Raw genomic sequence first — 114,146 nt, forward strand, 5'->3', positions numbered from 1 at the left:
ACGCTTGCCTTTACCGCGACGTTGATCGAAAAAGCGGATTTTTCGCAGCCCGCCCGTGCCTTCAATGAGATCGCCCGCTTCGGGGTTTTTTAGCAGCTCCAACTGAAAGCTGCGAAACAGATCGTCATCCAGATAGTCATCGCGGTGTTTCTGAAACGCAGGTAATTCGATAAAAAGAGCATCCATATTCTGTACGTCACCTGCGTATAGTGTTGTCTTGATAATCGTATAGGTCAAGGCATCGAAGCCATCCTTTTCGTCCCCCGTTTTCAAGGTAGACCCCGATCGTAAAAACGCCTGTAGGACGAAGCGACCAGTCTGGTGAGAATTTTCGAGTAATACTGGGGGAGGGGGACTTCGCAATTGACTCATCGGTTCATCCACAGCACTATCTGTCGATGAATGATCTACGCCGAATGAACATGATGTGTTCCTCTATGACCGCTTCCGGCGGGCCATAAGGTCATACGTGCTTGGCATTTGACGTGTTACCCAAAGCCCCGCCAGAGATGGACGGGGCTTTTTGATTCTCCGTCTGCACATGGCTGATGGAGAGTGAAATGTTCGAAATTAGAAAAGCTACCCAAAGCGACGCACAGACTGCATTCGACATACGGCTGCTAGCCATCCGACATCAATGCATCGGTGCCTATACCGAGAAGCAAATGCTGACTTGGACATCGGGGTCAGCTGAGGACGGTTACTGCGCGCTCATGGAAAAGTATTTCTATCTGGGGTGCGTTCAGAGTGAGCCAGTGGCGACAGGCATGCTGGATCTGGAGAACCGCGAAATCGGTGCAATCTTTATACATCCTGACTTTATGCAACGAGGTTTGGGCAAGCGCGTCGTGGGCTTTCTCGAAGATCTGGCGCGGGATTTTGGCTTGGCGGAAGTCCGCCTGGATGCGACTTTGAATGCCGCCGACTTTTATCGACGCTGTGGTTACATTGGGGAGGAACCTGCGGTTTACCATTCCCCTTCCGGTCTTCAACTGGCCTGCGTTCCTATGGTGAAGAAACTGTGAAGGTTTCGGAAGCGGCCTGAGAAACACCGCATAATTCGGCGTCTGAAAGCTCCGATCTCAATACGCAAAACGGCACCCGAAACGTGCCGTTCTCATTTGTGCCTGTTCCATTGCTATCGCGAGCAGGCTCGCTCCCACAGTTGATTTCTGTCTATCGCATAGTGTGTGTCCGCAGCTGATTCGATGTGGGAGATTCTACGTTGCAGGGCAACCCTGCAACTTCAGGCTGGTTGGTATTCACTCTGATTTTTCATCAGGGCAATGCCACACGGAAGTGTTCCGGGCAAGGGTCACCAATGTCTGAGCTTTCGAGACGCCTCATTCTTGAGTGTCTTCAAAAGCATTGAGCAAGTCGTCCGGTAGTGAGGCGTCATAGTCTTCGGGAAGCACCAGTTTGCCTTTCATCGCACCGATACGCTGGCCGCAGGGTTTTCCCGCCGGAACCCAGACGCGCAAGAGCCCGACCATGTTTGGCAATCGTGATGATCTGCCCGGCGGCTGCGTCGTCGACGAGTTTGGACAGATTTTTTTTGCTTCGGCCAACGGAACGACGATGTCACGGTTCATTGTTCTTTCTCGCGTTGATTTATCGATCCAGCCAGTCATTCAAGATAGAGCCAAGTGCGCAGTGCTGGATGTAGGACGGAACGGACATTCCCGCGCGAGCTTTCGGGGATTGCAGAAGGCGGGGAGTGCAGCAGTAACAAATCCCACAAACGCAAAAACGGCACCCGAAGGTGCCGTTTTTGTTTATTACCGAGTGTCGCTTAAGCGATCAACCCGCCAACCCAGACTGTTGAACCAGGTTCAGCAGCGGCTGTGGATACAGGCCGAGGAAGAACGCCAGTACGGCAATCGCCAGCAGCATCACGCCGCCTGCACGTTGTTCCCAGTGCAGCTGGGCATCGTGGCGACGCAGGTTCGGTTCCATCAGGTACAGGGTGACCATGACGCGCAGGTAGTAGAAGACACCGATGGCGCTGCCCAGTACCAGGGAGCCGACCAGCCACCATTGGTGCGACTCGACGCCGGTGGCGATGATGTAGAACTTGCCGATGAAGCCCGCGGTCAGCGGGATACCGGCCAGGGACAGCATCATCACGGTCAGGACGGCGGTCAGGTACGGACGGCGCCAGAACAGGCCGCGGTATTCGTACAGGGCGTCGGCGTCACGGCCGTTGTACGGCGAGGACATCAGGGTGATCACACCGAAGGCGCCGAGGCTGGTGATCACGTAGGTGACCAGGTACACGCCGATGGCTTCCACGGCCAGGCCCTTGCTCGCCACCAGGGCGATCAGCAGGTAGCCGAAGTGAGCGATGGACGAGTAACCCAGCAGACGCTTGAGGTTGCTCTGGGTCAATGCCAGCAGGTTACCGAACAGGATCGACGCGATGGCGATGATGGTCAGCACGTCGCTCAGTACGCCACTGCTCGCCGCTGGCGAGATCTGGAACAGACGCACCATCACCGCGAATACAGCGACTTTCGACGCGGTGGCCAGGAACGCTGCCACCGGTGCCGGAGCACCTTCGTAAACGTCCGGGGTCCAGAGGTGGAACGGTACCAGCGACAGCTTGAACGCCAGGCCGATCAGCATCATGCCCAGGCCCAGTTGAGCCAGAGAACTTGGCAGACCGGTGGCCGCCAGGGCCTGACCGATGCCGTTGAAGCTCAGGCTGCCAGCATCGGCGTAGAGCAGGGCCATGCCGAACAACAGGAACGCGGAACCGGCGGCCGACAGCACCATGTACTTGATGCCGGCTTCCAGCGAGCGCTTGTTGAAGAAGGCGTAAGCCACCAGACCGTAGACCGGTACCGAGAGCAGTTCCAGACCGACGAACAACCCGGCCAGGTGCTGCGCGCTGACCAGTACCAAGCCACCGGCGGCGGACATCAGGATCAGCAGGTAAAGTTCTTCACGGTTGCCCGGGTAGCCCGAACCGCCATCGCCCAAGTAGGCGTGGGCGAGGGTCACACAGGCGAGGGTGGCGACCAGGATCAGCGCCATGTACAGGCAGGCGAAGGTGTCGATCTGCAGCAGTGGAGTCACGGCCAGGGGCGCGACTTTCAGGGCTGGCAGGATCGACAGCAAGGCCAGGTTCAGACCTGCCACCGACAGCAGGAAGGTCTGTGAGTGGTTGCGGCGCCATGCGATAGCCAGCATCACCACGATGATCGTGGCGCTGGTGATCAACAACGGCGCAAGCGCGATAAAGTGTTGAGTCGTGAATTCCATAGCGCTCTTACCGGGCCGAAGCGAGTTGAGTGAAGGCGGTGCCGAGCCACTGCTGCACGCCATGCATCGTCGCGGCAGAGGTGTCGAGGAACGGTTGCGGGTACACGCCGATGTAGATCAGCAGCGCCGCCAGTCCAACCACCATGATCAGTTCGCGACCGTCCATGCCATGCAGCACCGCGTCCGATTTCGACGGGCCGAAGAAGGCACGGTGGACCATGATCAGCGAGTAGACCGAACCGAACACCAGGCCGGACGTGGCGATCACGGTGACCCATGGCGCGCTGGCGAAGGTGCCGATCAGGATCAGGAATTCACCGACAAAGTTACCGGTCGCCGGCAAGCCCAGCGACGCCGCCGCGAAGAACAGGCTGAGGGCCGGCAGGTAGGCAATCTTCGACCACAGGCCACCCATCTCACGCATATCGCGGGTGTGGGTGCGCTCGTACAGCTGACCGGAGAGGATAAAGAGTGCCGCGGCCGACAGACCGTGAGCCAGCATCTGCATGACCGCGCCCTGCAGCGCCAGTTGGCTGCCGGAGTAAATGCCGATCAGCACGAAGCCCATGTGGGAAACGGACGAGAAGGCAATCAGACGCTTGATGTCGGTTTGCGCGAAGGCCAGGAACGCACCGTAGAAGATCCCGATCAGACCCAGGGTCATGGCGAACGGCGCGAACTCGGCCGAGGCATTCGGGAACAGCGGCAGGGCGAAACGCAGCAGACCGTAAGCAGCCGTCTTCAACAAGATACCGGCCAGGTCCACGGAACCCGCGGTCGGTGCCTGGGCGTGAGCGTCAGGCAACCAGGAGTGGAACGGCACCACGGGCAGCTTGACCGCGAAGGCGATGAAGAAGCCGAGCATCAGGATGTACTCGGTGGTCATCGACATCTTGGTTTTCAACAGATCGGCGTAGTTGAAGGTAATCACGCCGGTGTCGTTGAAGTTGACCAGGACCAGCCCCAGGATCGCCACCAACATGATCAGGCCGGAAGCCTGAGTGAAGATGAAGAACTTGGTTGCCGCGTAGATCCGGGTTTTCTTGCCGTCCGAAGAACTGTGACCCCAGAGCGCGATGAGGAAGTACATCGGCACCAGCATCATTTCCCAGAAGAAGAAGAACATGAACAGGTCGAGGGCGAGGAACACGCCGACGACACCGCCCAGGATCCACATCAGGTTCAGGTGGAAGAAGCCCACGTGACGCTGAATCTCTTTCCAGGAGCAGAGTACCGAGAGGACACCCAGCAGGCCGGTCAGCAGGATCATCAGCAGCGACAGGCCGTCGAGGGCCAGGTGCACGTTGATGCCGAAGCGCTGGATCCAGACGTGCTTGAACTCAAGCGCCCAGGTCGGGTCGGCGCCAGGCGCCGGGGCAAATGAATAATCACCGTTGGCCCACAGCCAGAGGCCGAGGGAGAGCAACAGGGACATGGTGATCAGCGCAATCCAGCGGGGGAGGGTGGCGCCGAAGCGCTCACCCATCCAGCACAGCAGGCCGCCGATGAAGGGGATCAGGATTAGCCAGGGCAAAATCATGACGGGCTCGTTTCCTTTCGCAAGTTCGCAAGGTTCATATCAGACCGCTACCAGCACGACGGCGCCGATTACCAGCACGGCACCAGCAGCCATCGAGGCGGCATACCAACGCAGTTGACCGGTCTCGGTGCGGCTCAGGGCGGTGTGACCGCCTTTGGCCATACGCGGGATCAGACCGATGGTCTGGTCGAGCGGGTCTTTGCGCAGAATGTGGCTGATCGCAAGGTATGGCTTGACGAACAGTTTGTCGTAGATCCAGTCGAAGCCCCAGGCAGCGAACCACCAGGCCGAAAGGAAGCGGCCGACGCCGCTGTTGGCGATGGCCGTGACGAAGCGACGCTTGCCGAGGAACAGCAGCGCGGCCAGCAGGATACCGGACAGGGCGATGGCGCCCGACGCGATTTCCAGACTGTGCTTGGCTTCGCCGCCGGCATGGCCGACGCTTTGCGGCAGCACACCGTGCAGTGGCGGAACGATCATTGCGCCGACGAACGTCGACAGTACGATCAGCACCGACAGTGGCAACCAGTGAGCGATACCGTGACCGGCGTGTGCTTCGGTCTTCGCTTCACCGTGGAACGTGATGAAGATCAGGCGGAAGGTGTACAGCGAGGTCATGAACGCGCCGACCAGACCTGCATACAGCAGACCCTGGTTGCCGCTGGCGAACGCTTCCCAGAGGATTTCATCCTTGGAGTAGAAGCCTGCGGTCACCAGAGGCAAGGCCGCCAGGGCCGCGCCGCCGACGATGAAGCTGGCATACGCCAGTGGCAGTTTCTTCCACAGACCGCCCATCTTGAAGATGTTCTGTTCGTGGTGGCAGGCAACGATCACCGCGCCGGACGCAAGGAACAGCAGTGCCTTGAAGAAGGCGTGGGTCATCAGGTGGAAGATCGCGCCATCCCAGGCACCTACGCCCAGCGCCAGGAACATGTAGCCGATCTGGCTCATGGTCGAATAGGCGAGGATACGTTTGATGTCGGTCTGCACCAGTGCGGCAAAACCTGCCAGCACCAGCGTCACGCCGCCCACAACACCCACCAGGTGCAGGATATCCGGCGCCAGTGCGAACAGGCCGTGGGTACGGGCGATCAGGTAGACACCGGCGGTCACCATGGTCGCGGCGTGGATCAGTGCCGAAACCGGAGTCGGGCCGGCCATCGCATCCGCCAGCCAGGTTTGCAGCGGCAGTTGCGCGGATTTACCGACAGCGCCGCCCAGCAGCATCAGGGTCGCCAGAACGATCCAGAAGTCGCCGGCCTTGAAGTGCTCAGGCGCCTTGATCAGCAGTTCCTGAATGTTCAGCGTGCCCAACTGTTGGAACAGGATGAACAGGCCGATGGCCATGAACACGTCGCCGACGCGGGTCACGATGAAGGCTTTGAGTGCCGCGTTACCGTTGTTGCGGTTGCTGTAGTAGAAACCGATCAACAAGTATGAACACAGGCCCACGCCTTCCCAGCCGAAGTACACGAACAGCAGGTTATCGGCCAGGACCAGGAACAGCATGCTGGCGATAAACAGGTTGGTGTAGGCGAAGAAGCGCGAGTAACCGGCTTCACCGCGCATGTACCAGGACGCGAACAGGTGGATCAGGAAGCCCACGCCCACCACCACGCCGAGCATGGTCACGGACAGGCCGTCCAGGTAGAGGGTGAAGGTCGGCGTAAAGCCTTCCACCGCCATCCATTGCCACAGCATCTGGGTGTAGTGACCACCCTCGGGTGGCGCAACGTTGAACTGCCAGATCACATAGGCCGCGACGATCGCCGACAGGCCAATGGAACCGACGCCGATCAGCGCCGAGAGGTTTTCCGAGAGGCGTCCCCGGGAGAACGCCAGCAGCACAAAACCGATCAGGGGGAACAGGAAAGTCAGATAGAGAAGGTTCATCCGCGCATCTCGCTGGCAGCGTCGATATCGAGAGTGTGGAAGCGGCGATACAGCTGCAACAGAATCGCCAGGCCGATACTGGCCTCGGCGGCTGCCAGGCTGATCACCAGAATGAACATGATCTGTCCATCCGGCTGCGCCCAGCGGCTACCGGCAACGATGAACGCCAGTGCGGAGGCATTCATCATGACCTCCAGGCTCATCAGCACGAAGAGAATGTTGCGCCGGACCATCAGGCCGACCAGACCGAGGCAGAACAGGATGCCGGCGACCGCCAGACCATGCTCCAAAGGGATAGCAGGCATCGTCATTGCTCCTTGGCTTCGTTGCGGCCCAAGTGGAACGCCGTGACGGCTGCGGCGAGCAGCAGCATCGAGGCGAGTTCGACCACCAGCAGGTAAGGACCGAACAGGCTGATGCCCACGGCCTTGGCGTCTACGGTGGTGTGGCCGAGGGCCTGACCGCTGGAGTGGTTGAACAGCACATACAGCAGTTCAGCCAGCAGCAGGGCGCCGAGTGCGACCGGGCCCAGCCAGATACCGGGCTTGAGCCAGACGCGCTCTTGCTGAACCGAGGCCGGGCCCAGGTTCAGCATCATCACCACGAACACGAACAGCACCATGATGGCGCCAGCGTAGGCGATCACTTCCAGTACACCGGCAAACGGTGCGCCAAGGGCGAAGAACGTCATGGCCACGGCGATCAGCGAAATGATCAGGTAGAGCAGGGCGTGCACGGGGTTGGTGTTGGTGATCACGCGAAGCGTGGACACAACAGCGATACCCGATGCGAAATAGAAAGCGAATTCCATCTTTCTTCCTTAAGGCAGCAAGCTCTTCACGTTGATCGGTTCGGCTTCATTCTGCGCGGAGCCTTTCGGCTTCCCGGCAATCGCCATACCTGCAACACGATAGAAGTTGTAATCAGGGTTTTTGCCGGGGCCGGAGATCAGCAGATCTTCTTTCTCGTACACCAGGTCCTGACGTTTGAACTCGGCCATTTCGAAATCCGGTGTCAGCTGGATCGCGGTGGTCGGGCAGGCTTCCTCGCAGAGGCCGCAGAAAATGCAGCGCGAGAAGTTGATGCGGAAGAACTCCGGGTACCAGCGACCGTCGTCGGTTTCGGCTTTCTGCAGCGAGATGCAACCCACCGGGCACGCCACGGCGCACAGGTTGCAGGCTACACAACGCTCTTCGCCGTCGGGGTCGCGGGTCAGGACGATACGGCCACGGAAGCGCGGCGGCAGGTACACGGCTTCTTCCGGGTACTGCAGCGTGTCGCGCTTGCGGAAGGCGTGGCCGAAAATCATCACCAGGCTGCGAAGCTGGGTGAAGAAGCCATGCACGATGTCAAAAATGTACTTCATGATTCTCTATCCTCACTGAGCCGCGACGGCGGGCGTGTTGAGCAACACGATCGCAGCGGTCACCAGCATGTTGACGAGGGTCAGCGGCAGGCAGAACTTCCAGCTGAAGTCCATCACTTGGTCATACCGTGGGCGCGGAATCGAGGCGCGCAGCAGGATGAAGAACATGATGAAGAACGCGGTTTTCAGTGCGAACCAGATGAACGGGATCTGCGGCAGAATGCCGAACGGACCGTGCCAGCCACCGAAGAACAAGGTCACCAGCAGCGCCGAAATCAACACGATGCCGATGTACTCGCCGACGAAGAACATGCCCCATTTCATACCGGCGTATTCAATGTGGTAACCGTCGGCCAGTTCCTGTTCCGCTTCCGGCTGGTCGAACGGGTGACGGTGAGTCACGGCGACGCCAGCGATGAAGAAGGTCAGGAAGCCGAAGATCTGCGGAATGACGAACCACAGGTTCTGCGCCTGGTACTCAACGATGTCGCGCATGTTGAACGAGCCGACCTGGATCACGATGCCCATCAGCGACAGGCCCATGAACACTTCGTACGACACGGTTTGTGCCGAGGCCCGCAAGCTGCCCAACAGGGCGAACTTGTTGTTACTCGACCAGCCGGCGAACAGCACCGCGTAGACCGACAGACCGGCCATGGCGAAGAAGAACAGGATGCCGATGTTGATATCCGCCACACCCCAGGTCGGGGTGATCGGGATGATTGCGAAGGCAATCAGCAAGGCGCTCATGGCCACGACCGGCGCCAACGTGAAGATCACTTTGTCGGCGAACGGCGGGGTCCAGTCTTCCTTGAAGAACATCTTGATCATGTCGGCCGCAATCTGGAACGCGCCGAACGGGCCGACGCGGTTCGGACCGTAACGGTCCTGCCAGAGGGCGAGCAGACGACGCTCGACCCAGCTCAGCAGCGCGCCGCAGACCACTACGGCGAGCAGAATCACGATGGCCTTGAGGACCGCGATGATCACGTCAATCACTTCAGGCGTGAACCAGGTCATTGAGCTGCCTCCTGCAGACCGTCAACGGACTTGCCAAAGATCGCCGGCGGAATGCCGGCGATACCGGCCGGCAATGCGACCAGACCGGCACCCAGCTCTTCGTTGATGCGCAGCGGCAGACGCAGGGTCTGGCCGGCCACGTTCAGGCTCAGCAGGGCACCGTCATTGACGCCCAGGCGATCGGCTTCGGACTTGGCCAGCGACACGTAGGCGGCTGGAATGCGTTCCTGCACCGGTGCGGCTTTGGAAGAGTTCTCTTCGCTGCCGAACAGGTGGAAGAACGGCACGACCTGCCAGGTGCCCGGAGCCGGGTTGAACGCGCGCGGAACACTGGCGAACCAGTTCAGCGAATCACCGGTGCTTTCGATCAGGCGAGTGCCCGGGTCGCCAGCGCGGATGTGACCACCGACTTCGTCCTGGAACTTGTTCCAGGCTTGCGGCGAGTTCCAGCCCGGAGACCAGGCGAATGGCACTTGCTGACGCGGTTCGACCGAGCCCGAGTAACCTTCCATGGAGAACGAGAACGCGGTGTCGTTGTCTTGGGAAGTACGCGGTTCATGCACGCTGATGTCGGCGCGCATGGCGGTACGACCGGAGTAACGCAGCGGTTCACGCGCCAGTTTCAGGCCTTTGATGCGGAACGCGGCGGACGGTGCGGCATCGACGATGCGCGCCAGTTGCGGTTTGCTCGCAGCAACGGCAGCGGTGACGTGGTCCAGTTGGGTCCAGTCGATCGGCTGGTTCAGCAAGGTCGAACGCAGGGCATGCAGCCAACGCCAGCCTTCGTGAACCAGGATGCTTGCGTCGAGGTAAGTCGGGTCGAAGACCTGGAAGAAGCGCTGGGCGCGGCCTTCCTGGCTGACCAGCGTACCGTCGCCTTCAGCGAAGCTGGCGGCTGGCAGAACCAGGTGCGCGCGATCGCTGGTGGCGGTTTTCTGATGGTCCGCCACGATCACCACTTTGGCGGCGTTCAGGGCAGCATCGACACGAGCTTTGTCGGTGCGGGTGTACAGATCGTTTTCCAGCACGACGATGGCGTCAGCTTTACCGTCGATCACCGCTTGCAGCGCAGCGTCTACCGATTCGCCACCGAGCATGGCCAGGCCGAGGCTGTTGGCCTCTGGCACGATCAGGCTGATGGAGCCGTTCTTCTCGCGCAGCTTCAGGGCTTTTGCAATGTTTGCAGCAGCCTCAATCAACGCCTTGGAACCCAGCGAGGTGCCGGCAATGATCAACGGACGCTTGGCAGCGAGCAGGGCGTCGGCAATGCGCTTGGCCAGCTCGAGGGCTTCGGCATCCAGGCCTTCAACCGCAGGAGCGCTGGCGTCGAGGGCGTGAGCCACGGCGAAACCGATGCGGGCCAGGTCGTCTGGCGCTGCGTGAACGCATTCTTCAGCGATGTCGTCGAGCTTGGTTTCAGCCAGGCTGGCGATGAACAGCGGGTTCAGTTCGTGCTGGCCGATGTTCTTTACCGCAGCATCGAGCCACGGCTGAACGCGCATGGCGTCGGCCATGTCTTCGGCCTTGCCCTTGACCGATTGGCGCAGGGCCAGGGCCATGCGCGCAGCGGTCTGGGTCAGGTCTTCGCCGAGGACGAAAATCGCATCGTGGTCTTCGATGTCGCGCATGTTCGGGATCGGCAGCGGGCTGTCTTTGAGCACCTGCACCACCAGACGAATGCGCTCAAGTTCAGCGGCTTCGATGCCGGAGTAGAAGTGCTCGGCGCCGACCAGTTCCAGCAACGCGTAGTTGCTTTCGAGGCTGGCGCGCGGCGAACCGATACCGACGATGTTGCGACCGCGCAGCAGGTCAGCGGCTTTATCCAGTGCTTCGTCGAGGCCCAGCTTGGCGCCGCCTGCCAGCTGTGGCTGACGCGGGCGGTCTTCGCGGTTGACATAGCCATAGCCGAAACGGCCACGGTCGCACAGGAAGTACTGGTTCACCGAACCGTTGAAACGGTTTTCGATGCGACGCAGTTCGCCGTAACGCTCGCCCGGGGAAATGTTGCAACCGCTGGAGCAGCCATGGCAGATGCTCGGCGAGAACTGCATGTCCCACTTGCGGTTGTATCGCTCGGAGTGAGTCTTGTCGGTGAACACACCGGTCGGGCAGACCTCGGTGAGGTTGCCGGAGAACTCGCTTTCGAGGGTGCCGTCTTCAACGCGACCGAAGTACACGTTGTCGTGAGCACCGAATACGCCGAGGTCGGTGCCGCCGGCGTAGTCTTTATAGAAGCGCACGCAGCGATAGCAAGCGATGCAGCGGTTCATTTCGTGGGAAATGAACGGGCCCAGTTGCTGGTTCTGGTGAGTACGCTTGGTGAAGCGATAACGGCGCTCGTTGTGGCCGGTCATCACGGTCATGTCTTGCAGGTGGCAGTGACCGCCTTCCTCACAGACCGGGCAGTCGTGCGGGTGGTTGGTCATCAGCCATTCAACAACACTGGCGCGGAAGGCCTTGGATTCTTCATCTTCGATGGAGATCCAGGTGCCATCGGTTGCAGGGGTCATGCAGGACATGACGATGCGACCACGGGTGTCGTTTTCGTCGGTGTACTGCTTGACCGCGCACTGGCGGCAAGCGCCAACGCTGCCAAGGGCTGGGTGCCAGCAGAAATAAGGGATATCGAGGCCTAGCGACAGACATGCCTGTAACAGGTTGTCTGCCCCATCGACTTCGAGCTCTTTGCCGTCTACGTGGATAGTGGCCATGGTTCAAAGTTCTTCGTTGGCCCGGTGTCAGCGGGCGTGGCTAATGGAATCTTGTTATCCGTCCAAATCCAAACAGCCTCGAAAGGCGTCATCGGACGAAAAGGCGAAGGGCGCGGACCCTTCGCCTTTTTTAAGCGTTTACGCGCCGACTACGATCGGCTTTGCCAGAGGCGGGACGACGGCGCTGGTGGGCGCGATGCCGGCTTCGAACTCTGGACGGAAGTATTTGATGGCGCTGCCCAACGGCTCCACGGCACCCGGTGCGTGTGCACAGAAGGTCTTGCCCGGGCCGAGGAAACCGACCAGACCCAGCAGGGTCTCGATATCGCCTGGCTGGCCTTCGCCGTTCTCGATGGCCATCAAGAGCTTGACGCTCCATGGCAAGCCATCGCGGCACGGGGTGCAGAAGCCGCAGGATTCGCGAGCGAAGAACTGCTCCATGTTGCGCAGCAGGGACACCATGTTGACGCTGTCGTCCACCGCCATGGCCAGGCCGGTACCCATGCGGGTGCCCACTTTGGCGATGCCGCCGGCATACATTTGTGCGTCCAGGTGTTCCGGCAGCAGGAAACCGGTACCGGCGCCGCCTGGCTGCCAGCACTTGAGCTTGTAACCGTCGCGCATGCCGCCAGCGTAGTCTTCGAACAACTCGCGACCGGTAACGCCGAACGGCAGTTCCCACAGGCCCGGGTTCTTGACCTTGCCGGAGAAGCCCATGAGCTTGGTGCCCATGTCTTCACTGCCTTCACGGGCCAACGATTTGTACCAGTCCACGCCGTCGGCAATGATTGCCGGCACGTTGCACAGGGTTTCAACGTTGTTCACGCAGGTCGGCTTGCCCCACACGCCCACGGCGGCAGGGAAGGGCGGCTTGGAGCGCGGGTTGGCGCGGCGACCTTCGAGGGAGTTGATCAGTGCGGTTTCTTCACCGCAGATGTAACGCCCGGCGCCGGTGTGGACAAACAGCTCGAAATCAAAACCCGAACCCAGGATGTTCTTGCCCAGCAGGCCAGCAGCCTTGGCTTCTTCCACGGCACGGTTGAGGTGCTTGGCGGCGGTGGTGTACTCGCCACGCAGGAAGATGTAGCCACGGTAGGTTTTCAGCGCGCGAGCACTGATCAGCATGCCTTCGATCAGCAGATGGGGCAGTTGCTCCATCAGCATGCGGTCTTTCCAGGTGTTCGGTTCCATCTCGTCCGCATTGCACAGCAGGTAGCGGATGTTGATGGATTCGTCCTTGGGCATCAGGCCCCACTTAACGCCCGTGGGGAAGCCTGCACCGCCGCGACCTTTCAAGCCGGAATCTTTCACGGTCTGGACGATATCGTCCTGAGCCATGTCGGCGAAGGCTTTGCGCGCAGCGGCGTAACCGTTCTTGGCCTGGTACTCGTCGAGCCACACGGCTTCGCCGTCGTCACGCAGACGCCAGGTCAGCGGGTGAGTCTCGGCCGAACGCTTGATGCGGTTGGCAGGACCGAAGGAAGTCAGGGTCATACGTAGCCCTCGAGCAATTTGGCAACGCCGGCAGGCTGCACATCACCGAATGTGTCGTCGTCGATCATCAACGCCGGCGCCTTGTCGCAGTTGCCGAGGCAGCAGACCGGCAGCAGGGTGAAACGACCGTCGGCGGTGGTCTGACCCAGGCCGATGCCCAGCTTGCTCTGGATTTCGCTGACCACGGATTCGTGACCACCGATGTAGCAGACCATGCTGTCGCAAACGCGAATGATGTGACGGCCCACTGGCTGACGGAAGATCTGGCTATAGAACGTCGCCACCCCTTCAACGTCGCTGGCCGGGATGCCGAGGATCTCGCCGATGGCGTAGAGCGCGCCGTCAGGCACCCAGCCACGTTCCTTCTGGACGATCTTCAGGGCTTCGATCGACGCCGCGCGCGGGTCTTCGTAGTGATGCAGCTCGTGCTCGATGGCCGAGCGCTCGGTTTCGCTCAAGGCGAAACGGTCTGTCTGGATAAGCGTGCTGTTCATGCTTAGCGGTCCACGTCGGCCATAACGAAATCGATACTACCCAGGTACGCGATCAAGTCCGCGACCATGCTGCCTTTGATCACCGAAGGGATCTGCTGCAGGTGCGGGAAGCTTGGGGTACGAATCCGGGTGCGGTAGCTCATGGTGCCGCCATCGCTCGTCAGGTAATAACTGTTGATGCCCTTGGTCGCTTCGATCATCTGGAAGGATTCGTTGGCCGGCATGACCGGGCCCCACGAAACTTGCAGGAAGTGCGTGATCAGGGTCTCGATGTGTTGCAGGGTGCGCTCTTTCGGCGGCGGCGTGGTCAGCGGGTGATCCGCCTTGTACGGGCCTTCCGGCATGTTGCGCATGCACTGCTCGATGATCTTGATGCTCTGGCGCATTTCTTCGACGCGCACGATGCAACGGTCGTAGGCATCGCCATTGGCCGCCAGCGGGATTTCGAATTCGAAGTTCTCGTAGCCGGAGTAAGGGCGAGCCTTGCGCAGGTCGAAATCGCAACCGGTCGAACGCAGGCCGGCACCGGTGACGCCCCATTCCAGGGCTTCCTTGGTGTTGTAGGCGGCGACGCCGATGGTGCGACCACGCAGGATGCTGTTGTCCAGTGCGGCTTTCTGGTATTCGTCCAGACGCTTTGGCATCCACTCGACGAAATCCTTGACCAGTTTTTCCCAGCCGCGTGGCAGGTCGTGGGCGACGCCACCGATGCGGTACCAGGCCGGGTGCAGACGGAAACCGGTGATGGCTTCGATCACCGTGTACGCCTTCTGACGGTCGGTGAAGGTGAAGAACACCGGGGTCATGGCGCCGACGTCCTGGATGTAAGTCCCCAGGAACAGCAGGTGGCTGGTGATCCGGAAGAACTCGGCCATCATGATGCGGATGACGTCGACCTTTTCGGGCACCTTGATGCCGGCCAGCTTCTCGACCGAGAGCACGTACGGCAGGTTGTTCATCACACCGCCGAGGTAGTCGATCCGGTCGGTGTACGGAATGAAGCTGTGCCAGGACTGACGCTCGGCCATCTTCTCGGCACCACGGTGGTGGTAACCGACGTCCGGCACGCAGTCGACGATTTCTTCGCCGTCCAGCTGCAGAATGATACGGAACGCACCGTGGGCCGAAGGGTGGTTCGGACCCAGGTTGAGGAACATGTAGTCCTCGTTCGGCCCGGAACGTTTCATGCCCCAGTCTTCAGGCTTGAAGCGCGCGGCTTCCTCCTCAAGCTGTTGCTTGGCCAGGGTCAGGCTGAACGGGTCGAACTCGGTGGCGCGGGCCGGGAAGTCCTTGCGCAGCGGGTGACCTTCCCAGGTCGGCGGCATCATGATGCGGGTCAGGTGCGGGTGGCCGGCAAAGTGGATGCCGTACATGTCCCACACTTCACGCTCGTACCAGTTGGCGTTCGGCCAGATGCTGGTGACGCTCGGCAGGTTGAGGTCGCTCTCGGACAAGGCGACCTTGATCATTACGTCACTATTACGTTCGATCGACATCAAGTGATAGAACACAGTGAAATCGACGCCGCTTGGCAGCCCTTGACGCTTGGTGCGCAGACGCTCGTCCACGCCGTGCAGGTCATAGAGCATGACGTACGGCTTGGGCAGGTTGCGCAGGAAGGTCAGGACTTCGACGAGTTTGGCGCGGGCAACCCAAAGCACCGGCATGCCGGTGCGGGTAGGCTGGGCGGTGAACGCCTCGGGGCCAAAACGGTTGTTCAGTTCGACGACCACATCCTGGTCGTCTGCCTTATAAGGCGGGATGTACAGAGCACTGCCTGTAGTCATGGTTATTTATCGCTTTCGGTCAACGTAAAGAATGAAGCCAGTTTCTCGTTTCTTTGTAAGAACAGATCTGGATCAGACTTCGTCGGGGCTGCGCAGGTTGGTGACTGCGATTCGCTGTTCGCGGCGCTGTTCCTTTTGCGAAGGCATCTCGGCGCGGTACACGCCTTGATCGCCAACGACCCAGGAAAGTGGGCGACGCTCCTGGCCAATCGACTCTTGCAAGAGCATCAAGCCCTGCAGAAAAGCTTCAGGGCGGGGCGGGCAGCCAGGCACGTAGACGTCCACGGGCAGGAACTTGTCCACCCCTTGAACGACGGAGTAGATGTCGTACATGCCACCGGAGTTGGCGCACGAACCCATGGAGATGACCCATTTAGGTTCGAGCATTTGCTCGTAGAGACGCTGAATGATCGGCGCCATCTTGATGAAGCAGGTACCGGCGATAACCATGAAATCCGCCTGACGCGGCGATGCCCGGATCACCTCGGCGCCAAAGCGCGCGATGTCGTGGGGCGCCGTGAAGGCGGTGGTCATTTCCACGTAGCAGCACGAAAGACCGAAGTTATACGGCCACAGGGAGTTCTTGCGCCCCCAGTTGATCGTGCCGTTGAGCACGTCTTCGAGCTTGCCCATGAAAATGTTTTTGTGGACTTGATCTTCTAACGGATCGGAAACGGTTTCCCGTTGGCCAATCGGATACTGCTCGTTAGGAGCATCGGGGTCGATCCTGGTGAGATTGTATTGCATTGCCAAAGCCTCATTGTTTCAGCTTCGCTTGCCGCTTACGACGAGCTTCCGGAGCCCAGTCAAGGGCGCCCACTCGGAATAGGTAGACAAGACCTGCCAACAGAATTGCTATGAAAACGAGAGCTTCGACGAATCCGGTCCAGCCGCTTTCGCGGACGGACACAGACCAGGCAAAGAGAAAGAGGGCTTCGATATCGAAGATCACGAAGAGCATCGCGACCAGATAGAATTTGGCTGAGAGCCGCAAGCGGGCGCCACCGGTAGGTAGCATGCCGGACTCGAACGGTTCGTTTTTGCTGCGGCCCCAGGCTTTTGACCCGAGGAGGCTGGAGACGCCGAGCATGAAGGCGCAAAGGCCGCCGACACCCAGAAGGAAAATGGCAAAGCCCCAGTTGTGGGCCATGAGTCCGGTCGCTTCGGGCATGCTGGTAATCCTTAACAGAGAGCAAAGGTCTCTGAGCTTGATAAAGAAATAAGGCAGTGACGATATGTCGCAGCAATCAATCCCGCTGATTTTATGGCTAAACACCCTGCAAGTAAAATTCCTATAGCGAAATTATTTATTGGAATAAGGACATGGCGCGCCTCCAAAGCCCTGTAGCCCATGCGGTTCGGGCATTAGCGGGGGTTTTGTCAAATATGTTCTGTAGGGAATGTAACGAACATAGTTGCCGCTAAATGATAATCAATATTATTTGACGCAGTTTTCAAACTGTTTAACGGGTGAGTGGCTGGGAAGTTGTCTTATATGCGTGTTACTGCAAGTAGCGAGCTCGGTCGTTTTACCTTATTTTCCGGGCCGTGAAACTGCTCTGGATCAATGTGTTTCGCAAAATTCTGTGGGTTAACACGTTCCCTGTGGGAGCCGGGCTTGCCCGCGATGGCAGTGTGTCAGACACGGCAGATGTTGACTGACAGGTCGCCATCGCGGGCAAGCCCGGCTCCCACAGGGTTTTGCAGTGATCGAAAAATCGCAGGCAAAAAAACGCCCCGAACCAGTTGGGGCGTCAGATGGGCGGCTTTGCGGTTAGCTTTTTATTCGGTCCGCAAGGGCCGTTTGCTCATGTACAGCCAATCAGTGGAACTGTTCTTCTTCGGTCGAACCGGTCAGCGCGGTCACCGAGGACGAGCCACCTTGAATCACGGTGGTCATGTCGTCGAAGTAGCCGGTGCCCACTTCCTGCTGGTGAGCCACGAAGGTGTAACCCTTGGCAGCGTCAGCGAACTCTTGCTCTTGCAGCTTCACGTAGGCCGTCATGTCGTTGCGGGCATAGTCGTGCGCCAGGTTGAACATGCTGTGCCACATGTTGTGAATGCCGGCCAGGGTGATGAACTGATGCTTGTAGCCCATGGCGGACAGTTCGCGCTGGAACTTGGCGATGGTCGCGTCGTCCAGGTTTTTCTTCCAGTTGAAGGAAGGCGAGCAGTTGTACGACAGCAGTTGGTCCGGGTATTCCTTTTTGATCGCTTCCGCGAAGCGACGTGCTTCATCCAGATCCGGCTTGGCGGTTTCGCACCAGATCAGGTCGGCGTACGGCGCGTAAGCCAGGCCGCGAGCGATGGCTTGGTCGAGGCCGGCGCGCACTTTGTAGAAGCCTTCCTGGGTACGTTCGCCAGTCACGAACGGCTGGTCGTACGGGTCGCAATCGGAAGTCAGCAAATCAGCCGCGTTAGCGTCGGTACGAGCCAGGATGATGGTCGGCGTACCGGCGACGTCAGCTGCCAGACGGGCAGCGGTCAGCTTCTGTACGGCTTCCTGGGTCGGAACCAGTACTTTGCCGCCCATGTGGCCGCATTTTTTCACGGAGGCCAGTTGGTCTTCGAAGTGAACGCCGGCGGCGCCTGCTTCGATCATGCTCTTCATCAGCTCGTAAGCGTTCAGTACGCCACCGAAACCGGCTTCAGCGTCAGCCACGATCGGTGCGAAGTAGTCGATGTAACCTTCGTCGCCCGGGTTCTTGCCGGCTTTCCACTGGATCTGGTCGGCACGACGGAACGAGTTGTTGATGCGCTTGACCACGGTTGGAACCGAATCCACCGGGTACAGCGACTGGTCCGGGTACATCGACTCGGCGGAGTTGTTGTCCGCAGCCACTTGCCAGCCCGACAGGTAGATCGCCTGGATGCCGGCCTTGACTTGTTGCACAGCCTGGCCGCCGGTCAGGGCGCCCATGCAGTTGACGAAATCTTTCTCAGGGCGGAAGGACGGTTTGGCACCCTGGGTGACCAGGTTCCAAAGCTTCTCGGCGCCCATTTTTGCAAAGGTGTGCTCAGGTTGAACCGAGCCACGCAGACGGACGACGTCAGCAGCGGAGTAATTGCGTGTCACGCCTTTCCAGCGCGGGTTTTCAGCCCAATCTTTTTCGAGGGCTGCAATTTGCTGTTCGCGTGTCAGTGCCATGGAGATAAACCTCGTCGCGTCTTTAATCGAAAGTGGTTCTGGGTGGACAACTCCTGCGTGCCAAGTACGCAACTCAAAGGGCGTACAAGGCTGCTCGCTGACCAGAAGCTTAGGTGGTCAAGTCGGGTTCGGCGGGGAAGACGACGGGATGAACGATGGGCTCGAGGGGAAAGTGAGCAGGTAAGGGCGAACTGGCGAGCGCATTCGGGCGTCGTGGGCCTTGGTGCGAACTTCAGTGTGGTGCCGGGTTACCTAATTACGCTTCCGTCCCTCGGGACAACTTCGTTCCAGTCGGCAACCTCGTCAAACGCACCTTGTGGGCGGTACAGACACGAATCGGCTCGCGGGGTAGGGTGCGAACGGCGATTCGAAAGCCCTTGCCAGGGCCTCTGATTAGCGGGAGCGAGGCCATCATGCCTTTGCTTTTTTGGCTCGTCAAACGTTTTGTAGTGCTTTTTTTAAAGCACTACATCTTTGGTCTAATACGACTAATCAGTCAGTTTTTGGTGCTTTAGTCCAACGTATCGACTTTCACCCGCAGAGTCATGTCATCCCGGCCCTGAGTCGAGTAGCTGCGGGTCAGGCCCTGTTTGTCGGCCTGAGTCTGGCGATTCATGCCGGCCAGGGTGATCCATTCGCCCAGTCGGCCGCTGACTGTTGTGTCGGTACTTTGCACGTTCACTACATCGGGACGTTCCTGGCTCATCCGGTCACGGTTAGTACTGATCGCCAGATGAACGATGTTTCCGGTGACGCTGGCGGTGACGTAGAAGCCCTGGGTGACATTGCGGTATTCGGTCTGGCTGCGCAGGTCGCCATAACTGTCGGTCTGGGTGCTGGTGAGCGGCACGCTTTGGCCGACCTGGATCAGCGCCGGTGCGCCTTCGCTGGCTTGAACCTGCTGGATGCCGCCGTCGCGGCTGTCGGTGCTGCGGTTGATGATGCGAGTCTGACTCGGTGCGGCGCCGTTCACCGAGTAGCCCTGATCGCCCTGAAAGTTGTTTTCGTTGGTATCTACGGTGATTAACAGGCGTTTGGGCGCGGTGTCCAGTTGTGCGAGGAAGGCCTTGAGTTCGTCGATCTTGCCGGGTTCGGCATTGACGATCAGTTGGTTGCCATAGGCGCTGACTTTGCCGTCCTTGCCGATGAAGTTTTGCGCCACCGGCAGCAGGTCGGCGCTGGTGCGGTAGTTCAGGGGCACGATCTCGGTGGCGGCCATGACCGTAAAACTGCAGGTCAGCAGCAGCGTGGTGAGCAGGGTGCGTAGGGACATATCCGTTATCTCCGCAATCAAAGGTTTGATATTGCCAGTTTGTCGGCCCGGCGTGGTGCGAGTTGAATCACAGACAGCAAAACGCCCCGGCATCCGAGAATGCCGGGGCGTTTTGTGGTGTTCCTGATGTGCATTTGTGGCGAGGGAGCTTGCTCCCGTTGGGCTGCGCAGCGGCCCTGAAAATTTGGGGCCGCTTCGCGACCCAGCGGGAGCAAGCTCCCTCGCCACAGGTCTCAGGCGGAGTGACGCACCATGTCCACATGCGGAATCCCGGCTTCCAGGAATTCCTCACTGACCATGCTAAAGCCCAATCGCTCATAGAACGCCGTGGCCTGCACTTGCGCACTCAGCATCTGCTGCTTCAGCCCGCGCTTCTCGGCTTCACCGATCACCGCTTGCATCAGCGCATCGCCAACCTTCAAACCGCGCCAGTCTTTCAGCACCGACACCCGGCCGATGTGACCATCGGGCAGCAGGCGGGCGGTGCCGATCGGAAAGTCGCCTTCGAGTGCGAGGAAATGCACCGCGCCCTCGTCATCGGCATCCCATTCCAGTTCAGGCGGAACGGATTGCTCGGCGACGAATACCGCTTCACGAATGCGCCGGATCTCGGCGTTATCCTTTTGCCAGTCTGCGACACGAACGTGAATTTTATTCATCGGCAAACCCCAGGCTTCCCTGTTTGATCAGTTCACACAGCAGGCCGCGACCGTCTTCATCGCTCAGCCAGTCGCCGAGATTGTCGACGTGCAGCGCATCGGCGGCGCAGATCATTTTCAGCAGCTCGCGCAACTTGCCCGGCAGATAACGGCTCTGGCCGCTGGCGAACAGCAGCAGGTCGTCATCGACTTCCGACCAGGCCAGACGCGCGCTCGGGTTGCGGATCAGCACCGCGCCTTGCTCGAGGCTGGCGAGCAGGTCGTCTTCTTCGATCTCTTCCGGGCCAACCACCAGTTCCGGGTAGCGCGGCTCGGTCATGAACTGGCCGAACCAGGTCAGCAGCAGGCGCTCGTCGCTCATGTGCTCGGCCAGCAGGCTTTTCAGGCGATCGAGGGCGTCGTGCTGGATCTGATGAGGATCAACCGCCGGCAGGGCGTCGGCGTCGGTGTAACGCTCTTCGTCCGACAGGAACTGGCTGAGGAAGTCGGTGAAGTGGGTCAGCACTTCAGCGGCGCTCGGGGCGCGGAAGCCGACCGAGTAGGTCATGCAATCATCGACAGCCACACCGCAGTGAGCCAGGCGCGGCGGCAGGTAGAGCATGTCGCCCGGTTCCAGCACCCACTCATCGGTGGCTTCGAAATCGGCGAGGATGCGCAGATCGGCGTGTTGCAGCAGCGGGCTCTCGGAATCGCACATCTGGCCGATTTTCCAGTTGCGCTTGCCGTGGCCTTGCAGCAGGAACACGTCGTAGTTATCGAAGTGCGGACCGACGCTGCCACCCGGGGCGGCAAAGCTGATCATCACGTCGTCGACGCGCCAGCTCGGCAGGAAACGGAAGTTTTCCAGCAGTTCGGCAACTTCCGGCACGAATTGGTCGACGGCTTGCACCAGCAAGGTCCATTCGCGTTCTGGCAGTTTGCTGAATTCGTCTTCGGCGAACGGGCCACGGCGCAATTCCCAAGGGCGCTCGCCGTGTTCGATCACCAGGCGCGATTCGACTTCTTCTTCCAGCGCCAGGCCGGCCAGCTCGTCGGCGTCGATCGGGCTTTCGAAATCAGGAATCGCCTGACGGATCAGCAGTGGTTTTTTCTGCCAGTAGTCGCGCAGGAATTCCCGTGCCGTGATGCCGCCCAGAAGTTGAAGAGGAGTATCAGGATTCATGTGTAACCTATTGAAAATAAGCACTTTTCAGACGGGAATAAAAACGCCCGGCGCTGCCGGGCGTCTCAAACGGGTAAAGCGGTCGATCAGATGCGTTTGGCTTGCGCCACAGCGTTGCCGATGTAGTTGGCCGGGGTGAGCAGTTTCAGCTCGGCCTTGGCGGCAGCTGGCATGTCCAGGCCGTCGATGAAGGTTTGCAACGCTTCAGGGCTGATGCCCTTGCCGCGAGTCAACTCTTTGAGCTTCTCGTACGGGTTTTCGATGTTGTAGCGACGCATCACGGTCTGGATCGGCTCGGCCAATACTTCCCAGCACGCGTCCAGGTCAGCGGCAATCTTTTGCTCGTTGAGCTCCAGTTTGCTGATGCCCTTGAGGCTGGCTTCGTACGCGATCACGCTGTGGGCGAAGCCGACACCGAGGTTGCGCAGTACGGTGGAGTCGGTCAGGTCGCGCTGCCAGCGGGAGATCGGCAGCTTGCTCGCCAGGTGCTGGAACAGCGCGTTGGCTATCCCTAAGTTGCCTTCGGAGTTTTCGAAGTCGATCGGGTTGACCTTGTGCGGCATGGTCGACGAACCGATTTCGCCAGCGATCGTGCGCTGTTTGAAATAACCCAGGGAGATGTAGCCCCAGATATCGCGGTCGAAGTCGATCAGGATGGTGTTGAAGCGCGCGATCGCGTCGAACAGCTCGGCGATGTAGTCGTGCGGTTCGATCTGCGTGGTGTACGGGTTGAAGCCCAGGCCCAGCTCGTCTTCGATGAAGGCGCGGGCGTTGGCTTCCCAGTCGATCTCAGGGTAGGCCGACAGGTGAGCGTTGTAGTTGCCGACAGCGCCGTTGATTTTGCCCAGCAGCGGAACGGCAGCGACTTGAGCGATCTGACGCTCCAGACGGTAAACCACGTTCGCCAGCTCTTTGCCCAGGGTGGTGGGCGACGCCGGTTGACCGTGGGTGCGCGACAGCATCGGCACGTCAGCGAAGCGGATGGCCAGTTCGCGGATGGCGTTGGCGGTCTGGCGCATCAGCGGCAGCATCACGTCATCACGGCCTTCGCGCAGCATCAGGGCGTGGGACAGGTTGTTGATGTCCTCGCTGGTGCAGGCAAAGTGGATGAACTCGCTGACCTTGGCCAGTTCCGGCAGCTTGGCCGCCTGCTCTTTGAGCAGGTACTCAATGGCTTTGACGTCGTGGTTGGTGGTGCGCTCGATCTCTTTGACGCGCTCGGCGTGCTCCAGAGAGAAGTTTTCCGCCAGGGTGTTCAACACCGCGTTGGCTTCGGCGGAGAACGCCGGCACTTCGCTGATGGCGGGGTGAGCGGCCAGGCGCTGAAGCCAGCGCACTTCAACCAGAACGCGAGCACGGATCAGACCGTATTCGCTGAAAATTGGGCGCAGGGCCTGGGTTTTGCCGGCGTAGCGGCCGTCAACAGGGGAAACCGCAGTGAGCGAAGAGAGCTGCATGGGGTGTTCTCGGACAGTCGGGCAACGAAATGGGGCGCGTATCATACATGAAAAAATCCGCCGGTCCGTTGCCAACTGACCGGCGTATTACGCGTTACTGACTACAAAGCGGTATTGCGGGCGCGGTTCAGCTGCTGCGCATCAGCGGGTAAAGCTCTTTAAGCAGTTTGCGACGGCTGATCACCAACTGCCAGCGATGACCGCCCAACTGCCGCCACAGGCGTGCCGAACGAATCCCGGCCAGCAACAGCGCGCGGATTTTCGAGGCATTGCTCGGTTGCTGCAGGTTGCGCATGTCACCATGCACCTGAATCCGTTGGCGCAAGGTGCTCAGGGTGTCCTGGTACAACGCACCGCAGGCGGCGATCACGTTTTCGTGAGCCGGGCCGAAGTGCTCGACCTGGGACTGAATCTGCGGCAGGCGCTTGCCGATCACGTCCAGCATGTCATTGCGCTTGGCCAGTTGACGCTCCAGCCCCAGCATCGCGAGGGCATAGCGCAGCGGTTCGCGCTGAAGGGTGCTGGGGTCGCGCTCCAGGGCGCCGATCAGGGCGCGGTAACCGTCACGCAGGTTGATGTCGTCACCGCCATAGACTTCCAGCGTGTCCTTGGGGTCGCGAATCAACAGGCTGCCGAGCATGCAGGTCAGGCCGGCTTCGTTGGTCTGGCCGGTTTTGGCGATCTTGTCGACCAGCACGGCGGCGAGAAACACACCGCCCAGGGCTGTCAGTTGCTCCTGAGTCGGGCTCATGAGCGCTGACCCTTGCTGGTCCAGGGTTCGGCCACTTCGATCACGCCGCCGCCGAGGCAGATTTCGCCGTCGTAGAACACCACGGATTGGCCTGGGGTGACTGCGCGTTGCGGGTCATCGAAGGTCGCGCGGTAGCCGGAGGCAGTCTTTTCCAGCGTGCAAGGCTGGTCGCTCTGGCGATAACGCACTTTGGCGGTCAGCTTGCGCGGCTCGGTCAAATCGATCGGGTTGACCCAATAGATGTCCGAGGCGAGCAGGGCGCGGGAGAACAAATAAGGGTGATCATTGCCTTGGCCAACGATCAGTTCGTTGTGTTCCAGGTCTTTGATCAGCACGTACCACGGCTCGTCGCTGGCGTCTTTCAAGCCGCCGATTCCCAGGCCCTGACGCTGGCCAATGGTGTGATACATCAAGCCATGGTGACGGCCGATGACTTCGCCTTCGGTGGTCTTGATCTCGCCGGGCTGGGCCGGCAGGTATTGCTTGAGGAAGTCGCTGAAGCGGCGCTCGCCGATAAAGCAGATTCCTGTGGAATCCTTTTTCTTTGCGGTGGCCAGGTCGTGTTTCTCGGCAATCGCGCGCACTTCGGGTTTTTCCAGCTCGCCGACCGGGAACAGCGTCTTGGCGATCTGTTCGCCGCCGACGGCGTGCAGGAAGTAGCTCTGGTCCTTGTTCGGATCCAGGCCCTTGAGCAATTCGGTGCGACCATCGATGTCGCGGCGGCGCACGTAGTGGCCGGTAGCAATCAGGTCGGCGCCGAGCATCATGGCGTAATCGAGGAACGCCTTGAACTTGATTTCGCGGTTGCACAGGATGTCCGGGTTCGGCGTGCGACCGGCCTTGTATTCGGCCAGGAAATGCTCGAACACGTTATCCCAGTACTCGGCGGCGAAGTTGGCGGTGTGCAGCTTGATGCCAATCTTGTCGCACACGGCCTGAGCGTCCGCCAGGTCATCCATGGCGGTGCAGTACTCCGTTCCATCGTCTTCTTCCCAGTTCTTCATGAACAGGCCTTCCACCTCATAGCCCTGCTCGATCAGCAGGAGAGCGGAAACGGAAGAGTCCACGCCGCCGGACATACCGACAATGACGCGCTTCTTTTGTGTGTCAGAAGGGGCTGGATCACGCATAGGGATTCAATGAGTGTCTTGAAAAAGGACGCGATTCTAGCAGGCCGAAGCCCGCAAGGCTAAAGAGAAGGGCGGATCAGTTCGAGACCGAAGTGTTTGCCGTCCAGATAATCATCGATACAGCGGATGATCAGCTCACTGCGCCAGTTTGCGCGCTGTTGCAGCAGTTCGTCACGCGTCAGCCATTTTGCGCCGACGATGCCGTCGTCCAGCTGATAGTTCGGGCGGTGTTTGAGCGGCTTTGCGGTGAAGCAGACCCGCTGGTAGGTCACGCCGTTGCTCGGGGCGGTGTAGAGATAAATGCCCACCACGCCTGTCGGCTCGACGTCCCAGCCGGTTTCCTCGAGGGTTTCGCGCACGGCGGCTTCGATTAGGGTTTCGTCCGGGTCCAGATGGCCGGCCGGTTGGTTGAGCACCGTTTGTCCGTGCTTGAGTTCTTCGACCATCAGGAAGCGACCATTGTCTTCGACGATGGTGGCGACGGTGATGTGGGGTAGCCAATCCATGAAGCTTCCTCGAATCTTGAATATTGAAATACGGTTACTGTGGGAGCTGGCTTGCCTGCGATTGCGGTGGGTCAGTCGAAATCAATGGTGAATGATAAACCGCTATCGCAGCGGTGCGGCGATCCGACAAGCCAGCTCCCACAGGCTCGGGTTCTGACCGATAAATATGTGTGACCGCCAGAAACAGAAACCCCGGCACTGGGCCGGGGCTTCCTTGCATCCTTACAACCTTAAACCAGCGCAGCGATCGCAGCGTTGAAGGTGTTGCTCGGGCGCATGGCCTTGCTGATCAGCTCGGCATTGGCGTGGTAGTAACCGCCGATGTCCACTGGCTTGCCCTGAACGGCGTTGAGTTCGGCAACGATAGTTGCTTCGTTCTCGGTCAGGGTCTTGGCCAGTTCGCCGAACTGCGCTTGCAGCGCAGTGTCTTCGGTCTGGGCGGCCAGGGCCTGAGCCCAGTACAGCGCCAGGTAGAAGTGGCTGCCGCGGTTGTCGATGTTGCCGACTTTGCGCGATGGCGACTTGTTGTTGTCCAGGAACTGGCCAGTGGCCTGATCCAGGGTCTTGGCCAACACCAGCGCTTTAGGGTTGTTGTAGGTAACACCCAAGTGCTCAAGGGAAGCGGCCAGGGCCAGGAACTCGCCCAGGGAATCCCAGCGCAGGAAGTTTTCTTCCAGCAGCTGCTGAACGTGCTTCGGCGCCGAACCGCCAGCGCCGGTTTCGAACAGACCACCGCCGTTCATCAGTGGCACGATCGACAGCATCTTGGCGCTGGTGCCCAGCTCCATGATCGGGAACAGGTCAGTCAGGTAGTCGCGCAGTACGTTGCCGGTCACCGAAATGGTGTCCTTGCCTTCGCGGGTGCGCTCCAGGGTGAACTTCATCGCGTCGACAGGCGACATGATGCGGATGTCCAGGCCGGAAGTGTCGTGATCCTTCAGGTAAGCCTGAACTTTCTCGATCACTACGCCGTCGTGGGCGCGCATTGGGTCCAGCCAGAAAATCGCTGGAGTTGCGCTTGCGCGAGCACGGTTGACGGCCAGTTTGACCCAGTCCTGGATCGGCGCGTCTTTGGTCTGGCACATGCGGAAGATGTCGCCGGCTTCAACCGACTGTTCCAGCAGAGTGCGGCCAGCGCCGTCGGAAACCCGAACCACGCCATTCGCCTTGATCTGGAAGGTCTTGTCGTGGGAGCCGTACTCTTCGGCTTTTTTCGCCATCAGGCCAACGTTAGGCACGCTGCCCATGGTGGTCGGATCGAAAGCGCCGTTAGCCTTGCAGTCTTCAATCACTGCCTGGTAGATGGTGGCGTAGCAGCGATCCGGGATCACTGCCTTGGTGTCGTGCAGCTGGCCGTCAGTGCCCCACATTTTGCCGGAGTCACGGATCATCGCTGGCATCGAGGCGTCGACGATGACGTCGCTCGGTACGTGCAGGTTGGTGATGCCTTTGTCGGAGTTGACCATGGCCAACGACGGACGAACGGCGTAGACCGCCTGGATGTCCGCTTCGATCTGCGCTTGTTGCTCGGCAGGCAAAGCCTTGATGCGAGCGTACAGGTCGCCGATACCGTTGTTCAGGTTGAAGCCGATCTGGGCCAGCACGTCAGCGTGCTTGGCCAAGGCGTCTTTATAGAACTCGGCAACGATCTGGCCGAACATGATCGGGTCGGAGACCTTCATCATGGTGGCTTTCAGGTGAACCGACAGCAGCACGCCTTTGGCTTTGGCGTCTTCGATCTCGGCGGCGATGAAGCTGCGCAGCGCGTTTTTGCTCAGAACGGCGCAATCGAGGATCTCACCGGCTTGTACGGTGGTTTTTTCCTTCAGGACGGTGGTGGTGCCGTCTTGAGCGATCAGTTCGATTTTGACAGCGTCAGCGGCGTCGATCAGGGCGGCTTTTTCGCTGCCGTAGAAATCGCCGGTGCTCATGTGGGCCACGTGGGACTTGGAGTCTTTGGCCCAGGCGCCCATTTTGTGCGGGTGCTTGCGCGCATAGTTCTTGACCGACAGCGGTGCGCGACGATCGGAGTTGCCTTCGCGCAGAACCGGGTTCACGGCGCTGCCCTTGATCTTGTCGTAGCGTGCCTTGGCTTCTTTGTCGGCGTCGCTGGTCACGGTTTCCGGGTAGTCCGGCAGCGCGTAGCCCTGGGCTTGCAGCTCTTTGATCGCGGCCTGCAGTTGCGGAACCGAAGCGCTGATGTTCGGCAGCTTGATGATGTTGGCTTCAGGCGTAACGGCCAGGTCGCCCAGTTCGGCGAGGTGGTCGGCTACGGCTTTGTCACCCAATTGCTCGGGGAAGCTGGCCAGAATGCGCCCTGCAAGAGAGATATCGCGGGTTTCCACGGCGATATCAGCGGAGGCGGTGAAGGCCTCTACGATAGGCAACAGTGAATAGGTGGCGAGGGCTGGGGCTTCGTCGGTGAAGGTATAGATGATCTTCGAGCGGGTGGGCATATTCGGATTAACTCTCTCTTCTTTGCTAAAGCGTGCACAGAAACTCGAGGGGCGCCGGGTAAGCGCGTTCGTTCAAAGTCATCCATGAGCCGAATGTCGAGGTTTCTTTGCGGTGATGTTGGGTGCATCGGTCGAGCGTCAAGCGGGTGGGCTGCGATAACAGTCCGGCTTTCTCGGGCCCAAAGTCCTCGTAATAGAGAGGTCGGCCGTCGTGACCCTGCGGTCAGCGGCGGCATTATACATAGGTAGCTGGCAATCTGCCGATGGTTCATATGCAACGATTTTCGTCCATTGGTCTAAAGGTCGCAGGCCGGTGTGGGGCGTAGAGTCGTCCATCGTGCTTGAGTTTGGCGCTTTTCCCTTTGCTTTCAGGCTTGTACGTCGCGAACTGTGCAGCTTTGCGGCAGATGGGCGGAACATAGGGTTTGCGTGCCGATTTAACTGGGGTACGCTCGGACGAAGCCAGATGTTCAATCCAAACAATGGAGTTCAGCATGGGATACAAGAAGATTCAGGTTCCAGCCGTCGGCGACAAAATCACCGTCAACGCGGACCATTCTCTCAATGTTCCTAACAACCCGATCATTCCCTTCATCGAAGGCGATGGTATTGGCGTTGATATCAGCCCGGTCATGATCAAGGTTGTCGATGCTGCTGTTAAGAAGGCTTACGGTGGCGAGCGCAAAATTTCCTGGATGGAAGTCTACGCCGGGGAGAAAGCGACTCAGGTTTACGATCAGGACACCTGGCTGCCTCAGGAAACTCTGGACGCGGTCAAGGATTACGTGGTTTCCATCAAGGGTCCTCTGACCACCCCGGTTGGCGGTGGCATCCGTTCCCTGAACGTGGCCCTGCGTCAGCAGCTCGACCTGTATGTCTGCCTGCGCCCGGTGCGCTGGTTCGAAGGCGTACCGAGCCCGGTCAAAAAGCCAGGCGACGTCGACATGACCATCTTCCGCGAAAACTCGGAAGACATTTATGCCGGTATCGAATGGAAAGCTGGTTCGCCGGAAGCGACCAAGGTCATCAAGTTCCTAAAAGAAGAAATGGGCGTCACCAAGATCCGTTTCGACGAAAACTGCGGTATCGGCGTCAAGCCGGTCTCCCTGGAAGGCACCAAGCGTCTGGCGCGCAAGGCCCTGCAGTATGTGGTCGACAACGATCGCGACTCGCTGACCATCGTGCACAAAGGCAACATCATGAAGTTCACCGAAGGTGCCTTCAAGGAATGGGCCTACGAAGTGGCCGCTGAAGAATTCGGCGCGACCCTGCTCGACGGCGGTCCATGGATGCAGTTCAAGAACCCGAAAACCGGCAAGAATGTCATCGTCAAGGATGCCATTGCCGACGCCATGCTCCAGCAGATCCTGCTGCGCCCGGCAGAATACGATGTGATCGCGACCCTGAACCTCAACGGCGACTACCTCTCCGACGCCCTGGCGGCCGAAGTGGGCGGTATCGGTATTGCGCCGGGTGCGAACCTGTCCGACACCGTGGCCATGTTCGAAGCGACCCACGGCACCGCGCCGAAGTACGCCGGCAAGGACCAGGTCAACCCGGGTTCGTTGATCCTGTCCGCTGAAATGATGTTGCGTCACATGGGCTGGACCGAAGCGGCCGATCTGATTATCAAGGGCACCAATGGTGCAATTTCGGCCAAAACCGTGACCTATGACTTCGAACGTCTGATGGAGGGCGCGAAACTGCTGTCGTCTTCTGCGTTTGGTGATGCGCTCATCTCGCATATGTAAGTCGCACATGTAAGCAGATTCATGCAACAAAAAACCGCCCGACTCAAGTGATTGAATCGGGCGGTTTTTTTTGACTGGATGGCAGGTGCGAACTTATGCCGTAACGGTCTGTTGTCCGGCGGGGGCGACGACGCTGTGAATGTCCTGAGCTGCGCCGATATTGACCGCGTGAAGGCCCTTGGGGCCCTGAGTGATGTCAAAGACGACGGGTTGGCCGGCTTTCAGGGTTTTATAACCGTCCATCTGGATGGCCGAATAATGGGCGAACAGATCGTCGTTCTTGCCATCCTCAATGATGAAGCCGTAACCCTTGGCATTATTGAACCATTTGACCTTGCCTTTGTACGTGCCCTTGACCGTCTCGTTGTCCTTGACGCCTGACATACCCATATCCCTCTGCAACAGACTCCATCACTGGAGTATCATCCAGTTCATCCGCAGTCTAATCTTGCAAACAGGATTGACTCCGCGGACCTTTTTTACCCACTGTGGGCTCTATTGTTTGTAACACCGTTTTCCCGATAGTCAAGGTGACCGGGTAGTCGGAGTTGAAATCGTCGATGGGCGCCCCCACCACTGTATTCGCACAACTGACGAACCTTTCTTTCCATGCATGCAATTAGCCAGATTCGACTAACATTCAATCAGGATCGCCCTGATTTACACGACGACGATTCCGCAGGCATTGCTGTTCAGGAGGCTAAGCCTGCTTTACAGGCGCCACCGATGTACAAGGTGGTTTTGTTCAACGATGACTACACACCGATGGATTTCGTCGTCGAAGTGCTCGAGGTGTTTTTTAACCTGAATCGCGAGCTGGCGACCAAGGTCATGCTGGCCGTCCACACAGAAGGACGGGCAGTATGTGGAGTGTTTACCCGCGACATCGCGGAGACCAAGGCCATGCAGGTCAACCAGTACGCCAGGGAAAGCCAGCATCCGCTACTCTGTGAAATCGAGAAGGACGGTTAATCGCCGACCACTTGGGTATGAGGTGAAGCTATGTTAAACCGCGAGCTCGAAGTCACCCTCAATCTAGCCTTCAAGGAGGCTCGTTCGAAGCGTCATGAATTCATGACCGTCGAACACCTGCTGCTGGCCCTATTGGACAATGAGGCTGCCGCCACCGTTTTGCGTGCCTGCGGCGCAAACCTCGACAAACTCAAGCATGATCTGCAGGAGTTCATCGACTCCACCACGCCATTGATCCCTCTTCATGACGAGGATCGTGAAACCCAGCCAACCCTGGGCTTTCAGCGTGTACTGCAACGTGCTGTCTTCCATGTACAGAGCTCGGGCAAACGCGAAGTGACTGGCGCCAACGTGCTGGTCGCGATCTTCAGTGAGCAAGAGAGTCAGGCAGTGTTTCTGCTGAAACAGCAGAGCGTTGCGCGCATCGATGTCGTCAACTACATCGCCCATGGCATTTCCAAAGTGCCGGGGCATGGCGATCACTCTGAAGGTGAACAAGATATGCAGGACGACGAGGGCGGTGAGTCTTCTTCCTCAGGCAATCCTCTGGATGCTTATGCCAGCAACCTCAACGAACTCGCGCGCCAGGGTCGTATCGATCCGTTGGTAGGCCGTGAGCTGGAAGTCGAGCGCGTCGCGCAGATCCTGGCGCGTCGTCGCAAAAACAATCCGCTGCTGGTGGGCGAGGCGGGCGTGGGTAAAACCGCGATTGCCGAAGGCCTGGCCAAACGCATTGTCGACAACCAGGTGCCGGACCTGCTGGCCAACAGCGTGGTGTATTCCCTCGATCTGGGGGCCTTGCTGGCCGGGACCAAATACCGCGGCGATTTCGAGAAGCGCTTCAAGGCGCTGCTCAATGAGCTGAAAAAGCGTCCGCAGGCGATCCTGTTCATCGACGAGATCCACACCATCATCGGTGCGGGCGCTGCGTCGGGTGGCGTCATGGATGCCTCGAACCTGCTCAAGCCATTGCTGTCGTCCGGCGATATTCGCTGCATCGGTTCGACCACGTTCCAGGAGTTCCGCGGAATCTTCGAGAAGGACCGTGCTCTGGCCCGGCGCTTCCAGAAGGTCGATGTGTCGGAACCTTCGGTGGAAGACACCATTGGCATCCTGCGCGGCCTGAAAGGGCGTTTCGAAGCGCACCACAACATCGAATACAGCGATGAAGCCCTGCGCGCCGCTGCTGAACTGGCCTCGCGTTACATCAATGACCGGCACATGCCGGACAAGGCCATCGACGTCATCGACGAGGCGGGCGCCTATCAGCGTCTGCAACCGATCGAGAAGCGCGTGAAACGCATCGAAGTGCCTCAGGTCGAGGACATCGTCGCGAAGATCGCGCGAATTCCGCCAAAACACGTCACCAGTTCCGACAAAGAACTGCTGCGTAACCTTGAGCGTGACCTGAAACTCACGGTATTTGGCCAGGATGCCGCGATCGACTCGCTGTCGACCGCGATCAAACTGTCCCGTGCCGGCCTCAAGTCACCTGACAAGCCCGTCGGTTCGTTCCTGTTCGCAGGGCCGACCGGTGTCGGTAAAACCGAGGCTGCGCGGCAACTGGCCAAGGCGTTGGGAGTCGAACTGGTTCGCTTCGACATGTCCGAGTACATGGAGCGCCACACCGTATCGCGTCTGATCGGTGCGCCTCCAGGCTATGTCGGGTTCGATCAGGGCGGTCTGCTGACCGAGGCCATCACCAAGCAGCCTCACTGCGTGCTGTTGCTCGATGAAATCGAGAAGGCGCACCCGGAAGTCTTCAACCTGCTGTTGCAGGTCATGGACCACGGTACGCTAACCGATAACAACGGGCGCAAGGCGGACTTCCGTAACGTGATCGTCATCATGACGACCAACGCCGGTGCCGAGACGGCAGCGCGTGCTTCGATCGGTTTCACCTATCAGGATCACTCGTCCGATGCGATGGAAGTGATCAAGAAGAGCTTCACGCCGGAGTTCCGTAACCGTCTGGACACCATTATCCAGTTTGGTCGCCTCAGTCATGAGGTCATCAAAAGCGTGGTGGACAAGTTCCTTACCGAACTGCAGGCGCAACTGGAAGACAAGCGTGTGCAGCTGGAAGTGACCGATGCGGCGCGTAGTTGGCTGGCTGCGGGTGGCTACGATACGGCGATGGGTGCTCGACCAATGGCGCGTTTGATCCAGGACAAAATCAAGCGTCCGCTGGCGGAAGAGATCCTCTTTGGCGAACTGGCCGACCATGGCGGTGTAGTACACATCGACATCAAGGACGGCGAGCTGACCTTCGAGTTCGAGACCACGGCTGAAATGGCCTGACGTTAACCGCAACAAAGCAAAAGGCGCCGAGAGGCGCCTTTTGCTGTCTGGTCGATTTCAAGCGATAAACACCAAACCTTGTGGGAGCGGGCTTGCCCGCGAAGGCGGCGGCACATTCAGTATCCAGGCAAGCAGATCCACCGCTATCGCGGGCAAGCCCGCTCCCACAGGATCGGTGCAGCGGCTCGAAATGTGGCAGCTAATTCACGCGCAAACAAAAACGCCCGGCATAGCCGGGCGTTTTGTATTGACTTGATTAGCGAGCGCGGTAGGTGATGCGCCCTTTGCTCAAGTCATAGGGCGTCAGCTCGACGCGCACTTTGTCGCCGGTAAGAATACGAATGTAGTTCTTGCGCATCTTGCCGGAGATATGCGCGGTTACGACGTGCCCATTTTCCAACTCCACACGAAACATGGTGTTGGGCAGGGTGTCGACGACAGTGCCTTCCATTTCGAAGCTGTCTTCTTTCGACATGCAGTAAAGCCCTCGGTGTCCAATGAATGGCCCGGTGCAACTGCGCCAGGCAAAAGCGGCGTGCATTGTGCCCGAAAAATGGGGTTTAAGCCAAGGGGTTCTAGCTCAGGATGACCCAACGTTGATTAATCAGCAGTTCGATTGGGCGATATTGGGTCTTGTAGCTCATTTTTTTGCAGTTTTTGATCCAGTAGCCGAGGTAGACCGCTTCCAGCCCCAGGCGCCGGGCTTCGGCGATCTGCCAGAGGATCGCGTAACGCCCCAGGCTGCGGCGTTCTTCGCAGGGTTCGTAGAAGGTGTAGACCGCCGACAGGCCATTGGGCAGCAAATCGGTGACAGCCACTGCCAGCAGTCGGCCTTCGAGACGAAATTCGTAGAAGCGGGAGAACGGCAGGTCACGCACCAGGAAGGTTGAAAACTGGTCGCGGCTCGGCGGATACATGTCGCCATCGGCATGACGTTGTTCGATGTAGCGCTGATAGAGGTCGAAGTACTCTTCGCTGAATTTTGGCCTGGCCGGACGCACCTGCAAGTCGGCATTGCGTTTGAGAATGCGTTTTTGCTGACGGTTGGGGATGAATTGCGCCACAGGGATGCGCGCCGGTACGCACGCATTGCAGTGCTGGCAATGGGGTCGATAGAGATGATCGCCACTGCGACGAAAACCCATTTCCGACAGATCTGCATAGACATGCACATCCATGGGCTGACTAGGGTCGAGGAACAGCGTCGTGGCCTGCTCCTCGGGCAGATAACTGCAAGAGTGAGGCTGAGTGGCATAGAACTTCAAGCGCGCCAACTCGGTCATGATCAACCCTCGGGATAAGCTTTTGGTTAGGGGGCGTTCTCAATTCGTTTCCCCCGCATTAAGTGTAAGCCACGCGCGCAAAAGTCGCTCAGCAAACCCAGGTGGCGTGACCGGGTTGATCCAGGTGCCGCGCAAGGTAGCCGGCAAACTCGCTGCGGGGAATCGCTCGGGCGCCCAGGCTGTGCAGATGGTCGGTGGGCATCTGGCAATCGATCAGCACAAAGCCTGAGTCTTTCAGATGTCGCACCAGTGTGGCAAAGCCATATTTGGAGGCGTTGTCGGCGCGACTGAACATCGACTCACCGAAAAACAGTTGCCCCATGGCCAGGCCGTAGAGCCCGCCGACCAGCACGCCATCGTCCCAGACCTCCACTGAATGGGCGTAACCGCGCTTGTGCAGTTCCACGTAGGCGTTCTGCATCGCTTGGGTGATCCAGGTGCCGTCGGCGTACTCGCGCGGCTCGGCGCAGGCGCGGATGACCGAGGCAAAATCCCGATCGAAGGTCACTTGATAGCGTTGTTGGCGCAGCAATTTATTCAGGCTGCGAGAGACATGCAGTTCGTCGGGAAACAGTACCGTGCGCGGATCCGGCGACCACCAGAGAATCGGCTGACCCTCCGAAAACCACGGAAAGCAGCCGTGGCGATAGGCCTGAATCAGGCGGTCGGCGGACAGATCGCCGCCCGCGGCCAGCAACCCGTTGGGGTCGCGCATGGCTTTTTCCAGCGGCGGGAAGGTCAGGGTGTTGCGTTGTAACCAAGTCAGCATGGCATCCGGGCTTGCAGAAGGGGAGGGCGGTGGCGGGCCGGTGAGCCCGCCTTGAAGGAGGTTAACCGTCAGACGGTGGGTATGTCATCGAGATACTTCTCGGCGTCCAGCGCGGCCATGCAGCCGGCTCCGGCGGACGTCACGGCCTGGCGGTAAACGTGGTCGGCCACGTCGCCGGCGGCGAACACGCCTTCGATGTCGGTGGCAGTGGCGTCGCCTTCACTGCCGCCCTTGACCAGCAGGTAGCCGTTGCGCATCTGCAGCTGGCCCTGGAACAGGTCGGTGTTGGGCTTGTGGCCGATGGCAATGAACACGCCGGCCAGCGACAGTTCACTGGTTTCGTCAGTATGGCTGTGACGCAGGCGGGCGCCGGTCACGCCGCTGGCATCTCCCAGCACTTCATCCAGATTCTGGTTCCAGTGCAGGCGGATATTGCCGTTGACGGATTTTTCGAAGAGCTTGTCCTGGAGGATCTTCTCCGAGCGCAGTTTGTCACGACGGTGAATCAGATGAACCTCCTTGGCGATGTTCGACAGGTACAGCGCTTCTTCCACCGCGGTGTTGCCGCCGCCGACCACCGCGACCACCTGGTTGCGGTAGAAGAAGCCATCGCAGGTGGCGCAGGCCGAAACCCCTTTGCCGGCAAAGGCTTCTTCCGATGGCAGCCCCAGGTATTGCGCCGAAGCGCCGGTGGCAATTATCAGTGCATCACAGGTGTAGGTGCCGCTGTCGCCGATGAGTTCGAACGGGCGCTGTTGCAACTTGGCCGTATGGATGTGGTCGTAAACGATCTCTGTGTCGAAGCGTTCGGCGTGTTTCTGCATGCGCTCCATCAGTACCGGGCCGGTCAGGCCTTCGACGTCGCCGGGCCAGTTATCGACTTCGACGGTGGTGGTCAGCTGGCCACCTGCCTGTATGCCGGTAATGACAACGGGTTTGAGATTGGCGCGAGCGGCATAAACGGCTGCGCTGTAACCGGCAGGGCCGGAACCTAGAATGATCAGGCGGGAATGCTGCGCTTCACTCATAAAAACACCTCATAAGCCTTTGTCACAAAAGAGAATGCATGCTCAAATTGGACTGCGCGTACTGTGCTCTTGGCTATGCCGGAGCCAAGGGGGTCAAGCATGGCATTGGGCGAACAAACCCGTACAATGCCTGCTTGTAACAGTGTTTGTATCAAAAAAGCGGTGCGTGCCGTATTTCGAAAAACCGGGGCACAGTGTTAAAAGTAGTCCCGGTTGGGGCTGTTAACTTTTTTACCTGCCTGGATTGGGCAGTTTTTATAGTCATTCAACAGATGGACGCGCCATGGGCGCAGGAAAAGAAGCGTTTTGAAGAAATCCACCGCAGCACCTAAAACAGTCGTTCCGCTCTGGCGCCAGCAATTGCACTACCGGCTCAAGGAAGGTGCATTGATCGCCATCGGTGCCTTGTGCCTGTTCCTGATGATGGCCTTGTTGACCTATGGCAAGGACGATCCGGGCTGGAGTCATAACAGCAAGATCGACGATGTGCAGAACTTCGGCGGGCCTGCGGGCTCTTACAGCGCCGACATCCTGTTCATGGTCCTGGGTTACTTCGCCTACATTTTCCCGCTGTTGCTGGCGATCAAGGCTTATCAGATTTTCCGCCAGCGCCACGAGCCGTGGCAGTGGAGCGGCTGGCTGTTCTCCTGGCGCCTGATCGGCCTGGTATTTCTGGTGCTGTCGGGCGCGGCGCTGGCCCACATCCACTTCCATGCGGCGACCGGTCTGCCGGCCGGCGCGGGCGGCGCCTTGGGTGAAAGCCTCGGCGATCTGGCGAAAAATGCGCTGAACATCCAGGGCAGCACGTTGTTGTTTATTGCACTGTTCCTGTTCGGCCTGACGGTGTTCACTGACCTGTCGTGGTTCAAGGTGATGGACGTCACCGGCAAGATCACCCTCGATCTGTTCGAACTGTTTCAGGGCGCGGCCAATCGCTGGTGGGCAGCCCGTACCGAACGCAAGCAACTGGTCGCCCAATTGCGTGAAGTCGACGATCGCGTGCATGACGTGGTGGCGCCGACAGTTACCGATAAGCGTGAGCAAGCCAAGGTCAAGGAACGCCTGATCGAACGCGAGCAGGCCCTGAGCAAGCACATGTCCGAGCGCGAAAAGCAGGTGCCGCCGGTGATTGCTCCCGCGCCGCCCAAACCGGCTGCTCCGAGCAAACGCGTGGAAAAAGAGAAACAGGCGCCGTTGTTCGTCGACAGCGCCGTGGAAGGCACCTTGCCGCCGATCTCGATTCTCGACCCGGCGGAAAAGAAACAACTCAATTATTCGCCCGAATCCCTGGCGGCCGTCGGCCACTTGCTGGAAATCAAGCTCAAGGAATTCGGCGTCGAAGTCTCGGTGGATTCGATTCACCCGGGCCCGGTCATTACCCGTTACGAAATCCAGCCAGCAGCCGGCGTCAAAGTCAGCCGCATCTCCAACCTGGCGAAAGACCTGGCCCGTTCCCTTGCCGTGACCAGTGTGCGCGTCGTGGAAGTGATTCCGGGCAAAACCACGGTGGGTATCGAGATCCCTAACGAAGACCGGCAGATCGTGCGCTTCTCCGAGGTCTTGTCGACTCCCGAGTACGATAACTTCAAGTCCCCGGTCACCCTGGCCCTGGGTCATGATATCGGCGGCAAACCGGTCATCACCGACCTGGCGAAAATGCCCCACTTGCTGGTGGCCGGTACGACCGGTTCCGGTAAGTCGGTGGGTGTGAACGCGATGATCCTGTCGATTCTGTTCAAGTCTGGCCCGGAAGACGCCAAGCTGATCATGATCGACCCGAAAATGCTTGAGCTGTCGATCTACGAAGGCATTCCGCACCTGCTGTGCCCGGTGGTCACCGACATGAAGGACGCCGCCAACGCCTTGCGCTGGAGCGTCGCCGAAATGGAGCGGCGCTACAAGCTGATGGCGAAGATGGGCGTGCGTAACCTGTCGGGCTTCAACGCCAAGGTCAAGGAAGCCCAGGACGCCGGTGAGCCATTGAGCGATCCGCTGTACAAGCGCGAAAGCATCCACGACGAAGCACCGCTGCTGCAAAAGCTGCCGACCATCGTCGTGGTCGTCGACGAATTCGCCGACATGATGATGATCGTCGGCAAGAAGGTTGAAGAGCTGATCGCCCGTATCGCCCAGAAGGCCCGTGCGGCCGGTATCCACTTGATTCTCGCGACCCAGCGGCCGTCGGTGGACGTGATCACAGGTCTGATCAAGGCGAACATTCCGACCCGCATGGCGTTCCAGGTGTCGAGCAAGATCGATTCGCGGACCATCATCGACCAGGGCGGTGCCGAACAGTTGCTGGGCCACGGTGACATGCTCTACATGCCGCCCGGCACCAGCCTGCCGATTCGTGTTCACGGCGCGTTCGTGTCCGATGACGAGGTACACCGGGTGGTTGAAGCCTGGAAACTGCGCGGCGCGCCGGAATACAACGATGACATCCTCGCCGGTGTCGAAGAGGCCGGTAGCGGCTTTGAAAACGGCGGCGGTGGCGGTGAAGATGATGCTGAAACCGACGCGCTCTACGATGAAGCGGTGCAGTTCGTCCTGGAAAGCCGGCGCGCGTCCATCTCCGCGGTTCAGCGTAAGCTGAAAATTGGCTACAACCGCGCGGCGCGCATGATCGAAGCCATGGAAATGGCCGGGGTCGTGACGTCCATGAACACCAACGGCTCGCGTGAAGTCCTGGCCCCTGGCCCGGTGCGCGACTGATCCGGTTTTGAAAGGGGTGGCGTCTGAGGCGCCGCCCGCACTCCCACGAATGTTTATGAGGACTCCCATGCGTCTTATCCGCATGCTGTTGCTGCCGGTACTGGCTTTGACCACGCTCTCGGCCCACGCCGATGACAAGGACGTGGCGCGTCTGACCCAACTGCTGGAAAAATCCCAGACCCTGACCGCGCGCTTCTCCCAGCTGACCCTCGATGGCAGCGGCACCCAGTTGCAGGAAACCGCCGGTCAGATGTCCTTGCAGCGCCCGGGCCTGTTCTACTGGCACACCGATGCGCCGCAGGAGCAACTGATGGTGTCCGACGGCAAGAAAGTTTCCCTGTGGGACCCGGACCTGGAGCAGGTCACTATCAAGACCCTCGACCAGCGCCTGACCCAGACGCCGGCACTGTTGCTGTCCGGTGACGTGTCCAAGATCAGCCAGAGCTTCGACATCAGCGCCAAGGAAGCCGGTGGCGTGATCGACTTCACCCTGAAGCCGAAAACCAAAGACACCCTGTTCGACAGCCTGCGCCTGTCGTTCCGCAACGGTCTGGTCAATGACATGCAGATGATCGACAGTGTCGGCCAGCGCACCAATATCCTGTTTACCGGTGTAAAGGCCAACGAGCCGATTCCGGCATCCAAGTTCAAGTTCGACATCCCGAAGGGTGCGGACGTGATCCAGGAATAAAACGCAGGACCTGTGTGAGCGGGCTTGCCCGCGATGGCGGCATTGCATTCAATATCAATGTTGACTGACCTGACGCTATCGCGGGCAAGCCCGCTCCCACAGGAACTGCGGTGTTCAATGCCTTAACTGATCGGCATCAGATCCAGTAAAGAGGTTTCAAACGTACGTGATGGACCTGTTTCGCAGTGCCCCGATTGCTCAGCCCTTGGCCGCCCGCCTGCGCGCGGCCAATCTGGACGAGTACGTCGGTCAGGAACACGTGCTCGCTCGCGGCAAGCCTTTGCGCGAAGCCCTGGAGCAGGGGGCCCTGCATTCGATGATTTTCTGGGGCCCGCCGGGAGTGGGTAAAACCACCCTGGCGCGGCTGCTGGCGGAAGTCTCGGATGCGCACTTCGAAACGGTTTCGGCGGTACTGGCCGGGGTCAAAGAGATTCGTCAGGCGGTGGAAGTCGCCAAGCAGCAGGCCGGGCAGTACGGTAAACGCACCATCCTGTTCGTCGACGAAGTGCACCGCTTCAACAAGTCGCAGCAGGATGCGTTCCTGCCGTACGTTGAAGACGGCACGCTGATTTTCATCGGCGCGACCACGGAAAACCCCTCGTTCGAACTCAATAACGCGCTCCTGTCCCGGGCCCGCGTCTATGTACTCAAAAGCCTCGACGAAGCGGCCCTGCGCAAGCTGGTGCATCGTGCGTTGACCGAAGAGCGCGGGTTGGGCAAGCGGCAACTGACCCTCAACGACGAAGGCTTCCAGATGCTGCTGTCCGCCGCCGATGGCGATGGCCGGCGTTTGCTCAACCTGTTGGAAAACGCCTCGGACCTGGCCGAAGACAACAGCGAAATCGGCGTCGACCTGCTGCAAAGCCTGCTGGGCGATACCCGTCGGCGCTTCGACAAGGGCGGCGAAGCTTTCTACGACCAGATTTCCGCGCTGCATAAATCGGTGCGCGGTTCCAACCCCGATGGCGCGTTGTATTGGTTCGCGCGGATGATCGACGGCGGTTGCGATCCGCTGTACCTGGCCCGGCGCGTGGTGCGCATGGCCAGCGAAGACATCGGCAACGCCGACCCCCGCGCCCTCAGCCTGTGCCTGGCGGCGTGGGAAGTGCAGGAGCGCCTCGGCAGCCCCGAAGGTGAATTGGCGGTGGCCCAGGCCATTACGTATCTGGCTTGTGCGCCGAAAAGCAATGCGGTGTACATGGGCTTCAAGGCCGCGATGCGCAGCGCCACCGAACACGGTTCGCTGGAAGTGCCGCTGCACCTGCGCAACGCACCGACCAAGTTGATGAAGCAATTGGGTTATGGCGACGAATACCGCTATGCCCACGATGAACCGGACGCCTATGCCGCCGGCGAAGACTACTTCCCGGAAGAGCTTGAGCCGCAACCGTTCTATCAGCCCGTGCCACGTGGCCTGGAGCTGAAGATCGGCGAAAAGCTCAACCACCTCGCGCAACTTGACCGTTTAAGCCCCCGACAGCGGAGAAAATAGTGATTCCCTTGATTGTTGCGGTCTCTGTCGGCGGTGTCGCCGGTACGCTGTTGCGCTTCGCCACCGGTAACTGGATCAACGCGAATTGGCCGCGGCACTTCTATACCGCGACGCTGGCCGTTAATATCGTGGGCTGTTTGCTGATCGGCGTTCTATACGGCCTGTTTTTGATTCGCCCGGAGGTATCGTTTGCGGTGCGCGCCGGGTTGATCGTCGGCTTCCTCGGGGGGCTGACGACTTTTTCATCCTTTTCACTGGATACGGTGCGCCTGCTGGAAACCGGGCAGGTGCCGCTGGCCCTGGGCTATGCGGCCATCAGCGTATTCGGCGGGCTGCTCGCCACCTGGGCTGGCCTGTCCTTGACCAAACTTTGATAACGAGAAACCGACATGCTCGATTCCAAACTGTTACGTAGCAACCTTCAGGACGTAGCGGACCGCCTGGCATCCCGTGGCTTTGCTCTGGATGTCGTGCGCATCGAAGCGCTGGAAGATCAGCGCAAGACCGTCCAAACCCGCACCGAAGCTCTGCAGGCTGAACGTAATGCGCGCTCCAAATCCATCGGTCAGGCCAAGCAGCGCGGCGAAGACATCGCGCCGCTGATGGCGGACGTCGAGCGCATGGCGGGCGAGTTGAGCGCCGGTAAAGTCGAGCTGGACACGATCCAGACCGAGCTGGATTCGATCCTGCTGGGCATTCCGAACCTGCCGCATGAATCGGTGCCGGTCGGCGATGACGAAGAAGGCAACGTTGAAGTGCGCCGTTGGGGCACGCCGAAGGCTTTCGACTTCCCGGTTCAGGACCACGTGGCCCTGGGCGAGAAGTTCGGCTGGCTGGACTTCGAAACCGCCGCCAAGCTGTCCGGCGCCCGTTTCGCCCTGCTGCGCGGCCCGATTGCGCGTCTGCACCGTGCGCTGGCACAGTTCATGATCAACCTGCACATCAACGAACACGGTTACGAAGAGGCTTACACCCCGTACCTGGTGCAGGCCCCTGCGTTGCAGGGCACCGGTCAGTTGCCTAAGTTCGAAGAAGACCTGTTCAAGATCAGCCGCGAAGGCGAAGCCGATCTGTACCTGATCCCGACCGCTGAAGTGTCGCTGACCAACATCGTGGCTGGCGAGATCGTCGATTCGAAACTGCTGCCGATCAAATTCGTGGCACACACGCCGTGCTTCCGCAGCGAGGCCGGTGCATCGGGTCGCGACACTCGCGGCATGATCCGTCAGCACCAGTTCGACAAGGTCGAGATGGTCCAGATCGTTGAGCCGTCGACCTCGATGCAAGCGCTGGAAGGCCTGACCGCCAACGCCGAGAAAGTCCTGCAACTGCTGGAGCTGCCATACCGTACCCTGGCGCTGTGCACTGGCGACATGGGCTTCAGCGCGCTCAAGACCTACGACCTGGAAGTGTGGATTCCGAGCCAGGACAAATACCGCGAGATTTCGTCGTGCTCCAACTGCGGTGATTTCCAGGCCCGTCGCATGCAAGCGCGTTTCCGTAACCCGGAAACCGGCAAGCCTGAATTGGTTCACACCCTCAACGGTTCCGGCCTGGCGGTCGGTCGTACCCTGGTGGCGGTGCTGGAAAACTACCAGCAGGCCGACGGTTCGATCCGTGTGCCAGAGGTACTGAAACCGTACATGGGTGGCCTTGAGGTCATCGGCTAAATGGACTATCTGCCGCTGTTTCATAACCTTCGCGGCAGTCGTGTGTTGGTCGTCGGTGGAGGGGAGATTGCCTTGCGCAAATCCCGCCTGCTGGCCGAGGCCGGTGCGCTGCTGCGAGTGGTCGCGCCTGAAATCGAACCGCAACTGCGCGAGCTAGTGGTTGGCAGCGGCGGCGAGTGCCTGGTGCGTGGCTACGCCGAAACGGATCTGGACGGTTGCGGGCTGATCATCGCCGCCACCGACGACGAGCCGCTGAACGCGCAAGTCTCCGTCGATGCTCATCGGCGTTGCGTGCCGGTCAACGTGGTAGACGCGCCGGCCCTGTGCAGCGTGATCTTCCCGGCGATCGTCGACCGTTCGCCGCTGATCATCGCCGTGTCCAGTGGCGGCGATGCACCGGTGCTGGCGCGGTTGATTCGCGCCAAGCTGGAAACCTGGATTCCTTCCACCTACGGTCAGCTGGCCGGTCTGGCGGCGCGTTTCCGCAACCAGGTCAAAGGCCTGTTCCCGGATGTGCAGCAGCGCCGGGCGTTCTGGGAGGATGTATTCCAGGGCCCGATTGCCGACCGGCAACTGGCCGGGCAGGGCGCCGAGGCCGAGCGCTTGATGCTGGCGAAAATCAATGGCGAAGCCCCTGTAGCCACCGGCGAAGTTTATCTGGTGGGCGCCGGGCCGGGTGATCCCGACCTGTTGACCTTCCGTGCCTTGCGCCTGATGCAGCAAGCTGACGTGGTGTTGTATGACCGTCTGGTGGCGCCGGCGATTCTGGATTTGTGCCGTCGCGATGCCGAGCGGGTTTACGTCGGCAAGCGCCGCGCCGATCACGCCGTGCCTCAGGAACAGATCAACCAGCATCTGGTGGATCTGGCCAAGGCCGGCAAGCGTGTGGTGCGGTTGAAGGGTGGCGATCCGTTCATTTTCGGGCGTGGCGGTGAAGAGATCGAAGAACTGGCGGCCCATGGCATCCCGTTCCAGGTCGTACCGGGCATCACCGCCGCCAGCGGTTGCGCGGCGTATGCCGGGATTCCGCTGACTCACCGCGATTACGCGCAGTCGGTGCGGTTCGTCACCGGGCACCTCAAGGACGGTTCCACCGATTTGCCGTGGGCCGACCTGGTCGCGCCGGCGCAAACCCTGGTGTTTTACATGGGGCTGGTGGGCTTGCCGATCATCTGCGAGCAGTTGATCAAGCACGGTCGCGCGGCCGATACCCCGGCGGCGTTGATCCAGCAGGGCACCACGGTCAATCAGCGGGTGTTTACCGGCACCCTGGCCGACCTTCCACGGCTGGTGGCGGAACATGAAGTGCATGCGCCGACGCTGGTGATTGTTGGGGAAGTGGTGCAACTGCGCGAGAAACTGGCGTGGTTTGAAGGGGCTCAGGCGCAGGTCTGAATACCGAGTCGCCCCCATCGCGGGCAAGCCCGCTCCCACAGGATTTGCGTCAAATGCAAAACCTGTGGGAGCGGGCTTGCCCGCGATGAGGCCCTCAAAATCACCCTTGCTTCAGATCAGAGCTCGGCCTTACGCCAAACCCCTTTCCCCTTCAACCGCGCCCGATCATGAGCCGCACTGAAATCCTGCGCCGGCCCTTTAGGCACGATCCCGGTCGGGTTGATGGTCTTGTGGCTGCCGTAGTAGTGATTCTTGATGTGCTCAAAACTCACCGTTTCGGCTATCCCCGGCCACTGATAAATCTCCCGTAGCCAGTTCGACAGATTCGGATAATCGGCAATTCGCCGCAGGTTGCACTTGAAGTGCCCGAAGTACACCGCATCAAAGCGAATCATCGTAGTGAACAACCGAATATCCGCTTCCGTCAGGTATTCACCCGTGAGGTAACGATTGGCGCCCAGCAGCTGCTCCAGCCGATCCAGCTCACCAAACAACTCATCGAACGCCTCTTCATAAGCCTGCTGCGACGTAGCAAACCCGGCGCGATAGACGCCGTTGTTCACCGCTGGATAAATCCGCTCGTTCAGCGCATCGATCTCGGCCCGCAATGGCGCCGGGTAGAAATCCAGGTCGTTGCCGGTCAATTCATCAAAAGCGCTGTTGAACATGCGGATGATCTCCGCCGACTCATTGTTAACGATGCGTTCAAGATGTTTGTCCCAGAGCACCGGCACAGTGACGCGGCCGGTGTAGTCGGCGGTATCGGCGGTATAGCGCTGGTGCATGAAATTGAAGTGATCGAGTTTGTCGCCGGTTGATCCGAGGTTTTTATCGAAGGTCCAGCCGTTTTCCAGCATCAACCAACTGACCACCGACACGTCGATCAGACTTTCGAGGCCTTTGAGTTTGCGCAGGATCAGCGTGCGATGAGCCCACGGGCAGGCGAGGGATACGTAGAGATGGTAGCGACCGGCTTCGGCGGCAAAACCACCGACGCCGGTCGGGCCTGGCTTGCCGTCGGCGGTTAGCCAGTGGCGACGCTGTGCCTGTTCACGCTGGAACGTGCCGTCCTTGCTTTCATACCACTGATCTTGCCAGCGGCCTTCGACTAACAAACCCATGTTCAAAACTCCTCAACCGATAAGCGTTGGAGAGGAGTCTATGCGCATAGGTTCGAACAAAAAGCGCAAAGGTTGGGCGGTTATGATCGGTTAAATCGATCTGTCCCGGGCATCCCAGTACTGCTGGGCGGTTTCGAAGGCTTGCTCGCGGGGCTGGCCGAGGCCGCGCAAGGACAGGGCCATGGTCGAGATCAACGCCATTTGCGGGTAGCTGTCGACCACGTCGCCACGCCACACCGCTTTCAAATGCTCGGGATCCAGGCTCGCCGGTTTGACGTGGCGCTGGGTCGACAGCTGCGGCCATTCTTCATCCCAACTTTCGCCGCCGGTGGTGCCATACAGGTGACTGTCGGCATCCGGGTTGATCTCGATTTCACCACCATCGCCCTTGATGACGATGGCGGTGTCGCCCAGCAAGCCGCTGGCATCGCGATGCACGGCCTGATAGCCGGGGTGGAAAATGCTTTGCAGGCCGCAACGGGCGCCCAGCGGGTTGAGAATCCGCGCCAGGGAATGGATCGGCGAGCGCAGGCCCAGGGTGTTGCGCAGGTCGATCATCCGCTGAAGTTGCGGGGCCCAATCCACCAATGGCATGAACGCCAGACCGCCCTGATCGAGCGCCACACCGGTCTGCTGCCAGTTGCGGCACAGCGGAATATTCAGCGTCTCGAGCAGTTGTTCGCTGTACAGCCGGCCCGCCGTGTGCGCGCCGCCGCCGTGCATGAAGATGCGCACGCCGTTTTGCGCCAGGCACTTGGCCGCCAGCAGATACCATGGCAGGTGACGCTTTTTGCCGGCGTAAGTCGGCCAGTCCAGATCGACCGCCAGCGCCGGTGGATTCAGGCGTTCACGCAAGGCTTCGGTGAACCCCGCCATTTCCTCGGCGCTTTCTTCCTTGTGCCGCAACAGCATCAGGAACGCGCCGAGCTGGGTGTCCTCGACCTTGTCGTCGAGCAACAGGCCCATGGCCTCGCGGGCTTCTTCACGGGTCAGGTTGCGGGCGCCGCGTTTGCCTTTGCCAAGGATCCGCACGAACTGGGCGAACGGGTGCTCGGCGGGCGTTTCGAGGGTCAGTGCTGGAGAGTCGGTCATAAGCAATTCGTCGGTTTGGGCAGGCCCGCCAGTTTCGCGGCGAGTTTGGCAGGGGTGCCTTTGAACAGTCGGTTCAGGTGCAGGCTGTTGCCCTTGTCGGGGCCGAGTTTCAATGCGGTGTACTTGATCAGCGGGCGAGTCGCGGGGGACAGCTGGAATTCGTCGTAGAAACTGCGCAGCAGTTCAAGGATCTCCCAGTGTTCCGGGCTCAACTCGATGTCTTCGGCAGCGGCCAGGGCGGCGGCCACCTCGGCAGACCAGTCGCTCAGTTCGACCAGGAAACCGTCCTTGTCCAGTTCAATGGCGCGGGTGCCCACCGTCAGGGATTTCATAGCCAACTGTTGACCTTGTCGTAGTGAATCGACAACTCGACGAAGGCCGGGTAATCGATGGCCTTGGCCCAGTCCGGGACTTGCAGAGCCCGCGCCTGAGCATCTTCGGCCAGTATGAACAGTTTCAGGTTGCGGGCGTGCAGCACGCTGAACGGTGCGGTGCCTGGCTGCAAGGCATAGGCCGCGTCGCCACTCAGCAACAGCGCATCATCGGCGCCAATCACGCGCAGGCAACTGCTCAGGCGGTCGTCGCCGAAAGGGGAATGAGACAACACATGCAAAGTCGACATCAGAGGGTGATCACCTGGTCGTAACGGTCTATAAGGGCGGTGATTTCCCGGGCGGCCAGCACCTGGGCTTCTTCAAGCGACAGACCTTTAGGGTCCAGACCACGGGCAGCAGCGCTTTCACCGCACACGAACAGGTCTTCGACACCAAACATCGGCAAGGCTTGCAGGTTGGCGCTCAGGTCTTTCTGTTGCAACGCCTTGGCGTCCTGTTTCGCGGCGAGCTGGAACACGCCGTCATCGAGGAACAGCAGGCCGATCGGCAGATCGAAGGCGCCACCGGCCAACACGATATCCAGCGCTTCCCGCGAGCTCGGCCCGGACCACGGCGCCTGACGACTGATAATCAGCAAGGATTTAGCCATCTCACGCGCCTCCGAAACAGATCAGGCGGTCCGCGTCCTGCACCGCGTCATGCAACTGGCCGAGGCCGGACAATTCCCACGGTGCACCCACCGCGACCGCTTCACGCTGATAACGCTGGGCTTCTTCCTCGTTCAACACCCCACGGCGCAAGGCGGCGGCGATGCAGATCACGCCATCGAGTTGATGCTCGGTGACAAAGGTGCGCCATTGCTTGGGCAAGTCCTGCTCATCCTGAGGCGTGACCACGCTGCCAGACGCGTTGTAGACGCCATCCTGATAGAAAAACAGCCGGACAATCTCATGCCCGCCGGCCAGCGCGGCCTGGGCGAACAGCAAGGCACGGCGCGAGGAGGGTGCATGGGCGGCGGAAAACAGCGCAATGGCGAACTTCATGACGGACTCGATCAGCAAAACTGCGGCCATGATAAAGCTTTATCGTCGGGGCGGCGAAGGGCGTTTACTCGTAGACCGAGTCGCTGCTATCGCGAGCAGGCTCGCTCCCACAAGGGATTTGTGTCGTACATAACATTGAAATCCACCACAGACCCCTGTGGGAGCGAGCCTGCTCGCGATAGCGGAGTGTCAGGCAACACAATGCTGAATGTGATAACCCGCTCAGCGCGGCATATACCCCAACTGCCAACGCCGCGGAATCTTCAGCGACAGCACCCCCAGCGCCCCGGCCAGCAGCCCGCTGACAAACAGCGCCTTGAGCCCCAGATGATGTTCCGGCTCCCTTGAGCAGCGACGGTTACTTGGTCAACCCATATAACTCGCAATACTCCAGCCAGTCCATGCCGGCCATTTCCGCGACCTCCTTGTGCACCTCCATGCGTTGGGCCTGGTAGTCCTCAGGTGTGGCGGCGGTCAGTTGCAGCGTCAGCTCCCAGGCAAACAAACCCAGGCGCTCCGCCTCGGCTTCGAACGCTTCATGCAAGCGCTCGTCGCGGTACTGCGTTACTGTCTGGCCCTTGGCCTGGGCCAACAGTGGATTCAGGTTGTCCAGTTCGACGCGCAGCTCAGGCCGCTCATCGAGAAATTTTCTCAGTGCCTGCTCGTGTTGCTGTTCGGTTGCCGCCATGGTCACTCCTTGAGGGGGATTACGAAGACTGCTTTTTGCTTGCCTTGGCAGCCGCGGCCAGACACTCGAGAGCAAATTGCTCGGGGTAGGTCATCTGGATCGGTGTGGTTTCGCCTTTGACGGTTCTTTCACCGTCGAGAATGTAACGAATCCGCTTGTCGGTGACGCCAATTCGCTTGGCGATCCAGGCCGGCGTCTGACCGATCTGGCTGATCAGTTTGTCGGCGTAGTCGGTGGAGGGTTTGTAGAATTCGGCGTTGGGTGTCATGGCCTTTCCAGAAAAATGGGCCCGGAAAAACGGGCGATGCGGCGAGAGAAACGCGACAGGGTGCGCGAATCGATGCGCGGTGTCGCGTTATAAATGAAGTAAAGCAGAACGATACGCCGCACCACGGTGATACAGTCCGCTTTTTCCTGATGAGCGAACGCAATGCGAATTCTGATGGTGGCGCTGGCCGCAACCTTGCTGGCGGGCTGCGCCGGATCGGCGATGAACGACGCCCGCACCAAAACCCCGTACAGAACCCTGACCTCGGACAAACCGGAAAAAGTCGTCGCCCAGTGCGTGCAGTTTGCCTGGCAGGACGAGGCGGTGTTCGGCGTCGATGCGGGCGCGTATTTGCAGCCGGGCAAGAAGGGCGGTTCGACGGTCTACACCCGTTCGGCCGAGTCTTTCGTGGACGTGACCAGCGATGCCTCGGGCACCGCGTTGAGCTACTACGCGCAGCATGATGATTTTGTCGCCAAGCGCCGATTGGCGGCGTTGGCTACCTGTTTGTAAACAAGATCTTTTGGTGGCACCCCCGAAAATCGAAGGTTACAAATCCACCAAACGCTTCTGAAAAAAGAAGCGTTTGTGGCCCGGCGGGTAATCGGCAATGTGCCCTAGCTCGCTGTAGCCGTGTTTTTTGTAGAACTCCGGCGCCTGGAAGTCGAAGGTGTCCAGCCAGATCCCGATGCACTCCTTCTCCCGCGCCAGGTCTTCGGCCATCAGCATCAGCTTCGAGCCCAGGCCTTGTCCCCGTGCCTGGTCCGGCACTGACAACAACTCAATGAAAAACCATTGGTAAAACACCCGGCCATAAAGCCCGCCGAGAATCTCGTCGTTGTCATCGCGTACCAACAAGGCAATCTGCTCTGAAACCGTGGGCCCAGCCTTTGAGGCGTTGTAGGCGCGCAAAGGGGTAAGGATCGCTTCGCGCTCTTCCTGAGTGGCGTTTGTCGACAGTTCAATTCGCAGGGTCATGGGCTACATCCTTATGGCGGTGAATGCGGAGCCTATCCCGGTCGCCACGATTGTTCTATCCCTCCAAACCATAGAAATCTGTTTTCGCCTAACATGTACGCCTTCCGACGAAAATAGGGATGGATTGTCATGTCGAACACAGCCGAGCGGGTCAACATCGTCGAGTCCCAGGTGTTGTCCCACGACTGGTACCTGCTGAAGAAAATCACGTTCGATTACCTGCGCAACAACGGCGACTGGCAGCGTCAGACCCGTGAGGTGTATGACCGTGGCAACGGCGCGGCGATTCTGCTGTTCAACCGCGAGAAGAAAACCGTCGTGCTGACCCGCCAGTTTCGCTTGCCGGTGTTCGTCAATGGCCATGATGGTTTGCTGATTGAAGTAGCGGCGGGCCTGCTGGAAGGCGCTGCGCCTGAAGAGCGCATTCGCGCTGAAGCCGAAGAAGAAACCGGCTATCGCGTCCACCATGTGCAGAAGGTGTTCGAGGCGTACATGAGCCCCGGGTCGGTCACGGAGAAACTGCATTTCTTTATTGCCGAGTACGACGCGTCTTCGAAAGTCAGCGAGGGCGGTGGGCTGGAAGCAGAAACCGAAGAACTGGAAGTGCTGGAGTGGACGTTCGACGACGCCCTTGCGGCGTTCTATCGCGGGGAGATTTGCGATGCCAAGACCATCATGCTGCTGCAGTATGCGGCGATGAAGGATATTTTCGGACCGGTTTGAGCCGGCGGGGATTGCCTGGATCGAGAGAGCGTTCAGGCACAATGGTCGAGCATTTCGGCACAGTAATCAGCCTTTGCTCTCTCTAGACTCGTGCTTCATGCCAAGACACCGATGAGGTCACGATGAACATCCGAATTATCCTATCCGCATTGTCCATGGGGGTTGTCCTCACTGGGCACGCTGCCGACTTCTCGCTGAGCAGCCAGGATATTGCTGAAAATCGCCCGCTCACCAGTCGAGAGGTGTTCCAGGGCTTCGGTTGCGAAGGGGGTAATACGTCTCCAGAATTGTCCTGGTCCAACGCCCCGGCCGGCACTAAAAGTTACGCGATCACGGTCTACGATCCTGATGCGCCGACCGGCAGCGGCTGGTGGCATTGGACCGTGGTCAACTTACCGGCTTCCACCCGCAGTTTGCCAAGCGGAGTCGGTTCGAACCTGCCTGCCGGCGCAGTACAAGGGCGAACCGATTATGGCCAACCGGGATTTGGCGGCGCTTGCCCTCCTGTAGGGGATAAGCCCCATCGCTATCAATTCACCGTATGGGCGTTGAAAGTCGATAAGCTACCACTCGATAACCAGGCCAGCGGCGCCTTGGTGGGCTACATGCTCAATGCCAACGCCTTGGCCAAAGCGACCATCACTTCAACTTACGGACGTTAAGAGCAATGCGCCCTTGTGACGGCATCCAGCACCGGGAAAACATTATCGATGCGTGTGTCATACGGGCGCGGCAGCCTCACACCTTGCAACGGGTGCCGATATTCGCAACCACCCTGTGTCGAGTGCGACAGGGGGAAAAGCTGCTGCAATGGGATGACCGGGAGATGCGCGCAGGGCCGCAACATCTGATTCTGATGCCGGCCGGGCGCGAGCTTGGCCTCTCGAACTTCCCCGGCCTTCATGGTCACTATATCGCTGATGTCGTGACCTTTCCCGGTTCGACACTGCGCAACTTCAGCAGCCGATATGGCCGCCAGATCATGAGTGGTCACCGTGCCCCGACCACAGATCTGTGTGTGCCTCTGGACAGGCACACGACGCAGGCATGGGATCAGTTATTGGCCGCCATCAATGCGAACGCTCCGGATGCATTACGCACCCACTATGGGGAAGCGGTTCTGCTCAGCCTGGGCCTCAACGGCCAGGCCGGACCGCTGCTGATGGGGCGCAATGATCCACTGTGCGAACGTGTGGAGCAATTGCTGATGGGCAGCCCTGAGAGCGACTGGACCGTTGCGAGCGTCGCACAACACCTGAACCTGGGTGAATCGACGTTGCGTCGCCAACTGGCCAATGAGGGGAGCAGTTTCAGGACTATTCTGGAAAGTGTTCGACTGGCGACGGCGCTGCAATGGTTGCAAACCACTTCTCGGCCCATCGGTGAAATTGCCGGTGCCAGCGGCTACGCCTCGGCCTCACGTTTTGCCGTGCGCTTTCGCTCACACTATGGCCTGTCGCCACGGGAATTGCGGGCGGCGATTTAGGCATTCCTGTACTTAATTTGATCCGAGTGAAAACGGCCAGTGGGCCGTTTTTTGTGCCTAGCGAAAACCTTAATCGCCGGCCCCTGTGGCGAGGGAGCTTGCTCCCGCTCGGCTGCGAAGCAGTCGCAAATACGGCGGATGCGGTGTGCCAGGAAAGCTCCCTATACCGGTTTTGGGGCCGCTGCGCAGCCCAGCGGGAGCAAGCTCCCTCGCCACAAGGTCATGGCATTTCCGGCAACTCCTGCGGCCGCAAATCAAACACCAGCACCTCGGCGTCCACGCCATTGCTCAAGGTCAGCACCTGTTCTTCGCGAACCCGTACGCCATCGCCTTCCTGCAACTGCATGCCGTTCAGCTCGACACTGCCCCGCGCCACATGCACATAAGCGTAGCGATCGGCAGCCAGTTCCAGCGTGGCGCTTTCCTTGCCGTCGATCAGCCCGGCATACACTCGCGCATCCTGCCGGACGTTCAGCGAACCGTTGGCCCCGTCAGGGGAAATGATCAGCTGCAAGCGGCCGCGTTTTTTCTGGGTGCTGAAATGCTCTTGCTGATAACGCGGTTTGGCGCCGCTGACGTCAGGCACGATCCAGATTTGCAGGAAGTGCACCGGGCGTGTCGATGAGTGATTGTATTCGCTGTGCGCCACGCCACTGCCGGCGCTCATCAGTTGTACGTCACCGGGGCGGATCACCGAACCGGTGCCTAAAGTGTCCTTGTGTTCCAGCGCGCCTTCGAGCACGTAGGAGAAAATCTCCATGTCGCGGTGAGGGTGCTGGCCAAAGCCTTTGCCGGCGGCCACACGGTCGTCGTTGATCACCAACAGGTCGGAAAAACCCTGTTCCCGTGGGTTGCGGTAGTTGGCAAAGGAAAAGGTATGGAACGACTTCAACCAACCGTGATTGGCCGCGCCGCGATCCGAGGCTTTACGAAGGGTCAGCATGATGAAATCTCCTGTCAGGACGTGAATTCGTCCGAGTGAGGAGAAGGTTAATGTTTACCTTGATGTGCAATAAGTAGATGAAAATTGAAATACTGTCTCGTGCAGGTTGACAGTTGTGTGAGCAGGTTCACGTATCCTTGTTGTTACACTCGGCCATAATGTCGGGAGGGATACCTGTGGGAGCGAGCCTGCTCGCGATGGCGGTTTTTCATTCAACATCGATGTCGACCGGCCCGCCGCTATCGCGAGCAGGCTCGCTCCCACAAGGGTTTGGTGTTTGGCGCAGTGATATTAATCCGTACTCTTTTAGTGACCTTGAACCCATGAAAACCGTGGCAATGGTGTTGTTCCCAGACTTTCTCCTGCTCGACATGGCCGGCCCCATGGAGGTGTTTTCCATCGCCAATCGTTATCTGCAACCGGCAGACCGATACGAGCTGTTGACCATCGGCACCGAGCAGGGCGCATTGCGGGCCTCCAACGGCGTCAGTGTCCAGGCCGATCTGCACATCGATCAGGCGAGCGCGCACTACGATGTGTTGCTGGTGCCGGGCGGGCCGGGGGCCTACAACGAAAAGCATCCGCCGCTGCTCAACTGGCTTCAGGCTGCGGTCAGCCGTGCGAACCGATACGGGTCGATCTGCACCGGCGCGTTCGTGCTCGGGCATGCCGGGTTGCTGGACGGCTTTCGCGCGACCACTCACTGGCATTACACCGAACGGCTGATCAAAGGCTTTCCCAAGGCCATCGTCGAGACTGATCAGATTTTCGTGCAGGACCGCAACCTCATCACTTCCGGTGGTGTCACTGCCGGTATCGACTTGGCGCTGGCGGTGGTTGCCCAGGACCACGGCAAGAAAGTCGCCCAGGATGTCGCCAAAGTGTTGTTGGTGGTGATGAAACGCCAGGGCGGGCAGGCGCAGTTCAGTCCGTTGATGGCGGCGGTGGCGCCACAGGAAACGCCGATTACCCGGGTGCAGAACCATGTGCTCGAACACCTCGACGAAGCGTTCGGCATCGAACGTATGGCCAGTCTGGTGAACATGAGTGCGCGGCACTTCGCCAGGGTTTTCGCCCGGGAAGTGAACATGACACCGATGGAGTTCCTGCAAAGCGCGCGCATCGATCACGCCCGTAATCTGCTGGAAACCAGCGACCTGCCGCTCAAGACCGTGGCCTATAAAAGTGGCTTCGGCAGCGTGCGCCATATGCGCTTTCTGTTTAGTGAAAAGCTCGGCCTGACCCCCACCCAGTACCGCGAGCAGTTCAGTTAGCGCGTTGTTGTCCGTCGTGCGCACCGCGTTGGCGGTGATGCTCCTCCCGTGGCCGTTGTACGGTCATCCATGCCTGCCAAGATACCCGTGAACTCTTTTTCAAGGAGGTGCGGGAGCCTGGATAGGCGGGGGCGAGGGACCTTGCAGTTCCTTGAACCGGGCCAGGTTTTCAGCGCATGAACGTGCATGAACAGCCTCAGAAATATAAACAACGACACGGTACTGCGGTTCGGGCCCTACGCGTTCCACCTGCATCAGCGGCTGATCCTGGACGGTGATCGGCCGTTGCGTATGGGGGGGCGAGCCCTGGAAATTTTGCAGGTGCTGGTCGAGCACGCCGGTGCGGTGGTCAGCAAAGAGGCGCTGATTGCTCACGTCTGGCCGACCTCGGTGGTCGAGGAAATCAACCTGCGCGTACACATTGCCGCCCTGCGTCGAGCGCTCGGCGATGGGCCGAACGGGCAGCCCTACATCGTTAATATTCCCCAACGCGGTTATAGCTTCATCGCCCCGGTGCAGCACGACCGGACGGGCACTCCTGTGCTGGTCGAAACCTTGCACAAGCCTCAACACAACTTGCCTGCGCGGCTGACAGCGGTCACCGGTCGCGACTCTATCGTCGGCAGCGTGGTCAGGCAGTTACCGGTTCGACGCTTCATGACCCTGGTCGGCCCTGCTGGCATTGGCAAGACCACCGTGGCATTGCGCGTGGCCGAGTTGCTGTTGCAGCACTATCGGGATGGTGTCTGGATGGTTGATCTGGCAGCCATCGATGCCCCGTCGCAGCTTGTCGATCATCTGTCACGCACTCTGGAACTGGACGTCGGCGCAAAGGCGTTGGCGCAACGGCATGCCTTGGTGGTGCTCGACAATTGTGAACATCTGCTCGAACGTTGTCGGACAGTGGTGGACGATCTGCTGGCTTCGGCGCCTCGGTTGTCGATCCTCGCCACCAGTCGCGAACCGCTGCGAGCGGCAGGGGAAACGCTGCTGCGGTTACCACCCCTGACGGTGCCTCCAGCCTCGGCGATTTATAGCGTGGCCGAGGCCATGGGGTATTCAGCGGTGCAGCTGTTGGTCAGCCGCGCCCGAGCCCGTCAGCAAGGGTTTGCCCTGCGCCAACAGGATCTCAAGGCCGTGTGCAATATTTGTCGGCGGCTGGATGGCTTGCCCCTGGCCATTGAGCTGGCGGCGGCGCAGATCGATGCACTGGCGCTGGTGGGGTTACAAGCGCAACTGGGCAACTGTTTTCAGCTGTTGAGCCAAGGTCGACGCACCGCCGTGCCACGGCATCAGAATCTCAAAGCCGCACTGGACTGGAGCTATGAACGGCTGAGCCCGTTGGAGCAGATGGTGTTGCAGCGGCTGGCGGTGTTCAAGATGGCGTTCACCCTGGACGCGGCGATTGGCGTGATCAGTGGCGCGATGTTGCTGCCCGCGAGTCTGGTCAACGTGGTGGAGAGTCTGGTGAATAAATCGCTGCTCTCGGTGGAGCAGGGTAACGGTGTGACCCGCTACCGTTTCCTCAATACCACGCGCACCTACGCCCTGGAGAAGCTCGAACACAGCGGATATTTACACGCCTTCGAACTGCGTTATGAACGCTACACCAGTCCGGCTCACCGGACTTCAGGCAGGCAGGTCGCGCTGCAGCTCGTCGAGTAGCCGCCGGACTTTGATCAGGTCCGGTGTGGCGAAGCCTTCGGTGAAACGCTGGTAAATCGGCGCCAGCAGCTCATGGGCTTGTCGCAAGTGGCCCTGACGTTGCCACAGCTGAGCCAGTGATGTGGCGCTGCGCAGTTCCCAGGCCAGCGCTCCCTGGGTTTTCGCCACGGCTAAAGCCTTGAGCAGCACCGCCTCGGCCGCGTCGACGCTGTTCGGGCAATTCTCTGCCAGTAACGCGTCGGCCCTGGCCCGCAGAATCTCCGCCGTGCTCCAGCCCGCCGCGCCGTTTTCGGCCCGTTCCAGCAACGCATCATCGATGAAACGGCTGTCCAGCGTGACCATGATTTCCTTGACCAACCCGGTGTCTGGTCGCGGGGACGAGGGCGTATCGGCAACGTCGATCACCTGCGCGTAATGTTTGGCCCAGGTGTAGAACAGCAACACCGAGTGTTTCTTCGCCTGCTCAAGCAGCAAGGCCAGGAGTTCGCGGGCGACCGGCGCGTTGCCGTTGTAATGGGCCATCAGGCAACCGGACAGCGCCAGGGTGTAGCAGATGGACGTGCCATGATTGATCTGCATCGCGATGTCGAGCGCCTGTCGTGCGGTGTGCCAGGCTTTCTCCGGGAGCCCTTGCAACCAGAGAATGCGCGCCAGAATCGTCAGGGCCGCCACGCTCTGGTCGTACTGCACGCCAAAGCCATGGGTGAAGCGGTTGAGGTGGCCGCTCTGGGCCAGGCGTTGAATGACCTGCTCGGCACTCTCCCGCGCCAGTGCCTGATCCCCGGCAAAATGCAGGGCCAAGACCCGCAAGCGGTGAGTGCTCAGGGATAACACTGCGTCGCCGTGCAGTCCCAAACAGTCAAATTGTCGGCTCTGCTCCAGGGCCATTTGGTACTGGCCACAACTGAGGTTGACCGCCATGTGCCCCGAGATTGCCCTGAGCTGACCGGCCATATCGTTACAGTGTTCGGCCAGTCGTTTGGCACTGACGAACGCTTCGATGGTTTCAGCGGTACCGCCCTGGGTGTGGTAGCAGGAGCTGCCGAGGGCGAGCTTCAAGGTCATTTTCAAACGCGGGCAGGGATGGTCTGTCGCCTTGAGCAACGCCAAGGCCTTGCGCACATACACACCGTGCTCCTTGAGCAGCGACAGTTCCTGCCAGAGCGGTGTTGAGGTCGCGGCAAGGCGGATGGCCAACGCTTGCGACCCTTGAGTATTCAAGGCCCAATCGAGCGCCGCACGAATGTCTTCCAGGTTGCGGGCGTAACGCTCGGTCCAGCGCTCGCTCGGGGTGTGTTCCCAATCGCTCTGCGCCTGCTGCATCAAGGCCAGGCAGCATTCGGCATGGCGCTCCCGGATGTCCGCCAGCTCTTGGGCCTGGTCGAGTTTTTCCAGCGCATAGCCACGTGTGGTGTCGAGCAGACGGTAGAACACTTCTTCCTCGCCGACTTCCACGTTCAGCAATGACTTGGCCACCAATTGGGTAATCGAGCCAAATACCACGTCGGGCTCGATGTACTGGCCGACAATCACGGCGGCCGCCGATTCCAGGGTAAAACCGCCCCGGAATATCCCCAATCGGCGCAGGCAGGTTTGCTCGCAGGCATTGAGCAGTTCGAAGCTCCAGTCCAGTGTGGCGCGCAGGGTTTGATGGCGGCCCATGGTCGTCGGGCAGCCTTGGGCGAGCAGACGAAAACTGCCTTGCAGTTGTGACAGCAAGCCACTCAAACCCAGGTTGCCGACTTGCGCCGCCGCCAGTTCGATCGCCAGCGGTATACCGTCCAGGCGACGGCAGATTTCAATTGCCAGCGGCAGCTCGGCTTCGCTCAGTTCGAAGCTGTCGTGGCTGGCCATCGCCCGCTCGACAAACAATTGCAGCGCCGAAAACGTCAGGGCCTGAGCGCGGTCGAGGACCGCGATGGGCGGTGGGCAGTCCAGCGATTCCAGGCGCTGCACGCATTCGCCTTCGGCCCGCAGGCTTTCGCGACTGGTGGCCAGAATATGCACTTGGGGCGCTGTGCGCAGGATACTTTCGCTGAGCAACGCAATGGCATCGATCAAGTGTTCGCAGTTATCGATGACCAGCAGCATCTGCCGGTCGCGCAAGCACGTGGCGAGCCCGTTCATGGGTTCGGCGTCATGCAACGACAGGCCTAGCGCTGTCGCCAGGTGTGCGCCGATCATCAAGGGGTCGTTGATCGGTGCCAGGTCCAGCAGGCGAATGCCGTCTCGATAGCGACCGATCAGTTGCTCGGCGACGCGCAGCGCCACGGTCGTCTTGCCGATCCCGCCGGGGCCCACGAGGGTGATGAAACGCTGCCGCGAGAGTTGCGCCAACAGGCTGTCGACCAGGGCCTGACGGCCGATCATGCGGGTCCGGCGGATCGGCAGGTTATGGCCGCCTGGTTCATTGGCGTCGTTTTGCGGGCGTTGTTCGATGGGCTCCAGGGAAAACGGAGCGACAAAACTGTAGCCGCGCTGGGCGACGGTGACGATGTAACGCTGGCCGGCCTGACCGTCACCGAGGGCTTTGCGCAGTGCCGCCATGTGCACGCGCAGGTTGATGTCTTCCACCACGCTTTTCGGCCAGACCCGGGCGATCAGGTGCTGCTTGCTCACCACCTGGCCTGCGTGCTCCAGCAGGATCAACAGAATGTCCATGGCCCGCCGGCCCAGGCGCAGGGGCTGGTCGGCCTCCATCACCAGGCGTTGTCCGGGGTAGATCCGGTAGGGGCCGAAATGGATGGCCTGTTCGGGGGAAAGGGTCAACGGGTCACTCCTGCTTGCATCCGTCTATCACGCGCTATTCAGGCATATTCCTCAGGTTTTTTCGGCAACGCAACGCAGCGTCAGGCGCGTTCTCGGCGTGTGCATCGGTTGTTGCCTTGCCGTCATTACCCAGTGGTCCCGTATTTATTGGGCACAGTGCGGGTAGAGGGCGCGCCGGGGTCATGGGTGCACGGTGAAAAATTAACAACGTTTAACTCGTACCGAGTCCGGTCTACGCTCAAAAATCCATTTCTTCAAGTAGCCGAAGGTATCGGCCTTTTTGCAACAGAAAGTGCAACAAAAAGCGTGCCGCAAAAGGACGAACACTTCTGGAGGAGCCGGAATGAGCAACGTGGTGGTGGTCTATCACAGTGGTTACGGGCACACCCGGGTCATGGCCGAAGCCGTGGGCCTGGGAGTGGAACGGCACCTGGGCAGCACCAGTCGGCTGATTCCGGTGGAGGAAGTGGACGAGCACTGGGAACGCTTGCACCGTGCCGATGCAATCATCTTCGGCGCCCCGACCTACATGGGCAGCGCCTCGGCGGCGTTCAAGGGCTTCATGGAAGCCACCGCGTCGTTCTACCTGGCGCAACCCTGGCGCGACAAACTCGCTGCCGGGTTTACCAACTCCGGTTGCCTGTGCGGCGACAAGCTCAACACCTTGCTGCAGATGGCGGTGTTCGCCGCCCAGCACTCGATGATCTGGGTCGGCCTCGACCTGTTGCCGGCGCGCAGCAGCATCGGCGTGTTCGACGGGCAGTTGAATCGACTCGGCAGTTCGCTGGGGGCGATGGCCCAATCGAACGTCGAGCAATCCCCAGAATTTGCACCCCCCCAGGAAGACCGCCGTACCGCCGCACATTTGGGCGAGCGGGTGGCGCGCCTGGCCGAGCGAATGGCCCATACCTCTGATTAACCGTCGTAAACCCCATGCATCAGGAGAATCATGATGAGCACCTTTACCACCCGAGACGGCACCGAGATTTACTACAAGGACTGGGGCACCGGTCAGCCGATCGTCTTCAGCCACGGTTGGCCGTTGAATGCCGACAGTTGGGAGTCGCAGATGATCTTCCTGGCCTCCAAAGGCTACCGGGTCATCGCCCATGACCGTCGTGGTCACGGTCGTTCGAGCCAGCCATGGTTCGGCAACGAAATGGACACCTACGCCGATGACCTCGCGCAGCTGATCGAGCATTTGGATCTGCAAAACACCGTGCTGTTCGGCTTCTCCACCGGCGGTGGCGAAGTGGCGCGCTACATCGGTCGCTACGGCACTGGTCGCGTGGCCAAGGCCGGGCTGATTTCATCGGTGCCGCCGCTGATGCTCAAGACCGAGGCCAACCCGGGTGGCCTGCCGTTGGAAGTGTTCGACGGTATTCGTCAGGCATCGTTGGTCGACCGTTCGCAACTGTACAAGGATCTGGCCAGCGGTCCGTTCTTCGGTTTCAACCGGCCGGGCGCCAAACCCTCGCAAGGCATGATCGACTGGTTCTGGTTGCAGGGCATGGCCTCCGGTCACAAGAACGCGTACGACTGCATCAAGGCGTTCTCTGAAACCGACTTCACCGAAGACCTGAAGAAGTTCGACGTGCCAACCCTCGTGGTGCATGGCGACGATGATCAGGTGGTGCCGATTGAAGCCTCGGGCATCGCCTCGGCAAAACTGGTCAAGGGCTCCACATTGAAGGTCTACCCAGGAGCCCCGCACGGCCTGACCGATACCCACAAGGATCAACTCAACGAAGATCTGCTGGCGTTTATCAAAGGCTGATCAAAATCAAAAGATCGCAGGCTGCGCCAGCTCCTACAGGGTTATGTGAACACCCGTAGGAGCTGCCGAAGGCTGCGATCTTTTGATCTTGAGAGAGGGAAGAACACGAACGGTCCGGCAGCGCCAGGCAAACGGTGTGATGCCTTCGCTGCGAGTAAAGATATGAGAGAAATGTGCCTGATCGCAGAAGCCACATTCCAGGCTGATTTGCGTCAGGGTCAGGTCCGTGTCCTGGATCAACTGCTTGGCCCGTGCGATGCGTTGCTGACGTATCCACTCTTGCGGCGAGAGGCCGGTACTGCACTTGAACGCACGGGAAAAATGACTGCGCGACAGGGCACAGGCCCGTGCCAGTTCGGTCACTTCCAGGGTTTCACCGAGGTGGTCGAGGATCAGTTGTTTGACCCGTGTTTCGCGCCAGGGGCTAAGGCCGCCCGTGGGTTTTTTTTGCGTTTCAATGGCACACGCCTTGATCGCGTTTTGCTGAATGTGAGCCATGGCCAATGTCCGTGTCGGTGGGCGCGCGCGGGTGCACTGCACGGTGGGTCAGCACGTTTCTTTTTCTAAAAATTCTAAAAAAAGAGGCCTGCGCAGAAGGCTTCATTCTTGGTCGCGAGGGCTTTGGCTTGCGAGTTAAACGTTGTTAATTCCTCGAACGGGACGGGCGTCTCGAGTAAAGTCAGACGACGCTCGTCTGCCCTCGTGCCTGGCCCAAAACACAATGGGATTGTGCTTATGAACCGTAATGATCTGCGCCGCGTCGACATGAACCTGCTGGTGATTTTCGAAGCGCTGATGTTCGAAAAGAACCTGACCCGGGTCGCCGAAAAACTGTTCATGGGTCAACCGGCGGTGAGCGCCGCGCTTGGGCGGTTGCGTGATTTGTTCGACGATCCGTTGTTGCTGCGTAACGGTCGTGGAATGGAGCCGACGGCGCGGGCGTTGGCGATTCTCACGGAACTGCAACAGGCGATGGACACCATCTCGGGGGCGGTCAGCCGGGCCAAGGAGTTCGACCCGGCCAGCAGCTGCGATGTGTTCCGCATCGGGCTATCGGACGATGCCGAGTTCGGCCTGTTTCCGCCATTGCTGCGGCAGTTGCAGGAAGAGGCGCCGGGGATCGTGGTCGTGGTGCGCCGCGCCAACTATCTGTTGATGCCGGCGTTGCTGGCGTCGGGGGAGATCTCGGTGGGGGTGAGCTACACCACGGATCTGCCGGCCAATGCCAAGCGCAAGAAGCTGCGGGACATTCCCTGCAAAGTCCTGCGCGGCGATGAGCGCCCGGGGCCGTTGACGCTGGACGAATACTGCGCCCGTCCGCATGCGATGGTGTCGTTCTCCGGCGACCTGAGCGGCAACATCGACCTCGACCTGGCCAAGGTCGGCCGCACCCGTCGCGTGGTGCTCGGCGTGCCGCAATTCAGTGGTTTGCGCGCGTTGCTCGCTGGCACGGAAATGATCGCCACTGTCCCGGACTATGCCGCGTGCGCGTTGGTCGAAGGCTGTGCGTTGCGCGCCGAAGATCCGCCGTTCCCCATTGATGCCGCGCAACTGTCGATGGCCTGGAGCGGGGTGCATGACAACGATCCGGCAGAGCGCTGGTTGAGGTCGCGGATCAGCCAGTTCATGTCCGAACCCCTGAAAATACCGGCACCGTAGGAGCTGCCGAAGGCTGCGATCTTTTGATCCTGACGGTCGACCCGATTTTGCGGATATACCCGAAATCCCCTGTGGGAGCGAGCCTGCTCGCGATAATGGAGTGTCAGACGACATCATTGTTGACTGGAAGGCCGCCATCGCGAGCAGGCTCGCTCCCACAGGGGAATGTGTGTTGATTCGAAGGCTGTGTTTAATAGTGTTTAGCGTTACTTCCTGAAAGCTACAGATCCTTGCGCCGTTGCCTACGACTGCGCCAGAATCCGCCGGCTTGTGCGCTTTGGGCCTGGTCTTTATCGTTTCCGCATCGCTGCCAATCAGCGATCGGGTTTAGCGACTTGAACAGGTATAAGCGCAACAACGCTCCGTCATATTGCAGGCATTCCATGTCTGCAGTTTCGATATGGTGGCTGTGCGCGGGAGGCCCTCGGGTCTGCCGGGTCTTATACCTCTCGGTTCGCTAACCTGCGTACAGCCGCCACCCTTACTTGTTTAGCGACAGGTACTGGTGGTTCCATCAGGTATAACGGAGACATCACCATGTTCAAAGCCACACCTAACCCGCCAGAAACCGACGGCGTTTCCCCCTACGATCCCCTCGATCCCAAAAAACTCCACGAAGCTGCCGAACGCGCCCTCGATCACTACCTCAAACCGTCCGACCCCAAGACCCCGCGCAAACCGAGCACGATTTACACCGTCGCCCCGGACATCGACATCGAAGAGCTACTGGCCAATGCCTGCGAATCCTTTGCCTCGGCCAAGGTGATCGCCAGTGACTGCGCCGGGTTTCTGGAGGGGCCGCAGCGCAATACGATACTGGGCGTCGCGCAGCTCATCATGATAGGTGAACTGGCTGTGAGTCGGGCGCTGGATAGTCTGGAATTGAAGGCAGCCCCGGCCGTCTGACCGGATTCAATACGAAACGGCCTTCGGGCCGTTTTTTGTTGCCTGAGCAGTAGTGAACACGCACAAAACCCTGTGGGAGCGAGCCTGCTCGCGATGACGGAGTGTCAGGCAACATCATTGTTGACCGGAAGGCCGCCATCGCGAGCAGGCTCGCTCCCACAGGGGATGTGTTGTTTGGGCGATCAGTGTGTTGGGGCAAAGAGAGCACGTACATCCAATTTTTCCCTACCCCTTGGCGGCACTATTCAGGCCAGTGATTGAACAAGGGTGAGCCATGAACGCTTCGCAACGGGATGAACAGGCGCGGGATGTCGGGCTGCTGTTTCTGCGGGTCAGCGGTGGTCTGTTTCTGCTGTGGGTGCACGGCTTGCCCAAGCTGCTGGACTTCAGTGCGCAGCTGCAACTGATCGAAGACCCGTTCCACCTCGGTGCCCACCTCACCCTGAGCCTGGCGATTTTCGCCGAAGTGCTGTGCCCGTTGCTGATTGTCGCCGGGGTGCTGGTGCGCCTGGCGTGCTTGCCTATTCTGTTTGTGCTGCTGGTGGCGCTGCTGGTCGTGCACCCGCAATGGAGTGTGGCCGAAGGGCAGTTCGGCTGGCTGCTGTTGATCCTCTTTACCAGTGTGTTTATCGCCGGGCCGGGACGGCTGGCGCTCAATGTCCGTTTGCCCGGAGTGCTCCGTTATGCCTGAAGCCCGAACTCAAAAAGCGCCGGGGTCCGATGAGATCGTGACGCTGATCGTCAAGCACCGGGTCAAGGCCGGTTTCGAAGCAGCCTATGAAGCCTGGCTGCGCAACATCGTCAGCGTAGCGGGGCGCACGGAAGGACATCTGGGCGTGGACGTGATCCGCGGCAAGAACGGTGGCCTGGACATGTTCACCTGCGTGTTGCGCTTTTGCTCCACCGAGGCCATGCAGCACTGGCTCGATTCGCCGCAACGTCAGTCGTTGATCGATGAAGCCGCGTCGATGCTGGCCGACGGCGACCAGACCGAGGTCAACCCGGTCAACGAATTCTGGTTCGCGCCGCTGGCCGATGCCGCGTCGCCGCCACCGCGCTGGAAGCAGGCCGTGGTGTCGTTGCTGGTGATTCTGCCGCACACCTTGCTGGTGCCGCTGCTCTGGGGGCCGCTGCTCAAATTCAACGCTTTTCTCTCCAACTACGTGGTCGCCACGTTCCTGATCACCCTGACCATCGTGGTGTCGGTGGTGTACGTGTGCATGCCGGCCGCGACTCGCTTGTTTGCGCCGTGGCTGACGGCCAGTCAGCCACGGGAGCACCTCGAATCCAACGCAAATTCGCCGCGCTGAGCTGGCGCTTTTTTGCTTCATTTCACTGATGACGAAGGAACTGCGATGAACGCCGATCTGATTCTGTTCAATGGCCAATTTCATACCGTAGACCGGGAAAAACCGCTGGCCAGTGCCGTTGCGATCAAGGACGGGCGCTTTGTCGCTGTCGGCAACGATGCAGAGGCGATGGCCCTGCGCGGCTCGGGCACCCAGGTCATCGACCTCAAGGGCCGTTGCGTCATCCCCGGCCTCAACGACTCGCACCTGCACCTGATCCGTGGCGGCTTGAACTACAACCTCGAACTGCGCTGGGAAGGCGTGCCGTCCCTGGCCGATGCGTTGCGCATGCTCAAGGAGCAAGCCGACCGCACACCGACACCGCAATGGGTACGGGTGGTGGGTGGCTGGAACGAATTCCAGTTTGCCGAGAAGCGCATGCCGACTCTGGAAGAGCTCAATCAGGCGGCGCCGGATACGCCGGTGTTTGTCCTGCATTTATACGACCGCGCGCTGCTTAACCGTGCCGCGCTGCGAGTGGCCGGTTACACCCGCGACACGCCGAACCCGCCGGGCGGTGAAATCGTGCGTGATGCCAACGGCAACCCGACCGGCATGCTGGTCGCGCGGCCCAACGCGATGATCCTGTATTCGACCCTGGCCAAGGGGCCGAAGCTGCCGCTGGAATATCAGGTCAACTCGACCCGCCAGTTCATGCGCGAACTCAACCGCCTCGGGCTGACCAGTGCGATCGATGCCGGCGGTGGTTTCCAGAATTACCCGGACGATTATCAGGTGATCGAGCAGCTGGCCAAGGACCAGCAACTGACCATCCGCATTGCCTACAACCTGTTCACCCAGAAGCCCAAAGAAGAGCTGAGCGATTTCCAGAACTGGACCGGCAGCGTCAAGTTGCATCAGGGCGACGACTTCCTGCGGCACAACGGTGCTGGGGAAATGCTGGTGTTCTCGGCGGCGGACTTCGAGGACTTCCTCGAGCCGCGTCCGGACCTGCCGCAGACCATGGAGCAGGAGCTGGAGCCGGTGGTTCGCCACCTGGTCGAGCAGCGCTGGCCGTTCCGTTTGCACGCCACTTACAACGAATCCATCAGCCGCATGCTCGACGTGTTCGAGAAGGTCAACCGCGATATTCCGTTCAACGGTTTGCCATGGTTTTTCGACCATGCTGAAACCATCACCCCGCACAACATCGAGCGGGTGAGGGCGCTGGGTGGCGGCATTGCGATCCAGGACCGGATGGCGTTCCAGGGCGAATATTTCGTCGAACGTTATGGCAGCAAGGCGGCTGAAAGCACGCCGCCGATCAAGCGCATGTTGGCCGAGGGTGTGCCGGTCGGTGCTGGCACCGATGCCACGCGGGTTTCCAGCTACAACCCATGGACGTCGCTGTACTGGATGGTCAGCGGCCGCACTGTCGGTGGCCTGGCGCTGTATGAAGAAGGCCTGACGCGGCAGACCGCACTGGAACTGTTCACCCACGGCAGTGCCTGGTTCTCGTCGGAGCAAGGCAAGAAAGGCCAGATCAAGGTCGGACAACTGGCGGATCTGGCGACGCTGAGCGCGGACTTTTTCAGCGTCGAGGAAGAAGCCATCAAGTGGATCGAATCGGTGTTGACCGTAGTCGGCGGCAAGGTGGTGTACGCCGCCGGCGATTTCGAAAAACTCGGACCTGCCAGCGTGCCGGTGCTGCCGGACTGGTCGCCGGTGGTCAAGGTGCCAGGGCACTGGCGTCCGGCTTCACCGATGCAGGCGCAGGTTCACCATTGCAGCGGACCGTGCGCGGTGCATTCCCACAGCCATGAACGAGCGCGTCTGTCGAATGCGCCGGTCAGCGATTTCCAGGGGTTCTGGGGCGCATTTGGCTGTTCATGTTTTGCTTTTTAGTGATTACAAAAAAGCGCTGGCCTGTCGTGTCGGCGCCCTGAGCAACGTCCATCCTCCGAGGAGTTTCACATGAGCAATGTTCCATACAAACGCCTGAACAAAGACGACGCCGTTGTGTTGCTGGTCGATCACCAGACCGGCCTGATCTCGCTGGTGCAGGATTTCTCGCCCAACGAATTCAAGAACAACGTGCTGGCCTTGGGCGACATCGCCAAGTTCTTCAACCTGCCGACCATCCTCACCACCAGTTTCGACAGCGGCCCGAATGGCCCGATCGTACCGGAGCTCAAAGAGCAGTTCCCGGACGCGCCGTTCATTGCGCGCCCAGGCCAGATCAACGCCTGGGACAACGAGGATTTCGTCAAGGCGATCAAGGCTACCGGCCGCAAGCAACTGATCATCGCTGGCGTGGTGACCGACGTCTGCGTGGCGTTCCCGACCTTGTCGGCCCTGGCCGAAGGTTTTGAAGTGTTCGTGGTGACCGACGCTTCCGGCACCTTCAACACCACCGTGCAACAAGCGGCGTGGGCGCGGATGTCGGCGGCGGGTGCACACCTGCTGAACTGGTTCTCCGTGGCCTGCGAGCTGCAAGGCGACTGGCGCAACGACATGGAAGGCCTGGCCAACCTGCTGTCCCAGCGTCTGCCGAACTACCGCAACCTGATCAACAGCTACACGAAATTTACCGCCAAATAAGTGCAAAACCTGTGGGAGCGAGCCTGCTCGCGAAAGCGGTGTGTCAGATGACATTAATGTCACTGATATTCCCTCTTCGCGAGCAGGCTCGCTCCCACAAGGTCGGTACCTGACAGTTGTTTAACGACTCTGCAACCATCCCAAAAATCCACCTTTCCTGATCGGCGCCGGTTTGGCCATCAACGCCAGCCGACTATTCTGCTGCCGCACGGCCTGCAACTTGTTCAACGCCCATGACTTCGCTCGGCCCCATGCGACCGGTCTCGGTGAAACCATCGCCGTCCGGCACGCTGGCGCTGACGACGCCGGTGGCGATCACGAACAGGCTGTCCGGCACTTCATCCAGATCCAGCATCACCTGGCCTGCAGCGTATTGTTGCGCGACCATCGATTCGGCGAGGCGGTCACGTTCCTCATGGCTCAGCGAGTGGAAAATTTTCACTTCATCGAGCAGCGCGCGAGCGCGGGTCGAGGGTTCGATCACGCCGTCGGGGTGTCGCGAGATGCCGGCCGCTTCCAAGTGGCGATGGGCGAGGTCGAACAGTTGATTGCGCACGTCGTTTGGCAGCGCCAGACCGATCACGATGGCGAACACGCCGGAAGTCGCGAGCAGACCTTTGACCGGCAGTTCCAGCACAGGGTGCTCCAAGGCAACAGGTGGGCAGAGAAAAGGCTCATGGATTGCACCCCGACGGGCACAAAAAAACTCGCCACACCTTGGGGTGTGGCGAGCGGTTGGACTTAGTTCAGATGCGTCTTGAGCTCGGCCGCGGCCTGACGTACCGCCGCTTTGACTTCCGGAATCCGATTCAACGGATTGAGCAGGCCAAAGTCATGAATCATCCCGTTGTAGCGCACCGAGGTCACCGGCACACCGGCCGCATCGAGGTGGCGGGCGTAGCCTTCGCCTTCGTCACGCAGCACGTCGAATTCGGCGGTCTGCACCAGTGCGGCAGGCAGGCCCTTGAGTTGTTCGGCGCTGGCGTTGAGCGGCGAGGCATGAATCTGCGCACGCTCGGCCGGGTTGGTGGTGTAGTTGTCCCAGAACCACTGCATCATCCCTTTGGTGAGGAAGTGCCCCTCGGCGAATTGCTGGTACGAGCCGTCGTCGAACTGCGCGTTGGTCACCGGCCACATCAACAGCTGGAAGCGCAGGGCAGGGGTATTCTGCTCCTTGGCCATCAGCGCCACGACCGCCGCCATGTTGCCGCCGACACTGTTGCCGGCCACCGCCAGACGCTTGCCGTCGACACCGATCTCTTTGCCATGCTCGGCCACCCATTTCGTCGCGGTGTAGGCCTGGTTGATGGCGGTCGGGTAGTGCGCTTCCGGCGATGGCGTGTAGTCGACGTATACCGCGACTGCGCCGGAGCCCACTACCAGGTCTCGGATCAGGCGCTGGTGAGTCGGGAAGTCGCCCAATACCCAGCCGCCACCGTGGAAGAACATGAACACTGGCAACTCGCCCTTGACCTTGGCCGGACGCACCACTTTCAGGTTGATGGTCTGGCCATCGACCTTGATCGCCTTGTCGCTGATTTCAACACCCGACAGATCAACCTTCACCGAAGCCTGGGCGCCGGTCAGCACCGCGCGGGCGTCTTTCGGGCTCAGCTGTTCCAGCGGTTTGCCACCGCCGGCGGCGAGGGCATCGAGGAAGGCCTGGGTGCTGTGTTCGACACCGGGGCTGCCGGCGGCGAATGCGTTGCCGATGGACAGGGCGAGGACGGAAGTGGCGAGGGTTTTCTTGATGTTCATGTGCAAATCCTTTTTAGATCGTTTGAGTTTTTATGCCTTGGGATCGGGCTGCTGTGGCGCTGGGGTTCAGGCCTCAGCAACACCGTGAGCACAGATTAATGAGGTGCCGGAAAGTGAAAAAGCGGCTATAAAGCGATTAACTGTCAATCAGGGAGTGACAATGAACCCGTTCGAAGACATGCGTATTTTTTGTCAGGTCATGGACTCCGGCAGCTTCACGGCGGCGGCCGATCAGTTGGGCCTGTCCAAGCAATTCGTCAGCCGCCGCCTGATGCAACTCGAAGAGCGCCTCGGCGTGCGCCTGCTCAATCGCTCCACCCGGCGGCTGGACGTCACCCCGTTGGGGCAGAGTTATTACGAATCGGCCCTGCGCCTGCTCAGTGAAGTCGAGCAAGTGGAACAGGGCATCGCCGGCCAGACCATCGAGCCTCGCGGCACCATTCGCCTGAGTGCGCCGTTGTCGTTTGCCGTGGCACATTTGGGCTGTTTGCTGCCGGTATTTTTGCAGCGTTATCGCGACGTCGTCGTCGAGGTCGACCTGAGCGATCGGCCGGTGGACTTGCTCGGCGAGGGTTACGATTTGGCATTGCGCATCGGCGTGCTGGAAGACTCGACCCTGATAGCGCGCCGCATCGCTGTCATCGAGCGGGTGTACTGCGCCAGCCCGGCGTATCTGGCCGAGCGTGGCACGCCGCTTGAACCCGAAGACTTGCACACCCACGATTGCCTGCCCTACGGCCATGGTCGCCAGGTGCAATGGCGGTTCGAAGGGCGGGGCAAACCGCTGACGGTCAACGTCACCGGGCGCATGCGGGTCAACAACGGTGAACTGCTCAAGGATGCGGCCATCGCCGGCATGGGCATCACATACTTGCCGACCTTCATCGTCGGCTCGGCTCTGGAGGACGGTCGGCTGGTGTCGGTACTGGACGAATTTCGCCCCGAGCCGCTGACCTTATCAGCGGTCTACCCGCAGCACCGTCAGGCCTCGCGACCGGTGCAGGCGCTGATCGAGTTCTTGCGTGAGCGGCTGAATCAACAATAAGAGGGCTCGCGTCATCGCTGATTACAAGATCGCAACAAACCCCTGATGTGGTTTTTCCTGACGCTGATCTAGACTCGTGCCGGTCAATCGAAGACCCGGAATCTGGAGCATGCAATGGAAGTGCCGACAAAAGAAAAAGCCATCGCCAGCAATCGCGATGCGTGGAATGACTCCGCCCAACACCACAAAGACACACCCGAATGGCGGGCGCGCCTGGATGCCGTGAGCCATGGCGATTTTTCCTGCCTGGATGACACCCTCACCGGGTTGCTCCAACAGGTCGGTGTCGATGGCAAGGATGTGGTGCAACTGGGCTGCAACAATGGCCGGGAAAGCCTTTCGCTGTTTGCGCTGGGTGCCCGCAGCGTAGTGGGCGTCGACCAGTCCGGGGCCTTTCTTGATCAGGCCCGGGAGCTGGCATCCCGTTCGCCTCATCAGCCCGAATTCATCGAGGCTGACATCCATCACCTGCCGACGGAGCTTCACCAGCGCTTCGACGTGGCGCTGATCACCATCGGCGTATTGAACTGGATGCCGGACATTGGCGAGTTCTTGCGCCATGTCGCGCAAACCCTCAAGCCCGGCGGCAGCCTGGTGATATACGAAACCCACCCGTTCCTGGAGATGTTCGACCCCGAGTCAGCCGATCCCTATCGCCCGGACAGCTCGTATTTTCGCCGTGAGCCTTTCGTCCAGGACCAACCGATCGTCTACGAAGGCAAAGTCGAACAGCAGGCCTCGGTGTCCTACTGGTTCGTCCATACCTTGGGCGCGATCTTCACCGGTGCCGTGGAGGCGGGGTTGCAGATCAGCCACTTCAAGGAATACCCGCATTCCAATCGCGAAGAACTCTACGACAAGTATCAGCAGCAAAAAGCGCAGTTGCCGCTGTGTTACACGTTGGTGGCGGTGAAACGCTGAGTGTCAGATCGGAGGAATGAGTTGCACTGACTGACGCCATCGCGTGCAGGCTCGCTCCCACAGTTGATCTTCAGTGAACACAAAATAGGTGGGCACCCTCAATCCAATGTGGGAGCGAGCTTGCTCGCGATGGCGGCGACACGGTCCTCAGTCAAGTAACGCCATCGGCCACTCACGCCTGCGCCGCGGTCGCTGGCTGCGGCTCCGGTTTACGCAGCGCGGTCAGCCGCGAGCCGGTGTAGTAGGTTTCGCGAAAGAAGCGCCAGCGGCCGAACAGGTCGTAGACATGGGTGATGTGCCCTTGCTCCTGGTAGTCCATGCGGATGTGCATTTTCATGGCCTGGATGTTGCGGGTATCGCAGACGTCCACGATCTTGTTGCACCCTTTGGCCCGCATCGCATCCCAGAGTTTGAACTGGGCGTCCACCGACAGGCTGGTGCCAAAGTAGAGCGGGATCATTTCACCGCCGAACTCGAAAAATTCACCGGGATTGACCCGGAACCAGCAGCCGTAATAGTGCCGGTCAAAGTAGTCCCTGGCGCTGCCCCAGATAAATCCGATGGCATCACCTTCTTCGTTCACGTACATGTGCCCGGTGTGACCTTCGGCGGCGATTTCGGCCATGGCCTTGACGCGGTTACCGTAATACTTGGTGAAAGCCGTGGCGTTTTCCGGGGTGATGGTCACCAGACGCAAGCCCGTATAGGGCCGCAGATTGTGCGGCGCCACCGGGGTCACCAGATCGCGCCCCAGCCATAGCAGCTCTCGATGGAAGTACACATAGCGTTTCCAGAGCGTCTGGAGTGTTTGGAGCAGGCCTTTTTGTTTGATGCGTTCGCGAAGCTTGTCGATGACGCTCATGAAGTCCTCCGAGGCCGAAGCCAGGGTGTGGTGGGTAAGGTTTTCGATGGCAATGAATCAGGATTTCAACGGGTACAGTTCGGTTGAGTATTGCGGTTCCTCTTTGAACGCCCTCGGCACAACGGCGTAGGACACCCTCGGAACACCGCCAAGACGCTGATCCAGCACATGGCTCAGCGACTCGCCCGGGTCCAGATAGGCATCGCCAAAGTCGGCGCCGATATGGATCGGATGGACGACGATTTCCAGCAGGCCGTCGATTGGCATCACCACGTTGCGCAAATCGACCGGGGTGCATACGTTCTGGGCGCTCGCTCCGGCCAGGCTGTTCAATCGATGGTTGAGCAACGTCTTGAACACTCGCTTGGACACACTCAGGTTACTGCCCAGGTCGCGTGCCAGTCGCACGGGCACCCCTTGGCTGGCGGCGAAACGCGCGACGATATCGCCAATGGGCCAAATGTTGTGCACATGCTGATGGGAATCGAGGTGGCTGGGGTGCAGGCCGTTGTCCAGGCAGCGTTGCCATTGGGCTTCGAGTTCCTCCAGCACCGCGTCGCGATCCTGGCGGTTGAGCCGGAGACTGTGGCGGGGCAGGCTGAGGTCGAACTCGCCCTGGCTGTCGCAGAACGTCGAACGCGCGAGAATCGACAGGCTCAACGGCCGGCCATACGTGAGGTTGAAATGCAGCCCGATCCGCCCCTTGAGCAATGGTTGCCGGGCCAGGGCGCAGGCGGCTTCGAAGGCCGGCATGTTGGCCATGGCGGTCGCGGAGCTGATGACCCCGGCGTGAAAGGCACCCAGTATCACCGCGTTTTCGCTCGGGCTGAGGCCGAAATCGTCAGCGTTGACTATGACTTGGCGAGGCATGTTCGCCCTCTCTGTCTTTTTCGGTGGGTGCAGGGCTTTTGACGACGGGAGCCTGCATAGCAGTAAGCGTAGGAGTAACCAGCGCCGCTGCACGCCAGGCCTGCCATTTTTTTAACCAGGGTTTGAGCCGGTGCCAGAGCCGCAGAGCCAGCCCCAGGACGAGGCCGCTGGGACGCCAGGAATAGAAACTCCAGCGCCAGTGCTCCAGTTGCCCGGTCATGCGCTCCAGGAGTTGATGGCTGGAGTTTTCCAGGCTGACCCGCGAGGCGTCGACCCAATGCCAGTTGTCATCCAGCCCCCAGCGGATCCACTCTTCGAGCAGCACGCGACCGCTGCCCAGGTCTGCGTGTTGCGGCAGGAACGCCAGGTTGTAGTCGTACAGCCGGCCCTGTTCCAGCAACCCGATGCGGTAACTGATGCAGCGCCCGCCCAGTTCCAGCAGCACCACCCGCACCAGTCCCTGTTCGGCGAGGGCGCTGAAGGCCCGTTCGATCCATTGTCGGCTGCGGTCGCTGGTGAAAATCCCCACACCTTGAAGGCCTTTCCAGCTCTGTGCTTCGACTTCGCCGAGGGCCTGCAACAGCGGCCCGATGGTGGAAGCGTCGGGGGTTATCCGTCGGACCTCGGCACCGCAAGCCGCGATGCGTTTACGCGCCCGGCGCAGTTTGTAGCGCGGGTCGCCGGACACTTCCTGGCGGTCGGCATCGCTGATCAGGTGCACCGGCACCCGACAACTGAGGCGGCGCTCGCCGGTCGAGCTGTGGGCCATCCAGGTGGTCAGCGCACTTTCTTCGCCGATGGGTTCGGACAATTCATTGAGTTGCAGCATCGCATGGGGCACGCGACGGCGGATGATCACCAGTGCCTTGCGCATGCTGTCGGCATCCAGGCAGCTGAGTAGGGCCAGGCGATCGGTGAAGGGATAACCGAGGTGATGCAGCACCCGAAACGGTAGCCCGCCAAAGCGCTCCACGGATACCACCAGTGGCAGGCACAAGGCCAATTCATCGCCTTGCCAGCCCAGCAGAACGTGCAAGCGTTCCCCAGCGGTCAGTGCCTGTTCCGATGCACGCAGCCAGGCGAGGGTGTTGAACGGCGTGTGGTCCGTCACGCGCCAGCACAACCCCTCATAGGCGGCTGTTGGAAAGTCTGGAGCGCACAGCGACGTGCGCCATTCGAATCGAGCCATCATAGGTTCAGGCCGCCGCATAACTCATGGACGTTCATGAGGCGCTCCAGCTCAGGGCAAACAGGGTTTGCCCAGGCAGATCGAAGCTGACGCGACCGTTCTGACAGTTGAATGTGCCTTCGCGACTGCGACTGTCGGCACCGAAATACACCAGCGCTCCCTTGGTCAGCGGGCAGGTCGCCCCGGCCAGATCGACGCGTTGCGCGCGGGTGCCCTTATTGACGCCCAACAGGCTGCGTTGGCGCTCGGTGGCCATGGCCAGCACGTCGACTTCGAAGGCGTCATTGTCCAGGCGCATGACGTTTTTCAGCCAATGCTGCTGGATGAATTGCTGGGCCAGGCCCACCGGTTTGAGTTCGAAACGATCGCCACCCAGCACCCGCACCATGCCTTTGGGGTAGTTCGGTTCGTCGGCGGCCTGGAACCAGTTGAGCATGTCCAGCAACCCGTCCTGCGCCGAGTTGATGACCACCGAGGCCCACCACAGCGAAGCGAAATGGGTTTCCTGATCGTAGGGGCTCAGGCTTGAGCCGCTGGACAGGTTGGTCTGGTCCAGCAGCAAGGCCTTGCGTGGCCGGCCTTGGGCATCGAGGCCCACCAGTTCGGCGGCGCGGCGCACGCTGTCGCGGTAGACGCGGGTTGCCAGCAGGTCGCGAACCATCCATTCGTGCCAGGCGAGGGCGTCGATCTGCCCGCCGGATTCGGCCAGCAGGCGCCGTGCCCAGTCGATACCGCGCTTGTCGGCGGCATCGTCGGCGAACGGGCCATTGACGAAGCGCGAACTGGCGGGCATGGCAATGCGTATGCCGGCCCTGGCGTTGGCCGGGTCGCTGCGCACCTGCCGGGCCATGCTGTTGAAGATCGCCTGATAGTTGGCGTAGCTCGGGTAATTGAGGTTCGGCTCGTCGGCGAACGCGATGTAGTGGACGCCCTTGCCGCCGAGGGCGCGGGTCGCGGCGAGCCAGGCGTCGAGGCCGGCGTTGCTCTGGGGGTCGGCTCGCAGATCGGCCTGGCGCTGGCTGCCGGCCAACAGCGTGATGTCCTGCGTGATACCGAAGCGGTTCTGATAAAGCTGGCGGAACGCATCTTCGTGGTGCGGATTCTGCGCGGTGACGTCGACGAAACTGTAATAGGAGCCCGCCTGGGGTTTGAGGGCGTCGAGCGCCGCGAAACTGGATTGCGGCGGCAGTACGTAGGGCAAGTAAATGCCCAGATTCGGGGTCGGGCCGAGCGTCTCTTTATGCAAGGTCAGCCGGGTCTGGCCATCGTCCTCGCGCAGCGGCTTGAGTTGTTGCGGGTTCTGGGCGAACAGGTTTGCCGTGCCATCGAGCCAGAACGCGACCTTGCCGCTGCCTTGCAGGCGCAGGCGCCAGACTTGTTCGTCCTGAGTGACGGGCAGTTCAAGCTGATCGAATTGCCAATAGGCGCGATAGGGTTTCAGCGCCAGCGTCACTTGTTTGTTATCGCCCACACGCTGGGCCAGCAGGGCACCGACACCACCGTGAAACTTGCCGGCCAGCACCGCGTGTTCCCCCGGTGCGACTTTGAAATACAGTTCATCGCCGCCACGGGTTTCGGCGCTGAAATGCACCTTGGCCGGGGCGAACAACGCCACGGTGCGTTCGTCGTGTTCGACCGTGTAGCGGCGGAAGCTGTAGCCCGGAATTTCCAGTCGATAACTGGCGGCACCGGGCGCCAACGGCCAGCTCTGTCTGCCTTGGGTTTCACTGGCGGCGATCAGGCGATCACCTTTCAGGTTGCCGTTGCCGTCGAGCAGGTACAGGTGTTCTTCGTTGGCATCCGCCTGCCACGCCGGGACCCAGCGAATGGTCAGCGTGTCGGGGCGGTCCGCTTGCAGGTACAGGCTGCCGTCGCGAATGTCGGCCCAGCGCATCGGCGCCGCCTGGGCGCTCAAACCGAGGCCCAGGCTCAACAGCAGCACGAGGCGTTTCATGCCGATTTCCGTTGCAGCATCTGAAGCATCGGTGCCACATCGCTGGGCAGGATGATCAGGGTTTGCCAGACCGGTACGCCGCTCAACCGGCAGTACATCACCAGCAGCGCGACGGTCACGGCCAGGTAGGCGATGGACGATGCCGCTGCGGCGCCGACGATGCCATACATCGGGATCAGCAGCAGGTTCAGGGCCAGGTTCAGCAACGCGCCGAGACCCATCAACAGCGAAATCGTGCCGGGGCGATTTTTACCCAGCAAGTCCAGGCGCAGGATGCTCGCATAGCAAAGGCCGAGCAGCCCCGGCAGCAGCGCCAGTAACGCTGGGTAGGCCGGCTGATAGGCAATGCCGAACAGCGTGACGATCAGCCATTCACCGATCACCGCCATGGTCAGGCAGGCGCCGAGCATCACCGTGGCGGTCAGGCGCAGGGCCAACGGCGTCAGGCGATCCATGCCTTCGTCCTGTTGCAGCAGGCGTTTCATCAGCGGCGTGGTCACCGCCTCCGGGACGATCAGCAACAGCTCGGCGGCAGCGCTGGCCATGGCGTAATGACCCAACGCGGTGCTGCCGAGCAGGGCGCCGATGAACAGGTAATCGGAGCGCAGAATCACTTGCTGGAACAACAGGTCCGGATGGCTGCGGGCGCTGTAGCGCAACAGTTCTTTCTGGCTGGCGCGGTCCCATTGCAACGTCAAGGGTTGCGCACGTTTGAGCCAGACCCAACCGGCCAGCACCACCAGGCTGATGCCGGCCAGCCAACTGATCAGCGCCGCTTCCAGCGCGGCGTCTTTCCACATCCAGAACAAGGCGATAAACAGCAACAGGGGCGCCAGGGATTCCACCAGCCGCAAGGCATTGAACGCCACCACACCGCCCGACGCGTTGTGCAAGGTCAGCAGGCCGCTCTTGAGTACAGTCAGCGGCACCGCCAGCAGCAACAGCCAGGCGAGCAGTCCCAGTTGCGTGGTGATGTCGAGTTCGCTGCCGAACTCCCGCACCAGCGCCACCACCAGCAACGTCAGCAAACCCGCCAGCAGGCAACCGAACACCAGCACCTGGCTCAGCAGCAAACCCATGGGCCGTTGCTTGGCCGCCTGATACCCCACCGCCGAATTCAGCCCGCCGCTGGTGGCGGCGCTGATCAAATCGGGCAGGGTACTGAGTAGCGCAAACAGGCCGCGTTCGCTGGGGCCCAGAATCCGCGCCAGCAACACATTGCGCAGCAGCCGCAGGCCGATCATCGCCAGTTTGGTGCCCATGCTCAGGGCCAGGTGTTTGAGGTAGTGGCTGCGACTCATGGCCGGGCTCCGCGGTAGATGCGCCACGACAGCAATTCCGGATTGCGCGCCGTGCGCTGGCTGATGCCGATCCGTGGCAAGGCCAATGGGTCGTCGACGCCACGATAAATCCCGGTGGCGGTGCCCAGGGCAAACGGGAAGTCGTGTTCGGCCACATGTTCGCGCACCCGCGCATCGTGGTCGCCGTTGGGGTAGCAGTAGACCGGCAGCGGCCGGTTGCAGCCTTTCAAAAGTGCATTGCGGCTGCGGCTCAGTTCTTCATCCAGGTGTTGATCGTCAAGGCCGGTGAGGATCGCGTGGCTGGCGCCGTGAGGGCCGAAGCGAATCAACCCGCTGGCTTCCAGCACGCGCACTTGATGCCAGTCCAGCGCCTGGGGCAACGACTCTTCGGGGCATTGATCGGTGAGCCGGCTCAGTTCGCCCGGTGGCAGACTTTTCAGGCTTTGCAGAAAATGCAAAAGCGCCAGGCTACGACGCTGTACATCCAGATCATCGAGCAGCACCGGTAGCGGTCGCCCGACCTGTCGCAGGCATTCAATCAAGTGTGTCCGGGCTTTTTCGCCGTGGCTGTGCCACAGGGTTTCCCCCAGGCTTTCCCACCAGAAGCGTTGCCGGCTGCCGATGAAGTCGGTGGAGAGAAAAATGCTCGCCGGCATCTGATGCTTTTTCAGCAACGGGAAGGCATTCAGTGCGTTGTCGCGCCAGCCATCGTCGAAGGTCAGCGCGACTTTGGGCCGCTCCGACCTGAAGGTGTCGGGTTGCAAGATCTCCATCAATGGCACGCAATCGAAGTGTTTCTTCAACCAGAGCAGCAGATGGGCAAAGGCCTTCGGCCCGACGCACAGTTCATTGCGATGGGGCAGGTCGGCGGCGCGGTCATTGGCCAGCACCCGGTGCAGCATCAGGATCACCCCGGCACCTTGCAGTTGGTGACGGCCTACCGGCGAGTTGAGATAAAGCCAGCCACTGGTGCGTTTTAATAATTGTCTGATCGCCATGGCGCGGTCCTGTCAACGATTTTGCTCGGGGTTCCACTGCGCGTACCGCTGGCCACGCAGGAACTGCCACAGACCGATACTCATCCCGGCAAGGGTCACCAGAAAGAACGCGGCGAGGCGAAAGGGTTTGGGCAAACGGTGTTGCACATCCAACAGGCCGGCGATGGCCACCACATAACCGAGCAGTTGCGCGATCAGGCTCAGGCGATAGAAGCCATGGACATTCCACAGCCAGCAATTGCTCAGCAACAACGGCAGCAACAGGACTGGTGCCAGGCGTCGAATCAGTTTGTGGCTGATCAGCGCAATCGCATACAGGCCATGGCGCCAGGGGTTCAACAGTTCCCGGCGCTGGGCCAGGCTTTGCAGGCCGCCGACGGTGACGCGCTGGCGACGACGCCATTGCTTGGCGATTTCGTCGACGCCTTGATCGCTCACTTGTGCTTCGGGCACATAGACGATGCGTTTGAACGCCACCGGCGCGCAGGTACTGATAAAGAAATCATCGTTGACCTCCGCCGGCACGTTCTGGAACAACTCGCGGCGCAGGGCGAGCAGGGCGCCGTCGGCGGAGACCATGCAGCCGGTGCGATTTTCCATCTTGCGCAACCAGCCTTCGTAATGCCGATAAAGGCTGTCGCCCAGGCTCAGGCCCTTGCCCGGCACCGGGATCAGCATGTGCCCGGCACAGGCCCCGACCTCAGGATCGGCCAGGGGCGCGAGCAACTGGCCGAGGGTGTCGGTCGACCATTGGTTGTCGGCATCGGTGAACACCAGAATCTCGCCCGTGCTCAGGGCGACGCCGGCATTCAAGGTGGCCGCCTTGCCCTGACGGGGCAGGTCGAGCACGCTGATGCGCGGGTCAATGACCTTGTGGGCGCAGGCCACGGTATCGTCCGTGGAGCCATCGCTGGCCAGAATGATTTGTAGTGAGTGCGCCTGATAATCCTGAGCGAGCAGGGTGCGCAGTTTGTCTTCGATATGCCGGGCCTCGTTGTGCGCGGCGATGATAATGCTCACGTTCATTGGTGGCGCCGACACATGACGCCGCGCAGGAAACAATGGCGCGATCAGCGTCAGCAGCAGCGGATAGCCAAGCCAGGCATACACCGGCAATAGCAGGCACAACCAGAAAATGAATTCAGCCACGGGCCGGCCTCCTGGCATTCCAATGACAAAGACTCAAAATGAGCGCTGCACCAGCCAGGTGCAGACGCACCCAATGCAGGCCCCACAGTTGCAGCGTCAGGCGCAGGTCGTGGTGTTTCAGGCTTTGCCGCAGGCTCTGGGCGAGCGCTGGCAGGCTGGTGACGAACAGCATGAATAGCGCCAGTGGGGCGGAACCGTTGAGCAGGGCGGATAGCGCCATGAAATCCAACACCCAGGCGATGATCGACAGCATCGGGAAACGCAGTAAACGCAGATTCATGCCGTGGCTGCGCAGTAGTTGCAGGTGACTGCCCTGACGCCAGAACTCCTTGCCCATCCATTCGCGCCAACTGCTCTCGTAACCCCAATGCAGGGCAACGCTCTGGTTGACGGACAGCAGGCGTGCGCCAGAGTGGGAAAGGCGCATGGTGAAATCTTTGTCTTCGCCGGTGCGCAGGTTTTCGTTGAAGCCGCCGACCTTGTCGAACCATGGACGACGCATCAACAGGTTGGAGCTGGGCAGCCATCGCACTGTTTTCAGCGTTTCATCGTTCGGGCGCAACGTGCGGCGTTGCCAGGCATTGGCATACCACGGGGCTTCGGCCGGGGTGTGCAGGTCCAGTCCCAGGACGTCGACCTGAGCCGCGGGTTGGATGCTCAACAACAGCGTGAGCCAGTCCTCGGGCATCTCGATATCGGCATCGATGAAGCCCAGCCATTCGCCTGTCGCCATCGCCGCCCCGCGATTGCGCAGGGCGCCGATCAGCAGCCCGGGCAGCACCAGCACCTGCGCCCCGAGCTGGCGAGCGATGTGCGGGCCCTGATCGTCGGAGCCGTTATCGGCCACGATCAGCTCGCATTCCAGCCTGGCGGCTTCGGCGGCTTTTTTCGCGGCGAGCAAGGTGCGGCCGATGTGTCGGGCTTCGTTGTACATCGGGATGACGAGGCTGATGCGGCTCATGCCCTTGCCTCCGTCGGCGGATGTTCTTCAGCCTTGAGGCGCAGCACGCAAGTCAGCGCGAGCATGATCCACAGGTATTTGTGATTCGGTGCGCTGAGGAACATCAAGAACAGCAGCAGCGACAGATAGCTGATACCCAGGTGCGTGATCATGTCGGCCTGTTCCCAGTTGCGTCGCAGCAACCAGGCGTGTCGGGCGCGGATCAGGTTGTACATCCCCAGGCCCAGCATGCCGACGAACAACAGCCCGGCGGGAATCCCCACTTCGCTGAAGATTTCCAGATAAGTGTTGTGAGCGCGGCGATACAGGTCGCCCGGCTTGCGGTTGGCGGAAAACGCTTTGGCGTAACCGGTGGTGGCGTACTGCAGCGGGAAGGTGCCGGGGCCGGAACCGAGTAACGGGTGCTCACGAATGACCTGGCTGCCGACCACAAGGTATGACGCGCGGCGGCCAAGGGATTCGTCCTGGCTCTTGGCGCCGGCCTTCAAGATGCTCAAGGACTGGATGCGCGCGACGTAACCGGCCGGCATCGAATAAATGGCCAGCGGAATCACGAGCACCAGGCCGAGCATGGCAAAACCCAGATGGCGCGGACGGATGCGTGGCAACTGAGCGCGGTAGTGCCAGGCACCGATCATCAAACTGAGGAACAGCACCACCAACCCGGAACGGGATTCGGTCTTGGTCATGCCGCCCAGCAGCAAAATGCAGCAGGCGCCCCAGAATAATCGGTGCAACAGGTTCGGGCCACGGATCACCAGCAGCAGGCCCAACGGCACGGCGAAGGCGATCAGCAGGGCAAACGAGTTCGGGTCTTCCAGCAACCCGGCGGCGCGGCCCTGGTCCTGATACTTGATGGAAAACATGGCCAGCACGCAGGTCGCGCTGACGCTGAGGGTCACCAGCCGGGCGAACAGATCGAGGTTCAGCTCACGGCCGATCAGCAAGGTAATCACAAACAGAATCAAGCCGACAGACAGTTCCCGCAGATGACTCTGGGACATGTCCAGGTTGTCGGTATTGATCATGCTCAACCCGTACAACACCATGAAGCCGATCAGGAAGCGCCAGATGTTGCTGCGCAGGCGCTCGGACGGAATCTGGTGCATGGCCAGTTGCAACATCAGGATCAGTGCCAGTGACGCCCCGATGAACTTGGTGCCCGACAGTGCGCTGCCCTTGAAGAAACCTTCGAACGGCACCAGCGCCGCGATGCCCAACAAACCCCAGGCGGGTTTTCGGTACAGCACCGCGACAGCCACCAGGCCGAGCACTGCGCCCGGCGCCAGAAATGGATAAGGACTGGCCAGCAAACCGAGGCAGACCAGGGCGAGCAGACTGACGATCGAGAGCGGAAAGATCACGCGCGTGCCTCCCGTGCAGTACGGATATAAAGCTGCGACCAGCGTTCAGCCAAAGCCTTCAGGTCGTAACGGTCCAATTGCGTACGTTTTGCGTTGTCGATCAATTCGCGAGCCAGTGCCGGCTCATTCAGCAGCGTATCGATCTGCCGGGCGAGGGCGGCGCTGTCGGTGGGTGTCGCCAGCAGGCCGTTGTGCCGGTCCTCCAGCACATCGGGAATCCCGCCGACGCTGAACGCCACTACGGGCACTCCGGCCTGCATCGCTTCCAGTAGAATCATCGGCGTGCCCTCGGTGCGCGAGCTGATCACCAGTGCATCGAGTTGCTGCCACCACCGGTTCATGTCGGTCTGGTAACCCGGCAAGGTGATGCGTTCGTGCAAGCCGGCAGCGGCAATCCGCGCCAGCAGGATTTCCTGTTCCGGGCCGTCGCCGAGCATCACGGCGTCCAGTTGCGGGTGTTGCTGGCAGAGTGGGATCAGGGCATCGAGAAACAGGTCCGGGCCTTTTTCGTTGCTCAGTCGCCCGACGTAACCCGCCAGCCAGCGCGGGTGTTTGACGTTGTCGGGCAGCCGGTTGCTGGCTGTTGGCAGACCATTGGGAATCACTTGCAGTTTCTCCGTCCGGACACTGGCCTTGCGGTGCAGCACGGCGATACTTTCTGCCACGCAAACCACGCGATGCACCGACGCCGTGCGGCACAATTGCAGGCTCAGCCAGCCGTAGAAGCGTTGCTTGCGACTGCGCGGCGTGAAGCCATGCTGGGTAATCACCAACGGTAAATCCAACAACGTCGCGCCGACCCAGCCAAACAGCAGACCCTTGAAATTGTGCGTATTGATCAGCGGCTGTTCAGCCCGCCGCTGACGTAAATGACCCAGCAATTGCCCCAGTCCCGCAAAAGCACGGCAGTCGACCCCGGCCTCGCGGAACCGATCGATCAGGGCTGGCGGCGCATCCAGAAACAGCACTTGATGTTGCCCCGGCGTCGCCAGGCAATGGTCCAGCAACATCCGCTCAGCGCCATAGAAGCCGCCGCTGCTGATCAAATGCATGATCGGCAGCGCGCTGGCGTTGAGCGGCCCGTTCAATGGCGCACCCAATACATGAAGCTGGGCACGGTCCAGTTCTTGTGCGGGTTGTTCGGCAGGGTGTTCTGATCGTTGATCACCAACAGCACCGGCATGCCCAGTTCATGGGTGATTTGCGCTGGATGTTTGAAGCGGTGATCGAAGAACTCACGCACGTAGACGAAGGCAATCGCCAGCAGCAGACCGGTCAGCATCCCGAACGGGATGATCAGCAGCGGTTTGGGATACGCTGCCTCGGTCGGTTCGTACGGTGGGCTGAGCACCTTGGCGTTGGAAATATTGTTGTCCAGCGAACGGGCGGTGCTGCTTTCGGCAAAACGCTGCGCGTAGGTGGAGAACGCCGCGTGCAAGGCAGTGATCTCGGTGTCCATCTGCTGCAACTTGCTCTGAGCCACTTGCAATTGATGAATGCGGTTCTTGAACGCGGCGATGCGCGCGGTTTTCTGGTTGATCACCGCGGTGACGATCGCCAGGTCGTTGGTACGCTCCTGAATCCGGTTGCTGACGATCTTCAGGAACTGCTGACGGGTGCGGGAAATCTGCTCACGGGTCAACAGCATCGGTTCACTGCCTGGCTGGAATACCGCCAGGTCGTTCATGTAACGGGCGACCTGAGTCGTCAGTTGTTCACCCAGTTGCCGGATCTCCCGGTCTTCGAAGGCAATGTTGTCCACCGTGGTGGTGAACGTGAAGGGGAAAGTGTAATCGCTGAGCCGCGACGTACTGGTGGCGGCTGTCAGGGCGGTTTTCAGGTAGTCGAGCCAGCGCTGGCTTTGCAACAGGCGATCCTGATACTGGTTCAGGGCCTCTTCCTCGGTGTTGATGGCGTTGAGGCGGAAGGTGATTTCTTCCTTCGGATCGGACGAGCCTACCCCTTCGAGCAACGCCAGTCGTGTGCCTTCCAGGCCATCGAGGCGCACCTGATATTGCTTCTTCTTGGTTTCGTAGAAACTCTGCGGCAATTCGATCGATTGCAGTTCCTGGCGGTTGGTCAGGTAGTTTCGCAGCAACTGCGCGACAAATCGCGTGCCCTGGGCAGGATCGCCATAGCTGTAGACAATCGAGATCACGTTGGATCCCGGCAGGGTATCGATCCTCAGGTTCTCGGTGGCCTGTTGGGTGAAGACATCCAGGTCGGTATCGCGCTCGGGATCGGTTTCAAGCCCGAACGCGTCGCGCACCGGGTTGATCACGTATTCACGCAAGGGGGTGGCCACGAAACGTTTGATCGGTCCGGTCACCAGTGTGCTGAAGGCCCCGGGGTTGGGCTTGTACTCGCCTTTGGCCTGCAGGTCGCTGATGGTCTGACGGATCAGGGCCGGTGAGCGCAGGATGTTGCTCTCGGTTTCCATGTCTGCCAGTGACGGCGGAATGAAAGAGGCGTCGCCTTGGGTCAGGGACGTGGTGGCGTCTCCCTGAGAGAGTTTTTTGGACTGCACGAGCACCTGCGCGGTGATATCGAAGCTCTGTTTGAGCATCAGCGGCAAGAGCAGGGCAATCACTGCAAAGCTCAGGAAGATTCGCTTCACCAACCGCTTGTTGGCGAAGAAGATCCTGAAGAACTCATGCAGGTAGTTTTCCTTTGGGTTCATGATCGGTTACCTGAGCGTTAGTTGTTACTGCCTTTGTTGTCGACGCGGTAGCCGAAGCCGAAGCCGACCCCCTGGAACAACACCACGTCCGCCAGTTGCCGCGCGAGCTCACCAGCGCTTGCCAGTTTGGTCTTGGGCACGTAGAGCATGTCGTCCGGTTGCAGGTAAGCAATCTGCGACGCGTCACCGGACAAGGCTTTTTCCACGTCGTAGCGCACGGCCTGCACCTGATTGCCGTTGCGGCGCATGATCACCACCGAGTCGAGCCGCGCCTTGACGTTGGTGCCACGGGCCAGGGTCAGCGCTTCAAGCACCGAGACGGGTCGGTTGATCGGGTAGGAGCCCGGTTGCGCAACTTCACCCAGCACATAGATTTCGTTGCCCGACGTGGATTTGAGCATGACGTCGACCGTCATTCGCCCCGGCAATTGCGCGTAGCGCTGATTGAGGAAGGTTTCCAGTTGGTTGACGGTCATGCCTTGCAGCGGCACGGAGCCGATTTCCGGGAAACTGGCATAGCCGTCGTTGCCCACGGTAATCTCCCGGCTCATGCCGGTGGCGGGGTGGTTCAGGGTGGTCTTGAGGTTCTGCTCGCTGCTCAGCGGGCTGGTGACCAGCACAGTCACCTGGTTGCGATTGGGCTGGAACAGGGATTTGCGCTCATAGACGCGCTGGATCTCCTGCCGCGCTTCGACCGACGTCAGCCCGGCGACTTTCACCGCGGTATTGGCCCCCGGCAGTTCAATGGTACCGTCGGGCAGCACCAGTTGAGTGCCATTGAGCTGGCTGGCCGCGGTGAAGTTCAGGGCGACCTGGTCACCGGACTGAATGCGGTAAGCGCCCGAGCCAGTGGTACTGATGTGAAAGATCACATCCAGCACGTCCTTGGGCCGCAGGGTCTGTTCGACCCTGGGCATGTCGGTGGCCTGGGCGTTGGCCGGCGCGGCCGTGAGGATCTGCACCGGCATACTCTGGGTTTCACTGGTGCTGGAGCAGCCTGCAAGCGGCAGCAACAGCAGGAGAAGCATTTTGGCGTTCATGGCGTCATCCTTTCTGCGGTTGCTTACAGGTTTTTGTAGAGCCATTTGGGCATGTAGTACTTGCGTCGGTTGAAGACGCTGCCCACCAGTTTTGCGCCGGCCTGGGTCAAGCGCTGGACCGCGGCCTGAGCCACTTCCCAGCGCGTGTCTTCGGCGCGCACCACCATGATCACGCCGTCCACCAGGGTGCTGATGACCAGGGTGTCGGCGGCCGAATACACCGCGTCGCCGTCGATCACCACAAAGCGATACCGATCGCCCAGTTGGTTGAGCAACGGGGCCAGCTGTTCAGTCGTCAGGTGCTCGGCGCCGCGGATGTGCCGCCCGTTCGGCAGGATGTGGAAGGGCAGGCTGGAGACGTTCACCAGACAGTCCTGCAACAATGGCGGGGAGGCGTTGAACAGCAGGTCGCGAAAGCCGCGCTCTTTGCTCAGCCCCAGCTGTTGCGTGAGGTTGGTCTCCGACTGGCTGGCGTCCACCAGTAACACTTGGCCGCTGCTCATTGACGCCAGTTGCTTGGCCAGCGCCAGGGCGCTGGTGGTGGTGCCGGCGCCTGCATTGGCAGCGGTCAGGAAGAGGATCCGCAGATCCAGGTCGAGCACGGTCGAGGTCAGGTTGGACTCGCTCGGGCTGGCGATGGTCAGGCTTTTGTTCGATGAACCGTCCATTTAACTCGCTCCGTGGCCGCTGAATACTTTGAAGGGGGTTTTCAACAGGATCTTCAGATCAAGCAAAAGGCTCTGCTCGGCGATGTAGGTGAGATCCAACTCAACGCGCTGGTCGAAGTCGATATTGCTGCGCCCGGAGATCTGCCACAGGCCGGTCATGCCGGGGTAGATGCTCAGGCGTGCAAGGTGGCTATCCTTGTAACGATGGGCGTTGAACGAGGTTGGCCGCGGGCCCACCAAACGCATGTCGCCGCTCACCACATTGATCAGGTTCGGTAACTCATCGAGGCTGCTGCGTCGCAGGAAGCCGCCGATGGGGGTAATCCGCGGGTCGTCGTCGATCTTGAAGTCGATGGCGTCGGCGCCGTGCTTGTTCAGATATCGCAGGGACTCCTTGAGCTCCTCGGCGTTGGTCACCATGGTGCGGAACTTGTACATGCCGAACATGCGGCCGCGATAGCCGGTGCGTTTCTGCACGAACATCACCGGCCCCGGGCTGCTGAATTTGATCACCAGCGCCAGAACCAGCAGCACTGGGGAGATCAGCAGCAAAATCACCAGTGCACCGAGGCATGCGAACACTCGGTTGGTTCGTGACAGGGTCCAGGGGCGACCGCCGTTGCGGCCGGTCATCCAGCCGCGACCCTGCATGTGGATCGCCTTGTCGAGGCGCATTCGGTGCTCGGGGTCCAGGCGGTTGTCACGCTGCATGTGATCGAGCAACACGCCTTTTTCATGTCCAGTCATAGAGTCCTCCGCTGAAGCCCGGCCATGAGTGGCGAGTGGGCGCTGCGCAGTGGGTAGTAGTCACGGAACCAGGCGATGAATCGTCCGAGTCCTTCATCCAGCTCGATCCGTGGCTGGAAACCGGTGGCTTGCGCCAGATCGCTGGCATCGGCGCAGGTGTTGAGCACATCACCCGGTTGCAGGGGCAGCAACTCGACGAGGGCTTTCTGTCCGAGGTGTTTTTCCAGCAGCGCCAGGTAGTCCTTGAGCGCTATTGGCTGCTGTCCGCCAATGTTGTAAATGCGCCACGGCGCCATGCTGCTGGCCGGGTCCGGTTGCTTGCGGTTCCAGTCCGGTGCCGCTTGGGGGGCACGTTCGAGCAGGCGGGCGATGCTCTCGATGATGTCGTCGATGTAGGTGAAGTCCCGCTGGTGCTGGCCGTAGTTGAACAGCTTCAGCGGCTGCCCTTCGGCAATCGCCCGGGCGAACTGGATCGGCGACATGTCGGGCCGGCCCCAAGGCCCGTACACAGTGAAAAAACGCAAACCGGTGCAGGGAATGCCGAACAGATGGCTGTAGCTATGGGCCATCGACTCGTTGGCTTTTTTGGTCGCGGCGTACAGCGACAACGGGTGGTCGACGTTGTCCTTGACCGAGTAAGGCGTGTGCTGGTTGGCGCCGTACACCGAACTGGACGAGGCATAGATCAAGTGCTTGACCGGGTGGTGACGGCAGCTTTCGAGGATATTCAGGAACCCGCTCAAATTGCTGTCGAGGTAGGCCCGGGGATTTTCCAGGGAGTGCCGCACCCCGGCCTGGGCCGCGAGGTGAATCACCACTTCCGGTTGTTCACACACAAACAGTGCGTCGAGGGCCTGGGCATCGGCCAGGTCGATTTTCGCGAGGGGGAAGTCGCCGACCTGCTCGCGCACCCAATCCACGCGATCGTGTTTGAGTTGCGGGTCGTAGTAATCATTGAAGTTGTCCAGCCCGCACACCTGATGCCCGTCACGCAACAGCCGCAACACACAATGGGCACCAATGAATCCGGCCGCTCCAGTGACGAGTATCTTCATGATCGTGGTGCCTCGGGAGCGATGTGCCGAAGCCCGATGCCGCTGTAGTGCAAACCAGCCGCCGCCGCGTGTTCCGGGTTGTAAAGGTTGCGGCCGTCGACGATCACCCGCGCGCGCAGTTTGCTCGCCAGCAGGTCGAAGTCGACCACACGGAAGTTTTTCCATTCGGTGCAGATCACCAGCGCGTCGGCATCTTCCAGGGTGTCGTCGCGGGTGGCGCACAGGTGCAGGTCATTGCGGTAGCCGTAAATGCGCCGGCACTCGGACATGGCTTCCGGATCGTAAGCCTGCACGCTCGCGCCTTCGGCCCACAGCGCCTCCATCAGGTAACGGCTGGGGGCTTCGCGCATGTCATCGGTATTGGGTTTGAAAGCCAGGCCCCAGATCGCGATGGACTGGCCGGCCAGCCCGTTGGGGAATTGCGCCTTCAGTTTGCTGATCAGAATGTGCCGTTGGCTGTCGTTCACGTCGGTGACGCTGCGCAACAGACGCAATGGCATGCCGTTGTGTTCGGCGGTGTGCAGCAGGGCGCGCAAGTCCTTGGGGAAGCATGAGCCGCCGAAGCCGCAGCCGGGGTAGATAAAGTGGTAACCGATGCGTGGGTCCGAGCCGATGCCTTTGCGCACCGCTTCGATGTCAGCCCCCAACAGCTCGGTGAGGTTGGCCAGTTCGTTCATGAAACTGATGCGCGTGGCGAGCATCGCATTGGCCGCGTACTTGGTCAGCTCGGCACTGCGGTTGTCCATGAACATGAGCTTTTCCCGGTTGCGGCAGAACGGCGCATAGAGTTCGCTCAACTGGTTGCGTGCTTCATCGTCATTGGTGCCGACGATGATCCGGTCCGGACGCATGCAATCGGCCAGGGCGCTGCCTTCCTTGAGAAACTCCGGGTTGGACACCACCCGCACGTTCAACGCACCTTTGCCTCGGTGTTGCAGCGCTTCGTGGGCGGCGCTCGCCACCTGGTCCGCAGTGCCCACCGGCACGGTGGACTTGATGATCAGGGTGCGATCGGACTCCATGAGACTGGCGATCTGCCGGGCTACATTCAGTACATGGCTGAGGTCGGCGGAACCGTCTTCATCGGCGGGGGTACCTACCGCGATGAAAATCAGCTCGGCATGCTCGACCGCGTCGCTGGCCTGAGTGGTGAAGAGCAGACGACCGGCTTTGATGTTGTCTTCCAGGGTGCTGGACAGTCCCGGCTCGCTGATTGGAGGCACGGCTTGCTGCAGTTGTCTGATCTTGTTGGAGTCAATATCCACGCACAGGACGCGATGTCCGACATCAGCCAATGCTGCGGCTTGTATAAGGCCGACGTAGCCGGTACCAAATACGCTCACGTCCATATTGGCGTGCCTCGTAAGACGGTGGATGTAACTGAAATGAGACTGTCAAAAGGGGTATAGCCCAGCCGTGGGAAAGCGTGTCAGCAAAATGACGGGTAGCGCGGGTCGGAAACCCTGATTTCACGGGCTATTTGCTATCAAGTGCTTGCCGTTGCTGGATTTGTCGCGGTTTTGAGGGCTTGCTGAGGTTTTCAAGAAAACGATAGACGGTCGCAAGGCTTGTATTACAAGGGTTACAGGAACTTTGGCGTGTCAGATTTGAGGCAACATTTTTTTGACGCTTTTGGCAAAAAACCGGCATTTCTTGCGCTTCGATGGCTTAGTGCTAGTGTCAGAAAATAGCTGACAATCATTGGTTTCCATTGGCTAATGGCAGCCATGGAGGTACTGCACCACCATGATCCGATACCTCAAGGAACTGTTGCTGGTTCTGTATCTACTCAAGAATTACGACTATTACCTCGATCGTCTCGATGCACTGGGCATCGGAATCCCGATGCTGCTGTATGGCGGGATGTTCGTGGTGCTGACGATTGCGCTGTTCATGACCGCGTACATCCGCCAGACGCTGATCCGTCATTTGTTCGCGTTGGCGATGTTTGGCTCGGCGGTTTTCTTTGACGTCTACACGCACGTGACCGCCAGTTACCTGACTTACAGCAGTTTTGTGTCGCTGGTGTATTCCGGCGGGTTCATCCAGGAAGCGGCTTACCAGTACCGCGATGCGATCATCAGCGCGATGGTCAGTGGCTTGTTGTTGCTGTTGGGGATCGGGCTCAAGCCGCGTCGACGGTTGCCGGCGCCAGGGGCGCTGTTGGTGGCGGCGCCGGTGCTCGGGGTGTTGTTGCTCAGCGCGGTGCTGTTCGTGCGGGCCGGCGAGGGCGCCCGTGGCTTGCCGATCATGTACACGCCGTTGGCCTATCTGAATCTGTTTACCTATGAAGCGCTGCACAACACCGTCGGCCCGCGTGAACCGGTGAACCTGGCGCGCATCGATCAGCCCGTGGGCTACGACATCGTGCTGATCATCGACGAGAGCATTTCCGGCAATTACCTGGACATCAACACGCCGTTCGGTGTGCACAGCAACCTCAAGGAGCCGCACCCGGGTGTGGACATCTTCAATTATGGCTACGCCGCGTCCATCGCCAATTGCAGTGCCGACACCAACGTCACCCTGCGCTATGGCGGCACTCGCACCGATTACATGCGGATCAACACCACGCTGCCGTCGATCTGGCAGTACGCGAAAAAGGCCGGGCTGCGCACGGTTTACATCGACGCCCAGCGCACTGGCGGCAACTTGCAGAACCTGATGAACAATGCCGAGAAGCAGGACATCGACGAGTTCGTGCAATTCGACCAGACCGGCGTGCGCGACCGCGACATGGCAGCGGCAGCCAAGCTGATCGACCTGCTCAACGACGGCAAACCGGAACTGGTGGTGATCAACAAGGTCGGCGCGCATTTTCCAGTGCACGACAAGTACCCGGATGCCTTCATGGCCTACCGGCCGGCGTTGCCCCGTGGGCAGTTTGTCGAGGTGGCGGACACGGGCAAACGCGATGGCTTCAACGGCCAGCCGGATGATTGGGTGCTGTACCGCAATGCCTACAAAAATACCGTGCTGTGGAATGTCGGCGAGTTCTTCGCACGGGTTTTCGCGCAGGCGGATTTGCGCAATGCGCTGCTGATCTACACCTCGGACCATGGACAGGACCTGCATGAGCGCGGTAACCCCGGGCTCAACACTCACTGCGGCAGTGAACCGGTGGAGGAGGAGGGGGTGGTGCCGTTGGTGGTGATTTCGGGCAGCGATTTGAAGACCCTGGACTGGCAGGCGCAGTTGCCGGCCAACAAGGATCGCTCCAGTCACTACAACATCTTCCCGACGTTGCTGCAGTTGATGGGCTATGACCTGGCGGGGATCGAGGCGGTGTATGGCAAACCGTTGAGCGTGCCGACGGTGGACGATTTCACGTTTAACTATCGGTTCAATGCGCGGCTCGGCGCTGTGCCTGCGTGGAAGTACATTGATTTGAACAGCATTGTGACGCCGGGGCAGGTGGTGCCGAGTGTGGCGGTGGGGCAGTGAGATTTTGAGCGATTGAGCGGCCTCTTCGCGAGCAAGCCCGCTCCCACAGGTGATTGAGGTGCACGCAAATCTTTCGTACACCATCGCCCCCTGTGGGTGCGGGCTTGCCCGCGAAGAACGATAACGCGGTGCCGCTGCCGTCCGCTATCCTAGGCCCATTGCCTCCAACGAGCCTTCCCTCATGCTTTCGGTCCAGGGCGTCTTCAAAAGCTACGCCACCCCCCAAGGCCCATTACCGGTACTGCAAGGTGTCGACCTCACCTTGAAACCCGGCAGCAGCCTGGCGCTGATGGGCGAGTCGGGCAGTGGCAAGAGCACCTTGCTGCACCTGATCGCCGGCCTGGACAAGGTCGATCGCGGCAGCATTCGCAGTGGCGAGCATCGGCTGGAGCAGATGAACGAAGGCCAATTGGCCAACTGGCGCCGGACCGAAATCGGCCTGGTGTTCCAGCAGTTCAACCTGATCGGCAGTTTGCGGGTCGAGGATAATCTGGCGTTTCAGGCGCGTTTGGCCGGGCGCCATGATCCGCGTTGGCAGGCGCATCTGGTGCAACGTCTCGGGTTGGCGGACCTGCTACTGCGCTATCCGGAGCAGTTGTCCGGCGGGCAACAGCAACGGGTCGCGTTGGGCCGTGCGCTGGCCTCGCAACCCAAACTGCTGCTGGCCGACGAGCCCACCGGCAGCCTCGATGAAGCCACCAGCGATGAGGTGTTGAAGTTGTTGCTGGAGCTGCTCGACGACAGCCCCACGACCTTGTTGATGGTCACTCACAGCCCACGGGTTGCCGCGCGGCTGGCGGACAAAGTGGTGCTGCACGGTGGCCGCCTGGCTGGCGCGGACGAGCGCTGAGGTGCGGGTTTTTCGCGAGACGCTACGGGCGCTGCTCAGCCATTGGCGGCAGCACCCGGTGCAATTTTTCAGTGTGCTGACCGGGCTCTGGCTCGCCACCAGCCTGTTGACCGGCGTACAGGCGCTGAACAGCCAGGCGCGAGAAAGCTATGCCCGGGCCAGTCAATTGATCGGTGGCGAACCCCAGGCCAGCCTCAGTGCGCCCGGCGGCGGAGTGTTTTCTCAGCAAGTGTTTGTCGACCTGCGTCGTGCGGGTTGGCCGGTATCGCCGGTATTGCAAGGCCGGGTGACGCTCAAGGGCCATGAAGACCAGCGCTTGCAGTTGATGGGCATTGAGCCGGTGTCGTTGCCCAGCGGTTCCGCAGTGGCCGGACGGTCATTGCCGATCGAGCAGATCGTCGAGTTTTTCACCCCACCGGGCAGCACCTGGGTATCGCCGCAAACTTTGCAGGCGTTGGGCTTGCACGAAGGCGAAACACCGATGGCCCAGAGCGCAATCACCTTGCCGCCACTGCGTGCCCAGCCTGACATGGCGCCCGGTGTGTTGCTGGTGGACATCGGCTTCGCCCAGCAGATTCTGCAGCTGCCCGATCAACTGTCGCGCCTGCTGCTACCCAAGGATTTCACCGCGACCCTGCCTGATGAGTTCAAGGGCCAACTCCAGCTCAAAACCAGTGACCAGGAAAACAACCTCGCGCGCCTGACCGAGAGCTTCCACCTGAACCTCGATGCCTTGGGCTTTCTATCGTTCGTGGTCGGCCTGTTCATCGTTCACGCGGCAATCGGTCTGGCGCTGGAGCAGCGCCGAGGCTTGCTCAGAACCCTGCGCGCCTGTGGCGTCAGTGCACGCATGTTGATGACCTGTCTCACCGTCGAGCTGGGTGGCCTGGCGCTGATCGGTGGTATCGCCGGCGTCGCCAGCGGCTACCTGCTGGCCAGCGTGTTGTTGCCGGACGTCGCCGCCAGTTTGCGCGGTTTGTACGGCGCCGAAGTACCGGGCCAGTTGAGCCTCAGTCCGTTGTGGTGGTTCAGCGGTATCGGCCTGAGCCTGTTCGGCGCGTTGCTGGCCGGTGCCAACAGTTTGCTGCGAGCGGCGCGTTTGCCGTTGCTGGCGCTGGCCAATCCGCAAGCCTGGCATCAGGCCCACGCGCGCTGGTTGCGGCGCCAGGGTTGGGTCGCCGCGATAGCTGCGGTAATCGCGTTGTGGGCGTTGATCCTGGGCGACAGCCTGAGCAGTGGCTTCGTGTTGATGGCCGCGTTGTTGATCGGCGCCGCACTGGCCTTGCCGGTGGTGTTGAATAGCGTGCTTGACCGGGTGCTTCGGTACAGTCGTTCCGTGCTGGGCCAATGGTTTCTCGCCGATTGCCGCCAGCAACTGCCGGCCCTGAGCCTGGCCTTGATGGCGCTGTTGTTGGCGCTGGCGGCGAACATCGGTGCCGGCAGCATGACCGCCGGTTTCCGTCAGACGTTCAACAACTGGCTCGAACAGCGCCTGACTGCCGAGCTGTACCTCAATCCGCAAAATCCCGCCCAGGCCCGAGAACTGCACACCTGGCTCAAACAACAACCCCAAATCACCGCGGTGCTACCGAACTGGCAAGTGTCGATCCAGTTGCAGGGCTGGCCGGCGGACGTCTTTGGCGTGATCGATCACCCGACCTATCGCCAGCACTGGCCGCTGCTGGAAGCCTTGGGTGACAACCCTTGGGAGCGACTGGCCAAGGACGACGCGCTGATGCTCAGCGAGCAACTGGCGCGGCGGTTGAAGGTGCGGCTCGGTGAGCACCTGACGATTGCCACGCCCAATGGCCCATGGTCGCCACGGATCGTCGGGATCTACGCCGACTACGGCAATCCCAAGGGCCACCTGCTGGTGAACATCAATCATCTGCTGCGCGGCTGGCCGCAACTGACACCCAGCCGTTTCAACCTGCGCATCGACCCTGCGTCGATCCCTGGGTTCCTGACCGCGCTGCAAGCGCGCTTTGCCCTGGACGACAGCCGCATCTTCGATCAGGCCCGGCTCAAGGGCTGGTCCACGCAAGTGTTCGAGCGCACCTTTGCCGCCACCGCCGCGCTCAACAGCCTGACCCTTTGCGTTGCGGGCGTGGCGCTGTTCATCAGCTTGCTGACCCAGAGCCAGAGCCGCCTCGGACAACTCGCGCCGCTGTGGGCGCTGGGCGTGACGCGGCGGCAGTTGATGCTGCTCAACCTTGGGCAAACCTGGTTGCTGGCGGTGCTGACGCTGGTGCTGGCATTGCCGTTAGGCATCGCGTTGGCGTGGTGCCTGGACACGGTGATCAACGTTCAGGCCTTCGGCTGGCGCTTGCCGTTGCGGGTGTTTCCGTTGCAACTGTTGCAGTTGATGGGCCTGGCGTTACTCGCCACATTGCTCGCCTCGGCGTGGCCGTTGTACTCGCTGTATCGTACGCAACCGGCGGATCTGCTGAGGACGTTTGCTCATGAAGATTAGGCTCGGCGTGTTGTTGCTGGCGCTGCTGAGCGGATGCGACAACACGCCTGCGCCGGAAAAAGGCTTCGCCGGCCTCGGCCATCAGGCCGCCGCATTTATCCCGGTGGTGCCCGGGCGGGCGTTCAGCTTTCCGGCGGACCATGGCTCCCACGATGGCTTTCGCATCGAATGGTGGTATATCACCGCCAACCTCAAGGACGCTCAGGGCCATGAGTTCGGCGTGCAATGGACGCTGTTCCGCAGTGCCCTGAAAGCAGTTCCCGAGCAACCCGGCTGGGGCAATCAGACCATTTGGCTGGGCCATTCGGCTGTGACTTCCGCCACGGTGCACCATGCTGCCGAACGCTACGCCCGAGGTGGCGTCGGCCAGGCCGGCGTGAGCCTGGCACCCTTCAGTGCATGGATCGACGATTGGCGTTTCAGCAGCCAGGCTACCGATGAAAACCCGTTGGCGGACCTGCAACTCAGCGCCCGCGACAAGGCGTTCAGCTACCAGCTTAGACTGACCACAACCCGGCCACTGGTGCTTCAAGGAGACAAAGGCTTCAGCCAGAAATCCGAACAGGGCCAGGCGTCGTACTACTACAGCCAGCCATTTTTCCAGGCCAGCGGCACCCTGGAAATCGACGGAAAAACCTACACGGTCAGTGGCCCGGCCTGGCTCGACCGTGAGTGGAGCAGCCAACCCCTGACCGCCAACCAGACCGGTTGGGACTGGTTTTCCCTGCACCTGGACAGCGGCGAGCAGGTCATGCTCTACCGCATGCGGCAAAAGGACGGCGCGCCATACCTCACCGGCACCTGGATCGACGCCCAAGGGCAGACGCAGTTATTGCACGCCGACGACATCAGCCTCATACCCCAAGACACCGCCGACGTGGCCGGGCGTTCGATGCCCGTGAACTGGTCGATCAAAATCCCCGACAAACACCTCGATATCACCATCGACGCCCTCAACCCCAAGGCCTGGATGAACTTGCGCATTCCCTATTGGGAAGGGCCGGTGCGACTGAGTGGCAGTCATGGGGGGCAGGGCTATCTGGAGATGACCGGGTATTGACCCGGAACTCTCGGCGCCACGCTGTTTTCGTTCGTAATGAAGCCTATTCACGGGAGCCCGCCATGAGCGACGATCTCAAACCGCCCACCCTTGCCACCTGGCAGCGGCTGTTCGACGACAAAGCCTACTGGCAGCAATCTCCCGACGCCCATTACGCCGAACTGCTGCGCATCGCCGATGATCTGCTCGGGCAGGGCGCCATCGACCTCGATCAATGGCAGATCCTCAAAACCAAGGCCGATCAATCCCATAAAGACTCGCCCGCCGTGAACGTCGCCCACGAAGTCGACGATCCCGAAGCGTGAGGAAAACTCCATGAATCCCACACCGGCCACCCCCTCGGAAAACCCCGACGAACCCCGGCCACTAGGCGAAGTCGAGCGTGACAACGACGCCCTGCGCCCCACCGATCCAACCCGGCGCAAGGAAAGCGGCAAGGGCACAGACAGCGGAGAATCCACCGCGCAAGAAACCGCGGACACGCTCTGAGCGGGCGTCTATGCAGGCGAAATGAAAGATCTGAACGTAGAACAGAGCATTGTGGTGATTGATACCGATAGGTTGAATATCACCTGCCAGCATAAGCTGATCATTATTTGTACGAATTGATGATCCGTGTGCAAATAGGGGCAGAAGAACAAGCTTGAATCAATGAGTTGTGAGAACTTGTATCTGATTTTTTAGCAAAGATTTACGAAATATTACGTGTAAATTTTCATGTTTATATTGAGGACATATCGGCCAAACTCTATTAAAATCCTTCCCGTTCGCCCGGTGTCAGGGCTCTTTACCGGTGCATGGATTGCCAGGCCATTACACTGGGCGAACACCTTTTTTGGGAGACGGTATTTAAAAGTTTCGGATATAAAAATGGGCGACCTTTGGGGGCGCCCATTTTTATTGGTTGGGTTAAAGCGGTGCCCGAGCACCTCAACCGGTGAATTGAAATTGCCCCTGGATTGAGATCTGAAACGCAAGGTGGTATGGCATCGATGATGCATTGATCAATATTGATACTCTCCGATACAGACATCTCTTCAGATCGAGCAGAGAACGGAGAGTAGCTGAGCACGGCTTGCCGAGAGGGCAGAAATCCTTTAGTGGTCGAAGGAATAGTCAATCGTTATGGCAATATCAAAGCAAAATAATAGCTGGTTTAACCGGATATCTATTGGCGTACTGGCAGCTTTGCTGTCGGTCGGCGCCGCTAAAAGTTTCGCAGAAGATAAGGACGTCAAAGAAATGCAAAATATTCAGTTTCGAAAGGTGATCGACCTCAGCCATATCATCAGCACGTCCATTCCACTTTGGCCTAACGACCCACCGGTGACATTCGATGTGGTGGCCTCTCAGGAAAAAGACGGTTATTACCTGCGGCGTTTCAGCATTGGCGAGCACAGTGCGACCCATATGAACGCGCCTAATAGTTTCCATCCCAATGCCATTGGTATTGATGCCTATAAGCCAGCGTCCCTGGTTCGACCGGCCGTCATGATTGATATTCGAACTCAATCCCGGAACAACCCGGACTATGTGGTTGGCATCCAGGATATTGAGCAATGGGAACAGGCTAATGGGCGCATCGACCAGGGTTCTGTTGTGTTGTTTTATACGGGGTGGCAAGCCCTGTGGGACGATCCCAAGCGCTTTATCAACGAGGATGCAAGCGGCCCGCACTTTCCCGGTGTGGGTGCTGCAACGACAAAGTTTCTGCTTGAAGAACGCCAGATAGCCGGTGTCGGTATCGATACACATGGAGCGGACCCAGGGCAGAATACGGTGTATGCCACCAACAGCCAAATCCTGGCGAAAGAGGGCATCGTCCTGGAGTGCCTGACTAACCTCGATCAGCTACCCGCGAAAGGCACGACACTGGTCATTGGCGTGCTTCGACTGAAAGAGGGGTCGGGCTCTCCTGTTTCCGTAATGGCGTTTGTGCCCTGAGTCCATTTCAATTTGAAATAGTATCAACTATCGGCGTGCTGGCCTGGAGCCGCTGCCGGTAGTTGGCTGCCCGCTGAAGCACTCGAGTCAAGGCCTGAAAGTTCGCCGGTTTGGTTAAAATGTCATTGGCGCCGGCAGCCCTGAAACGTTCTATCTCGCTCGAAAAAACGCTCGCGGTGAAAGCAACGATGTAGCATGTATCGCCCAGCGGTAGTTCGCGGATTTTACGGATGGCCTCTAGCCCGTCCATGACAGGCATGTTGATATCCATAAAAATGATATCTGGGTTCGATGTCATACACTCATTGACGGCCTCCAGGCCATCTGACGCAAGGTCGGGTGTGTAACCCAACATCTCCAACATCGCAATGGCCACTTTCTGACTTACGGGATGGTTCTCCACCAGCAGGATATCGAGCGGATAATCTTCGGCAAACGATGAGTCGAAACCAACCGCTGCATGATCGTCCTCGAGGGGTAGTTCCGAGACTGAAAAAAGCGCCATGGGGAGTGAGAAGGAGAACGTCGATCCGACGCCAGGCTGACTGGTAAAGGATAAAGTCCCCTGCTGCGCCTCGACCAGATTTTTGCAGATGGAAAGACCGAGCCCACTCCCGGTAAAGCGTTGACTGACCGATCCTTTAAACTGAGCAAAGGGCTTGAACAGACTGTCTTGCCGTTCCGTGGGAATACCTATGCCCGTATCACGTATGGAGAAGTCGAGTCGGGCTCGAGCGCCGTAACCGCTAGTCTTAACCACGAGCGATACTGTTCCGGTTTCAGTGAATTTGACCGCATTGCCCAGCAAGTTGATCAATATCTGGCGAAGGCAATCGGTATCGGTTTTGACCAAGGGCGGTACGTCCGGTGAAACTTGGGCCTCAAGTACTATTGGCTTGTCCTGAATGTTTTGCCGGATCATTTCAATACTGGATGCAACCAGTGTTCTCACGTCGAATACACGAGGCTTTAACTCAAGTTTTCCCGCTTCGATTTTTGCAAGGTCGAGAATATTGTCGATAAGAGACAGCAGGGTTCGCCCGCTCGTATGAATCGTTTCTAACAGCCTGCTTTGATCTGGGTTGAGGGCGGACCTAGCCAGCAACTCGGTCGCACCGATGACACCGTACATCGGCGTACGGATTTCATGACTCATGGTGGCCAAAAATCTGGTTTTTGAACGATCAGCGTCCTCGGCGGCATTTTTTGCCTGATTCAACACCTGTTCGTTTATTTGCAGTTGCTGCAGATGAGCACGCATGCGCAACAAGTCGATCACGAACAAAAGACTAAAGGCGAAAAATACCAGAATGGCCAGGATGATATGGTGCAGGGAGTCCTGATTAAGTTGCTGGTAGTAATCCGTCAAGATCATCTCCGCACCCGCAACATAAATCGTACCGTCCTTCGATTTCATTGGAACGAAGACAGCGCGAAAGTCTCCCCAGTGATCCGAGTAGTCGATCCAGGTGGGTTCGGTGCGCTCAAAACTGTCGAGCAAAGCTTGACTGGCATCCGGGTAGGGATCGAAAAAGCGTACGAAATTCTTCTCCAGGATCTCTTTTTCCGATGCGCTGGAGCTGACTAGATAAGCCTCGCCCGAGCGTTTGACCACACTGTAGATAAAGGCAGTGCCCATGGATTTGTTGAACCTGGAGAGCCGCTGAATGGCATCCTGATCTTCCGCTTCGGTTTTTGACTGTTTGTCGATCAGATTGTCATGGTAGCGGTCGCCAAGAATGGCCGAAGCCCCCAACGCGGCATGCAGCAGCTTGTTATTAACATTGTCAGTGAGAATGCCTTGAGTCTCGACGTAGAGGTAGTAGATATAGCCACTGACACCTACGATGTAGACCAAAAGTAACGCCCATGTTTTCCGTTTTAGTTTGAACATAAATCACAGCCTCCATACTGTCTGCCCAAGCATAGGGTGAAGGCGTGCTGAAGACCATTGTTGTTTTCCCTGTTTTTAGATGAGGATGGTGAGGATTTACTTGATCGAATAGACAGGTTTTTTGGTTTTTTGTTTACCATGTTGAGTCGTTTTTTGGATTGATCAGAAGTTTAAAGACAGTTTTTAACAAACTCTTGCGAAGTGCTGCGTGCATAAGTCTGGGAGGCGATGTTTAAAAGTTTCGGACACAAAAATGGGCGACCCTACCCTGCGTCGCCCATTTTTATTGATGATTTAAAGTCGCGCTCGCAACCGCCGTCCGACCACATCCAGCAAATCGCAGCCATCGCGCAATGGGATTACCAATACCCGCGCAAACTCTTGCAACAGCGCAGCATCACCACCAAACACCTCACCCAGGGACAGCGCTTCCAACAGTTGAATGACACTGCGAATGCGATACGCCGCCGTATCGTGCAACACATCGATAGGCGCTTCAGTGTCGATCAGCAGGGAAGGGATCGTGCAGTCAATGCCGGTAATCGGCATGTATCGAGTCATGGCTGCACCTCCTCAGCGTCGGACACCCCACCGGGTGGATCGAGATTATCCAGCGCCCGGTTTACCAACAACTCACCCAGCACGGCCAATTGCTGAATCGATAGCGCCAGGCTGCGGTGCGAGCCTTCGAGCTCACAAGCAAAGTCGGTGGTCAGCACATTCAGGATTTTTGGGGTTGCGGAGGCGGGCGCTGACGGCGCGTTGGGTGGCTTGGCTGAGTTCAATGGGATCGAGGGAGTCGGGTGGAAATTTTTTCATCGTGAAGCTCCTGAATCAACGGAGCCGCAAAGCGGCATTTGCATGCCTTGATCGTGTTCGGTCTGTCAAAACCGGTCGCTACCGGGCTTGATCATGAGCAAGTGGTCCATTCGTTGATTTCGACATTGCTCGACGAACCCCAATGCGCTATCTGGTTTTTCCAGATACCGGTTGAAGCACGCTTTTGAGATTTCGTAGTACTCCTCGTAGTCGACGAGGTGGTTGCTGACCGGGATTGACAGGTAGAACTTGCCGGACGTTTCTTCGTGTCCGATGCTGAAGTATTCCGTTTTGTTTGTGAAAATATTATTAAGTTTCATCTGGATACCAAACCCTGTTTCAGGGGCAAAGGGCAGATTACCAATCACGAAGATTTGAATGAATCTGCCGCATTGCGTTCGATCATCTAGTTAAAGGAGTTCAGACCTCTTTTCTCCACGCGGAAAAAGTGATGGCTGTTCCTTCTTCCTCGTTATCCTTAATCTCGATCTTGTAGGTGGCACCACCTGCAACGCCTTCAATCAATGCCTTTTCATCGTTCGCACTTAACTCGGCTCCCTTGGCATTCTGTTTGTAAAACTCGACGACGTCGGAGAACTCGGTATAGGTTTTCAGCATGACCTCGAAATCATGTCGTGGCCGGCCTGCCAATTCGTCGAAGTCACCGTAAATCGGTGCGCCTTTCATGCCTGGTGTGGTGTACACGCCATCGACGCCAGCGCCCGCCAGATGGGCATTCTTTGGAAGCAACGGGAGCATCGCCTTCGGGAAGTCGGAAGGCAATTGCGAGGCGTTCCAGGAGTCTTTTTGCGGGTCAGTGGTGATGTATTCGACCGTGGCAATTTTTTGCGCTCGAGCACGTGTTTCGGGATCTTCACTTTCGGCCCAATACGCAATCAATGGCGGCAACTGTTTGCTCCAGACAATGATTGGGTCAGCATCGCTCTTCTTGGCGCCTTTCGCCTGGAAGATAGTCAGCACAGTTTCTGGGCCAGGATTGCAGGACAACGACTCTGTGCGTGATTTGACGGTACAGTGCCCATTGACCAGCCCAACAGCGATCAACTGCCCCTTGTCGTCCAACAACAGTGCGGCGCGCTCGTCGCCGTGGTTACCATCATCCATGGCCGTCAGCATTTTGCGTCCGGCAGGTACACCTTCCTCAAACGTCGAGAACTCTGAATCAAGGGCATCTAGCACTTGCGTCACGATCAACGAGTCATCGTTGGTGTAGCTGCCTGTCGCATAACCGATGAAGTCAATCAAGGCGGCGCGTATCGCCGGGTCTTCGTTGAGCTGTGGCGGTCGTGCAGGGGCGGGGTCATTGGTGAGCAGCAACACAGTTGTACCGTCTGCGCGCTTTTCTGATCGAAGTGACAGCGCGGCAGCGTCAAGAGAAAGGGTCAATGCCAAAAGCATGGCGAATGGTCGTGCGATGGTAAACAAGGGTTCATTCCTTTGTTGAGTGGTGATCCAGTTTCTTTGGGGGTGACTTTTTGATGGCAATGCATCAGAAGCAAAAGGGAAGCAAAAAGAGGACACACATTAGTTTTTAATATCGACGAACTCTGAGCGAGCCCACCTTCTCGATCAACGCTAAGGTAAATGCCTCCTCCGACGTGAACTTCAGTGTTTCCAGCCAGCTCATAAACCACTCGACGTCCAGTGCCGCGAATATCGTAAGCCACTCAGCTTTTTTGCCTTCACAGGCGGGTACTGCGCTCCCACTCAGCCCATGACCCTTGCCTTCAAAAAACAAAAAATAGTCATCGTCGTAGCAGTAGCCGATCAATTTTGGCCAGTCAGAGCTGTGGGGGTGCTCCGGTACAAGATCCCTTTCGGCAATCACATAATAACTTCGGACTTTGTGGAGCTGTAGGGGAAGACGGTAGGCAGAAAGCCAGATCAGGCATTGAGTTGCTCTATCGGCGGCGTCCATCCAAGTCGATACTTTCTTGTCCAGCTCAGTAAGTGTCCCTGCGGTGCCCTCGCGATAAAACATTAACCAACCTTCTCGTCCTTCATTGATTATTTGGTAGGTATGTCCATGACCTTCGACGGTCAGCGACCAGCAGCCGAAATATGCTCGCTGGTCCGAGAACTCGGTGACGGTGAATCCTGCACGTTGAACAGCATCTTGCAAATCGGGATAAGGCAATTGGCATACTCCTAGCAAAAGTCCAAGTTCGCACTTTGAGTTTTGCGTCACCTCCGTGAGATGGGGAGGCTGGCTAGATGATTCTCAGATCTATTTTTATGAGCGCTTAGAAAATAAATCTGTCCACTTTTCTTTCTGTGCGTAATAAATATGTCGTTTTTAGCGTTTGGTTATGGTTTTTTGCTGGGTTTGTTTTTTAGAACTATGGATGACGACTTCACTTTCAAGTTGGTGTCCGGAAATAAAGTCAGGTAATTCTGCTGCTCTGTGAGCGAAAGATGAGTGTTCCATTTTTTACTGTGTTTACTTGGCTTGTTGTTGGCTTGGAATGTTGTTTTCGTATTTTGTTAGGCGCTCTAGAAGTACTTTCATAAAGTCTCGATGGTCTTCGATTTTATCATTGAGATATGTACTTAGTTTGTCGAAGATGAAAAGTAAGTTTCGCAAGCTTGATAGTTCAGGGGGAGGCTTCATTTTTAGTAATCCGGGTACGATGTAATTAACTTTCCGTTGGCGTCTAAGTGTGTCACTGCTTTAGTTTGTGTTCCAATTTCAGTGTTCCTTTTTTGTACCCTTCACCAATTTTTCGACCCGTGTCGATTGGTTTACCCGCCAAATCGGCATCGCCAGTTCTGCTGAAGATTTGTAGCGCTCGATTTATCGCGTTCAGCTGATCACGATGGCTTGTGTAGCGTGTTGCAGCACTAGGTAATTTTGCTTGCCCTGCTTTTTTACCTTTATTGTAGGTTTCTATCACACCTGTCGTTGGGTTTCTGCCAGTGCTTGCTCTTTCGTATTGAGATTGTAGAGTCGTCTGCGCACCACGCTTTTCAAGGAAGTGGGCTCCAAGTGTAGCAGCTTCCTTTTTTTTGCAGTTCTTTGTGGGCATTCGCTTGCGCGAGCTCATTGATTCGAGCTTGCCTCTCTGCTCGCGTCATCTGCCTTGTTGGCGCTGCTGTTCGCGGCCTGCGTTGAACTGGTGCGTGGTCAGGCGCGAGCCTTTGAGGTCGATGCTGCTCAGCTGACCGTCGCGTTGGTGGTGGTAATCAAGCTTGCTGCCGTCGGGAAGACGGCAGTAGCTCAGTTGGCCGAGGTTGTCGTACTCATAACGCAAGGTGCCCCAGCCTTAGCGGCGTAGATGTCTGGACGTTCTTCTTCCAGCCATTGCATCAGGTTGCCAATCAGGGTCGAGGGGTTTTGTTTCGTGAGGCTGTCGTGATGATCAGGTAGAGGCGTTCACCCGGCAGTAGCGGGGTTTCGGATAACCAGACCTGTGGATTGGTGTTTTCAGATTTCACAACAGCCGTCCTTGATGAGTGAATCTAAAAACTCATATCCGCTTCAATATTTTCTTCGTAAGTCGAGAGCAACTTCTTAACGCTTTCGTTTCCAGAGTATTTTTCTTTCAACTGCTTCAGTTTTTGATCTGTGCCCTTGCAGTATTTATTGACATTGCTGATGACACGGCTGAGGTTGTCCGGGTCGGCGGGGTCCCGTTCAGGAATATCTCCGCGCAAAGAATCACAGTTGTCTCTGTTTTTGATGTAGCCGGAGACGTCGGTCGGAACGGACTCAGCATTTTCCGTTTCGCAAGAATTTGACGTTGGCTCTGCATCGTAACCTAGGCTCAAATACAAGTGACCGTTCAAACTCCCATTTTTTCTCGAGAAGAGATGAACGCCTTCTTGACTCAAACAGGTGCTGATAGTTGTAGCTTGGTCCTTGATCTCAACGGCTGAGACGCCGATTTCAGTTGCATTTTTACCAACTACAGCTATGCCGATGAAAGGCGCTGTGTATTGAATGTCAAGCCCATAGGTGTGCATGTCGGATTCGTTGAGCAGGTCCATTGCATCGTTCTGCTGCTGTTTTTCTCCAGTTGTCTTTGTTAACTTGCAGCAAGCAACGGTTCCATCCTGAGGGAATTGGACTGAAAAGACTTCGGTGCTTGAAATATTCTGGGTTGTATATAAATAAGTTTGCCCGTCTGGATTGTTTTTAACGAATCCAAATCCAGTGTGTTGGGCAAGTGCTGACCCTGAAAAAACAGTCAGAATGATGAGGAGCGTATGTTTAATGTTCATCGGTTGACCAATGTGGAGGGCCGAAAACAAGCTTTTTAACTCCATATGTAGTACCTGCTGGGTTCAAGTTTCTTATAGCCAAAAGGGGGCAGATTTATTTTTCATGCCATGAAAATAAATCTGTCCCCTTTCTTTGCATTTTTGCTTTGAAACGTTGAGGTGAGTTTTGTTAATTTTTTAGGAAGTTCTCTTGGTGTGAGCTGATTTGGATGTTCTTTTGCTACACTGCACCATCGTTATGGTATGCCTTAATATTTGCTATGGTAATGTTTTTTGCATTGCATGTGGCTGTACATGAATTTCCAAATCCAAGTGTGACTTTGTAGTTTGAGCCATCTTGAGTAACGGTTATAGTGGTGGGGCCGCTGAAATTGAAATTTTCCACATTGAAATTTTCTACATTTATTATGTAAAGCTGGAATTCGTACTCGTAATAATTTTTTTCCAGCCATTTCTTAGGGGCGACTGCTGGCTCTACTTGGCTGCATAGTTTTAAACATATAGAGTTTCCGTCCAGCATGACGTAAGAAGTGTGCATGCTGGTAGGGGAGTAGTCTTCTCCAAAAATAGAAGTCCACTGTTTTTTATTCGGTATTGATGATGTCCACATTTTAGATTACTCAAGCACGTAATGATTGGCCACACTTTTGAGGTGGAATGTTTTAGTTTGATGCAGACAAAGGGGGCAGATTTATTTTCATGCGCATAGAAAATAAATCTGTCACCTTTTCTTTCAATGTTGGCGGCGTGCTAGTCCGTGAATTTTAAGTGAAGTTGTCAGCGCCCCAATAAAATTTAAAAGGCTCTGAATTTTAAGGAGCGAAAACCTAAATGTGAGATTAATTGGCCTTTTTGGGTTGCGTAAAAAATATAAGTTGGAGGTGAAGTTGTCTATTTTTTTAACCATATCTTCTTGAATGTATTGGTTTAACTCTGATTCAACTGTGGCGACGTTTGTGTATTTTGCATATTTTTCTGGGGATTCGCATGCATAGTTGTACAAGCGCCATGCGTCGAATCCATCGGTTCTTCCATTTGGCCCGAAATCGAAATCCACACAGTGTTCTGGGTATTCGATCATGCATCCGTTCCCATGTAATTGATAGCTTGCACTCTTAAAGATCTCACCTCGTTGAGCAATTTTTTTGTCATGCCATAATTGGTGTAGTGATCTCGAGCCGAATTTGTCTTCAAGCAACTGCAGTGAAGTTTCTACGGCGCTTAAAAAATAAAAAATTTATGATTCCAGATCCTTGTTAATCATCTTCTGGGTCGCTCCAGTCTATCGTTACCAACATACTTTGCCGGCTCTAGTGTATCTTCGATGGTGACGTAATTTTTGTTTCCATACTCTTTTAAATCGGTTTGAGTCTGATGCTTGCCGGAGTATGAGTTCGCCGTGCTGCCGCCGCTCGACGATGTCCATCTATTGTATGAATAGAAAATATATCTGTCCCCTTTTCTATTTCTCTCTTTTAGTGCCGTTTTGTACCTGCGGTGCCACTGACTCTCTAGCCAAAACGAGATAAATTATTTTTATGTCTGTCCCCTTTGTAGTTGTTGTAATAATTATGTAGATCCGTCGTTGTGGTAGGCTTTTATGTTGGAAATAAAAATTCCTTGCGCCTGATAGGTTGCTCGGCAGGTATCAGGAGTTTTTATTTTTACATCGTATTGAGTGCTATTTCTTTCTATTGTTAAGTCAATTGTGTCATGAAAATTAAATTGGCTTATTGCTACTGTGCTGATGTCGTTAAGCGTTAAATCAAATTCAAATTCATTGTATCCGTTTTTATCCATTTTTCAGGTTGTCTATTGCCCTCCAATGGACTGTACAGCTTTAGTGTTATGGCGTTATCCCTGAAGATCGCATAAGTAATGTTGAGCTTTTTTTGGTGTGTAATTATCGCCAAAAATAGACAGCCATTGTTTGTTGTTTGAGTAAGTAATCCACGTGTTGGGGTGTTGCTATAAAGTATTCATGTAAGCAGAGGGGCCACATAGTAGTGGGTGTTTTGTTGTGAATTCGATCAGTGATTCGTTGTTTGAAAGGTTAATTGTATAGATGTTGTCTTGATATGAAATTTTAACCGCTAATTTTTTTCGGGTAGGAATATTTTTTATTGTCAAGTTTTCGATGTTGCTGCAGTTTAGTCCAGTCCTGCATGTGTTGAATCCGGACTGTTTCCATTTTTCTGGTGGTATGTCTGGGTACTCAGGAATATCAAACTCTAGAGTTATAGTTGGTCTGCTGTTGTCGATACTTATTGAGAATAGTTCGACTTCTCCAATGGCAATCGCAGATGTGAAAATCCTGTTAAAAAAATTGCTTCCATCAAGCTCGTTCCAAGAGTTCATCTCTTTATTCCTTAAAATAGTAGTGATCTTTCGCGCCGAGCACTTTACCTGTTCTAGTGTTTTCAATGGGTCTCAAATTGAAATGCGCTTTCTGATCGCCTTTATTCCCAGATTCGTGATATTGATGCCCTGCGGAGTGGTCTTGGATGATGACTTTAGAACCGTCCGCGCGCGTATATTGATATTCTCGCGTAAGAATAGGCTTTCCTTCATTGTTTAGAATACTTTCGCCTGCTTTATCTGTCATTCGTACATATTTGTATTGTTGTGTTTTCCCCGTCGTGGGGTCGTATACAGGGTCAGGCTGCTGGGCTCTCGGAATTCCAGCCTCTGATTTTGCCTGTCTAAATGCGCCGTTGCGAGATAGCTCGGGTGGTGGAGGCTCGCTTTGTTTGCTTTCAACGGGAGTATTCTTGCTTCCTGGACAGTTAGCATTCAACCCCAACGGATCCACCCACCCCGTAGGGTTAGGCACGTATTGGTAGTTGTTCACCCCCCCCGCAAGCTTGATCGGATCCGGCGTCAAGAACCGTCCAGTACCCGGATTGTAGTAGCGATGCCGGTTGTAATGTAACCCTGTCTCGGCGTCGAAGTACTGCCCCTGGAAACGTAGGGGGTTGTCGATTTCGCTGACGTCTAGCGCGGCAAGGTTGCCGTAGGCGCGATATTTGGCCGACCACATGATTTCGCCGCTGTAGTCGGTGAGTTCCTGTGGGGTGCCGAGGTGGTCGAGTTGGTAGTAGAACGGCGCGGCTTTCAGTGGGCCTTCGCCGTCGAGCATGGCCAATGGGCGGAAGCTGCCGGGCTCGTAGATGTAGGTGCGATAGCGATTGTCGGCGCTTTCTGCGATTAGGCGTTCGCCTTGCCAGAGGAACTCAGTGGTATGGCCGTCGACAGTCTTTTCGATGCGCCGGCCGAAGGCGTCGTACTTGTAGGATGCTACGCTGCCCCCCGGCAGGCTGACGCCGATCAAACGGTGCTGGCAGTCGTAACGGTACTCAGTGACGAGTTTCTGACCGGTACCGCGACGTTCGCGGGTCAGATTGCCAAAGGCATCGTAGTCGTAATGACGGTCGCCCTGCATCAGTAGGCGGTTGCCTTTGACGTTAGCCAGGCTCGCGCTTGGTTGGTCGCCTTGGCCCAGCAAGTTACCTGCCGGGTCGTGCGCGAAGCTTTCCGGTGTGCTGCCACGAACGTTGATCAGGCGGTCGAGCGGGTCGTAGTGGTAGCTGCGGTTGCCCTTGCGGCTGTCATCGATGCCCGCGAGATTGCCGTTGGCGTCATAGGCGTAGCGGCGCTGGAATAGGTTGCGTTCCTGTTGGCTGACGCTGTGCGCTTGCAACCGACCCTGTTCGTCGTACTGGTATTGGCTGAGCAGCAGGCCTTGTTGGCGTTGCTGTTCGCGGCCGGCGTTGAACTGGTGAGTGGTCAGGCGCGAGCCGTTGAGGTCGATGCTGCTCAACTGGCCGCCAGGCTGGTGGCGGTAGTCGAGCTTGCTGCCTTCCGGCAGGCGGCAGTGTTTCAGTTGGCCGACGCTGTCGTACTCGTAACGCAGGGTGCCCCAACCCTGGTGTTCGGTGATGAGGCGGTCTTGCAGATCGTATTCGTAGGCGAGGGGCCAGTTGCCGTCGTTAACATTAACGAGACGACCGAGGGCGTCGTAGCTGTAGTGAATTTCTTCGCCGTCAGCCAGGGTTTTCACCAGCAGACGGCCAGCAGCGTCACGCTGGTACTCGGTCACCAGTTCGCTGCCATCGTCGCCGAATTCGGTTTTCTTCAGCAACCGACCGTTGAGGTCGTATTCGTAGGCGGTGCGGCGACCGTCGAACCCGGTTTCCTGCTGGATCAGGCCGTTCGGGTAGTAATCGAGGTTGTAGTGCTCGCCGCGTTCATTTTCAATCTCGGTGAGCAGCAGACGCGAGTTGTCGTAGCGGTAACGCAGCTGGCTGCCGTCGGGGTTGATGCGGCGGCTCACCAGGTGCAGGTTGTCGGCGTATTCGTAGCGGGTGATGCGCCCGAGTTCATCCCGTTCGGCGGTGACGCGACCATACGGGTTGTAGGTGAAGGCGCGGGTGGCGCCACCGGGAAGGGTGATTTGTGTCAGGCGATCAACGGCGTCCCATTGGTAATGGGTGATGGCGCCGGTTTCATCCTGACGTGTGATTTGCCGACCTAGCGCATCGTAACGATACTTGCGTTGGCCGCCGTCAGGCAGGCGTTCTTCCAGCAGTTGGCCGAGATTGTTCCAGCCCAGTTGATGACGGCTGCCGTCGGGGTGACGTATTTCCAGCAGGCGGCCTTGACGGTCATAACTGTAGTGGGTTTCGGCGCCCTGAGGATCGGTTTGTTGGGTGATATCGCCTTGACGGTTGCGCTCGTACTTCCAGCGCGCTTTACCTCGCTGGACATCAATGAGTTGACCATTGAAGTAGTTGTAACGGGTCGGTTCGTCTTCTGGCGGGACCACGGCCATCAGTGAACGAGCCCCATGAAAGACAGGACACCGTTTCCCCCTTACGATAAGGGATAGGCAAACGGTTATGTTTATGACTAACAGCAACGATGAGAGTGGGGAGCTTTTGGGCCAGGAGCGGCGGCGCCGCTGGAGTCCAGAGCAAAAGCTGGCTATGGTTCGCGAGAGCCTTGAGCCAGGGCAAAGTGTGTCGGTTGTCGCTCGGCGCAACGGCATCAATGCCAACCAGTTATTCCTTTGGCGCAAGCTGTATCAGGACGGCAGCTTGTCGGCGGTCAGTGCCGGTGAAGCGGTGGTGCCGGCGTCCGAGCTGAGCGATGCGCTCAAGCAGATCCGTGAACTGCAACGGATGCTGGGCAAGAAAACGATGGAAGCAGAAATCCTCAAAGAGGCCGTGGAGATCGCCCGGTCGCGAAAATGGATTGCGCACTCACCCTTGTTGCCGGGGGACGACCAGTGAAGCTGGTCAGCGAATGTCTCGGTGTGGCGCGCTCGCAATTAACGGTTCGAATCAAGCAATCGGTATCGCCCAAGACACGGCGAAGCAGGCCTGTGAACGATGTAGAGCTGGTCGCTGAAATCCAGCAAGAGGTCAGCGAACTGCCCAGCTATGGATACCGTCGCGTCTGGGGACTGCTGCGTCGTGCACGTGAAAAACGGTCGCTGCCGGCGATCAACGTGAAGCGGGTTTACCGGGTCATGCTGATCACAACTTACTGCTGGAGCGGCGCATCAAACAGCCCGGGGGGCCGCGTCGGCACGAAGGCCGTATTGCCGTGGAAAACAGCGATACGCGTTGGTGCTCGGACGGCTTTGAGTTCCGCTGCGAGGACGGCGCCAAACTGAGCGTGACCTTCGCCCTGGATTGTTGTGATCGCGAAGCCATAGGCTGGGTGGCAAGCCCGACCGGGTACAGCGGCGATGATATCCGCGACTTGATGCTGGAAATAGTGTTCAGCTATTTTCCGATTCTTCTGCCTTGGTTTCATTTAGGTTGGCATTGAAGTACTTCATGAAGTCTTGTCCCTGAGCAAAGGCTTTTTCGATTTTCGCGCTTTGTTCTTTAAGCGCTGGGCTTGGCTTGGCCCATTGTTCAGATGGAAGAGGTTTGGACCACTCAGCAATGGAATTAGGTAGAGACTTCATACTGAAACGATGGTCCCACTCCGCCACCCAGTATGGAAAGCGCCACCAGGTGATTATATGGGTTAGATACCACCAGCCAACGCCTAGGGCGGAACGCTCATTGTGTTGATATTCCTCAAGCATATCTGCTTGCTCTTTATCAAATGTATGGCGGCCTTCGTGAGCAGCTTTACTGGGGCAGTATTGCGGTCCCTTTTCCATATAAACGCGAATCGCTTCCCACTTACCCAAACCATGGGTTGGGGTCATCACACCTTGGTTCACAAAGTGCACCGTATCGGCCTTCGGATCGTCGAACGCCATACCGAAGGTATAAGTGCTCATAACGCCTACACCAGTTACACCAGTGCTGACCGACAGCCAGGACACCATCTCTTCCCAAGGTTGGATTACAGGGGCATCAGACCCAACCGCGAAAAAACAGACTTCGCGGCGTTGCCGATTAAAACGGATGGGACGAGTACGTGCTTTAGTGCGAGTAGTACTGATGACAACATAGAGTCCTAAAAGTCCTGCCCCGGCCGACCCCCAAGCGCCGATGGCAACGCCAGAGGAAAAAAACTCTATAAAAATTTGTGTAAATGTTCGTCCATAGGGGTCACCGAAACTCATCAGTCCAGCAAGGAAGGGACCCACTATTAAACTTACAATCAGTATAAGCATCCCACTTGCGATCATAACCCTAGTTTGGAAAGCCTTATTGATATTGCTGCTACCCACATCGAGGTACGTGTCGTTGACGTCAAGAAAACTTCCACCCAAGTCCATGGGTGTCTGTCCGATAGGAACGGGTAATGGTGAAAAGAACACTGCCTCGCCAGTGATGAAGCGTCGGGATTCACCAGCGATAGGACGCTGGTGTTTGAGATTCAATTCATCATGTTGTGTTGGTTTGGATGGCATGCAATTCAACCGAAAAGTGGTGGGCCGGGTAGCTACAGAAAGTCGCTGTTGACCAATAGCCAAGGGGCATCGGTGGTACGCGACTTTAAAACAGAGACAGCCGGAAGCAGCTTGCCATTCTGCACGTTTAACGTTGTAGTTTCGAAGCGTTTTTCTCGGAAAGCCTTATCGCCAGCGACGGGGTGATAGCGTAGGACGATAGCCAAACCATGTTGTGCGTTGGCCTCGTGTTGAAAAATGTCCATGCCAAGTTTAAGTGGCTCATCCGGAGCGCTAAGTAGGTTGAGTTGATAAAGTAGAGGTTCGCTCCACGCCTCCCAGTCATTACGTTGGTGGTTAGTCAGCCAGTAAGCGCTCACGCCAAACTCTACGTCATTTAGTTCACGAGCAGTGATTCCAGGTATTCGCAGTACAGCAATAGGTTGGTTGTTTATCGACTGTAAGGCTACCTGAGGTGCGGTGGTGATATCAGCCAGCAGAAGACGTTCCTCGGCCAGACTGCGGTTGACACTCTTTTTACCCCAAGGACCTTTTTGTAGCCAGATATCAAGTTCGCTTTTATTGTTTCGGTTGTATAAAAACTCCCCGCCCAGTTGCAGGCCAGTCAGCACCAGTCCAATCAAGTTGGCTTTGGCAGCGACGCTCAGTAGTTGGCTGCCCGCTTTAACCCAAACGAGTGCACGGGCCTGATTGGCGGTAGTAAATGCCTCATTAATAGATTGACCACTCCGGGCAAAGGCCCACCCATCTGTCCGGTAGGAACAGGTAGAGGTGAGAGGAACAATGCTTCGCTAGTGGGAAAACGACGAGTTTCCCCGGTGACGGGGCGCTGCTGTCGAATATCGTACTCGTCGTACTGCGCAGAGGTTGGTGTCATGCAGGATAACCATGAAGTGCATCTCCGGCATGAGGTAGTCTATTATATTTGTGCATGGCTCATCATTTCCATTCAACTATTTATCGATTCTTCTGTCTTGATTTCATTCAGGTTCGCCTTGAAGTACGTCATGAAATCTTGTCCCTGAGCAAAAGCTTTTTCGATCTTGGCGCTTTGCTCCTTCAACGCTTGGCTCGGCTTGGCCCACTGCTCAGTCGGTAGAGATTTTGACCACTCAGAAATGGAATCAGGTAGAGATTTCATGCTGAAACGGTGGTCCCATTCCGCTACCCAGTACGGAAAACGCCACCAAGTGATCAGGTGTGTCAGGTACCACCAACCAACTCTAATGCGGAACGTTCGTTGTGCTGGTATTCCTCGCGCATGACCTGTCGTTCTTGATCGAAAGTGTGGCGACCCTCGTATGGTGCTTTACCAGGACAAAACTCCGGTCCTTTTTCCATGTAGACACGTATGGCTTCCCATTTGCCTAGTCCATGAACAGGAGTCATGACCTCCTGTGTGAGAAAGTGCACAGTATCGGACTTGGGATTATCTATGGCCATGCCAAAGGTGTAGCTACTGATTACGCCTACTCCGGTGAATCCGGTGCTGACTGAGATCCACGCCACCATGTCTTCCCAAAGCTGGATCACGGGTTCGTCGGAGCCATTCGGGAAGTAACAGACCTCTCGGCGTTGACGGTTAAATCGGATGGGTCGGGCGCGAGATTTGTTTCTTGTGGTGCTGATAATCGCGTACAGGCCAATCAGCGCTGCTCCCCCTCCACACCAGAGCGCTAGTGATATTCCGAACTCAAAAAAATCGTTGAAGTAAAACCAAAAGCTTCTGCCGAATGGATTTATGAATGCTGCGAAGCCCATCAAGGTTGGGAGAACAAATAGACAAACGATAACTACGACTGTAGGGAGTGACACCGCTAATCGTGCTTGGAAAGACTTGGTGAGATTGCTGCTACCCAAGTCCAGATAGGTGTCGTTGACTTCAACAAAACTTCCGCCGAGATCCATTGGGATTTGCCCGGTAGGAACCGGTAGAGGTGAGAGGAACAATGCTTCGCCAGTGGGGAAGCGACGAGTTTCCCCAGCGACGGGGCGCTGCTGTCGAATATCGAACTCGTCGTACTGCGGAGGGGTAGGTGTCATGCAGGACAACCATAAAGTGCATCTCCGGCATGAGGTAGTCGATTATATTTATGCATCAAGGACGCGACTCATCGTTTCCATTCAATTATTTATCGATTCTTCTGTCTTGAATTCATTTAGGTTCGCCTTGAAGTACGTCATGAAATCTTGTCCCTGAGCAAAAGCTTTTTCGATCTTGACGCTTTGCTCTTTCAACGATTGGCTCGGCTTGGCCCACTGCTCAGTCGGTAGAGATTTTGACCACTCAGCAATGGAATCAGGTAGAGATTTCATGCTGAAACGATGGTCCCATTCTGCTACCCAGTACGGAAAGCGCCACAAAGTGATTGCATGAGAAAAATACCACCAGCCAACGCTCAGAGCGGAGCGCTCGTTGTGTTGGTACTCCTCTAGCATATCTGCCTGCTCTTTATCGAAAGTATGGCGCCCCTCGTAAGGTGCTTTATCTGGGCAGTATTGCGGTCCCTTTTCCATGTAGACGCGGATTGCTTCCCACTTACCCAAGCCATGAGTTGGGGTCATTACACCTTGGTTTACAAAGTGCACGGTATCGGCTTTCAGGTCGTCGAAAGCCATGCCGAATGTATAAGTGTTGATGACGCCTACTCCGGTAACACCAGTGCTGACCGAGAGCCAGGACACCATCCCCTCCCAAGGCTGAATCACAGGCTCATCAGATCCGTCCGCAAAAAAGCAGACTTCACGCCGTTGCCTATTGAAGCGAATAGGACGGGTTTGAGATTTTTTTCGTGTCGTACTTACAACGACGTACAAACCAAGGGCCGCGAATGCTGTCCCCCCCCATCCGGAAATATATAAGCCCGACTCAAAGAATTCGCTGAAGTACCAAGAGAAATCACGGCCAAATGGATTGTTGAAGGTCGAAAAACCCATGATAGTAGGTAAAATAAATAGGCAGGAAATTATAAAGCCCATACAAAGGCCGATCATCGCTCTTGCCTGAAATGCCTTGCCAAAGTTGCTGCTACCTACATCGAGATAGGTATCATTGACCTCGATGAAGCTACCCCCCAGATCCATTGGAGTGCTGCCCGTAGGTATGGGAAGTGGAGAAAAGAAAACAGCCTCCCCAGTCGCAAAGCTACGTGTTTCACCGGATCTAGGTCTTTTTTTGTTCAGTCC

General features: G+C 58.6%; 107 protein-coding genes and 7 pseudogenes (2 of these 114 only partly in view). 34 read left to right on the forward strand and 80 right to left on the reverse strand.

All coding sequences use genetic code 11. The features are described 5' to 3' along the window. Positions 1-186, reverse strand: partial view of a type II toxin-antitoxin system RelE/ParE family toxin gene (locus LOY38_RS10930; protein ID WP_223490197.1) — the 5' portion only. The gene continues 165 nt to the left of window position 1, outside the view; only the first 186 of its 351 coding nucleotides appear in the window; it begins with the start codon at positions 184-186; its stop codon lies beyond the left edge, outside the window. A gap of 374 nt (positions 187-560) precedes the next feature. On the opposite strand from LOY38_RS10930, the gene LOY38_RS10935 reads away from it, so the two are divergent. Further along, complete coding sequence (locus tag LOY38_RS10935; protein WP_258700027.1) at positions 561-1,025, forward strand: GNAT family N-acetyltransferase; 465 nt, start codon at positions 561-563, stop codon at positions 1,023-1,025. Between the two features lie 318 nt (positions 1,026-1,343). On the opposite strand, the pseudogene LOY38_RS10940 reads toward LOY38_RS10935, so the two are convergent. The 23 genes and pseudogenes from LOY38_RS10940 to LOY38_RS11050 all read right to left on the reverse strand — a co-directional run. Then, a pseudogene (locus LOY38_RS10940) lies at positions 1,344-1,580 on the reverse strand (type II toxin-antitoxin system Phd/YefM family antitoxin); the annotation flags it as partial. Between the two features lie 220 nt (positions 1,581-1,800). Further along, positions 1,801-3,264, reverse strand: a complete 1,464-nt coding sequence (nuoN, locus tag LOY38_RS10945) for an NADH-quinone oxidoreductase subunit NuoN (protein WP_007905081.1) — start codon at positions 3,262-3,264, stop codon at positions 1,801-1,803. Between the two features lie 7 nt (positions 3,265-3,271). Further along, complete coding sequence (gene nuoM, locus LOY38_RS10950) at positions 3,272-4,804, reverse strand: NADH-quinone oxidoreductase subunit M (protein ID WP_046037834.1); 1,533 nt, start codon at positions 4,802-4,804, stop codon at positions 3,272-3,274. 39 nt (positions 4,805-4,843) lie between these two features. Continuing rightward, the gene (nuoL, locus tag LOY38_RS10955) at positions 4,844-6,697 is read right to left on the reverse strand and encodes an NADH-quinone oxidoreductase subunit L (RefSeq protein WP_258700029.1); all 1,854 of its coding nucleotides are present in this window, start codon (positions 6,695-6,697) and stop codon (positions 4,844-4,846) included. After that, a complete protein-coding gene (gene nuoK / locus LOY38_RS10960) occupies positions 6,694-7,002 on the reverse strand; it encodes an NADH-quinone oxidoreductase subunit NuoK (protein ID WP_007940879.1) in 309 nt (102 codons plus the stop codon). The genes nuoL and nuoK overlap by 4 nt, the downstream gene beginning before the upstream one ends. 2 nt (positions 7,003-7,004) lie before the next feature. Further along, the gene (gene nuoJ / locus LOY38_RS10965; protein WP_258700030.1) at positions 7,005-7,508 is read right to left on the reverse strand and encodes an NADH-quinone oxidoreductase subunit J; all 504 of its coding nucleotides are present in this window, start codon (positions 7,506-7,508) and stop codon (positions 7,005-7,007) included. 9 nt (positions 7,509-7,517) lie between these two features. After that, on the reverse strand, positions 7,518-8,063 hold the full coding sequence (gene nuoI / locus LOY38_RS10970) for an NADH-quinone oxidoreductase subunit NuoI (protein WP_200889382.1): 546 nt from the start codon (positions 8,061-8,063) through the stop codon (positions 7,518-7,520). A 12-nt stretch (positions 8,064-8,075) separates the two neighbouring features. Next, positions 8,076-9,083: an NADH-quinone oxidoreductase subunit NuoH gene (gene nuoH / locus LOY38_RS10975; RefSeq protein WP_008146046.1), complete on the reverse strand. Its 1,008-nt coding sequence runs from the start codon at positions 9,081-9,083 to the stop codon at positions 8,076-8,078. Beyond that, the gene (gene nuoG, locus LOY38_RS10980; RefSeq protein ID WP_258700031.1) at positions 9,080-11,794 is read right to left on the reverse strand and encodes an NADH-quinone oxidoreductase subunit NuoG; all 2,715 of its coding nucleotides are present in this window, start codon (positions 11,792-11,794) and stop codon (positions 9,080-9,082) included. Before nuoG ends, nuoH begins: the two co-directional genes overlap by 4 nt. Positions 11,795-11,932: 138 nt before the next feature. Beyond that, positions 11,933-13,288 carry an NADH-quinone oxidoreductase subunit NuoF gene (gene nuoF, locus LOY38_RS10985; protein WP_258700032.1) on the reverse strand — a complete coding sequence of 452 codons (1,356 nt, stop codon included), beginning with the start codon at positions 13,286-13,288 and terminating at the stop codon, positions 11,933-11,935. Continuing rightward, positions 13,285-13,782, reverse strand: a complete 498-nt coding sequence (nuoE, locus tag LOY38_RS10990) for an NADH-quinone oxidoreductase subunit NuoE (RefSeq protein WP_007970445.1) — start codon at positions 13,780-13,782, stop codon at positions 13,285-13,287. Before nuoE ends, nuoF begins: the two co-directional genes overlap by 4 nt. A gap of 2 nt (positions 13,783-13,784) precedes the next feature. After that, positions 13,785-15,569, reverse strand: a complete 1,785-nt coding sequence (gene nuoC / locus LOY38_RS10995; protein WP_258700033.1) for an NADH-quinone oxidoreductase subunit C/D — start codon at positions 15,567-15,569, stop codon at positions 13,785-13,787. Between the two features lie 72 nt (positions 15,570-15,641). Next, positions 15,642-16,316: an NADH-quinone oxidoreductase subunit B family protein gene (locus LOY38_RS11000; protein WP_050682721.1), complete on the reverse strand. Its 675-nt coding sequence runs from the start codon at positions 16,314-16,316 to the stop codon at positions 15,642-15,644. Positions 16,317-16,326: 10 nt separating this feature from the next. Beyond that, a complete protein-coding gene (locus LOY38_RS11005) occupies positions 16,327-16,740 on the reverse strand; it encodes an NADH-quinone oxidoreductase subunit A (protein ID WP_007905050.1) in 414 nt (137 codons plus the stop codon). Positions 16,741-17,391: 651 nt separating this feature from the next. Beyond that, on the reverse strand, positions 17,392-18,717 hold the full coding sequence (aceA, locus tag LOY38_RS11010) for an isocitrate lyase (RefSeq protein WP_258700034.1): 1,326 nt from the start codon (positions 18,715-18,717) through the stop codon (positions 17,392-17,394). Between the two features lie 511 nt (positions 18,718-19,228). Continuing rightward, on the reverse strand, positions 19,229-19,990 hold the full coding sequence (locus LOY38_RS11015) for a secretin N-terminal domain-containing protein (protein WP_258700035.1): 762 nt from the start codon (positions 19,988-19,990) through the stop codon (positions 19,229-19,231). A gap of 233 nt (positions 19,991-20,223) precedes the next feature. After that, complete coding sequence (locus LOY38_RS11020; protein WP_258700036.1) at positions 20,224-20,649, reverse strand: GNAT family N-acetyltransferase; 426 nt, start codon at positions 20,647-20,649, stop codon at positions 20,224-20,226. Continuing rightward, a complete protein-coding gene (locus tag LOY38_RS11025) occupies positions 20,642-21,811 on the reverse strand; it encodes a cupin domain-containing protein (protein ID WP_258700037.1) in 1,170 nt (389 codons plus the stop codon). The genes LOY38_RS11020 and LOY38_RS11025 overlap by 8 nt, the downstream gene beginning before the upstream one ends. An 86-nt stretch (positions 21,812-21,897) precedes the next feature. After that, positions 21,898-23,268, reverse strand: coding sequence for an adenylosuccinate lyase (gene purB / locus LOY38_RS11030; protein ID WP_007940861.1), 1,371 nt, complete (start codon positions 23,266-23,268; stop codon positions 21,898-21,900). Between the two features lie 127 nt (positions 23,269-23,395). Further along, the gene (gene hflD, locus LOY38_RS11035) at positions 23,396-24,019 is read right to left on the reverse strand and encodes a high frequency lysogenization protein HflD (protein WP_258700038.1); all 624 of its coding nucleotides are present in this window, start codon (positions 24,017-24,019) and stop codon (positions 23,396-23,398) included. Beyond that, on the reverse strand, positions 24,016-25,149 hold the full coding sequence (mnmA, locus tag LOY38_RS11040; protein ID WP_258615884.1) for a tRNA 2-thiouridine(34) synthase MnmA: 1,134 nt from the start codon (positions 25,147-25,149) through the stop codon (positions 24,016-24,018). The genes hflD and mnmA overlap by 4 nt, the downstream gene beginning before the upstream one ends. A gap of 59 nt (positions 25,150-25,208) precedes the next feature. Then, positions 25,209-25,655 (reverse strand): NUDIX hydrolase, encoded by a 447-nt coding sequence (locus LOY38_RS11045; RefSeq protein WP_258700039.1) that lies wholly within the window; start codon positions 25,653-25,655, stop codon positions 25,209-25,211. A 230-nt stretch (positions 25,656-25,885) separates the two neighbouring features. Then, positions 25,886-28,111 carry an NADP-dependent isocitrate dehydrogenase gene (locus LOY38_RS11050; protein ID WP_258700040.1) on the reverse strand — a complete coding sequence of 742 codons (2,226 nt, stop codon included), beginning with the start codon at positions 28,109-28,111 and terminating at the stop codon, positions 25,886-25,888. A gap of 494 nt (positions 28,112-28,605) precedes the next feature. On the opposite strand from LOY38_RS11050, the gene icd reads away from it, so the two are divergent. Beyond that, positions 28,606-29,862, forward strand: a complete 1,257-nt coding sequence (gene icd / locus LOY38_RS11055) for an NADP-dependent isocitrate dehydrogenase (RefSeq protein ID WP_007905029.1) — start codon at positions 28,606-28,608, stop codon at positions 29,860-29,862. A 93-nt stretch (positions 29,863-29,955) separates the two neighbouring features. Here icd and cspD read toward each other — a convergent pair whose 3' ends face one another. Further along, a complete protein-coding gene (gene cspD, locus LOY38_RS11060) occupies positions 29,956-30,246 on the reverse strand; it encodes a cold shock domain-containing protein CspD (protein WP_258700041.1) in 291 nt (96 codons plus the stop codon). A gap of 225 nt (positions 30,247-30,471) precedes the next feature. On the opposite strand from cspD, the gene clpS reads away from it, so the two are divergent. Together clpS and clpA are read left to right on the forward strand one after the other, a co-directional pair. After that, positions 30,472-30,834: an ATP-dependent Clp protease adapter ClpS gene (clpS, locus tag LOY38_RS11065; protein ID WP_015094394.1), complete on the forward strand. Its 363-nt coding sequence runs from the start codon at positions 30,472-30,474 to the stop codon at positions 30,832-30,834. 30 nt (positions 30,835-30,864) lie between these two features. Beyond that, positions 30,865-33,135 carry an ATP-dependent Clp protease ATP-binding subunit ClpA gene (clpA, locus tag LOY38_RS11070; RefSeq protein ID WP_258700042.1) on the forward strand — a complete coding sequence of 757 codons (2,271 nt, stop codon included), beginning with the start codon at positions 30,865-30,867 and terminating at the stop codon, positions 33,133-33,135. A 256-nt stretch (positions 33,136-33,391) separates the two neighbouring features. On the opposite strand, the gene infA is transcribed toward clpA, so the two are convergent. From infA to trxB, 4 genes are all read right to left on the reverse strand, one after another. Continuing rightward, positions 33,392-33,610: a translation initiation factor IF-1 gene (gene infA / locus LOY38_RS11075; protein WP_002553999.1), complete on the reverse strand. Its 219-nt coding sequence runs from the start codon at positions 33,608-33,610 to the stop codon at positions 33,392-33,394. Positions 33,611-33,710: 100 nt separating this feature from the next. Next, entirely contained in the window at positions 33,711-34,418 is a 708-nt protein-coding gene (locus tag LOY38_RS11080) for an arginyltransferase (RefSeq protein ID WP_258700043.1), read from the reverse strand. Between the two features lie 88 nt (positions 34,419-34,506). Further along, positions 34,507-35,187 (reverse strand): leucyl/phenylalanyl-tRNA--protein transferase, encoded by a 681-nt coding sequence (aat, locus tag LOY38_RS11085; RefSeq protein ID WP_258700044.1) that lies wholly within the window; start codon positions 35,185-35,187, stop codon positions 34,507-34,509. A gap of 68 nt (positions 35,188-35,255) precedes the next feature. Then, entirely contained in the window at positions 35,256-36,215 is a 960-nt protein-coding gene (gene trxB, locus LOY38_RS11090) for a thioredoxin-disulfide reductase (protein ID WP_258700045.1), read from the reverse strand. Positions 36,216-36,521: 306 nt separating this feature from the next. On the opposite strand from trxB, the gene LOY38_RS11095 reads away from it, so the two are divergent. The 6 genes from LOY38_RS11095 (at position 36,522) to cysG (ending at position 44,175) form a co-directional block, all read left to right on the forward strand. After that, the gene (locus LOY38_RS11095; protein ID WP_026345733.1) at positions 36,522-38,927 is read left to right on the forward strand and encodes a DNA translocase FtsK; all 2,406 of its coding nucleotides are present in this window, start codon (positions 36,522-36,524) and stop codon (positions 38,925-38,927) included. Between the two features lie 67 nt (positions 38,928-38,994). Further along, entirely contained in the window at positions 38,995-39,618 is a 624-nt protein-coding gene (lolA, locus tag LOY38_RS11100) for an outer membrane lipoprotein chaperone LolA (RefSeq protein WP_030130937.1), read from the forward strand. 169 nt (positions 39,619-39,787) lie between these two features. Beyond that, a complete protein-coding gene (locus tag LOY38_RS11105) occupies positions 39,788-41,110 on the forward strand; it encodes a replication-associated recombination protein A (RefSeq protein ID WP_258700700.1) in 1,323 nt (440 codons plus the stop codon). After that, entirely contained in the window at positions 41,110-41,484 is a 375-nt protein-coding gene (gene crcB / locus LOY38_RS11110) for a fluoride efflux transporter CrcB (RefSeq protein ID WP_007941127.1), read from the forward strand. Before LOY38_RS11105 ends, crcB begins: the two co-directional genes overlap by 1 nt. Positions 41,485-41,499: 15 nt before the next feature. After that, positions 41,500-42,780, forward strand: a complete 1,281-nt coding sequence (serS, locus tag LOY38_RS11115; RefSeq protein WP_258700046.1) for a serine--tRNA ligase — start codon at positions 41,500-41,502, stop codon at positions 42,778-42,780. Beyond that, positions 42,781-44,175: a siroheme synthase CysG gene (cysG, locus tag LOY38_RS11120; protein ID WP_258700047.1), complete on the forward strand. Its 1,395-nt coding sequence runs from the start codon at positions 42,781-42,783 to the stop codon at positions 44,173-44,175. 116 nt (positions 44,176-44,291) lie between these two features. Here the strand turns inward: cysG and LOY38_RS11125 are convergent, their stop codons facing one another. The 10 genes and pseudogenes from LOY38_RS11125 to LOY38_RS11170 all read right to left on the reverse strand — a co-directional run bounded on the left by LOY38_RS11125 (position 44,292) and on the right by LOY38_RS11170 (position 48,961). Beyond that, positions 44,292-45,296 (reverse strand): glutathione S-transferase family protein, encoded by a 1,005-nt coding sequence (locus LOY38_RS11125; RefSeq protein WP_258700048.1) that lies wholly within the window; start codon positions 45,294-45,296, stop codon positions 44,292-44,294. A gap of 90 nt (positions 45,297-45,386) precedes the next feature. Next, the gene (locus LOY38_RS11130) at positions 45,387-46,388 is read right to left on the reverse strand and encodes a glycosyl transferase family protein (protein ID WP_258700049.1); all 1,002 of its coding nucleotides are present in this window, start codon (positions 46,386-46,388) and stop codon (positions 45,387-45,389) included. Then, on the reverse strand, positions 46,385-46,720 hold the full coding sequence (locus tag LOY38_RS11135) for a TusE/DsrC/DsvC family sulfur relay protein (protein ID WP_258700050.1): 336 nt from the start codon (positions 46,718-46,720) through the stop codon (positions 46,385-46,387). Before LOY38_RS11135 ends, LOY38_RS11130 begins: the two co-directional genes overlap by 4 nt. Then, positions 46,717-47,010, reverse strand: coding sequence for a sulfurtransferase complex subunit TusB (gene tusB / locus LOY38_RS11140; protein WP_258700051.1), 294 nt, complete (start codon positions 47,008-47,010; stop codon positions 46,717-46,719). Before tusB ends, LOY38_RS11135 begins: the two co-directional genes overlap by 4 nt. Next, the gene (gene tusC, locus LOY38_RS11145; RefSeq protein ID WP_258700052.1) at positions 47,010-47,372 is read right to left on the reverse strand and encodes a sulfurtransferase complex subunit TusC; all 363 of its coding nucleotides are present in this window, start codon (positions 47,370-47,372) and stop codon (positions 47,010-47,012) included. The genes tusB and tusC overlap by 1 nt, the downstream gene beginning before the upstream one ends. A gap of 1 nt (position 47,373) precedes the next feature. Beyond that, the gene (gene tusD / locus LOY38_RS11150; RefSeq protein WP_230175509.1) at positions 47,374-47,766 is read right to left on the reverse strand and encodes a sulfurtransferase complex subunit TusD; all 393 of its coding nucleotides are present in this window, start codon (positions 47,764-47,766) and stop codon (positions 47,374-47,376) included. Positions 47,767-47,988: 222 nt separating this feature from the next. Next, positions 47,989-48,102: pseudogene (locus LOY38_RS11155) on the reverse strand (DUF1275 domain-containing protein); the annotation flags it as partial. A 22-nt stretch (positions 48,103-48,124) separates the two neighbouring features. Continuing rightward, positions 48,125-48,454 carry a DUF6388 family protein gene (locus LOY38_RS11160; RefSeq protein ID WP_258700053.1) on the reverse strand — a complete coding sequence of 110 codons (330 nt, stop codon included), beginning with the start codon at positions 48,452-48,454 and terminating at the stop codon, positions 48,125-48,127. A 19-nt stretch (positions 48,455-48,473) separates the two neighbouring features. Further along, positions 48,474-48,722, reverse strand: coding sequence for a hypothetical protein (locus LOY38_RS11165; protein ID WP_258700054.1), 249 nt, complete (start codon positions 48,720-48,722; stop codon positions 48,474-48,476). Further along, positions 48,719-48,961 (reverse strand): hypothetical protein, encoded by a 243-nt coding sequence (locus LOY38_RS11170; RefSeq protein WP_258700834.1) that lies wholly within the window; start codon positions 48,959-48,961, stop codon positions 48,719-48,721. The genes LOY38_RS11165 and LOY38_RS11170 overlap by 4 nt, the downstream gene beginning before the upstream one ends. On the opposite strand from LOY38_RS11170, the gene LOY38_RS11175 reads away from it, so the two are divergent. After that, a complete protein-coding gene (locus LOY38_RS11175) occupies positions 48,885-49,235 on the forward strand; it encodes a hypothetical protein (RefSeq protein WP_258700055.1) in 351 nt (116 codons plus the stop codon). The genes LOY38_RS11170 and LOY38_RS11175 overlap by 77 nt on opposite strands. A gap of 36 nt (positions 49,236-49,271) precedes the next feature. On the opposite strand, the gene LOY38_RS11180 is transcribed toward LOY38_RS11175, so the two are convergent. After that, a complete protein-coding gene (locus LOY38_RS11180; RefSeq protein WP_258700056.1) occupies positions 49,272-49,700 on the reverse strand; it encodes a GNAT family N-acetyltransferase in 429 nt (142 codons plus the stop codon). 129 nt (positions 49,701-49,829) lie between these two features. Between LOY38_RS11180 and LOY38_RS11185 the strand changes: the two genes are divergently transcribed. The 3 genes from LOY38_RS11185 (at position 49,830) to LOY38_RS11195 (ending at position 51,909) form a co-directional block, all read left to right on the forward strand. Further along, positions 49,830-50,423, forward strand: a complete 594-nt coding sequence (locus LOY38_RS11185) for an NUDIX domain-containing protein (protein WP_258700057.1) — start codon at positions 49,830-49,832, stop codon at positions 50,421-50,423. 122 nt (positions 50,424-50,545) lie between these two features. Next, on the forward strand, positions 50,546-51,085 hold the full coding sequence (locus LOY38_RS11190) for a kinase inhibitor (RefSeq protein WP_258700058.1): 540 nt from the start codon (positions 50,546-50,548) through the stop codon (positions 51,083-51,085). Positions 51,086-51,090: 5 nt separating this feature from the next. Next, on the forward strand, positions 51,091-51,909 hold the full coding sequence (locus tag LOY38_RS11195) for a helix-turn-helix transcriptional regulator (RefSeq protein WP_258700059.1): 819 nt from the start codon (positions 51,091-51,093) through the stop codon (positions 51,907-51,909). A gap of 220 nt (positions 51,910-52,129) precedes the next feature. On the opposite strand, the gene LOY38_RS11200 is transcribed toward LOY38_RS11195, so the two are convergent. Beyond that, the gene (locus LOY38_RS11200; protein ID WP_258700060.1) at positions 52,130-52,852 is read right to left on the reverse strand and encodes a pirin family protein; all 723 of its coding nucleotides are present in this window, start codon (positions 52,850-52,852) and stop codon (positions 52,130-52,132) included. A 323-nt stretch (positions 52,853-53,175) separates the two neighbouring features. Here LOY38_RS11200 and LOY38_RS11205 point away from each other — a divergent pair, with 323 nt between their 5' ends. Both LOY38_RS11205 and LOY38_RS11210 read left to right on the forward strand, forming a co-directional pair. Further along, complete coding sequence (locus LOY38_RS11205) at positions 53,176-54,126, forward strand: GlxA family transcriptional regulator (RefSeq protein WP_258700061.1); 951 nt, start codon at positions 53,176-53,178, stop codon at positions 54,124-54,126. Between the two features lie 186 nt (positions 54,127-54,312). Next, complete coding sequence (locus tag LOY38_RS11210) at positions 54,313-55,791, forward strand: helix-turn-helix transcriptional regulator (RefSeq protein WP_258700062.1); 1,479 nt, start codon at positions 54,313-54,315, stop codon at positions 55,789-55,791. Here the strand turns inward: LOY38_RS11210 and LOY38_RS11215 are convergent. Beyond that, on the reverse strand, positions 55,756-58,560 hold the full coding sequence (locus LOY38_RS11215) for a helix-turn-helix transcriptional regulator (protein WP_258700063.1): 2,805 nt from the start codon (positions 58,558-58,560) through the stop codon (positions 55,756-55,758). The two genes, LOY38_RS11210 and LOY38_RS11215, sit on opposite strands and share 36 nt — an antisense overlap. Before the next feature lie 343 nt (positions 58,561-58,903). Between LOY38_RS11215 and LOY38_RS11220 the strand changes: the two genes are divergently transcribed. Then, complete coding sequence (locus LOY38_RS11220) at positions 58,904-59,479, forward strand: flavodoxin family protein (protein ID WP_258700064.1); 576 nt, start codon at positions 58,904-58,906, stop codon at positions 59,477-59,479. Between the two features lie 33 nt (positions 59,480-59,512). Further along, positions 59,513-60,337 carry an alpha/beta fold hydrolase gene (locus LOY38_RS11225; protein ID WP_258700065.1) on the forward strand — a complete coding sequence of 275 codons (825 nt, stop codon included), beginning with the start codon at positions 59,513-59,515 and terminating at the stop codon, positions 60,335-60,337. Between the two features lie 33 nt (positions 60,338-60,370). On the opposite strand, the gene LOY38_RS11230 is transcribed toward LOY38_RS11225, so the two are convergent. Then, positions 60,371-60,835, reverse strand: a complete 465-nt coding sequence (locus LOY38_RS11230; protein WP_258700066.1) for a helix-turn-helix domain-containing protein — start codon at positions 60,833-60,835, stop codon at positions 60,371-60,373. Between the two features lie 237 nt (positions 60,836-61,072). Between LOY38_RS11230 and LOY38_RS11235 the strand changes: the two genes are divergently transcribed. The 6 genes from LOY38_RS11235 (at position 61,073) to ycaC (ending at position 66,792) form a co-directional block, all read left to right on the forward strand. Next, positions 61,073-61,996 carry a LysR family transcriptional regulator gene (locus LOY38_RS11235; protein WP_258700067.1) on the forward strand — a complete coding sequence of 308 codons (924 nt, stop codon included), beginning with the start codon at positions 61,073-61,075 and terminating at the stop codon, positions 61,994-61,996. 537 nt (positions 61,997-62,533) lie between these two features. Further along, positions 62,534-62,902 carry a DUF6124 family protein gene (locus LOY38_RS11240; protein ID WP_258700068.1) on the forward strand — a complete coding sequence of 123 codons (369 nt, stop codon included), beginning with the start codon at positions 62,534-62,536 and terminating at the stop codon, positions 62,900-62,902. 274 nt (positions 62,903-63,176) lie between these two features. Next, entirely contained in the window at positions 63,177-63,593 is a 417-nt protein-coding gene (locus tag LOY38_RS11245) for a DoxX family protein (protein ID WP_258700069.1), read from the forward strand. Then, a complete protein-coding gene (locus LOY38_RS11250) occupies positions 63,586-64,212 on the forward strand; it encodes an antibiotic biosynthesis monooxygenase (RefSeq protein ID WP_258700070.1) in 627 nt (208 codons plus the stop codon). The genes LOY38_RS11245 and LOY38_RS11250 overlap by 8 nt, the downstream gene beginning before the upstream one ends. A gap of 45 nt (positions 64,213-64,257) precedes the next feature. Continuing rightward, positions 64,258-66,096 carry an amidohydrolase gene (locus LOY38_RS11255; protein ID WP_258700071.1) on the forward strand — a complete coding sequence of 613 codons (1,839 nt, stop codon included), beginning with the start codon at positions 64,258-64,260 and terminating at the stop codon, positions 66,094-66,096. A 69-nt stretch (positions 66,097-66,165) separates the two neighbouring features. Then, on the forward strand, positions 66,166-66,792 hold the full coding sequence (ycaC, locus tag LOY38_RS11260) for an isochorismate family cysteine hydrolase YcaC (RefSeq protein ID WP_223488182.1): 627 nt from the start codon (positions 66,166-66,168) through the stop codon (positions 66,790-66,792). A 120-nt stretch (positions 66,793-66,912) separates the two neighbouring features. Here the strand turns inward: ycaC and LOY38_RS11265 are convergent. Both LOY38_RS11265 and LOY38_RS11270 read right to left on the reverse strand, forming a co-directional pair. Then, positions 66,913-67,366 (reverse strand): annotated as a pseudogene (locus LOY38_RS11265) (cyclic nucleotide-binding domain-containing protein); the annotation flags it as partial. Between the two features lie 167 nt (positions 67,367-67,533). Next, positions 67,534-68,550, reverse strand: a complete 1,017-nt coding sequence (locus LOY38_RS11270) for an alpha/beta hydrolase (RefSeq protein WP_258700072.1) — start codon at positions 68,548-68,550, stop codon at positions 67,534-67,536. Between the two features lie 160 nt (positions 68,551-68,710). Between LOY38_RS11270 and LOY38_RS11275 the strand changes: the two genes are divergently transcribed. Next, positions 68,711-69,595, forward strand: a complete 885-nt coding sequence (locus LOY38_RS11275) for a LysR family transcriptional regulator (RefSeq protein WP_258700073.1) — start codon at positions 68,711-68,713, stop codon at positions 69,593-69,595. Positions 69,596-69,709: 114 nt separating this feature from the next. Further along, positions 69,710-70,516, forward strand: coding sequence for a bifunctional 2-polyprenyl-6-hydroxyphenol methylase/3-demethylubiquinol 3-O-methyltransferase UbiG (locus LOY38_RS11280; RefSeq protein ID WP_258700074.1), 807 nt, complete (start codon positions 69,710-69,712; stop codon positions 70,514-70,516). 172 nt (positions 70,517-70,688) lie between these two features. Here LOY38_RS11280 and LOY38_RS11285 read toward each other — a convergent pair whose 3' ends face one another. From LOY38_RS11285 to LOY38_RS11360, 16 genes are read right to left on the reverse strand one after another with little or no spacing between them, the layout of a single operon-like run. Further along, positions 70,689-71,378, reverse strand: a complete 690-nt coding sequence (locus tag LOY38_RS11285; RefSeq protein WP_258700075.1) for an N-acetyltransferase — start codon at positions 71,376-71,378, stop codon at positions 70,689-70,691. 57 nt (positions 71,379-71,435) lie between these two features. Next, positions 71,436-72,248 carry a ChbG/HpnK family deacetylase gene (locus LOY38_RS11290; protein WP_258700076.1) on the reverse strand — a complete coding sequence of 271 codons (813 nt, stop codon included), beginning with the start codon at positions 72,246-72,248 and terminating at the stop codon, positions 71,436-71,438. Continuing rightward, the gene (locus tag LOY38_RS11295; protein ID WP_258700077.1) at positions 72,220-73,440 is read right to left on the reverse strand and encodes a GNAT family N-acetyltransferase; all 1,221 of its coding nucleotides are present in this window, start codon (positions 73,438-73,440) and stop codon (positions 72,220-72,222) included. The genes LOY38_RS11290 and LOY38_RS11295 overlap by 29 nt, the downstream gene beginning before the upstream one ends. A gap of 31 nt (positions 73,441-73,471) precedes the next feature. After that, entirely contained in the window at positions 73,472-75,391 is a 1,920-nt protein-coding gene (locus LOY38_RS11300) for a hypothetical protein (RefSeq protein ID WP_258700078.1), read from the reverse strand. Beyond that, a complete protein-coding gene (locus LOY38_RS11305; protein WP_258700079.1) occupies positions 75,388-76,692 on the reverse strand; it encodes a lipopolysaccharide biosynthesis protein in 1,305 nt (434 codons plus the stop codon). Before LOY38_RS11305 ends, LOY38_RS11300 begins: the two co-directional genes overlap by 4 nt. Then, on the reverse strand, positions 76,689-77,690 hold the full coding sequence (locus LOY38_RS11310; RefSeq protein ID WP_258700080.1) for a polysaccharide deacetylase family protein: 1,002 nt from the start codon (positions 77,688-77,690) through the stop codon (positions 76,689-76,691). The genes LOY38_RS11305 and LOY38_RS11310 overlap by 4 nt, the downstream gene beginning before the upstream one ends. Before the next feature lie 12 nt (positions 77,691-77,702). Further along, positions 77,703-78,839: a glycosyltransferase family 2 protein gene (locus LOY38_RS11315; protein ID WP_258700081.1), complete on the reverse strand. Its 1,137-nt coding sequence runs from the start codon at positions 78,837-78,839 to the stop codon at positions 77,703-77,705. After that, on the reverse strand, positions 78,832-79,800 hold the full coding sequence (locus LOY38_RS11320) for a glycosyltransferase family 2 protein (protein ID WP_258700082.1): 969 nt from the start codon (positions 79,798-79,800) through the stop codon (positions 78,832-78,834). Before LOY38_RS11320 ends, LOY38_RS11315 begins: the two co-directional genes overlap by 8 nt. Continuing rightward, positions 79,797-81,164 carry an O-antigen ligase gene (locus LOY38_RS11325; RefSeq protein WP_258700083.1) on the reverse strand — a complete coding sequence of 456 codons (1,368 nt, stop codon included), beginning with the start codon at positions 81,162-81,164 and terminating at the stop codon, positions 79,797-79,799. Before LOY38_RS11325 ends, LOY38_RS11320 begins: the two co-directional genes overlap by 4 nt. Next, a complete protein-coding gene (locus LOY38_RS11330) occupies positions 81,161-82,216 on the reverse strand; it encodes a glycosyltransferase family 4 protein (RefSeq protein ID WP_258700701.1) in 1,056 nt (351 codons plus the stop codon). The genes LOY38_RS11325 and LOY38_RS11330 overlap by 4 nt, the downstream gene beginning before the upstream one ends. Before the next feature lie 32 nt (positions 82,217-82,248). Next, on the reverse strand, positions 82,249-83,844 hold the full coding sequence (locus tag LOY38_RS11335; RefSeq protein WP_258700084.1) for a Wzz/FepE/Etk N-terminal domain-containing protein: 1,596 nt from the start codon (positions 83,842-83,844) through the stop codon (positions 82,249-82,251). Between the two features lie 17 nt (positions 83,845-83,861). Continuing rightward, entirely contained in the window at positions 83,862-84,884 is a 1,023-nt protein-coding gene (locus tag LOY38_RS11340; RefSeq protein WP_258700085.1) for a polysaccharide biosynthesis/export family protein, read from the reverse strand. Between the two features lie 23 nt (positions 84,885-84,907). Further along, positions 84,908-85,552 carry a CpsD/CapB family tyrosine-protein kinase gene (locus LOY38_RS11345; protein ID WP_258700086.1) on the reverse strand — a complete coding sequence of 215 codons (645 nt, stop codon included), beginning with the start codon at positions 85,550-85,552 and terminating at the stop codon, positions 84,908-84,910. Next, positions 85,553-86,299, reverse strand: coding sequence for a sugar transferase (locus LOY38_RS11350; RefSeq protein ID WP_258700087.1), 747 nt, complete (start codon positions 86,297-86,299; stop codon positions 85,553-85,555). It abuts the gene before it with no gap. Beyond that, positions 86,296-87,354: an NAD-dependent epimerase gene (locus LOY38_RS11355; protein WP_258700088.1), complete on the reverse strand. Its 1,059-nt coding sequence runs from the start codon at positions 87,352-87,354 to the stop codon at positions 86,296-86,298. Before LOY38_RS11355 ends, LOY38_RS11350 begins: the two co-directional genes overlap by 4 nt. After that, entirely contained in the window at positions 87,351-88,703 is a 1,353-nt protein-coding gene (locus LOY38_RS11360; RefSeq protein WP_258700089.1) for a UDP-glucose/GDP-mannose dehydrogenase family protein, read from the reverse strand. The genes LOY38_RS11355 and LOY38_RS11360 overlap by 4 nt, the downstream gene beginning before the upstream one ends. Positions 88,704-89,100: 397 nt before the next feature. On the opposite strand from LOY38_RS11360, the gene LOY38_RS11365 reads away from it, so the two are divergent. The 7 genes from LOY38_RS11365 to LOY38_RS11395 all read left to right on the forward strand — a co-directional run bounded on the left by LOY38_RS11365 (position 89,101) and on the right by LOY38_RS11395 (position 97,125). Then, a complete protein-coding gene (locus tag LOY38_RS11365) occupies positions 89,101-90,798 on the forward strand; it encodes a sulfatase-like hydrolase/transferase (protein ID WP_258700090.1) in 1,698 nt (565 codons plus the stop codon). A 181-nt stretch (positions 90,799-90,979) separates the two neighbouring features. Continuing rightward, the gene (locus tag LOY38_RS11370; RefSeq protein WP_258700091.1) at positions 90,980-91,648 is read left to right on the forward strand and encodes an ABC transporter ATP-binding protein; all 669 of its coding nucleotides are present in this window, start codon (positions 90,980-90,982) and stop codon (positions 91,646-91,648) included. Position 91,649: 1 nt separating this feature from the next. Continuing rightward, positions 91,650-94,121 (forward strand): ABC transporter permease, encoded by a 2,472-nt coding sequence (locus LOY38_RS11375; RefSeq protein ID WP_258700702.1) that lies wholly within the window; start codon positions 91,650-91,652, stop codon positions 94,119-94,121. After that, positions 94,111-95,181, forward strand: a complete 1,071-nt coding sequence (locus tag LOY38_RS11380) for a lipocalin-like domain-containing protein (RefSeq protein WP_258700092.1) — start codon at positions 94,111-94,113, stop codon at positions 95,179-95,181. Before LOY38_RS11375 ends, LOY38_RS11380 begins: the two co-directional genes overlap by 11 nt. Before the next feature lie 62 nt (positions 95,182-95,243). Then, the gene (locus LOY38_RS11385; RefSeq protein WP_258621481.1) at positions 95,244-95,486 is read left to right on the forward strand and encodes a hypothetical protein; all 243 of its coding nucleotides are present in this window, start codon (positions 95,244-95,246) and stop codon (positions 95,484-95,486) included. 10 nt (positions 95,487-95,496) lie between these two features. Then, positions 95,497-95,670 (forward strand): hypothetical protein, encoded by a 174-nt coding sequence (locus LOY38_RS11390; RefSeq protein WP_258700093.1) that lies wholly within the window; start codon positions 95,497-95,499, stop codon positions 95,668-95,670. Positions 95,671-96,306: 636 nt separating this feature from the next. Next, positions 96,307-97,125 (forward strand): cyclase family protein, encoded by an 819-nt coding sequence (locus LOY38_RS11395; protein WP_258700094.1) that lies wholly within the window; start codon positions 96,307-96,309, stop codon positions 97,123-97,125. A 7-nt stretch (positions 97,126-97,132) separates the two neighbouring features. On the opposite strand, the gene LOY38_RS11400 is transcribed toward LOY38_RS11395, so the two are convergent. The 14 genes and pseudogenes from LOY38_RS11400 to LOY38_RS11465 form a co-directional block, all read right to left on the reverse strand. Beyond that, positions 97,133-99,019 (reverse strand): ATP-binding protein, encoded by a 1,887-nt coding sequence (locus LOY38_RS11400; RefSeq protein WP_258700095.1) that lies wholly within the window; start codon positions 99,017-99,019, stop codon positions 97,133-97,135. A 294-nt stretch (positions 99,020-99,313) separates the two neighbouring features. Continuing rightward, positions 99,314-99,580 carry a hypothetical protein gene (locus LOY38_RS11405; RefSeq protein WP_258700096.1) on the reverse strand — a complete coding sequence of 89 codons (267 nt, stop codon included), beginning with the start codon at positions 99,578-99,580 and terminating at the stop codon, positions 99,314-99,316. Continuing rightward, positions 99,577-99,838: pseudogene (locus LOY38_RS11410) on the reverse strand (DUF6124 family protein). The gene LOY38_RS11405 and the pseudogene LOY38_RS11410 overlap by 4 nt, the downstream one beginning before the upstream one ends. Positions 99,839-99,903: 65 nt before the next feature. Next, entirely contained in the window at positions 99,904-100,206 is a 303-nt protein-coding gene (locus LOY38_RS11415; protein ID WP_309475871.1) for a hypothetical protein, read from the reverse strand. 52 nt (positions 100,207-100,258) lie between these two features. Continuing rightward, the gene (locus tag LOY38_RS11420) at positions 100,259-101,257 is read right to left on the reverse strand and encodes a hypothetical protein (protein WP_408980624.1); all 999 of its coding nucleotides are present in this window, start codon (positions 101,255-101,257) and stop codon (positions 100,259-100,261) included. Between the two features lie 133 nt (positions 101,258-101,390). Next, entirely contained in the window at positions 101,391-101,996 is a 606-nt protein-coding gene (locus LOY38_RS11425) for a hypothetical protein (RefSeq protein ID WP_258700098.1), read from the reverse strand. 526 nt (positions 101,997-102,522) lie between these two features. Beyond that, positions 102,523-102,903, reverse strand: a complete 381-nt coding sequence (locus LOY38_RS11430) for a hypothetical protein (RefSeq protein ID WP_258700099.1) — start codon at positions 102,901-102,903, stop codon at positions 102,523-102,525. Between the two features lie 33 nt (positions 102,904-102,936). Beyond that, positions 102,937-103,122, reverse strand: a pseudogene (locus LOY38_RS11435) (hypothetical protein); the annotation flags it as partial. A 196-nt stretch (positions 103,123-103,318) separates the two neighbouring features. Then, positions 103,319-104,125: a hypothetical protein gene (locus tag LOY38_RS11440; RefSeq protein WP_258700101.1), complete on the reverse strand. Its 807-nt coding sequence runs from the start codon at positions 104,123-104,125 to the stop codon at positions 103,319-103,321. Positions 104,126-104,300: 175 nt separating this feature from the next. Further along, positions 104,301-104,690 carry an immunity 50 family protein gene (locus LOY38_RS11445; protein ID WP_258700102.1) on the reverse strand — a complete coding sequence of 130 codons (390 nt, stop codon included), beginning with the start codon at positions 104,688-104,690 and terminating at the stop codon, positions 104,301-104,303. Between the two features lie 123 nt (positions 104,691-104,813). Next, positions 104,814-105,278, reverse strand: coding sequence for a DUF6896 domain-containing protein (locus LOY38_RS11450; RefSeq protein ID WP_408980579.1), 465 nt, complete (start codon positions 105,276-105,278; stop codon positions 104,814-104,816). 371 nt (positions 105,279-105,649) lie between these two features. Beyond that, positions 105,650-105,880: a hypothetical protein gene (locus tag LOY38_RS11455; protein ID WP_258700104.1), complete on the reverse strand. Its 231-nt coding sequence runs from the start codon at positions 105,878-105,880 to the stop codon at positions 105,650-105,652. A gap of 168 nt (positions 105,881-106,048) precedes the next feature. Further along, positions 106,049-106,438 carry an immunity 50 family protein gene (locus tag LOY38_RS11460; RefSeq protein ID WP_258700105.1) on the reverse strand — a complete coding sequence of 130 codons (390 nt, stop codon included), beginning with the start codon at positions 106,436-106,438 and terminating at the stop codon, positions 106,049-106,051. A 4-nt stretch (positions 106,439-106,442) separates the two neighbouring features. Further along, a pseudogene (locus LOY38_RS11465) lies at positions 106,443-108,914 on the reverse strand (RHS repeat-associated core domain-containing protein); the annotation flags it as partial. A 70-nt stretch (positions 108,915-108,984) separates the two neighbouring features. Between LOY38_RS11465 and LOY38_RS11470 the strand changes: the two are divergent. Further along, positions 108,985-109,876: pseudogene (locus LOY38_RS11470) on the forward strand (IS3 family transposase); the annotation flags it as partial. Here the strand turns inward: LOY38_RS11470 and LOY38_RS11475 are convergent. The 5 genes from LOY38_RS11475 to LOY38_RS11490 form a co-directional block, all read right to left on the reverse strand. Beyond that, positions 109,866-110,960, reverse strand: a complete 1,095-nt coding sequence (locus LOY38_RS11475; RefSeq protein ID WP_408980580.1) for a DUF6708 domain-containing protein — start codon at positions 110,958-110,960, stop codon at positions 109,866-109,868. The pseudogene LOY38_RS11470 and the gene LOY38_RS11475 overlap by 11 nt on opposite strands. 32 nt (positions 110,961-110,992) lie before the next feature. Then, positions 110,993-111,571 (reverse strand): hypothetical protein, encoded by a 579-nt coding sequence (locus tag LOY38_RS11480; RefSeq protein ID WP_258700106.1) that lies wholly within the window; start codon positions 111,569-111,571, stop codon positions 110,993-110,995. Between the two features lie 338 nt (positions 111,572-111,909). After that, positions 111,910-112,101 (reverse strand): hypothetical protein, encoded by a 192-nt coding sequence (locus LOY38_RS30305; protein ID WP_408980581.1) that lies wholly within the window; start codon positions 112,099-112,101, stop codon positions 111,910-111,912. A gap of 62 nt (positions 112,102-112,163) precedes the next feature. Next, positions 112,164-113,003 carry a hypothetical protein gene (locus LOY38_RS11485; protein WP_408980583.1) on the reverse strand — a complete coding sequence of 280 codons (840 nt, stop codon included), beginning with the start codon at positions 113,001-113,003 and terminating at the stop codon, positions 112,164-112,166. An 81-nt stretch (positions 113,004-113,084) separates the two neighbouring features. After that, on the reverse strand, positions 113,085-114,146 hold the 3' portion of the coding sequence (locus tag LOY38_RS11490) for a DUF6708 domain-containing protein (protein WP_408980585.1). The gene runs 39 nt beyond the window's last position; only the last 1,062 of its 1,101 coding nucleotides appear in the window; the start codon falls outside the window, past its right edge; the stop codon is at positions 113,085-113,087.

The sequence above is a fragment of the Pseudomonas sp. B21-015 genome, assembly GCF_024749285.1.
Lineage (GTDB): Bacteria > Pseudomonadota > Gammaproteobacteria > Pseudomonadales > Pseudomonadaceae > Aquipseudomonas.

Bases quoted from the DNA above. Each gene is read 5' to 3' on its own strand.
- LOY38_RS11270 (WP_258700072.1), bottom strand. From the start codon at position 68,550: ATGAACATCAAGAAAACCCTCGCCACTTCCGTCCTCGCCCTGTCCATC.
- nuoJ (WP_258700030.1), bottom strand. From the start codon at position 7,508: ATGGAATTCGCTTTCTATTTCGCATCGGGTATCGCTGTTGTGTCCACG.
- LOY38_RS11385 (WP_258621481.1), top strand. From the start codon at position 95,244: ATGAGCGACGATCTCAAACCGCCCACCCTTGCCACCTGGCAGCGGCTG.
- LOY38_RS11355 (WP_258700088.1), bottom strand. From the start codon at position 87,354: ATGAAGATACTCGTCACTGGAGCGGCCGGATTCATTGGTGCCCATTGT.
- LOY38_RS11320 (WP_258700082.1), bottom strand. From the start codon at position 79,800: ATGAGCCGCATCAGCCTCGTCATCCCGATGTACAACGAAGCCCGACAC.
- LOY38_RS11015 (WP_258700035.1), bottom strand. From the start codon at position 19,990: ATGTCCCTACGCACCCTGCTCACCACGCTGCTGCTGACCTGCAGTTTT.
- aceA (WP_258700034.1), bottom strand. From the start codon at position 18,717: ATGGCACTGACACGCGAACAGCAAATTGCAGCCCTCGAAAAAGATTGG.
- LOY38_RS30305 (WP_408980581.1), bottom strand. From the start codon at position 112,101: ATGAAATCTCTACCTGATTCCATTTCTGAGTGGTCAAAATCTCTACCG.
- LOY38_RS11240 (WP_258700068.1), top strand. From the start codon at position 62,534: ATGTTCAAAGCCACACCTAACCCGCCAGAAACCGACGGCGTTTCCCCC.
- LOY38_RS11255 (WP_258700071.1), top strand. From the start codon at position 64,258: ATGAACGCCGATCTGATTCTGTTCAATGGCCAATTTCATACCGTAGAC.
- LOY38_RS11370 (WP_258700091.1), top strand. From the start codon at position 90,980: ATGCTTTCGGTCCAGGGCGTCTTCAAAAGCTACGCCACCCCCCAAGGC.
- LOY38_RS10935 (WP_258700027.1), top strand. From the start codon at position 561: ATGTTCGAAATTAGAAAAGCTACCCAAAGCGACGCACAGACTGCATTC.
- nuoK (WP_007940879.1), bottom strand. From the start codon at position 7,002: ATGCCTGCTATCCCTTTGGAGCATGGTCTGGCGGTCGCCGGCATCCTG.
- LOY38_RS11135 (WP_258700050.1), bottom strand. From the start codon at position 46,720: ATGAAATCCCTGACGGTGGGCACCCGCGCCATTGAACTGGACAAGGAC.
- trxB (WP_258700045.1), bottom strand. From the start codon at position 36,215: ATGAGTGAAGCGCAGCATTCCCGCCTGATCATTCTAGGTTCCGGCCCT.
- LOY38_RS11225 (WP_258700065.1), top strand. From the start codon at position 59,513: ATGAGCACCTTTACCACCCGAGACGGCACCGAGATTTACTACAAGGAC.
- LOY38_RS11335 (WP_258700084.1), bottom strand. From the start codon at position 83,844: ATGAACCCAAAGGAAAACTACCTGCATGAGTTCTTCAGGATCTTCTTC.
- LOY38_RS11205 (WP_258700061.1), top strand. From the start codon at position 53,176: ATGAAAACCGTGGCAATGGTGTTGTTCCCAGACTTTCTCCTGCTCGAC.
- LOY38_RS11290 (WP_258700076.1), bottom strand. From the start codon at position 72,248: ATGCCTCGCCAAGTCATAGTCAACGCTGACGATTTCGGCCTCAGCCCG.
- LOY38_RS11280 (WP_258700074.1), top strand. From the start codon at position 69,710: ATGGAAGTGCCGACAAAAGAAAAAGCCATCGCCAGCAATCGCGATGCG.
- LOY38_RS11080 (WP_258700043.1), bottom strand. From the start codon at position 34,418: ATGACCGAGTTGGCGCGCTTGAAGTTCTATGCCACTCAGCCTCACTCT.
- LOY38_RS11395 (WP_258700094.1), top strand. From the start codon at position 96,307: ATGGCAATATCAAAGCAAAATAATAGCTGGTTTAACCGGATATCTATT.
- LOY38_RS11420 (WP_408980624.1), bottom strand. From the start codon at position 101,257: ATGCTTTTGGCATTGACCCTTTCTCTTGACGCTGCCGCGCTGTCACTT.
- LOY38_RS11005 (WP_007905050.1), bottom strand. From the start codon at position 16,740: ATGCCCGAAGCGACCGGACTCATGGCCCACAACTGGGGCTTTGCCATT.
- LOY38_RS11125 (WP_258700048.1), bottom strand. From the start codon at position 45,296: ATGGGTTTGTTAGTCGAAGGCCGCTGGCAAGATCAGTGGTATGAAAGC.
- nuoF (WP_258700032.1), bottom strand. From the start codon at position 13,288: ATGACCCTGACTTCCTTCGGTCCTGCCAACCGCATCAAGCGTTCGGCC.
- serS (WP_258700046.1), top strand. From the start codon at position 41,500: ATGCTCGATTCCAAACTGTTACGTAGCAACCTTCAGGACGTAGCGGAC.
- aat (WP_258700044.1), bottom strand. From the start codon at position 35,187: ATGCTGACTTGGTTACAACGCAACACCCTGACCTTCCCGCCGCTGGAA.
- LOY38_RS11275 (WP_258700073.1), top strand. From the start codon at position 68,711: ATGAACCCGTTCGAAGACATGCGTATTTTTTGTCAGGTCATGGACTCC.
- LOY38_RS11000 (WP_050682721.1), bottom strand. From the start codon at position 16,316: ATGCAATACAATCTCACCAGGATCGACCCCGATGCTCCTAACGAGCAG.
- LOY38_RS11220 (WP_258700064.1), top strand. From the start codon at position 58,904: ATGAGCAACGTGGTGGTGGTCTATCACAGTGGTTACGGGCACACCCGG.
- icd (WP_007905029.1), top strand. From the start codon at position 28,606: ATGGGATACAAGAAGATTCAGGTTCCAGCCGTCGGCGACAAAATCACC.
- tusC (WP_258700052.1), bottom strand. From the start codon at position 47,372: ATGGCTAAATCCTTGCTGATTATCAGTCGTCAGGCGCCGTGGTCCGGG.
- LOY38_RS11405 (WP_258700096.1), bottom strand. From the start codon at position 99,580: ATGACTCGATACATGCCGATTACCGGCATTGACTGCACGATCCCTTCC.
- cspD (WP_258700041.1), bottom strand. From the start codon at position 30,246: ATGTCAGGCGTCAAGGACAACGAGACGGTCAAGGGCACGTACAAAGGC.
- LOY38_RS11190 (WP_258700058.1), top strand. From the start codon at position 50,546: ATGAACATCCGAATTATCCTATCCGCATTGTCCATGGGGGTTGTCCTC.
- LOY38_RS11330 (WP_258700701.1), bottom strand. From the start codon at position 82,216: ATGCATTTGATCAGCAGCGGCGGCTTCTATGGCGCTGAGCGGATGTTG.
- nuoM (WP_046037834.1), bottom strand. From the start codon at position 4,804: ATGATTTTGCCCTGGCTAATCCTGATCCCCTTCATCGGCGGCCTGCTG.
- LOY38_RS11200 (WP_258700060.1), bottom strand. From the start codon at position 52,852: ATGCTGACCCTTCGTAAAGCCTCGGATCGCGGCGCGGCCAATCACGGT.
- LOY38_RS11360 (WP_258700089.1), bottom strand. From the start codon at position 88,703: ATGGACGTGAGCGTATTTGGTACCGGCTACGTCGGCCTTATACAAGCC.
- tusB (WP_258700051.1), bottom strand. From the start codon at position 47,010: ATGTCGACTTTGCATGTGTTGTCTCATTCCCCTTTCGGCGACGACCGC.
- LOY38_RS11165 (WP_258700054.1), bottom strand. From the start codon at position 48,722: ATGACACCCAACGCCGAATTCTACAAACCCTCCACCGACTACGCCGAC.
- nuoC (WP_258700033.1), bottom strand. From the start codon at position 15,569: ATGACTACAGGCAGTGCTCTGTACATCCCGCCTTATAAGGCAGACGAC.
- LOY38_RS11045 (WP_258700039.1), bottom strand. From the start codon at position 25,655: ATGGATTGGCTACCCCACATCACCGTCGCCACCATCGTCGAAGACAAT.
- nuoI (WP_200889382.1), bottom strand. From the start codon at position 8,063: ATGAAGTACATTTTTGACATCGTGCATGGCTTCTTCACCCAGCTTCGC.
- LOY38_RS11445 (WP_258700102.1), bottom strand. From the start codon at position 104,690: ATGTGGACATCATCAATACCGAATAAAAAACAGTGGACTTCTATTTTT.
- infA (WP_002553999.1), bottom strand. From the start codon at position 33,610: ATGTCGAAAGAAGACAGCTTCGAAATGGAAGGCACTGTCGTCGACACC.
- LOY38_RS11350 (WP_258700087.1), bottom strand. From the start codon at position 86,299: ATGACTGGACATGAAAAAGGCGTGTTGCTCGATCACATGCAGCGTGAC.
- LOY38_RS11130 (WP_258700049.1), bottom strand. From the start codon at position 46,388: ATGACCGACTCTCCAGCACTGACCCTCGAAACGCCCGCCGAGCACCCG.
- mnmA (WP_258615884.1), bottom strand. From the start codon at position 25,149: ATGCGTGATCCAGCCCCTTCTGACACACAAAAGAAGCGCGTCATTGTC.
- LOY38_RS11285 (WP_258700075.1), bottom strand. From the start codon at position 71,378: ATGAGCGTCATCGACAAGCTTCGCGAACGCATCAAACAAAAAGGCCTG.
- cysG (WP_258700047.1), top strand. From the start codon at position 42,781: ATGGACTATCTGCCGCTGTTTCATAACCTTCGCGGCAGTCGTGTGTTG.
- LOY38_RS11210 (WP_258700062.1), top strand. From the start codon at position 54,313: ATGAACAGCCTCAGAAATATAAACAACGACACGGTACTGCGGTTCGGG.
- tusD (WP_230175509.1), bottom strand. From the start codon at position 47,766: ATGAAGTTCGCCATTGCGCTGTTTTCCGCCGCCCATGCACCCTCCTCG.
- purB (WP_007940861.1), bottom strand. From the start codon at position 23,268: ATGCAGCTCTCTTCGCTCACTGCGGTTTCCCCTGTTGACGGCCGCTAC.
- LOY38_RS11460 (WP_258700105.1), bottom strand. From the start codon at position 106,438: ATGAACTCTTGGAACGAGCTTGATGGAAGCAATTTTTTTAACAGGATT.
- LOY38_RS11180 (WP_258700056.1), bottom strand. From the start codon at position 49,700: ATGACCCTGCGAATTGAACTGTCGACAAACGCCACTCAGGAAGAGCGC.
- LOY38_RS11455 (WP_258700104.1), bottom strand. From the start codon at position 105,880: ATGGATAAAAACGGATACAATGAATTTGAATTTGATTTAACGCTTAAC.
- LOY38_RS11025 (WP_258700037.1), bottom strand. From the start codon at position 21,811: ATGAATCCTGATACTCCTCTTCAACTTCTGGGCGGCATCACGGCACGG.
- LOY38_RS11245 (WP_258700069.1), top strand. From the start codon at position 63,177: ATGAACGCTTCGCAACGGGATGAACAGGCGCGGGATGTCGGGCTGCTG.
- ycaC (WP_223488182.1), top strand. From the start codon at position 66,166: ATGAGCAATGTTCCATACAAACGCCTGAACAAAGACGACGCCGTTGTG.
- LOY38_RS11175 (WP_258700055.1), top strand. From the start codon at position 48,885: ATGCGAATTCTGATGGTGGCGCTGGCCGCAACCTTGCTGGCGGGCTGC.
- nuoG (WP_258700031.1), bottom strand. From the start codon at position 11,794: ATGGCCACTATCCACGTAGACGGCAAAGAGCTCGAAGTCGATGGGGCA.
- clpS (WP_015094394.1), top strand. From the start codon at position 30,472: ATGCATGCAATTAGCCAGATTCGACTAACATTCAATCAGGATCGCCCT.
- LOY38_RS11300 (WP_258700078.1), bottom strand. From the start codon at position 75,391: ATGAAACGCCTCGTGCTGCTGTTGAGCCTGGGCCTCGGTTTGAGCGCC.
- LOY38_RS11230 (WP_258700066.1), bottom strand. From the start codon at position 60,835: ATGGCTCACATTCAGCAAAACGCGATCAAGGCGTGTGCCATTGAAACG.
- LOY38_RS11485 (WP_408980583.1), bottom strand. From the start codon at position 113,003: ATGACACCTACCCCTCCGCAGTACGACGAGTTCGATATTCGACAGCAG.
- lolA (WP_030130937.1), top strand. From the start codon at position 38,995: ATGCGTCTTATCCGCATGCTGTTGCTGCCGGTACTGGCTTTGACCACG.
- LOY38_RS11390 (WP_258700093.1), top strand. From the start codon at position 95,497: ATGAATCCCACACCGGCCACCCCCTCGGAAAACCCCGACGAACCCCGG.
- LOY38_RS11440 (WP_258700101.1), bottom strand. From the start codon at position 104,125: ATGGAGTTAAAAAGCTTGTTTTCGGCCCTCCACATTGGTCAACCGATG.
- LOY38_RS11020 (WP_258700036.1), bottom strand. From the start codon at position 20,649: ATGAATAAAATTCACGTTCGTGTCGCAGACTGGCAAAAGGATAACGCC.
- LOY38_RS11400 (WP_258700095.1), bottom strand. From the start codon at position 99,019: ATGTTCAAACTAAAACGGAAAACATGGGCGTTACTTTTGGTCTACATC.
- LOY38_RS11340 (WP_258700085.1), bottom strand. From the start codon at position 84,884: ATGAACGCCAAAATGCTTCTCCTGCTGTTGCTGCCGCTTGCAGGCTGC.
- LOY38_RS11235 (WP_258700067.1), top strand. From the start codon at position 61,073: ATGAACCGTAATGATCTGCGCCGCGTCGACATGAACCTGCTGGTGATT.
- LOY38_RS11105 (WP_258700700.1), top strand. From the start codon at position 39,788: ATGGACCTGTTTCGCAGTGCCCCGATTGCTCAGCCCTTGGCCGCCCGC.
- nuoE (WP_007970445.1), bottom strand. From the start codon at position 13,782: ATGAACAGCACGCTTATCCAGACAGACCGTTTCGCCTTGAGCGAAACC.
- LOY38_RS11250 (WP_258700070.1), top strand. From the start codon at position 63,586: ATGCCTGAAGCCCGAACTCAAAAAGCGCCGGGGTCCGATGAGATCGTG.
- nuoN (WP_007905081.1), bottom strand. From the start codon at position 3,264: ATGGAATTCACGACTCAACACTTTATCGCGCTTGCGCCGTTGTTGATC.
- LOY38_RS11195 (WP_258700059.1), top strand. From the start codon at position 51,091: ATGCGCCCTTGTGACGGCATCCAGCACCGGGAAAACATTATCGATGCG.
- LOY38_RS11365 (WP_258700090.1), top strand. From the start codon at position 89,101: ATGATCCGATACCTCAAGGAACTGTTGCTGGTTCTGTATCTACTCAAG.
- LOY38_RS11160 (WP_258700053.1), bottom strand. From the start codon at position 48,454: ATGGCGGCAACCGAACAGCAACACGAGCAGGCACTGAGAAAATTTCTC.
- LOY38_RS11380 (WP_258700092.1), top strand. From the start codon at position 94,111: ATGAAGATTAGGCTCGGCGTGTTGTTGCTGGCGCTGCTGAGCGGATGC.
- clpA (WP_258700042.1), top strand. From the start codon at position 30,865: ATGTTAAACCGCGAGCTCGAAGTCACCCTCAATCTAGCCTTCAAGGAG.
- LOY38_RS11475 (WP_408980580.1), bottom strand. From the start codon at position 110,960: ATGCCATCCAAACCAACACAACATGATGAATTGAATCTCAAACACCAG.
- hflD (WP_258700038.1), bottom strand. From the start codon at position 24,019: ATGAGCCCGACTCAGGAGCAACTGACAGCCCTGGGCGGTGTGTTTCTC.
- LOY38_RS11310 (WP_258700080.1), bottom strand. From the start codon at position 77,690: ATGGCGATCAGACAATTATTAAAACGCACCAGTGGCTGGCTTTATCTC.
- LOY38_RS11345 (WP_258700086.1), bottom strand. From the start codon at position 85,552: ATGGACGGTTCATCGAACAAAAGCCTGACCATCGCCAGCCCGAGCGAG.
- LOY38_RS11050 (WP_258700040.1), bottom strand. From the start codon at position 28,111: ATGCCCACCCGCTCGAAGATCATCTATACCTTCACCGACGAAGCCCCA.
- nuoL (WP_258700029.1), bottom strand. From the start codon at position 6,697: ATGAACCTTCTCTATCTGACTTTCCTGTTCCCCCTGATCGGTTTTGTG.
- nuoH (WP_008146046.1), bottom strand. From the start codon at position 9,083: ATGACCTGGTTCACGCCTGAAGTGATTGACGTGATCATCGCGGTCCTC.
- LOY38_RS11430 (WP_258700099.1), bottom strand. From the start codon at position 102,903: ATGAGCTCGCGCAAGCGAATGCCCACAAAGAACTGCAAAAAAAAGGAA.
- LOY38_RS11185 (WP_258700057.1), top strand. From the start codon at position 49,830: ATGTCGAACACAGCCGAGCGGGTCAACATCGTCGAGTCCCAGGTGTTG.
- LOY38_RS11295 (WP_258700077.1), bottom strand. From the start codon at position 73,440: ATGATGGCTCGATTCGAATGGCGCACGTCGCTGTGCGCTCCAGACTTT.
- LOY38_RS11305 (WP_258700079.1), bottom strand. From the start codon at position 76,692: ATGAGTCGCAGCCACTACCTCAAACACCTGGCCCTGAGCATGGGCACC.